The 96,495-nt window shown below is 62.1% G+C and carries 82 protein-coding genes (1 of these 82 running past the window's edge); 32 read left to right on the forward strand and 50 right to left on the reverse strand.

The genetic code is table 11. From position 1 onward, the window contains the following. The 3 genes from dnaQ to BM416_RS15820 all read right to left on the reverse strand — a co-directional run. Positions 1–342: the 5' end (the start) of a DNA polymerase III subunit epsilon gene (dnaQ, locus tag BM416_RS15810; protein WP_175539075.1), read on the reverse strand. It extends 399 nt beyond the left edge of the window; the window shows 342 of its 741 coding nt (coding positions 1–342); its start codon is at positions 340–342; its stop codon lies beyond the left edge, outside the window. A gap of 82 nt (positions 343–424) precedes the next feature. Further along, entirely contained in the window at positions 425–877 is a 453-nt protein-coding gene (gene rnhA, locus BM416_RS15815) for a ribonuclease HI (protein WP_003173571.1), read from the reverse strand. A gap of 44 nt (positions 878–921) precedes the next feature. After that, entirely contained in the window at positions 922–1,680 is a 759-nt protein-coding gene (locus BM416_RS15820; protein ID WP_053134936.1) for a class I SAM-dependent methyltransferase, read from the reverse strand. Between the two features lie 65 nt (positions 1,681–1,745). Here BM416_RS15820 and gloB point away from each other — a divergent pair, with 65 nt between their 5' ends. The 9 genes from gloB to BM416_RS15865 all read left to right on the forward strand — a co-directional run bounded on the left by gloB (position 1,746) and on the right by BM416_RS15865 (position 16,140). Continuing rightward, on the forward strand, positions 1,746–2,513 hold the full coding sequence (gene gloB / locus BM416_RS15825; protein ID WP_092488669.1) for a hydroxyacylglutathione hydrolase: 768 nt from the start codon (positions 1,746–1,748) through the stop codon (positions 2,511–2,513). A gap of 98 nt (positions 2,514–2,611) precedes the next feature. Further along, complete coding sequence (locus tag BM416_RS15830) at positions 2,612–4,027, forward strand: lytic transglycosylase domain-containing protein (RefSeq protein WP_092357791.1); 1,416 nt, start codon at positions 2,612–2,614, stop codon at positions 4,025–4,027. Between the two features lie 144 nt (positions 4,028–4,171). After that, positions 4,172–6,001 carry an extracellular solute-binding protein gene (locus BM416_RS15835; protein ID WP_027606498.1) on the forward strand — a complete coding sequence of 610 codons (1,830 nt, stop codon included), beginning with the start codon at positions 4,172–4,174 and terminating at the stop codon, positions 5,999–6,001. Then, complete coding sequence (locus tag BM416_RS15840; protein ID WP_092488670.1) at positions 5,998–7,842, forward strand: extracellular solute-binding protein; 1,845 nt, start codon at positions 5,998–6,000, stop codon at positions 7,840–7,842. The genes BM416_RS15835 and BM416_RS15840 overlap by 4 nt, the downstream gene beginning before the upstream one ends. After that, positions 7,843–8,919 (forward strand): microcin C ABC transporter permease YejB, encoded by a 1,077-nt coding sequence (locus BM416_RS15845; RefSeq protein WP_027606500.1) that lies wholly within the window; start codon positions 7,843–7,845, stop codon positions 8,917–8,919. It abuts the gene before it with no gap. Position 8,920: 1 nt separating this feature from the next. Further along, positions 8,921–9,940, forward strand: coding sequence for an ABC transporter permease (locus tag BM416_RS15850; protein WP_027606501.1), 1,020 nt, complete (start codon positions 8,921–8,923; stop codon positions 9,938–9,940). A 1-nt stretch (position 9,941) separates the two neighbouring features. Then, positions 9,942–11,555 carry an ABC transporter ATP-binding protein gene (locus tag BM416_RS15855; protein ID WP_092488671.1) on the forward strand — a complete coding sequence of 538 codons (1,614 nt, stop codon included), beginning with the start codon at positions 9,942–9,944 and terminating at the stop codon, positions 11,553–11,555. Positions 11,556–11,732: 177 nt separating this feature from the next. Continuing rightward, positions 11,733–15,179: a hypothetical protein gene (locus BM416_RS15860; RefSeq protein ID WP_092488672.1), complete on the forward strand. Its 3,447-nt coding sequence runs from the start codon at positions 11,733–11,735 to the stop codon at positions 15,177–15,179. Between the two features lie 73 nt (positions 15,180–15,252). Further along, the gene (locus BM416_RS15865) at positions 15,253–16,140 is read left to right on the forward strand and encodes an AraC family transcriptional regulator (RefSeq protein ID WP_092488673.1); all 888 of its coding nucleotides are present in this window, start codon (positions 15,253–15,255) and stop codon (positions 16,138–16,140) included. Here BM416_RS15865 and BM416_RS15870 read toward each other — a convergent pair. Next, positions 16,082–16,669 (reverse strand): LysE family translocator, encoded by a 588-nt coding sequence (locus BM416_RS15870; protein ID WP_027606505.1) that lies wholly within the window; start codon positions 16,667–16,669, stop codon positions 16,082–16,084. The two genes, BM416_RS15865 and BM416_RS15870, sit on opposite strands and share 59 nt — an antisense overlap. A gap of 98 nt (positions 16,670–16,767) precedes the next feature. After that, a complete protein-coding gene (locus BM416_RS15875; protein ID WP_092488674.1) occupies positions 16,768–17,652 on the reverse strand; it encodes an NAD(P)/FAD-dependent oxidoreductase in 885 nt (294 codons plus the stop codon). 144 nt (positions 17,653–17,796) lie between these two features. Between BM416_RS15875 and BM416_RS15880 the strand changes: the two genes are divergently transcribed. Continuing rightward, a complete protein-coding gene (locus BM416_RS15880; RefSeq protein WP_092488675.1) occupies positions 17,797–18,234 on the forward strand; it encodes an Rrf2 family transcriptional regulator in 438 nt (145 codons plus the stop codon). Here the strand turns inward: BM416_RS15880 and BM416_RS15885 are convergent. Both BM416_RS15885 and BM416_RS15890 read right to left on the reverse strand, forming a co-directional pair. Continuing rightward, on the reverse strand, positions 18,231–18,860 hold the full coding sequence (locus BM416_RS15885) for a ribonuclease T2 family protein (RefSeq protein ID WP_092488676.1): 630 nt from the start codon (positions 18,858–18,860) through the stop codon (positions 18,231–18,233). The two genes, BM416_RS15880 and BM416_RS15885, sit on opposite strands and share 4 nt — an antisense overlap. 19 nt (positions 18,861–18,879) lie before the next feature. Then, positions 18,880–19,860, reverse strand: a complete 981-nt coding sequence (locus tag BM416_RS15890) for a Gfo/Idh/MocA family protein (protein WP_092488677.1) — start codon at positions 19,858–19,860, stop codon at positions 18,880–18,882. Positions 19,861–19,987: 127 nt separating this feature from the next. Between BM416_RS15890 and BM416_RS15895 the strand changes: the two genes are divergently transcribed. Further along, positions 19,988–20,350, forward strand: coding sequence for an NUDIX hydrolase (locus BM416_RS15895; protein WP_027606508.1), 363 nt, complete (start codon positions 19,988–19,990; stop codon positions 20,348–20,350). Positions 20,351–20,535: 185 nt separating this feature from the next. On the opposite strand, the gene BM416_RS30580 is transcribed toward BM416_RS15895, so the two are convergent. The 5 genes from BM416_RS30580 to BM416_RS15915 all read right to left on the reverse strand — a co-directional run bounded on the left by BM416_RS30580 (position 20,536) and on the right by BM416_RS15915 (position 22,629). After that, complete coding sequence (locus tag BM416_RS30580) at positions 20,536–20,709, reverse strand: hypothetical protein (RefSeq protein ID WP_159440245.1); 174 nt, start codon at positions 20,707–20,709, stop codon at positions 20,536–20,538. Positions 20,710–20,803: 94 nt separating this feature from the next. After that, positions 20,804–21,289, reverse strand: a complete 486-nt coding sequence (locus BM416_RS15900; RefSeq protein WP_092488678.1) for a periplasmic heavy metal sensor — start codon at positions 21,287–21,289, stop codon at positions 20,804–20,806. After that, entirely contained in the window at positions 21,286–21,711 is a 426-nt protein-coding gene (locus tag BM416_RS15905) for a hypothetical protein (RefSeq protein ID WP_092488679.1), read from the reverse strand. Before BM416_RS15905 ends, BM416_RS15900 begins: the two co-directional genes overlap by 4 nt. Continuing rightward, entirely contained in the window at positions 21,708–22,286 is a 579-nt protein-coding gene (locus BM416_RS15910) for an RNA polymerase sigma factor (RefSeq protein WP_092488680.1), read from the reverse strand. Before BM416_RS15910 ends, BM416_RS15905 begins: the two co-directional genes overlap by 4 nt. Positions 22,287–22,317: 31 nt before the next feature. Next, positions 22,318–22,629: a YXWGXW repeat-containing protein gene (locus tag BM416_RS15915; RefSeq protein WP_092488681.1), complete on the reverse strand. Its 312-nt coding sequence runs from the start codon at positions 22,627–22,629 to the stop codon at positions 22,318–22,320. 221 nt (positions 22,630–22,850) lie between these two features. Here BM416_RS15915 and BM416_RS30585 point away from each other — a divergent pair, with 221 nt between their 5' ends. Both BM416_RS30585 and BM416_RS15920 read left to right on the forward strand, forming a co-directional pair. Continuing rightward, positions 22,851–22,991 (forward strand): hypothetical protein, encoded by a 141-nt coding sequence (locus BM416_RS30585; RefSeq protein ID WP_175539070.1) that lies wholly within the window; start codon positions 22,851–22,853, stop codon positions 22,989–22,991. 116 nt (positions 22,992–23,107) lie between these two features. Beyond that, complete coding sequence (locus BM416_RS15920; RefSeq protein WP_092488682.1) at positions 23,108–24,052, forward strand: GGDEF domain-containing protein; 945 nt, start codon at positions 23,108–23,110, stop codon at positions 24,050–24,052. 267 nt (positions 24,053–24,319) lie between these two features. On the opposite strand, the gene BM416_RS15925 is transcribed toward BM416_RS15920, so the two are convergent. The 5 genes from BM416_RS15925 to BM416_RS15945 form a co-directional block, all read right to left on the reverse strand. Then, on the reverse strand, positions 24,320–24,580 hold the full coding sequence (locus BM416_RS15925; RefSeq protein ID WP_092488683.1) for a hypothetical protein: 261 nt from the start codon (positions 24,578–24,580) through the stop codon (positions 24,320–24,322). A gap of 4 nt (positions 24,581–24,584) precedes the next feature. Further along, positions 24,585–25,031 carry a GNAT family N-acetyltransferase gene (locus BM416_RS15930; protein ID WP_092488684.1) on the reverse strand — a complete coding sequence of 149 codons (447 nt, stop codon included), beginning with the start codon at positions 25,029–25,031 and terminating at the stop codon, positions 24,585–24,587. Positions 25,032–25,121: 90 nt separating this feature from the next. Further along, on the reverse strand, positions 25,122–25,451 hold the full coding sequence (locus tag BM416_RS15935) for a hypothetical protein (protein ID WP_065941186.1): 330 nt from the start codon (positions 25,449–25,451) through the stop codon (positions 25,122–25,124). Positions 25,452–25,542: 91 nt separating this feature from the next. Continuing rightward, positions 25,543–28,044, reverse strand: a complete 2,502-nt coding sequence (locus BM416_RS15940) for a TonB-dependent siderophore receptor (RefSeq protein WP_092488685.1) — start codon at positions 28,042–28,044, stop codon at positions 25,543–25,545. A gap of 116 nt (positions 28,045–28,160) precedes the next feature. Then, on the reverse strand, positions 28,161–28,598 hold the full coding sequence (locus BM416_RS15945; RefSeq protein ID WP_065927938.1) for a DUF3995 domain-containing protein: 438 nt from the start codon (positions 28,596–28,598) through the stop codon (positions 28,161–28,163). 93 nt (positions 28,599–28,691) lie between these two features. On the opposite strand from BM416_RS15945, the gene BM416_RS15950 reads away from it, so the two are divergent. Beyond that, the gene (locus BM416_RS15950) at positions 28,692–29,081 is read left to right on the forward strand and encodes a DUF2946 domain-containing protein (RefSeq protein ID WP_092488686.1); all 390 of its coding nucleotides are present in this window, start codon (positions 28,692–28,694) and stop codon (positions 29,079–29,081) included. 95 nt (positions 29,082–29,176) lie between these two features. Then, on the forward strand, positions 29,177–31,303 hold the full coding sequence (locus BM416_RS15955; RefSeq protein WP_092488687.1) for a TonB-dependent receptor: 2,127 nt from the start codon (positions 29,177–29,179) through the stop codon (positions 31,301–31,303). Positions 31,304–31,386: 83 nt separating this feature from the next. Here the strand turns inward: BM416_RS15955 and BM416_RS15960 are convergent, their stop codons facing one another. Beyond that, on the reverse strand, positions 31,387–32,403 hold the full coding sequence (locus BM416_RS15960) for an ABC transporter substrate-binding protein (protein ID WP_027606520.1): 1,017 nt from the start codon (positions 32,401–32,403) through the stop codon (positions 31,387–31,389). Between the two features lie 133 nt (positions 32,404–32,536). Then, the gene (locus tag BM416_RS15965) at positions 32,537–32,986 is read right to left on the reverse strand and encodes a hypothetical protein (protein WP_051429370.1); all 450 of its coding nucleotides are present in this window, start codon (positions 32,984–32,986) and stop codon (positions 32,537–32,539) included. A gap of 416 nt (positions 32,987–33,402) precedes the next feature. On the opposite strand from BM416_RS15965, the gene BM416_RS15970 reads away from it, so the two are divergent. From BM416_RS15970 to BM416_RS15980, 3 genes are all read left to right on the forward strand, one after another. Then, a complete protein-coding gene (locus tag BM416_RS15970) occupies positions 33,403–33,669 on the forward strand; it encodes a hypothetical protein (RefSeq protein ID WP_092488688.1) in 267 nt (88 codons plus the stop codon). Positions 33,670–33,784: 115 nt separating this feature from the next. Further along, positions 33,785–34,015, forward strand: a complete 231-nt coding sequence (locus BM416_RS15975; protein WP_065927941.1) for a hypothetical protein — start codon at positions 33,785–33,787, stop codon at positions 34,013–34,015. A gap of 72 nt (positions 34,016–34,087) precedes the next feature. After that, on the forward strand, positions 34,088–34,324 hold the full coding sequence (locus BM416_RS15980; RefSeq protein ID WP_092488689.1) for a DUF2789 domain-containing protein: 237 nt from the start codon (positions 34,088–34,090) through the stop codon (positions 34,322–34,324). Between the two features lie 81 nt (positions 34,325–34,405). On the opposite strand, the gene BM416_RS15985 is transcribed toward BM416_RS15980, so the two are convergent. The 13 genes from BM416_RS15985 to iolC all read right to left on the reverse strand — a co-directional run bounded on the left by BM416_RS15985 (position 34,406) and on the right by iolC (position 49,597). Next, positions 34,406–36,088, reverse strand: a complete 1,683-nt coding sequence (locus BM416_RS15985; protein ID WP_371856056.1) for a methyl-accepting chemotaxis protein — start codon at positions 36,086–36,088, stop codon at positions 34,406–34,408. Positions 36,089–36,184: 96 nt separating this feature from the next. After that, a complete protein-coding gene (locus BM416_RS15990; RefSeq protein ID WP_003191666.1) occupies positions 36,185–36,589 on the reverse strand; it encodes a TraR/DksA family transcriptional regulator in 405 nt (134 codons plus the stop codon). Between the two features lie 325 nt (positions 36,590–36,914). Further along, positions 36,915–37,937 carry an ABC transporter permease gene (locus BM416_RS15995; RefSeq protein ID WP_024076018.1) on the reverse strand — a complete coding sequence of 341 codons (1,023 nt, stop codon included), beginning with the start codon at positions 37,935–37,937 and terminating at the stop codon, positions 36,915–36,917. Positions 37,938–37,995: 58 nt separating this feature from the next. Next, positions 37,996–39,549: a sugar ABC transporter ATP-binding protein gene (locus BM416_RS16000; RefSeq protein ID WP_092488690.1), complete on the reverse strand. Its 1,554-nt coding sequence runs from the start codon at positions 39,547–39,549 to the stop codon at positions 37,996–37,998. 65 nt (positions 39,550–39,614) lie between these two features. Then, complete coding sequence (locus BM416_RS16005; protein ID WP_027606526.1) at positions 39,615–40,550, reverse strand: sugar ABC transporter substrate-binding protein; 936 nt, start codon at positions 40,548–40,550, stop codon at positions 39,615–39,617. Positions 40,551–40,598: 48 nt separating this feature from the next. Next, positions 40,599–40,775 (reverse strand): hypothetical protein, encoded by a 177-nt coding sequence (locus tag BM416_RS30590; protein ID WP_162844258.1) that lies wholly within the window; start codon positions 40,773–40,775, stop codon positions 40,599–40,601. Between the two features lie 127 nt (positions 40,776–40,902). Then, positions 40,903–41,931, reverse strand: a complete 1,029-nt coding sequence (locus BM416_RS16010; protein ID WP_092488691.1) for a Gfo/Idh/MocA family protein — start codon at positions 41,929–41,931, stop codon at positions 40,903–40,905. 149 nt (positions 41,932–42,080) lie between these two features. Further along, entirely contained in the window at positions 42,081–43,091 is a 1,011-nt protein-coding gene (locus BM416_RS16015; RefSeq protein ID WP_092488692.1) for a bifunctional inositol 2-dehydrogenase/D-chiro-inositol 1-dehydrogenase, read from the reverse strand. 19 nt (positions 43,092–43,110) lie between these two features. Further along, positions 43,111–45,042, reverse strand: coding sequence for a 3D-(3,5/4)-trihydroxycyclohexane-1,2-dione acylhydrolase (decyclizing) (iolD, locus tag BM416_RS16020; protein ID WP_092488693.1), 1,932 nt, complete (start codon positions 45,040–45,042; stop codon positions 43,111–43,113). A gap of 10 nt (positions 45,043–45,052) precedes the next feature. Further along, positions 45,053–45,868 carry a TIM barrel protein gene (locus BM416_RS16025; RefSeq protein WP_092488694.1) on the reverse strand — a complete coding sequence of 272 codons (816 nt, stop codon included), beginning with the start codon at positions 45,866–45,868 and terminating at the stop codon, positions 45,053–45,055. Between the two features lie 22 nt (positions 45,869–45,890). Continuing rightward, a complete protein-coding gene (gene iolB / locus BM416_RS16030) occupies positions 45,891–46,679 on the reverse strand; it encodes a 5-deoxy-glucuronate isomerase (protein WP_065941172.1) in 789 nt (262 codons plus the stop codon). Further along, complete coding sequence (gene iolE, locus BM416_RS16035) at positions 46,676–47,569, reverse strand: myo-inosose-2 dehydratase (protein ID WP_092488695.1); 894 nt, start codon at positions 47,567–47,569, stop codon at positions 46,676–46,678. The genes iolB and iolE overlap by 4 nt, the downstream gene beginning before the upstream one ends. A 90-nt stretch (positions 47,570–47,659) precedes the next feature. Then, positions 47,660–49,597 (reverse strand): bifunctional 5-dehydro-2-deoxygluconokinase/5-dehydro-2-deoxyphosphogluconate aldolase, encoded by a 1,938-nt coding sequence (gene iolC, locus BM416_RS16040; RefSeq protein ID WP_092488696.1) that lies wholly within the window; start codon positions 49,595–49,597, stop codon positions 47,660–47,662. Positions 49,598–49,881: 284 nt separating this feature from the next. Here iolC and BM416_RS16045 point away from each other — a divergent pair, with 284 nt between their 5' ends. Continuing rightward, a complete protein-coding gene (locus tag BM416_RS16045; protein ID WP_017136418.1) occupies positions 49,882–50,790 on the forward strand; it encodes a MurR/RpiR family transcriptional regulator in 909 nt (302 codons plus the stop codon). Here BM416_RS16045 and BM416_RS16050 read toward each other — a convergent pair. Then, positions 50,720–52,204, reverse strand: a complete 1,485-nt coding sequence (locus tag BM416_RS16050; RefSeq protein WP_092488697.1) for a MocR-like pyridoxine biosynthesis transcription factor PdxR — start codon at positions 52,202–52,204, stop codon at positions 50,720–50,722. The genes BM416_RS16045 and BM416_RS16050 overlap by 71 nt on opposite strands. 92 nt (positions 52,205–52,296) lie before the next feature. Between BM416_RS16050 and BM416_RS16055 the strand changes: the two genes are divergently transcribed. After that, entirely contained in the window at positions 52,297–53,520 is a 1,224-nt protein-coding gene (locus tag BM416_RS16055; protein ID WP_092488698.1) for a multidrug effflux MFS transporter, read from the forward strand. 98 nt (positions 53,521–53,618) lie between these two features. Here BM416_RS16055 and BM416_RS16060 read toward each other — a convergent pair whose 3' ends face one another. Continuing rightward, entirely contained in the window at positions 53,619–54,524 is a 906-nt protein-coding gene (locus tag BM416_RS16060) for a hypothetical protein (protein WP_065927953.1), read from the reverse strand. 324 nt (positions 54,525–54,848) lie between these two features. Between BM416_RS16060 and BM416_RS16065 the strand changes: the two genes are divergently transcribed. Further along, entirely contained in the window at positions 54,849–55,532 is a 684-nt protein-coding gene (locus tag BM416_RS16065; protein WP_027606536.1) for a response regulator transcription factor, read from the forward strand. Next, a complete protein-coding gene (locus tag BM416_RS16070) occupies positions 55,510–56,904 on the forward strand; it encodes a sensor histidine kinase (protein WP_092488699.1) in 1,395 nt (464 codons plus the stop codon). Before BM416_RS16065 ends, BM416_RS16070 begins: the two co-directional genes overlap by 23 nt. A 70-nt stretch (positions 56,905–56,974) precedes the next feature. On the opposite strand, the gene BM416_RS16075 is transcribed toward BM416_RS16070, so the two are convergent. Genes BM416_RS16075 through BM416_RS16085 form a run of 3 tightly spaced genes read right to left on the reverse strand, consistent with a single transcriptional unit; the run spans position 56,975 to position 59,231 of the window. Continuing rightward, entirely contained in the window at positions 56,975–57,385 is a 411-nt protein-coding gene (locus tag BM416_RS16075) for an SRPBCC family protein (protein WP_092488700.1), read from the reverse strand. A 28-nt stretch (positions 57,386–57,413) separates the two neighbouring features. Further along, complete coding sequence (locus BM416_RS16080) at positions 57,414–58,211, reverse strand: SDR family NAD(P)-dependent oxidoreductase (protein WP_092488701.1); 798 nt, start codon at positions 58,209–58,211, stop codon at positions 57,414–57,416. A 15-nt stretch (positions 58,212–58,226) separates the two neighbouring features. After that, positions 58,227–59,231: an aldo/keto reductase gene (locus tag BM416_RS16085; RefSeq protein ID WP_092488702.1), complete on the reverse strand. Its 1,005-nt coding sequence runs from the start codon at positions 59,229–59,231 to the stop codon at positions 58,227–58,229. Between the two features lie 113 nt (positions 59,232–59,344). Here BM416_RS16085 and BM416_RS16090 point away from each other — a divergent pair, with 113 nt between their 5' ends. Continuing rightward, on the forward strand, positions 59,345–60,238 hold the full coding sequence (locus tag BM416_RS16090) for a LysR substrate-binding domain-containing protein (protein ID WP_092488703.1): 894 nt from the start codon (positions 59,345–59,347) through the stop codon (positions 60,236–60,238). A 49-nt stretch (positions 60,239–60,287) separates the two neighbouring features. Here the strand turns inward: BM416_RS16090 and BM416_RS16095 are convergent, their stop codons facing one another. Genes BM416_RS16095 through BM416_RS16105 form a run of 3 tightly spaced genes read right to left on the reverse strand, consistent with a single transcriptional unit; the run spans position 60,288 to position 64,046 of the window. Then, a complete protein-coding gene (locus BM416_RS16095; RefSeq protein WP_092488704.1) occupies positions 60,288–61,580 on the reverse strand; it encodes an NAD(P)/FAD-dependent oxidoreductase in 1,293 nt (430 codons plus the stop codon). Beyond that, positions 61,577–62,665, reverse strand: a complete 1,089-nt coding sequence (locus BM416_RS16100) for a polyamine ABC transporter substrate-binding protein (protein ID WP_092488705.1) — start codon at positions 62,663–62,665, stop codon at positions 61,577–61,579. Before BM416_RS16100 ends, BM416_RS16095 begins: the two co-directional genes overlap by 4 nt. A gap of 22 nt (positions 62,666–62,687) precedes the next feature. After that, positions 62,688–64,046, reverse strand: coding sequence for a glutamine synthetase family protein (locus tag BM416_RS16105; RefSeq protein WP_092488723.1), 1,359 nt, complete (start codon positions 64,044–64,046; stop codon positions 62,688–62,690). 139 nt (positions 64,047–64,185) lie between these two features. Here BM416_RS16105 and BM416_RS16110 point away from each other — a divergent pair, with 139 nt between their 5' ends. Further along, positions 64,186–65,073 carry a helix-turn-helix domain-containing protein gene (locus BM416_RS16110; protein WP_092488706.1) on the forward strand — a complete coding sequence of 296 codons (888 nt, stop codon included), beginning with the start codon at positions 64,186–64,188 and terminating at the stop codon, positions 65,071–65,073. Positions 65,074–65,187: 114 nt separating this feature from the next. Here the strand turns inward: BM416_RS16110 and BM416_RS16115 are convergent, their stop codons facing one another. Genes BM416_RS16115 through BM416_RS16125 form a run of 3 tightly spaced genes read right to left on the reverse strand, consistent with a single transcriptional unit; the run spans position 65,188 to position 68,311 of the window. Continuing rightward, the gene (locus BM416_RS16115) at positions 65,188–66,291 is read right to left on the reverse strand and encodes an acetoin dehydrogenase dihydrolipoyllysine-residue acetyltransferase subunit (RefSeq protein ID WP_092488707.1); all 1,104 of its coding nucleotides are present in this window, start codon (positions 66,289–66,291) and stop codon (positions 65,188–65,190) included. Next, positions 66,288–67,307, reverse strand: a complete 1,020-nt coding sequence (locus BM416_RS16120) for an alpha-ketoacid dehydrogenase subunit beta (protein WP_027606544.1) — start codon at positions 67,305–67,307, stop codon at positions 66,288–66,290. Before BM416_RS16120 ends, BM416_RS16115 begins: the two co-directional genes overlap by 4 nt. Before the next feature lie 26 nt (positions 67,308–67,333). Beyond that, positions 67,334–68,311: a thiamine pyrophosphate-dependent dehydrogenase E1 component subunit alpha gene (locus BM416_RS16125; RefSeq protein WP_065927960.1), complete on the reverse strand. Its 978-nt coding sequence runs from the start codon at positions 68,309–68,311 to the stop codon at positions 67,334–67,336. Positions 68,312–68,620: 309 nt separating this feature from the next. Here BM416_RS16125 and BM416_RS16130 point away from each other — a divergent pair, with 309 nt between their 5' ends. After that, entirely contained in the window at positions 68,621–70,480 is a 1,860-nt protein-coding gene (locus BM416_RS16130; protein ID WP_092488708.1) for a sigma-54-dependent Fis family transcriptional regulator, read from the forward strand. Between the two features lie 68 nt (positions 70,481–70,548). On the opposite strand, the gene BM416_RS16135 is transcribed toward BM416_RS16130, so the two are convergent. Then, complete coding sequence (locus BM416_RS16135) at positions 70,549–71,328, reverse strand: acetoin reductase (protein ID WP_027606547.1); 780 nt, start codon at positions 71,326–71,328, stop codon at positions 70,549–70,551. Between the two features lie 171 nt (positions 71,329–71,499). Here BM416_RS16135 and BM416_RS16140 point away from each other — a divergent pair, with 171 nt between their 5' ends. Further along, positions 71,500–73,662, forward strand: a complete 2,163-nt coding sequence (locus BM416_RS16140) for a TonB-dependent siderophore receptor (protein ID WP_092488709.1) — start codon at positions 71,500–71,502, stop codon at positions 73,660–73,662. Between the two features lie 3 nt (positions 73,663–73,665). Here the strand turns inward: BM416_RS16140 and BM416_RS16145 are convergent, their stop codons facing one another. Then, the gene (locus tag BM416_RS16145) at positions 73,666–74,103 is read right to left on the reverse strand and encodes a carboxymuconolactone decarboxylase family protein (RefSeq protein ID WP_092488710.1); all 438 of its coding nucleotides are present in this window, start codon (positions 74,101–74,103) and stop codon (positions 73,666–73,668) included. Positions 74,104–74,203: 100 nt separating this feature from the next. Continuing rightward, positions 74,204–74,674, reverse strand: a complete 471-nt coding sequence (locus BM416_RS16150) for an Lrp/AsnC family transcriptional regulator (protein ID WP_027606550.1) — start codon at positions 74,672–74,674, stop codon at positions 74,204–74,206. 123 nt (positions 74,675–74,797) lie between these two features. Between BM416_RS16150 and BM416_RS16155 the strand changes: the two genes are divergently transcribed. After that, a complete protein-coding gene (locus tag BM416_RS16155) occupies positions 74,798–76,081 on the forward strand; it encodes a methionine gamma-lyase (protein ID WP_256577520.1) in 1,284 nt (427 codons plus the stop codon). Here the strand turns inward: BM416_RS16155 and BM416_RS16160 are convergent. Then, a complete protein-coding gene (locus tag BM416_RS16160) occupies positions 76,017–77,648 on the reverse strand; it encodes a pyoverdine maturation tyrosinase PvdP (RefSeq protein ID WP_092488711.1) in 1,632 nt (543 codons plus the stop codon). The genes BM416_RS16155 and BM416_RS16160 overlap by 65 nt on opposite strands. 142 nt (positions 77,649–77,790) lie before the next feature. Between BM416_RS16160 and pvdM the strand changes: the two genes are divergently transcribed. From pvdM to BM416_RS16175, 3 genes are read left to right on the forward strand one after another with little or no spacing between them, the layout of a single operon-like run. Next, the gene (gene pvdM, locus BM416_RS16165; protein ID WP_092488712.1) at positions 77,791–79,140 is read left to right on the forward strand and encodes a pyoverdine-tailoring dipeptidase-like protein PvdM; all 1,350 of its coding nucleotides are present in this window, start codon (positions 77,791–77,793) and stop codon (positions 79,138–79,140) included. 18 nt (positions 79,141–79,158) lie between these two features. Further along, on the forward strand, positions 79,159–80,430 hold the full coding sequence (locus tag BM416_RS16170) for a pyoverdine-tailoring periplasmic protein PvdN (RefSeq protein ID WP_065941149.1): 1,272 nt from the start codon (positions 79,159–79,161) through the stop codon (positions 80,428–80,430). 32 nt (positions 80,431–80,462) lie between these two features. Then, a complete protein-coding gene (locus BM416_RS16175) occupies positions 80,463–81,335 on the forward strand; it encodes a dihydropyoverdine dehydrogenase (protein ID WP_092488713.1) in 873 nt (290 codons plus the stop codon). A 118-nt stretch (positions 81,336–81,453) separates the two neighbouring features. Here the strand turns inward: BM416_RS16175 and BM416_RS16180 are convergent, their stop codons facing one another. Further along, a complete protein-coding gene (locus BM416_RS16180) occupies positions 81,454–82,284 on the reverse strand; it encodes a formyltransferase family protein (protein ID WP_092488714.1) in 831 nt (276 codons plus the stop codon). 200 nt (positions 82,285–82,484) lie between these two features. Between BM416_RS16180 and BM416_RS16185 the strand changes: the two genes are divergently transcribed. Together BM416_RS16185 and BM416_RS16190 are read left to right on the forward strand one after the other, a co-directional pair. Beyond that, positions 82,485–84,137: a cyclic peptide export ABC transporter gene (locus BM416_RS16185; protein WP_092488715.1), complete on the forward strand. Its 1,653-nt coding sequence runs from the start codon at positions 82,485–82,487 to the stop codon at positions 84,135–84,137. Positions 84,138–84,291: 154 nt separating this feature from the next. After that, complete coding sequence (locus BM416_RS16190; RefSeq protein WP_092488716.1) at positions 84,292–86,679, forward strand: TonB-dependent siderophore receptor; 2,388 nt, start codon at positions 84,292–84,294, stop codon at positions 86,677–86,679. A gap of 157 nt (positions 86,680–86,836) precedes the next feature. On the opposite strand, the gene BM416_RS16195 is transcribed toward BM416_RS16190, so the two are convergent. Both BM416_RS16195 and BM416_RS16200 read right to left on the reverse strand, forming a co-directional pair. Next, positions 86,837–90,955 carry an amino acid adenylation domain-containing protein gene (locus BM416_RS16195; RefSeq protein WP_092488717.1) on the reverse strand — a complete coding sequence of 1,373 codons (4,119 nt, stop codon included), beginning with the start codon at positions 90,953–90,955 and terminating at the stop codon, positions 86,837–86,839. After that, positions 90,955–96,495 (reverse strand): non-ribosomal peptide synthetase (locus tag BM416_RS16200; RefSeq protein WP_139237751.1); only part of this gene is annotated, 5,541 nt, incomplete at its 5' end. The genes BM416_RS16195 and BM416_RS16200, both read right to left, overlap by 1 nt.

Below are 96,495 nucleotides of genomic sequence, written 5' to 3' on the forward strand. Positions count from 1 at the left end.
GGAAATGTCCGCGCGATCCATCTGCCCCATCAGGGCAAACTCGTTATTGATGAAGCCGACGTCGAACGCCGCGTTATGGATGATCAACTGGGCGCCGTTGATGAATTCGAAGAACTCATCGGCCACTTCGGCGAAACGCGGCTTGCCCTTGAGGAACTCGTCGGTGATGCCGTGGACGCCGATGGCGCCTTCGTCACTGTCGCGGTCCGGTTGCAGGTAGACGTGGAAGTGACGACCGGTGAGGCGCCGACCCATGAGTTCGACACAGCCGATTTCAATGATCCGGTGGCCGTCGGTCACCGGCATGCCGGTGGTTTCGGTATCGAGTACAACAGATCGGATCGCCATCAGGGTTCAGCTCTCAACGGTGTGGTGTGCAGTGTGGTGTGAGTCAAGGAGCGCGATGTTAACACGTCAGCCAGCATCAGCTCTGCTTGTAGCCCCGCACTTCGTCCACACCTCTATTGGCAAGCTGGTCGGCGCGCTCGTTACCCGGATGGCCGATGTGCCCACGCACCCACTTCCAGGTGATGTCATGGCGGTTGCATTGCTCATCGAGCAGTTGCCACAGGTCGGCATTCTTGACCGGTTCCTTGGCCGCGGTCTTCCAGCCGCGCTTCTTCCAGTTGACCATCCACTCGTTGATGCCTTTCATCACGTATTGCGAGTCGGTGACCAGCAGCACGTTGCAGCGGCGCTTGAGTTCTTCCAGGCCGCGAATGGCGCCCATCAGTTCCATGCGGTTGTTGGTGGTGTTGGCTTCGCCGCCCCACAACTCCTTCTCTACGCCCTTGCACACCAGCAAGGCGCCCCAGCCGCCGGGGCCGGGGTTGCCCTTGCAGGCGCCATCGGTGAAGAGTTCTACGCTATCGGTCATCGGTTACATCCATCAAGACGGGCAGGTCTGAAATCAAAAAAGTTCTACGGTTCGCTTTGCTTGCGGTTGACCTTGGCCATCGGCATCGGCACCAGTTTGCCCATGGGCTGGCGCAGCACCTGGCGCACCGGCCGCAGCCCGACCACGATCTTGCGCGCTACCAATAAATAGAAGCCGCCACCCGACAGTTGCCAGGCCCCTGCGCGGCGTTCCCAACCGGCCAGGCGGCCTTGCCACTTGGCCGAGGCAAGCGGCGGACGATAGCACCCGAAGCGGCGTTTCTCCAGCGCGAAGCCCAGCAGGTTCAGCCAGTCCCCGACCCGTGATGGCGAGATGCAGCGCGCCTGGCGCAGGCCATCATGGGCGAACACATGGCGCAGGCCCCAGCTGCTCCAAGGGTTGATGCCGATAATCAGCAAATGGCCACCAGGGCGCACGCTGCTCGCCGCTTCGCGCAGCAGACCGTGGGGCGACAGGCAGAAATCCAGGCCATGCTGCAACACCACCACATCGGCGGCGTGCTCGCTCAATGGCCAGGCCTGTTCTTCGCAGACAATCTCCACCCCCGGCAACGGCGCGCCCAGGCGCACATTGCGTTGCACCTGGGGCGCCGCGGGCGGGGTCTGGGCCGACGGACCGTAATGCACCAGGTAGCCGCCAAAGAAACGACCCAACTCGTCTTCGAGCATGCGCCGCTCTTCATCCAGCAGAAATTGCCCGATGGGCCCGGACAGCCATTCACGGGCTGCGCCGATCAGGGCCAGCCACTCAGGATCGGCCTGGGCGAACGCTTTATCAGTCATTGCATTCTCCAACTCGCCTAGACGTTCTAAGATGCACCAATGTGTTCAGCTTGGCGAATCGAAGAATGATACAGATCAGTGCCCTGCCCGCCTTCACCGATAACTACATCTGGTTGCTGCAGGACCCGCAGACCCAACGTTGTGCCGTGGTCGATCCCGGCGATGCCGCGCCGGTACTGGCCTGGCTCGAGCAAAACCCGACGTGGACCCTCAGCGACATCCTGATTACCCACCATCACCACGACCATGTCGGCGGTGTCGAGCAACTCAAGCGGGTGACCGACGCCAAGGTGTATGGTCCGGCCAACGAGACGATCCCGGCGCGGGACATCGCGCTGCAGGATAACGACCGCATCAGCGTGCTGGGCTGGGACTTCGACGTCTATGCCGTGCCCGGCCACACCCTGGGCCATATCGCCTTCTACCACCAGGGCGTGCTGTTCTGTGGCGACACCCTGTTCGCCGCCGGTTGTGGCCGCCTGTTCGAAGGCACGCCGGAACAGATGCACACCTCCCTCGAGCGCCTGGCCGCCCTGCCCGCCGACACCCTGGTGTACTGCACCCACGAATACACACAAAGTAACCTCAAGTTTGCCCAGGCGGTGGAACCGCAGAATGCCGACATCTCCGAACGGGTGGAAAACGTCCGTCAACTGCGGGCCCGCGGCGAGATGACGCTGCCTTCCAACCTGGCCCTGGAAAAGCGCACCAACCCCTTCCTGCGTACCTCTGAAACATCCGTTAAACAAAAAGCGGACGAACGGAATGGCCGCGACAACCGCTCTGGGGCCGAGGTATTTGCTAGCTTGAGAGCGTGGAAAGATAAGTTCTAAAGGGACGCAATCTGATACGTAATTTCTGAATGGTTGACCGGAACCAAAGTGCTTTCTAGAATCGCCCGACATTTTTGCCCGGAACTTACTTCCAGCCAATGTCGTCATCTATTCGTAAATCCAACCATTCAGACGCATTGACCCGCCTGGCTCAAGCTGTGGCGGTGGCTGTGTCCGCCACGCTGGCGGGCTGCCAATCGACAAATTTCGCCGCACAATCCACCGTGCAACCCAAGCCCAACCTTGCCGCCAAGATCAAACAGAAACCCGTCATCTGGCTTTCAGAGAAGCCTGCTCCAGAAGTACCCCAGGACGTGTGGGAACGCATGCGCCGGGGCTTTCAATTGCAGGACAACGTGGGCGTCAACCCGCGTATCGAGCAACAGCGCCTGTGGTTCGCCAGCAACCCGTCCTTCCTGGAGAACGCCGGTGAACGCGGCAGCCTCTACATTCATTACATCGTCGAGCGCCTTGAAGAACGCAACATGCCCCTGGAGCTGGCGCTGCTGCCAGTGATCGAAAGTGCCTACAACCCGATGGCCTATTCGCGCAGCGATGCCGTCGGCCTGTGGCAGTTCATTCCCTCCACCGGCCGCTACTTCAACCTGCGCCAGACCCGCGCCTACGACGGCCGCCGCGACATCACCGCCTCCACCACCGCCGCCCTGGACTACCTGACCCGTCTGCACGACATGTTCAACGGCGACTGGCTGCTGGCCCTGGCCGCCTATAACGCCGGCGAAGGCACGGTGAGCCGGGCCATCGAGCGCAACGAGAAGCTCGGCCTGCCCACCGACTACTGGAACCTGCCCCTGCCCCAGGAAACCAAGGACTATGTGCCCAAGTTCCTGGCGCTGTCCCAGGTGGTGCTGGCCCCCGAGGCCTATGGCGTCAACCTGAACCCGATTGCCAACACACCGTACTTCGAAGTGGTCGAGGTCAAGCAAAGCATGGACCTGTCGCGGGTTGCCGCGCTGGCCGAGATCGACGAAGACGAACTGTTCCAGCTCAACCCGGCGCTCAAGCAACGCACCACCCTGGATGGCCCGCAGCACCTGCTGGTGCCGAGCTCCAAGGCACAATTGCTCACCAGCACCCTTTCGACGATGAAGCCGGAAGAATTGCTGGCGATGCGCCCGAAAAAACAGGTGTTCGACGAAGTCGAGACCGCCCGGGTGGCCGGCCGCACCCGCAGCTACAAGGTGCGCAGTGGCGACAACCTCACGCTGATCGCCAAGGCGAACAAGGTCGATGTGCATGACCTGCAGCGCTGGAACAAACTCAACGGCCAGGCCCTCAAGGTCGGCCAGACCCTGGTGATGCAGGACACCCGCAAGCTGGTGGCCAAGGCCGACAGCAAGAAGCCGGTGCAGTACAAGGTCAAGAAAGGCGACTCGCTGTACATCGTCGCCAAGCGCTTCAACGTCGAGATGCAACATCTCAAGCGTTGGAACCCCCGTACTGGCCAGGCGCTGAAGCCGGGGCAGATGCTGGTGGTTTCCGGGCCGCGCTAAGGTTTCAAGAACCCCGGAGAACCAATGTGGGAGGGAGCTTGCTCCCACATTGGTTCTACATCATCCCGACTGGCTTTTTCCATCCGGAACAAGCTGTTACTGTACCGATCATAAAGCCCAAGCCGCCTGGATCGGATCCCTGACTTGAAGCGTCCCCTCCTTCTACTAATAAGTCTGGCCTTGAGCTTTGGTGCGAACGCGACAATAACCGAGAGCCACGGTTACACGCAGTTCGGCACGCTCAAGTACCCGGCCAAATTCACCCACTTCGATTGGGTAAACCCTGCAGCGCCGAAAGGCGGGACCTTGCGGGTCATGGCATTTGGCACCTTCGATACCCTCAACCCCTACACGTTCAAGGGTTCAAGCCCGGTTTCCACCCCCAACTTCCTGCAATACGGCGTCAATGAGCTGAATGAGCCGTTGATGGTCGGCACCGGCCAGTACGCGCCGTCCGGCGACGAGCCCACCTCCAGCTACGGGCTAATTGCCCAGTCGGTGGAATACAGCGAGGACCGCAGCTGGGTCGTGTTCAACCTGCGTCCACAGGCGCGCTTCCACGATGGCAAGCCGATCACGGCCTATGACGTGGCATTTTCCTATCGCACCCTGCTGACCGAAGGCCACCCCCAGTACCGCACCAACCTGCAGGAAGTGGCACGGGTGGACATCCTCAACCCTCACCGCATCCGCTTTGTGTTCAAGCGTGCCGGCAACCCGTTGCTGATCCTGCGCCTGGGCGAGTTGCCGGTATTGCCCCAGCACTATTGGAAAAACCGCGACTTCAAGGCGACTACCTTCGAGCCGCCCCTGGGCAGCGGGCCGTACCGCATCAGCAAGGTCACCCCTGGACGCCAGTTGGTGTTCGAACGGGTCAAGGATTACTGGGGCAAGGACTTGCCGGTCAACCAGGGTTTCTATAACTACGACAAGGTCGAAGTGGAGTTCTACCGTGACAGCGATGTGGCCTTCGAAGCGTTCAAGGCCGGCGAGTTCGACATTTATATCGAGCACCAGGCCAAGAACTGGGCCAATGGCTACAACTTCCCGGCGGTGAACCGTGGCGAAGTGATCAAGGCGCAGATCGCCCACCAGATCCCGACCCAAAGCCAGGGCCTGTTCATGAACACCCGGCGCCCGACCTTCAGCCAGACCAAGGTGCGCGAAGCCCTGGGGTTGATGTTCGACTTCGAGTGGACCAACCGCACCCTGTTCAGCAGCGCCTACAAACGCACGCTCAGTTATTACCCCAACAGCGAATTCGCCGCTACCGGGGTTCCAACCGGCCATGAATGGCTGATGCTCTCCCCCTACCGCGACCAGCTGCCGCCCAACCTGTTTACCCAAGCCTTCAGCCTGCCCCAGACCGACGGGCGTGGCATCCCCCGCGAAACCCTGCGCCGCGCCCTGGCGCTGCTGGGCGAAGCCGGCTGGAAGCTGTCGGGCCAACGCCTGCTCAACAAGGACGGGCAACCGCTGCGCTTCGAGATCCTGCTGGTCAACCCGAACCTGGAGCGCATCCTGCAGCCCTATGTCGAGAACCTGATCAGCATCGGCATCGACGCACGCCTGCGCACCGTCGACCGCGCCCAGTACAAGCAACGCCTGGATCAATTCGATTTCGACATGATCCTGATCACCCTCAACCAGACCTTGAGCCCCGGCCTCGAACAGTGGCAGTACTTCCACTCCAGCCAGGCTGCAATCAAGGGCAGCAAAAACTATGCGGGCATCGCCAACCCCGTTGTCGATCACCTGCTGGAACAACTGCTGGCGGCGCAGACCCGCGAAGAACAACTGGCCGCCGGCCGCGCCCTGGACCGGGTGCTGCTGTGGCAGCACTACAGCATTCCCAACTGGTACCTCAACTATCATCGCCTGGCGTACCGCAACCGGTTCGCCTTTGTCACCACGCCGCCCTACAGCCTGGGCCTGAGCGCGTGGTGGCTGAAAGCTTCGGAGAAAGCCCAATGATGTATTTGCGCAACGTACTGCTCGGCAGCCTGTTGCTGTGCACCACGGCCCACGCCGCCCCGCAACACGCACTGACGCTGTACAACGAGCCGCCGAAATACCCCGCCGACTTCAAGCACTTCGACTACGTCAACCCGGATGCGCCCAAGGGCGGCACCTTCCGCGAGTCGAGCATGGGCGGCTTCGACAGCCTCAACCCGTTTATCAGCAAGGGCGTGCCGGCCGACAACATCAGCCTGATCTACGACACCCTGGCCATGCAGAGCCTGGACGAACCCATCACCGAATACGGCCTGGTCGCCGGCAAGATCGAAAAAGCCCCGGATAACAGCTGGGTGCGTTTCTACCTGCGCCCCGAAGCGCGCTTCCACGACGGCCACCCGATCCGCGCCGAAGACGTGGTGTTCACCTTCCAGGAACTGATCAAGGAAGGCTCGCCGATCTACCGCACCTACTACGCCGATGTGGATGAAGTGGTCGCCGAAGACCCGCTGCGGGTGCTGTTCAAGTTCAAGCGCACCAACAACCGCGAATTGCCGCTGATCCTCGGGCAACTGCCGGTACTGCCCAAGCATTGGTGGGCCACGCGGGACTTTGCCAAGGGCAACCTCGAGGTGCCCCTGGGCAGCGGGCCGTACAAGGTGGCCGAGGTCAAGGCCGGGCGCATGATCCGCTACGAGCGGGTCAAGGACTACTGGGCCAAGGACCTGCCGATCACCAAGGGTTTCTACAATTTCGACAACCGCATCACCGACTATTACCGCGACAGCACCGTGTCCCTGGAGGCGTTGAAGGCCGGACAGTTCGACTACTGGCTGGAATTCAGCGCCAAGAACTGGGCCAACGCCTACAACATTCCGGCCGTGACCGAGGGCCGGCTGATCAAGGAAGAAATCCCCAACGGCAATCCCACCGGCATGCAGGGTTTTGTGTTCAATACGCGCAAGCCGATGTTCCAGGATGTGCGTGTGCGTAAGGCCATCAGCCTGTTGCTGGACTTCGAGTGGAGCAACAAACAGCTGTTCAACGGCGCCTACACCCGCACCCGCAGTTACTTCGAAAACTCCGAAATGGCCGCCACCGGCCTGCCCGGCCCGGATGAGCTGAAGATCCTCGAGCCCCTGCGCGACAAGATCCCCGCCGAAGTCTTCACCCAGGCCTTCGAGCCGGCCAAAACCGACGGCAGCGGCATGATCCGTACCCAGCAACGCGAGGCCTACCAACTGCTGCAGGAGGCCGGCTGGCGCATCGTCGACGACAAGATGGTCGACACCACGGGCAAACCGGTGACCATCGAGTTCCTGCTGGCCCAGACCGAGTTCGAGCGCATCCTGCTGCCGTTCAAGCGCAACCTGGCGGACCTGGGCATCGACCTGGTGATCCGCCGGGTGGACGTTTCGCAGTTCGTCAACCGTGTGCGTTCCCGGGACTTCGACATGATGGTGGGCAGCTTCCCGCAATCCACCTCGCCGGGTAACGAACAACGGGAATTCTGGAAGTCTTCCAGTGCCGACAAACCCGGCAGCCGCAATTACATGGGCCTCAAGGATCCGGCGGTCGACCAGTTGGTGGAAGAACTGATCGACGCCGACTCGCGCAACAGCCTGATCGCCCATGCCAAGGCCCTGGATCGTGTGCTGCAGTTCGGTTACTACGTGATCCCCAATTGGCACATCAAGACCTTCCGCGTGGCGTACTGGGACCACCTCGGCCATCCGAAAACCCCGCCACGCTATGACGTGGGCACCGCCACCTGGTGGGCAAAACCCAACGTAAAACCTGCCGTCACCTCAGACGCGAACACAAACACGAGCGCCGATGCGGCGAGCGGAGGCGATTAAATGCTGGCCTATATTGTTCGCCGCCTGTTGCTGATCATCCCGACGCTGTTCGGGATCCTGCTGATCAACTTCATCATCATCCAGGCCGCCCCCGGGGGGCCGGTGGAACAGATGATCGCCAAGCTCGAAGGCTTTGAAGGCGCCACCAGCCGCATTGCCGGCGGCGGCGCCGAGGTCTCGGTGGCCGGTTCCAGCAGCTACCGTGGCGCCCAGGGCCTGGACCCGGCGCTGATCAAGGAAATCGAAAAGATGTACGGCTTCGACAAGTCGGCGCCGGAACGCTTGTGGATCATGGTCAAGAACTACGCCCGGCTGGATTTCGGCGACAGCTTCTTCCGTGACGCCAAGGTGATCGACCTGATCAAGGAAAAGATGCCGGTGTCCATCTCCCTGGGGTTATGGAGCACGCTGATCATGTACCTGGTGTCGATCCCGCTGGGGATCGCCAAAGCCACGCGACATGGCAGCCACTTCGATGTGTGGACCAGCTCGGCAATCATCGTCGGCTATGCGATCCCGGCGTTCCTGTTTGCGATCCTGCTGATCGTGGTGTTTGCCGGCGGCAGTTACTTCGACTGGTTCCCCTTGCGTGGGCTCACGTCCAACAACTTCGATGAGTTGAGCTGGGGCGGCAAGGTGCTCGACTATTTCTGGCACCTGGCGCTGCCGATCACCGCGCTGGTGATCGGCAACTTCGCGACCATGACCCTGCTGACCAAGAACAGCTTTCTCGACGAGATCAACAAGCAATACGTGATCACCGCCAAGGCCAAGGGCCTGACCAACCACCGCGTGCTTTACGGCCATGTGTTCCGTAACGCGATGCTGCTGGTGATCGCCGGCTTCCCGTCGGCGTTCATCGGGATTTTCTTCACCGGCTCGTTGCTGGTGGAAGTGATCTTCTCCCTCGACGGCCTGGGCCTGATGAGCTTTGAAGCGGCGATCAACCGCGACTACCCGGTGGTGTTCGGCACGCTGTTTATCTTCACCCTGTTGGGGCTGGTGGTGAAACTGATCGGCGACCTCACCTACACCCTGGTCGATCCACGTATCGACTTCGCCAGCCGGGAGCATTGAGATGAACCTGTCCCCCCTCAATCGCCGCCGGTTCGAGCGGTTCAAGGCCAACAAGCGTGGCTGGTGGTCGCTGTGGCTGTTCCTGATCCTGTTCGGGCTGAGCCTGGGCGCGGAGCTGATCGCCAACGACAAGCCACTGGCGGTGCACTACGACGGCGACTGGTATTTCCCGGCGCTCAAGCGCTACCCGGAAACCACCTTCGGCGGCGAATTCCCCCTGGAAGCCAACTACAAGAGCCCGTATATCCAGGAACTGCTCAAGGCCAAGGACGCCTGGACCCTGTGGGCACCGATCCCGTTCAGCTACCAGAGCATCAACTACGACCTGAAGGTACCGGCCCCCGCGCCGCCTTCGCGCGTCAACCTGCTGGGTACCGATGACCAGGGCCGCGATGTGCTCGCGCGGGTGATCTATGGCTTCCGTGTGTCGGTGCTGTTTGCCCTGACGTTGACGGTGCTCAGTTCGATCATCGGCGTGATCGCCGGCGCCTTGCAGGGCTTCTATGGCGGCTGGGTCGACCTGGCCGGGCAGCGTTTCCTGGAAATCTGGTCGGGCTTGCCGGTGCTGTACCTGCTGATCATCCTCGCCAGCTTCGTGCAGCCGAACTTCTGGTGGCTGCTGGGGATCATGCTGCTGTTTTCCTGGATGAGCCTGGTCGACGTGGTGCGCGCCGAGTTCCTGCGCGGGCGTAACCTCGAATACGTGCGCGCGGCGCGGGCACTGGGGATGCAGAACGGCGCGATCATGTTCCGCCATATCCTGCCCAATGCCATGGTCTCGACCATGACCTTCATGCCGTTCATCCTCACCGGCGCCATCGGCACCCTGACCGCCCTGGACTTCCTCGGCTTTGGCCTGCCGGCCGGTTCGCCGTCCCTGGGCGAACTGGTGGCCCAGGGCAAATCCAACCTGCAGGCACCGTGGCTGGGCATGAGCGCGTTTGCCGTGCTGGCGATCATGCTGAGTTTGCTGGTGTTTATCGGCGAGTCCGCTCGCGATGCCTTCGACCCGAGGAAATGAGATGAATCAGGACAATCTGATCGAAATCCGCGACCTCTCCGTCGAGTTCGTCACGGGCGAGCATCACCACCGTGTGGTCAACAACGTCAGCTTCGATATCAAGCGCGGCGAAACCCTGGCCCTGGTCGGCGAAAGCGGCTCCGGCAAATCGGTGACCGCCCACTCGATCCTGCGCCTGCTGCCCTACCCGCTGGCCCGGCATCCGTCCGGCACCATCACCTATTCCGGCCAGGACCTGCTGACCCTCAAGGAAAAGACCCTGCGGCATATTCGCGGCAACCGCATCGCGATGATCTTCCAGGAGCCGATGACCTCGTTGAACCCGCTGCACTGCATCGAGAAGCAGATCAATGAAGTGCTCGGGCTGCACAAGGGCCTGACCGGCAAGGTCGCGACCCGGCGCACCCTGGAGCTGCTGGAACTGGTGGGCATCCCCGAGCCGCACAAACGGCTCAAGGCCCTGCCCCACGAATTGTCCGGCGGCCAGCGCCAGCGGGTGATGATCGCGATGGCCCTGGCCAATGAGCCGGAGTTGTTGATCGCGGATGAGCCGACCACCGCCCTCGACGTCACCGTGCAGCTGAAGATCCTGGAACTGCTCAAGGAGTTGCAGGCGCGTTTGGGCATGGCCTTGCTGTTGATCAGCCACGACCTGAACCTGGTGCGACGCATTGCTCACCGCGTGTGCGTGATGCAGCAGGGCTGCATCGTCGAGCAGGCCGAGTGCGAGACGCTGTTCCAGTCGCCCCGGCACCCTTACACCCAGGAACTGCTGGCGGCGGAACCCAGCGGTGGCCCGGCCAGCAACGAAGTCGGCCCGCCGTTGCTGGAAGTCGATGACCTGAAAGTCTGGTTCCCGATCAAGAAGGGCTTCTTGCGCAACACCGTCGATTACGTCAAGGCGGTGGACGGGATCAACTTCAGCCTGCCCCAGGGCCAGACCCTGGGCATCGTCGGCGAAAGCGGCTCGGGCAAATCCACCCTGGGCCTGGCGATTTTGCGCTTGATTGCCAGCAAGGGCGGGATTCGTTTCGAAGGCCAGCAACTGGACACGCTGACCCAGCAACAGGTGCGCCCGTTGCGCCGGGAAATGCAGGTGGTGTTCCAGGACCCGTTCGGCAGCCTGAGCCCACGCATGTGCGTCAGCGAGATCGTCGGCGAAGGCCTGCGCATTCACAGGATGGGCACGCCGGCCGAGCAGGAAGCGGCGATTATCGCGGCGCTCAAGGAGGTGGGCCTGGACCCTGAGTCCCGTCATCGCTACCCCCATGAGTTCTCCGGCGGCCAACGCCAACGCATCGCCATCGCCCGCGCACTGGTGCTCAAGCCGCGCCTGATCCTGCTGGACGAACCGACCTCGGCGCTGGATCGCACCGTGCAACGGCAAGTGGTGGAACTGCTGCGCAGCCTGCAGGCCAAGTACAACCTGACCTACCTGTTTATCAGCCATGACCTGGCGGTGGTGAAGGCGCTCAGTCACCAGTTGATGGTGGTCAAGCAGGGGCAGGTGGTGGAGCAAGGCGATGCGCGAGCGATTTTCGCTGATCCGCAGCATGCGTATACGCGTCAACTGCTGGAAGCGGCCTTTCTGGTGCCCTGCCCGGAGCGCCTCTGAGCGATGAGCACGCCCACCTCCTGCGTGGGCGTGCCTCGCCATTGGATCACCGTGGCCGCCTACTCGACCTACAGCAACTCGGGATGACGCAGGCTATCAAGCGCAGGTAAAAACCCTCGACCATGAAGTTCCGCTCAAGAGCGTTTTCTTGGGCAACCTTGAAACGGAACTTCATTCATGTACGAATTTGCCCCGCTGATTGCCGCTGCGGCGACCGAGCCACTGCCTGCCAGCCCCGTCTTGTTTGCCACCCAGGATGATCTGAAGCTGATCAACAGCCTGGTTGCACTGCTGTCGCCCGCCTTACCGCACAATTGGACTCTGCTGGGGCCTCCCGCGTTGATCACGGTCGACCGCAACTCCAGGCTTGGCCAATGGATGGTGCTGTTCGGCAAGGCTATCAACCAGAGCGTGTTCCTGGCATGGGCCGACGCGCAGCACCTGGAGTATCGAAGCATCAAGGTCATGGGAGGCTCCCTGCACGCCAATGTCATTCACGAGGACCAAATGACACCCAGGGCCTTTCATCTTCATGACGACCCAGGCTGGCTGGAAGTGTCCGTGCCGATCCTGGGCATCTCCGAGATCATTGATCCCAACCAGCTGGGCGTGCCTTATATCGACTTGCCAAACGGCCACAGTACGTTTGAATTGCCACTCGAGTTGACGCTGGCGTTCTACGGCTACACGTTGCCCAAAAACCAGATCCAGGCACGGATGATTGTCGATGAGCTGCAGGCCTACCATGCCTTTCCAACGATGGGTGACAATGGCCGCACTCAGTCGGCGACACGTCATGAAGTGCACGCCCAGCACCTGGATTTGCTGCAACTGGCCGATAACCTCGAGCAATGCATGGCCGGCGCGGCAGCCACGGATGAACCCCATGACAGCTACCTCGCTTACCGCCAGCGCCTCACGCTGAGGTCTGACTCTTTCGTAGCCCACACCTTGAAAGAGGCGGCGCAATTACTGCAGAGCGTGATCAATTCGATCGAGTTCACGCAAACATTCCCGACTGCGTTGGGCCCCGATGAATACTTTATTTATTCCGGCGAGGATCACTCCCTGCGGGCCTCATCCGCAGAGCTCCAGGGGATCAGCATCAGCCTGCGTACACACCTGGGCGGTGCGCCAGTGGCGGGTCGGCTGATTCGCCTGGCGCAATATGCGTCGTTGCTGGGAGAACAGGTGGCCTCCAATAACAGCCTGAGCCTGGCAGAACTCATGCACTTCTACGCCATCGAGGTCCCCCTCCAGGCCAGCGAGGTGCACGCCCTGATCGCGCGCCTGCGCCAGTCATCCGTGCCTGGGCAGCCGTACTGCAGTGAAGCGGCCCAGGATGCGCAATGGCTCAAGCGCAAACAAAACAGCCTGAGCGCCCTGAATAACTTCAATCGCCTGCAGACAGAGTTGGAACGCGTCAGCGCTGGCAAACAACCCGATGAAAAGGTTGAGCTCGACGATACGGTCGAGCTGGACACTGACTCGATGTTCTACCAGTTGCTGGAGGAGAGCGCCGAAAAACTGCTGATGATGATCAAGCACAGATCATTTGTCGCCATTTGCGTGAAACGCGGTATCGACGACGAAAAGGCGCTGGTACTGCTGACTGAAGAGGGGTACGTGGGCGCGGACGACAGGGACGGCAGGCGCAGAAACCTCACGGATGATGTCGTCGCCAGTCCAGCGCTCAAGCGCTATCTCACGCTCTTGCAGGAGCTGGCCAAACGCTTGGGCGGCGAGCTGCGCAGCGATATGAAGGCCACCCTCAAGCAGTTGATGAAATTCCTGCACATGCCCGAAGTGAAGACAGCGGAGCAGGCCCGGCAGGCGGCGCACTACCTGAAGGCCGTCAGGGCCGCGACACCACGGCTGGGCAACTACTGGCAGGGCCTGGGCCAGCCGCAGCCGTCTTTGCTGACGTTATCCAGCGCACAACGCCGCCAGGTATTTGAAGCGCAGCAGGCCTTTGCACAGGAGCAGGGAGCGCCACTGTTCACATGGCTCGGCGAGCCTTTTTGGGCCGACAAGAGCGCACCCATGATTCGCGCCGAAGCCGACATACTGCTGAACCAGATTGTGCAGGGCCACCGCAGCCAGCTATTGGCTGACCGCCTGAGCCCCCTGGTCAAGTGGTCCGCGGCGGCACTGCATGGCACAACGCCTCAACACCGCCGGCAGACACTGCTGCTCAGCGCACTGATTCTGAGCCTGGACGAACAGGCCGGCACACAACGCAACCTGGTCGGCGGGCTGGCCATCGACACCGATTACTTCTGGGGTGACAACTGCGCACTGGTGCGCAGCAATCTTGAAGCCCTCCTGCGCCTGACCCTGCTGGAAGGCGCCCCACTGGCCGCGCATCTGTTACTCAGTGGCAGCGCCCCGCAATTACTGGTGCGCAACATCTCCGAAACACTGCCCTACCTGTGTAACCAGAACTGGGTCGTGTTCAAGCAGTTCGTCGATTTCATCGAACTAAGAACCCCAGGCGCCAGCCGGCACATGACACTTGAGAACATCATGACCCTGGTCCATAACCCTGCTACGACGCTTAACCGGGAGTTCTGGGCGCTGCCCCCTACGGTCGATCCCGTCCTCGACTGGGCGCGTGCCAATGGCGTGGTGGATGCGACGGACACGGACCTGCCCTTTAAACGCGAGCTCGCCGTGCGCACCTATGAGAAACAAAAGCGCACACTCAACGATGCCTTCGGATCGCTGCACACACCCTATCCGGATCAGAAGGAGGCGGCATTGAGGTACCTGCGTGAGGTCTATCCAGGTAACGCTAACCTGGACAAAACAGTGTTCATTTCAGTGCCCTTCCTCCCGCCAGGTACTCGCTACCCGCAAGTCAGCAGCCTGAATATTTCCTTTTCGCTGGCTGAACTGTATCTGGCCGGAGAGTTGAAGCACATGGAGCGCTGGAGGGCGATTCTGCCGCAGGTACGTGTCAACAGGTTTTCGCCACCCTTGAGCGCGCTCAAGGACCACAACGCGGATGAAAACTTCAACGCCGCGCTCAAATCCATGCGCGAAAGCTATACCGTGTACATCGCTTACCTGCTGTCCTGCCTGTCGTTGTCCAAACGTGTCAGCCTGGAGCAGGGAGACATCGAACTGTTGCTGTTACGCAAACCGTCGCCGAGTGCCCCGAACACGATGATCACCGCACATTTTGGCTGCCTGTTGCATGTTCGCTATCAGCGGGATCGCTACCTGCTGCAACTGCTACCCAAGCAGATGCTGATCACGCGGCTGGTCAACCCACCTCCGGGATTGCTGAGTGACCCGGCCGCCCCAGGCCCGCTAGAGTTGCAGATCGATTGGGACGCCTATCTCACGGGTTCCGAGCCCCTGGCGGACGCCCGCTCGCAGGTCACGCTCCACCCCCTGGATACAACCGCCATCACCGATACCCAGGGCGACCCTGCTGCCATACCAAAGTCCTGGCAATCGGCACGACTGGAAGCGATTGCCAGGACGGTCGTTGACCAATGCCTGCTCAGCAGCCACCAGGACCTGAGTGAGTCCACGCAGAACCTCAACCATGTAGAAAAGGTTCTGTTGATCAACACAAGGCGAAGCGAGCGCTTGCACAACCTGAAACCCTATTAGGCCAGCGGCTACACAAAGGCCAGGGTCTGTGCAACGATTGGTTACCGATCTTGCCTGCCCTGGAGTCGTGCCCATGACGATGACCGCCCTCTGCCCCGCCGCACCGCGCTTCTGGCGCGACGAGCGCCTGCCGTTCATCGAAGCGCGCACCATTGCCGACGGGCGCAAGGTCACTTACACCCGGCACGCCCATGAGCATTTCTCCATCGGCGCGATCACCACCGGGCGCAGCTATTACCATTACGGCGCCGATACATTCCAGATCAGCGCCGGCACCGTGGTGTTGATGAACCCCGGCGATGTGCATGCCTGCAACCCTATCCACGACCAGCCCTGGTCCTATCATATGCTGTACCTCGACACGCCCTGGCTGACCGAGCTGCAGTACCAATTGGGCTTCAGCACCGACCAGGGTTATCGCCCGTTCAATACGCCGCATACCCGTGACCCGCTGTTGTACAGCGGCTTGCTGGCGTTGTACCGGATGCTGGTGAACGAGCAGGCCGAATTGCTGCAAAAGCAGAGCGCACTGGTGAGTTACTTCAGCGAAGTCCAGCAGCGCCTGAACCCTTCACCCACACCGATGCGCGAGGTCAACCACAAGCTGGAGCGGGCCGCCGAGTACATCCGTGCGCACTGCACCGAGGCGTTGAAACTCGAAGACATCTGCCTGGCGGCCGAACTGTCGCCGTCGTACCTGATCCGCGCCTTCAAGCAGTACTACGGGCTGACGCCTCACGCGTTCCTGGTCAACCAGCGCATCCAGTTTGCCCGCACTCAGCTGCGCAAGGGCGAGTTGATCGCCGACGTGGCGCTCGCCGCGGGCTTTGCCGACCAGGCGCACTTCCAGCGCACCTTCAAGCAGCATTTCGCCGCCACCCCCGGGCAATACCGCGAGGTGCTCAAGCCATCAGCAAATAACCCACACTGGCCACCAGCAACGCGGCCATCGAGCGGTTGAACAGGCGCACGCCGTGGGGATTGTCCAGGTAACGGCGTAGAAAGGTCCCGGCATAGGCCCAGCACGCCACCGACAGGTAGCAGATCACCAGGTAGAGACTGGCAAACAGCCAGACTTGCCGCCCATCGCCGTCGGCCACAAACAGGCCCATGCCCGCCACACAGGCCAGCCAGGCCTTGGGGTTGAGCCACTGCATGATCGCGCCGTAGAGCATGGATGGCGCCGTCGCGCTGCCCTCCGCGTCGAGCTGGCCGTCGTCCACCGCCAGTTTCCAGGCCATGTACAGCAGGAAAGCCACCCCGCCCCACTGGATCAACTGGGTCAGGATGGGCCAGCGCACCAGCACCTCGTGCAGCCCCAGGCCGATCAGCACCAACAGCAAGGTAAAGCCAACAGCAGCGCCGAACACATGCTTCTGGCTGGCGACAAAACCGAAGCGCGCGCCTGAACTCAGGGCGACCACGTTGACCGGTCCCGGCGTGATGGACGTGGCCAGGGCGAAGGCGGCCATGGAAATGATCAAGCTCATTGCGGTTCCCTTTTTATGATGAGGCGTAAACAGGGTTCCACGGTATAAGGCCCGCGCGCAGCGGTATTGAACAAAATGCCCCTGCGGCGGTAATGGTTTCACGGGTTGATCAACGAGAAATGTGCGCCCACCCCGGCGCGCACGCCTTCGCCCACGGCCAGCGCCACGGAGCCGGCGGCGAGAGAGGTGTCACCACAGGCAAACACGCCGGGCACCGAGGTCTGGCGAGTGTCGTTGGTGTGCAGATAAGGCCCGGTCGGGCCGTCGGTCAATTCACAGCCCAGTTGTTCGGCCAATGGGCTGATGCGTGTGCGGGACAGGGTGAAGATCCCGTCGAGGGTGATCACCCTGCCGTCGTCCAGCTCCAGGTCGGCACGCTCGCCGCTGATGCGCCGCACGCCAGCGGTTTCCACGCTGACACCCCGTCGGTCCAACTGTGCCTGCTGCTCGACATCCGGGGTGAACACGCCGTTGGTGAACAAGGTGGTGCTGCCCCAGTCCGGAAGCATCAGCGCGTGGTGCATTGCCAGGGGTGAGGTTGCCAGGACGCCGATGCGACCTTGGTCCAGTTCATAGCCATGGCAATACGGGCAATGGAACACCCGCGTCCCCCAACGCTCCTTGAGGCCGTCGATGGCGGGCAGTTCATCGACTACGCCGGTCGCGAGGATCAGGCGTTTGGCTTGGAATTCGCCGTTGCAGTGCGCGCGCACACTGAAACCACCGGGCTGTGCGATAGCCTGGAGCACGCTGTCCTGCACCCAGCTGACCGTTGGATACTCCATCAACTGGCTACGCCCTTCGGCCGCAATGACCTCCGGCGCCTGGCCGTCCTGGCCGAGAAACCCGTGGGACGTGGCGGCAAAGCGGTTGCGCCGTAGCCCCGCATCAATCACCAGCACCTGTCGGCGCGCCCTTGCCAATTGCAGGCCCGCAGACAGGCCGGCATAGCTGCCGCCCACGATAATCACGTCATACATCATGAAAGTGACTCCATGTTGTGTGCACGCGGTTGTCCGCGCGCTTTCACGACACACCATAAGTTACATAAAAATACGCCGTCAAGAGTCTCGCAACTTTTTGGGTTACGAACGATACTTTCGCCCGACCCCACTCGAGGCTGATTGATGAGAAACGACACCCGCCTGTCGCGCATGCTCCATGTGCTGATCCACATGGGCCGCCATGAAGAGCGCGCCACCTCGGAGACCATCGCGCAGATGCTCGGCACCAACCCGGTCGTGGTTCGACGCACCCTGGGGCTGCTCAAGGAGAAAGGGTATGTGCGCTCGGAAAAGGGCCATCAGGGCGGCTGGAGCCTGGGCAAGCCACTGAGTGAAATCACCCTGTTGGACATTCACAACGCCCTGGGCACGCCCTCGATATTTGCCATCGGCCTGTCCACCGATCATCCCGAGTGCCTGGTGGAACAGGCCGTGAACGCAGCGCTCACGGATGCCTTCGAACAGGCCCAGGCGCTGCTGCTCAAGCGCCTGGGCAAGGTCACCCTGGCGCAGTTGGCCGAAGACTTCGACGAGCGCTACCGCGTGGCAATGCTGCCTTAGCGCTGCGTGGGGATGCGGATTTCGCCATCACGGCATTGGGTTTTCACACTGCGCGGGCAACCGGCGAAGGCCAGGTCCTTGGTCAGGCACACACGCACCTCCGACAGCACCTTGCCTTTGCAGATCACCGCCAGCCCATGGTTGCCCATGCGCGGGTTGCTTTCGCGAAACAGCGCCTCGATCTCGCGGGCCGATAACGACGGTGGCGTGTTGAACGGTTGCAGTTGCGCAGGGATGGCAACCACGCCCAGCGCCGCATCGGTTTTCTCCAGGTACGCCAAGGGTTCCAGCCCGCTGCAGGTGCCGTGCTTGGCCCATTCGTGGGTGAGCAGCGAGCGCGTCGGGAACAGCGCCGCGCCCTTGTCCATCTCTTCGCGACTCAAGCGCGATTGCGGCGCGCAGGTCGCCGGCCACCCTCCCCGCGCGTATTGCGGCCACAAGCCGTGCAGCACAAAGCCGTAGCCCTTGCCCGAACACTGCTCGTTGTCCGGGTGCGTCAGGCAGAAGGTCGGCGACCATGACAGCGACAATACATAAAAATCAAATTCCCCAGGCGTCCCTTGGCTACGCGGGGCCGCCATCGCCGTTGTGGCAAGTGCCATCCACAGGACCATCCAGTATTTCATTCCGCTATTCCTTGGAAAATCATCCCGGCAGATTGGGGTTACGTTGCAGGACCTTGTCCAGGATCCGGTCGGTCTTCAACGCCTCGATGGCCAGCGAAGGATGCTCGGCTTCGCCGCGAATATGCGCGTTCATGGCCACTACGTGGTGCCATTGGATATGCGGGTGGCATGGCACTTCCAGCACCTCGTTGGTCTCGCCCTCCAGGTGCAGCGGCTGGTCTTCGAAGACCGAGAACTGGATGCGCCCATGGCTGCCGATCAACTCGACCCGGTCCTCACGGCGGTCGGCGACGAAGTTCCAGCAGCCCATGCCCAGCGCGCCCGAGCTGAAGGTCCAGCAGGCCGTCACGGCGTCCTCGGCGGCATAGCTTCCGGCCTGTCGTGCAGTAAAGCCCGCTACCTCGACAATATCCCCGGCCAGGTACTGGAACAGGTCGAAACCGTGACTGGCCAGGTCGGCAAAGTAGCCGCCACCGGCAATGACCGGGTCGGTGCGCCAGTTGGCGGCACTGGCATCTTCGACGGCCGACGGCTTGCACAGGGTCCAGGTCAGCTGGCGTAACGTGCCGATGCGCCCGTCCTGCAGCCACGCGCGCACTTGCTGGAAGCGTGGCAGCGAGCGCCGGTAGTAGGAAACAAACAGGTGCAGCCCGGCGCGCTCGAAAGTGCGCTGCATCAGCGCGCTCTGTTCGGCGTTCAGCGCCATCGGCTTCTCGACGCAGCAATGCTTGCCGGCCGCCGCCACCATCAGGCTGTATTCCAGGTGGCTGTCGGGCGGCGTGGCGATGTACACCGCGTCCACTTCGGGGTCGTTGATCAGTGCCTGGGCGTCGGTGTAGTAACGGGCAATCCCATGGCGCGATGCATAATCGCGCACAGCCTCCTCGCGCCGCCCCATCACGGCCACCAGCGCCGAACCTGGCACTTTGTAGAAAGCGGGTCCACTCTTCAATTCAGTGACACTGCCACACCCGATCATGCCCCAACGTACGCTGCTCATCTGTATTCCTCGTCCGTTTTCATCAATCGGGCAGTATCCACATCCCCACCGCGGCGCGCCATAACCACTTAGCATGACAATTGCATTACACTTTTATGACACTCATCCCGCTGCGGGGGCACAGACGATGAAAATACGCGCAACGGTCATTTGCGAACACGAGGGGCATATCCTCTTCGTGCGCAAGGCCAGGTCAAAATGGGCCTTGCCGGGCGGCAAGGTGGAACGGGACGAGCGCCCGGTCGGTGCGGCCGAACGGGAGCTGGAAGAAGAAACCGGATTGAACGTGGACGGGCTGCTGTACTTGCAGGAGCTGAAGGCCCGCGACACCGTGCACCATGTATTTGAAGCCTCGGTGGTGAATATCGCGGATGCGCGGCCGCTGAACGAGATCGTCGACTGCCAGTGGCACGCCTATGGCGCCGTGGACCAACTGGACACCACCGACGCCACGCGGCACATCGTCAAAGCCTTTCTCCGGCGTCTGTAATACAGCGCCCAACCTGCTATCCAGCCCCCTTCGTTAGACCAGGCCATTTGCTCTCTGCCGTTCGACAAAGGATCTGTCGAGCGGCAGCCGCTGTGTATGTCAAAGGCACCCACATCGCCTGGTGTAGGGCGGCAGGTGGAGGTATCAGTGGCGAGGGCGCTTCCCCTCACCGCTGGGGGCAAGACTCAAAAACTGATCTGGGACGGGCCATTTCCTGCTGCCGACTCTTCTCCCGGGCGTTTCACCCGCGTTTGCTCTGCCATGTCCTCCGGCTGTGCGCCGCCGAAATCGGTGATCGCATCCAAAGAGTTGGGTTGAGCAGCAGCCTGCGCGGGACGTACGTTAGAGCTTTCGATCATCGTTCTTTACCTTGTTGCTCTACCCAACGGAATGTCGGGTTTCTCTGAGCTCTACCTTCGTGGCACTTTGAGATTTCCAGTTCCATCAGCCTGCTCACGACCGAGGTTCTTTGCCTGCCAACTTTGCTTGGGCCTTTGCCTGCCCGCGCCTGTACAAGGCCTCCACCAGCTGCTGCCGTTCATCCTGGGGCAAGGTATTGGCGAACTGCGCCAGGGTATCGTCCACCAAGGCCCGCAGCGCCATATCGGCCTCCCGTGCCTTGGCCAGTTCCGCTAGCAACGCCTCACGATCCAGGCGCGGCGCTTCCAATTGCTTGATCACCCCCAGCCGCGCCTCACGCCCGGCCATGATCAGCGGCTGGCTGTCGTCGCGATTGCGGCGCAGCAGTTGGCGCAGTTCCCTGCGCCGCTCCGGCGGCAACTTGACCATCGCCTGGCGCAGGCCATGCTGGTTGACCACCGCTTCGGCGGGCCGGGCGTTGGTCATCCAATGGTAGAGACCGCCGCCCACCCCACCGATCAAAAATACGTTGAGCAGGATCGAGACAAACAACCACGGCTTCAGGGATCTGGTGGTCATTGTTCGGTTTCCTCGGCATTGACGCTGAAGACGACTTCCGCGTCGCCTTGATCAAAGACGCTGGGCAGCACGTCGGAGGACAACATCGGCAGCGGCACGCTCATGGACGCCACCAGCATCCCGGTGACGATGCCGGCAATCCCCGCACCGACAAGGCCGGCAGGCGATAACCAGTTGGCATAGCGTGACCAGAATGAGCGTGGGGCGGATTGGCGTATCTGCCGGACCAACGCCGGGCCGGGGAACGCCGGTTGATGGCTGTCCAACTGGCTGTCGAGCCAACGCGCCTGCTGCAAGGCTACACGGGCATGGACGTTGCCGTGGTCGAGCAACGCCTGGGCCGGGGCCCGTTCTGCCGCGGGCCAGCGACGCAGGTCTGCGCCGTAGACGTCGGCCAGGAACACAAAGCGTTCGGGTGTCATGATTTTCCCCTTCCTGGGCGGGCAAGCCCGGGTGTATCGGCAAGTTGGCTGCGCAACTGGCGTCGGGCCCGCGACAGCAGGCTCTCCAGTGCCTCGACGCTGATATTCATCAGGGCCGCGGCGTCGATGTTCGACAGCTCCTGGTAGTACTGCAACACGATGGCTTCGCGCTGGCGTTCGGGCAAGGCCGCCAACGCGGCGGCCATGCGTGTACTGCGGTCCCGGGTCTCCAGCTGCTCTTCAGGCGATGGCGAGCTGTCTGCCACCTCCACCGCCGTCTCATCGCTCAGCGGGCGCTCCTTGCGCCGTCGCAAGCGGTCGTGGCACAGGTTCAGCGCGACCCGATGCAACCAGGTGTCGAAACGCGCCTCGCCACTGCGCCAGTGGGCGGCCTGGCGCCAGATGCGCAGGAAGCTTTCCTGGGCCACGTCCTTGGCCTCGTCGGCGTCCCCCAGGATCCGACTGGCGAGCGCCAGCAAACGCGGGAGCTTGCGCGTCACCATTTCGTTGACGGCGGCAGGTTCGTTATTGCCGATACGCGCCAGCAGCTCAACGTCCGGATCAGTGTCTTTCAATCGGGCAATTCTCAGGGCCAAGGGTCAGGGTTCAGCGGATCCAATGCCCTTCGCGCCAGTACCAGTTGGGGCCATGGGCTTCCCAATGACCAGGCTCCCAGCGCCCATGACGCATCACTGGCTGCCAGTGGCCCGGCACCCAGCCGTAACCGCGCCCTTCCCAGCGCCAGTGGCCAGGGTCCCAGGCATAGCCGGGGCGCTCGGCCGGGATCATTTCCACACGCTGAGGCGGCGGCGCCTGCTGAATGATGATGTCGGTCTGGGCAAACGTCGGGGTGCTGACAAACGCGGCGAAAGCCAGCGGAACAAGCACGGTTAAACGCAATGTGGCCAGGGCTCTCATGGCAACTCCTCCATGCAACCCGCGAAAGTGCAGGTTGCTGATGGGTTGAACGGCGCGTGCGCAAAAATCCGTCGCGGGCTGCGCAGATTTTTCAGCAGGGGGCGAGACCAGTATTGCTCAGGGGCTGGCGGGGCTTGATGAAATGTCTGAAAGGATTGCGACGGATTTTCGCCGGTCGCCGCGTTGAAGGATTAACCCCGGCCAATCCAAGAGGAAACACCATGTACCGTCGAATTACCCTGCTGGTTGCCGCTGCGCTGATCGTCAGCCTCAGCGGCTGCGTGATCGTGCCGGAACACCGTCATTGCTGCTGGCGTTACTACGGCGCAGTGGACGCGCCCAGCCATGCTGTCATTGGCTAGCTGGCCACCACCATGCTCGTCACACGACCTCTCGTCTGCTGCCTCGGCAAGCGCTTGACTCCCACCGTCGATCACACGACGCTCTGGGCACTTAGCCATCATTCGAGCCGTCCACCATGAGCATTGCCCCTCCGAGCCAGCCCGACAGCGACGTATACCGCACGCTGCTGGAGTCGACCAAGGCCATCCCGTGGCGTATCGACTGGCAGAGCATGACCTTCAGCTATATCGGCCCGCAGATCGAAACGCTGTTGGGCTGGACCCCGCAAAGCTGGGTCAGCGTCGACGACTGGGTCTCGCGCATGCACCCCGATGACCGCGAATACGTGGTGAATTTCTGCGTGTCGCAATCCCGTGCCGGGGTAGACCATGAAGCGGATTACCGGGCCCTGACGGTGAACGGCGACTATGTATGGATCCGCGACGTGGTGCATGTGGTGCGCAAGGACGGTGAAGTCGAGGCGCTGATCGGCTTTATGTTCGATATCAGCGAACGCAAGAAGACCGAAGAACACCTGGTGCGCCTGCAAAAGCAACTCGAGGAATATTCCTACCAGGATGGCCTGACCGGCATCGCCAACCGGCGCATGTTCGACACCGTGCTCGAGCGCGAATGGGCCAGCGCCCAGCGCAGCCAGTTGCCTCTGTCGTTGATCATCCTGGATATCGATTTTTTCAAGCAGTACAACGACCACTATGGCCACATCAAGGGCGACGAATGCCTGCGCCAGGTCGCACACACCCTGTCACTGGCCGCCAACCGGCCCCGGGACTTCATCGCCCGTATCGGCGGTGAGGAGTTTGTGTGGTTGCTGCCGGAAACCGACGCGGCATCGGCGAAACAGGTGGCACAGCGCTGCCTGCACCTGATCTGCCAGCAACAGATCGAACATGGCTGTTCAGCGGTGTCGAACCTGCTGACCCTGAGCCTGGGCGTAGGTACGCGCATCGTCAAACCCGACAGCCCGATGCTGGGTTTTGTCGAAGATGTCGACAAGTTGCTCTACCAGGCCAAACGCAATGGACGGATGCGTGCGGAGTTTGCAGAAGGTGAAGTTTGACGCCGGGGGTTAAATTCCAGGCAAAAAAAATCCCAAGTAGCTGATGGAAACTTGGGATTTAAAAATGCATAAACCGTGGGAGGTGAACGCCCGGCTATAATAACCAGTGTAAAAAGCTGTAACAAGAAAATTTTATATCCTTTCGTCGGATTAAAAGCATTGTAAGTCCTTCAATAACCACATGTTTTTTAAGGTGGCGAAGCATATAAGTGCCACTTTTTGGTGCAACTACTGCCGATATTTCCACTTATAAAAAAGGGTTATTAGTTAAGGCGGCGTGACACTCTTCGACCCGCTCTGCCCCAATTGCTTGCAGGTATCGCGAAGTTCGAGACCCGCGGAGGTGGCCACACTGGCGACCCGCTCAACCTGCCGGCAAAGTGCCAAACGTTCGGCCGCTTCTTCGCGCTCGCGATCCGCCCTGGCATTGAGCTGCATGAAATAGCCCCCGAGCAACCCCGCCACGCACAGCACGCCAAGGGCAAAGTAGCGCAAGCCGTGGGACGATGGCGGGACTGCTGGATTCATCGGCTTACCCTGCCCTGCTCTTCTGATAGCGAACGTCGTCAGCCTCGACCCGCCCCACCACCGACCAGCCCAGGCGCCGGTAGAACCCGTTGGCGCGGATTTCGTCGCGCCCGTCGGTGATCAGAAACAGCGTGTCGTGGTGTTCGAACAATGCAGCCTCTGCCACTGCCATCAACTGCCGGCCCAGGCCCAGGTTTTCATGGGAGGGCAATACGAACATCGCAAATACCTCGCCCTCGGCCAGATCGACCATGGCAAAGGCAGCACGCACGCCGTCCACTTCGGCGACCCAGGCGCAGGGTGCTTCACGGATGCTGTCGGCCAGCACCTGGGGGGTAATGCCCAGGTCCGCCATCTGCGCGACACTCAAATGGTTTTGCACCACCGAAGTGCGGATGGCAAACAACGCGTCGATATCGTCCAGGGTCGCAAGGCGAATAACCGTATGCATACAAGCCTCCTCTCTCAGGAGCGCAATTGTATGCAAATGGAAACATGCGTTTGTCGTGGATTTGTAAGCCGGGCACCCGCGAGTAGGGCTTTACTTGCGTGCCACTTTGTAGCGCACGCAATCCTGATAGAAACTCTGGCGAATCGCTTCGGGCTTGAGCCGTGAACGACTGTCATAGGTCTGTTCGGTGATGCCCATGGCCATCATGCGCATCCAGGATTTACTGAACTTGATGGTCTGGATCTTCTGCCGTGCGGCGTACAGCGACACCCCCGACAGCTTGAGCTCCTGGGCCCTGGCGGCCGTGCCGGCGCCCCAGCTGCACATGTACTTGTCACCCTCGCGCAGCTCCCGTGCCTGCACGGCAGCCGCGCCGCCGGCCAGGGAGCAGGCGATCAGCATGATTCCAACAGTGCGCATTTGCTTCCTCACCTAACCACCTGAAAATAAAAGCGATTCTGGCGAGAATTTTGTTACAAAGGGGCCATTAAATTGCCTTATCGGCGTGCCATCACCATTGGTAGGTCGCACTCGCCTGCACGGTGCGCTGCGAGCCATACCAGCACCACGAGTAGGAATAGCACGACGCGACGTACTCTTTATTCGCCAGGTTGGTGGCATTCAGGGCCAGGCGCAGGTTGTCCTTGAGGTTGGCGATGTTCGGAATGTCGTAGTGCACCGCCGCATCGAACAGGGTGTAGCCCGGCACCTTCAGGGTGTTGGCGGTATCGCCCCAGGACGAACCGACATACCGCGCACCCGCGCCGGCACCGAAGCCCTTGAGGTTGCCATCATGGAAGGTGTAGTCAGCCCACGCCGACGCCGTGTGGCGCGGTACCGCATAGGTGGTGGTGCCCTCGGCGTTGATGGCCGGGCCTACGCCGATATCGCTGACGGGGGCGTAACGCACGGTGTTATTGGACTTGCTGATGCGGTTATCCAGGTAGGCATAGGCCGCCGTGATGTCCAGGTTGTCGTTGAGGCTGGCCTTGCCTTCCAGTTCAAAACCACGGGATTGCACTTCGCCGTCCTGGCTCTGGCAGCGACCGCTGCCGCACAGGTGGGTGGGGTCCGGGTCGGTGGTGAGGACGTTGGTCTGGCGCAGGTCGAAGATCGCCGCGGTGATAAAGCTGTTGCTGCCGGGCGGCTGGTACTTGATGCCGATTTCATACTGCTTGCCTTCGGTCGGCTTGAACACCGAACCGCCATAACCGGTGCCCGATTGCGGGTTGAACGACTCCGCATAGCTGGCATAGGGCGCCAGGCCGTTATCGAAGAGATAGACCAGGCCAATACGCCCGGTAAAGGCCTTGCTGTCCAGGGAGGACTGGCTCTTGGCCCCGGTGCGCAGGGTCTTGGTGGTGCTGTCGGTGCTGGCCCAGTCATAACGTCCGCCCAGCAACAGCACCCATTTATCCCACTTCATCTGCTCTTGCAGATAGACGCCGGTCTGTTCGCTGCGCGACGTACCGTCGGTGGTGTACGCCGGTACCGGCACGGCCGCGCCATAGACCGGGTTGAAAATATCCAGGGTCGGCCCGGCGGTATACGTCCCTGAGCCCAACAGGGTATCGGTGCTGGTGTTCTGGTAGTCGAGCCCCATCAGCAGGGTGTGTTGCAGTGGACCCGTGTCGAATTTGGCCTGCACCTGGTTATCGAGGGTGTAGGCATCCATGTCGACGTCACTGGCAATGGTGGAGCGTCGAATGGTGCGGTAATCCGCCATCAGGTAGTTGCTGTAGAGGCTGCGATAACGTCCTTCGCTGCGCAGGTAACGCGCGTTCTGGCGCACCGTCCACACATCGTTGAGGTGATGCTCGAAGGCCCAGCCGATGGAGTAGTACTCGCGATCGCTTTTCTCGAAGTTCTTTTCGCCGTCGTAGAAGTCCACGTCGATACTGCGCCCGGTCGGGCTGTGCAGTACCGAGCCCCAGGCCGGCACCGAACCGTAGGACGCGCCCTTGGGGTCCTTCTGGAAATGCCCGAGCAAGGTCAGCGAGGTGTCTTCGTCCGGTCGCCAGGTGAACGCGCTGGACAACGATTGGCGACGGGTTTCGGTGTGGTCGACCTGGCCATCGGCATCGTCGAACAGCCCCGCCACGCGGTAGGAATACACGCCTTGATCGTCAATCGGCCCGCTCAAATCGAAGGTGGTGCGCTTTTTGCCGAAGGTGCCGTATTCGACGCCCACTTCATGGAACGGCGTATCCAGCGGGCGCTTGCTGACCATATTGATCACCCCGCTCGGCGTGCCCTGCCCGTACAGCACCGACGCCGGGCCGCGCAGCACTTCGACACGCTCCAGGTCGAAGGCATCCTTTTGCGGCAAGGCATCACGGCTCGACGGCATGCGCAGGCCGTCGAGGTAAGTGGCCGGGGCAAACCCACGGATGGTCAATTGGTCGAGACGCGACGCCGTGGCACCGCGGGTTTCCGGGATGACCGCGGCGCTGTAGCGCAGGATCTGGTTGAGGCTCTCGGCGTTCTGCGCACGCATCTGGTCTTTGGTGACGATGGAGATCGACTGCGGGGTTTCGATCAGCGCGGTATCGGTCTTGGTGCCCGACAAACTGCGCGTAGCCACATAACCGGACACCGGCCCGGTAGGGCTTTCGGCCTGGTACGCGCCGCTGATGGTGGTGGCCTGCAGCTCCATGGCACCGCCGTTATCCGGGATGGCTTCCAGGCGGTAGCGGCCGGCAGAGAGCTTCAGCGCCTGCAGGCCGCTGCCGGCGAGCAACTGGGCCAGCGCCACGTCGGTGGCGTACTGCCCGCTCAAGCCGTTGCTGCGTTTGCCGCGTGTCAGGCTCGCATCAAACGCCAATACCAGGCCCGCCTGCTCGGCCAGGCTATTGAGCGCCTGGCTCAAGTCACCGGCCGGAATCTGAAAGCCACGTACAGTGCTGCGGCTTTCTTCGGCGAAGGCGGATTGGAGATTCAGCAACGGCACGGCGGCGAAAGCCAACGCCACTGACAGGGCCAGTGGGTGCAAGGGGCGAGCAAGGCGCGACATGGGAAATCCTGGGTAATAGAGGTTCTATTAACCATGACGGCCAGGTCGGCAAATCGGGCAAGGATGAGAGCAGTTTTTATTTGAGCGACGTAGATCGGTGTGTTGTGTCTCCCTCATTAACCCCACGCCACCACCAACAATCCCACCCCCAACGCCAGGCACAACGGCGAATAGAACCACGTATCCCACCGCGCAAACCGTGACCCGCCGACCTTCTTGAAAAACCCCACCAACTCCGAATCCCCAATCGCCCTGGCAAACATCAGCAGGGCAATCGCGCTGATTCCCCATTGCAGCGCCGCATGGGAGACCGCCGAAAAGTACAGCCCGGCCCGCAGGCACACCAGCAGCGCAATGCCGACCAAGCCCATCGCCACCAGAAAGGTACCCAGCGCCGAGGGCTTGAATGCAGGGCGAGGGCCGCTGGCGAATTCGCCGGGCAGTTGGGGGATGGCGGCGAGGCTGCCGAGTTTGCCGCCGGCAGCCCAGTACAGGTGCACCATGCTGATGCACGTAAAAACACCGACGATCCAGCGTGCGATGACAAAGCTCATGGCGGGCGCTTCCAGAAAAGGTGCGAAACAGGATAGTCGCCCTGGGATTTTTTGCAGGCATTTCGTCGGCGGCTGATGGTAAAGTGCCGCCCCATGAAACTCGCCCGCGCCGACCGCTCGCTTATTGCCTGGATGCTCTATTGCTGCGTCCTGTTCAATGTGTTCGCCTGCAGTATCGGTCACGGGCAGATGGTGGGGATGCAGCTCAATGGCACCGGCGGGCAGTTCTGTACGGTCGACCCGCGTACCCAGGCGCCCACGCCGTCCAACTCCACCGATGAGAGCCTGCCGACGCTGGCCAAGGCGTTCGGTTGCCCGCTGTGCTCCACCGGCGGCATGGGCCCGGCGCTCAGTTCCAGCCTGAATGTGGCGGTGTTGCCACAACCCCATGCACCACCGCCGGCCGTGGTGTTGGCTGCTGACATCCCTGCCCGCTTCACCTGGCCCACGGCTAACCCGCGCGCGCCGCCCGCCTTCGCCTGATCCCTTTGCTTTCCCATCTGCACTGACCGCCGGTTCCACACGGAATGACGGACGGCCGTGCGTTGTTTTCAAGCCAAGTTTTTCAGGATTCAACCATGAAACATCTACCCCTGTTGGCGGGCCTGTTCGGCTGCCTGCCTGTCTGCGCCTGGGCCCTCGAATTGGCTCCGACCACCATTGATGGCGAATCAACTGCCGAACCCGGCCTTACCCTGGATCAATCCAGCGGCGTCGCTTCGCGGCTGGGACTGAGCGTGCGGGAAACCCCAGCGTCGGTTGCCATTGCCAACCGCAATGACATCGAACGCCATGGCGCCAAGACGTTTCGCGATGCCGCCAACACCCTGCCCGGCGTCAACGCCAGCGCGCCGCCGGGTTTTGGCGGGTTTGTCTCTTACCGTGGGTTTACCAGCAGCCAGATCACCCAGATGTTCAACGGTATCAATGTCGCCACCGGCCTGGCCCGGCCAGTGGACGCCTGGATCTATGACCGGGTGGAGTTGGTGGGTGGCCCCTCCTCCTTGATCAACGGTGCCGGCTCCGTCGGCGGCTCGCTCAACTATGTGACGAAGCTGGCCACCCATGAGGAGCAGGCCGCCGAAGGTCAGCTCACCTATGGCAGCTACGACACCACCGGCATGGCATTCGGCGTCAATCACGCGCTGACCGAGCCCGGCGCCGACGTGCAGCATTACGCGCGCCTGGATGTGAGCCGCAACACCAACCACAGCTACATCGACCGCGACCAGCGTGAGGCCTGGAGCCTGGCGTTTTCCCTGCTCAGCGACCTCACCCCCGACCTGTCCCATACCCTGGCCCTGGAATACCAGGATGAACAGGAAGACAGCCCTTACTGGGGCACGCCGGTGCTCAACCCCAAGGCCGGCGAGCTGAAGATCGACAAACACAACCGTTTCAATAACTACAACGTCGCCGACGGCCGTTACGAGCAGCGCACGATTTGGGCGCGCTCGATCATCGACTACCGGGTCAACGACAGCACGACGCTGAAAAATACGCTCTACCACCTCGACAGCCAGCGCGATTACCGCAACCTCGAAACCTACCAATACAACGCCGGCAACAGCGCGGTAAACCGCTCGACCGCCTACCAGGTGCGCCACCAGGGCGAACAGCACGGCAACCAGTTCGAGCTGCGCCATGACGACCGCCTCTTCGGCCTGTCGACCACCTGGTCCGGTGGTTTTGAGTACAAGGTCAACAGCACCACCAACACGCCGCTGAATGTGCCGGGTAACAGCACCGTGGACCCGAACGGCTTCGCCCCCGGGTACTTCTACGACATCCCGCGTACCCGGGAGAACTTCGGCAAGGACAAGACCAATGAGGTCACCACCAAGGCGTTGTTCGTGGAGAACCGCCTGGGCCTTACCGAAAAACTCTCGCTGCTGAGCGGCCTGCGTTACGACGCCATCGACCTGGATGTGACTAACCACCGCGGGGTCACGGCCACCAACCCACGGCACTTCAAGCGCCGTTGGGAACCGGTGACCGGTCGCGTCGGCCTGACCTACCAGTTCACCCCATCGGCCAATGTCTACGTGCAATACAGCACCGCCGCCGAGCAACCGAGTACGACCACCCAGGTGTTCGATGTGTCGACCGGCAAACAATGGGAGGTGGGCAGCAAGTTCGACTACCTGGACGGCCGTGGCTCGGCCACCGTTGCTGTCTATAAGATCGAACGCAAGGATTTTGCCGTAACCGACCCGCAGGACCCGACCACGAGCATCCCGGTCGGCGCGCAGTCATCGAAGGGCATCGAGCTGGCCAGTTCATTGCGCATCACGCCCAGGCTGCTGGCGGAAGGCAACATCGCCTGGGTGGATGCCGAATACGATGAGTTCAACGAGAAGATCGCCAGTGGCGCGGTGGTCTCGCGCAAGGGCAATACACCGACCAACGTGCCCGGGCGCGTCGGCAACCTGTGGTTGACCTATGACTTTGCCGAGGACTGGCAAGGCGGCGTGGATGCACGCTATGTCGCCGAGGTGTATGCGGACAATGCCAACACCCAGACGGTGCCGGCCTACACGCTGTTCGGGACGTTCCTGCGCTATCAGGTGGATTCACATACCTCGGTGACCGGCCGGGTGCGCAACCTGACCAATGAGGTGTATGCCGAGTTTGCCCATGTGTCCCCGGCGTATTATCTGGGAGCGCCACGGACATTCGAGCTGGCGGTGCAAACCAGATTCTGACGCGACCGTGCAAACAACATGTGGGAGGGAACAAGCCCTCTCCCACATTATTTTTGATCTCCGCTCGGCAATAAGCGCCGTGTTTACTTCAAGCTGGCTTCGACCTTCTGCGCCACATCCTCGGTCAACCACGCCTTCCACACCTCCGGGTGCTCCTTGAGGAACGCCTGGGCCACCTCCCGGGGCGCGGTGTGGTTCTCGCTCATGGTCGCCAGGGCTTGGTTCAGCGGCCCAATCGGCAACTCGACCTTCTCGAAAAACCCGGCAATCTGCGGATGTTCCTTCTGGAACGGCGTGGACACGCCAATACTCAGCTTGGATGCCAACGACCGAGTAGGCTTCGGATCGGGGTTATCCGCATCCGTCAGGGTCTTCCAGGCCTCGGCATCGAACGGTGGCTCCTCCAGCTGGATCAGCTTGTAGCGCCCCATCAACGGCGTCGGTGACCAGTAGTAGAACAACACCGGTTTGCCGCGACGGATGGACGAGGCAATTTCGGCATCCAGTGCAGCTCCCGAACCGCTGCGAAAGTTCACGTAGCTGTCATCCAGGCCATAGGCCTTGAGCTTCTGTTTGTTGACCACTTCCGAGGTCCAGCCGATGGGACTGTTGAGGAAGCGCCCCTTGCCGGGAGACTCCGGGTCCTTGAACACGTCCTTGTAGCGCGCAAGGTCCTTCACGCTCTTGAGGTCCGGTGCCAAGGGCTTGATACCTTTGGACGGATCACCCTTGACCACGTATTCAGGCACCCACCAACCTTCGGTGGCCCCCTTGACCGTATCCCCCAGGCCCACGACCTTGCCCTCGGCCTCGGCCTTGACCCACACCGGGCTGCGGCCGGCCCACTCTTCACCGATGACCTGGATGTCGTTCTTGGCCAGGGCGGTTTCCAGGGTGATGGTGGTACCGGGCAAGGTGTCGGTGGGCAAGTCGTAGCCCTTCTCGACGATGACCCGCAGTATTTCGGTGATCAGGCTGCCGCTTTCCCAGTTCAGGTCGGCAAAGTGCACCGGCGCTGGCGCGGCCGAAACGGGCAGCGAAGCCACTGCTAGACCCAGGGTCGTCAGCGATGCAGCCAACAGCGTTCTCAATCCTTTCATGCCCTTGCACCTCGCGATGTCGCAGCAAACAACGAACGGCTTTGCTGTCTATGCGCGAAGCCTCTGAATAGTTAAGTCAACTCAACTGTAGTAGAGGTTCCGGGAGATAGGAGATGTTCGCAGTATTTACCGATTATTCACTGGCCTTGAACGTCACCAGCTCACCCTTGCGCCATTTGGCGGCCTTGCCGGTCACGGCCTTGAGGGTCTTGGTCAGGCCTTCCTGCAGTTGTTCATGGGCCGCAAACACCAGCATCACACTGTGGCCTTCCTTGAAGACGATGCCCTGGCCCTCGGGCGAGGACACAAAGGCATAGTCGCCCAAACCATACACCGTCAACTTGATGTCGCGGAACTTGAGTTCGAACTTGCCACCTTCGCGACTGGGCAATACCGCAGCACGGAAATGGTCGCCCACCTTGAGTTCCAGACGGGGTTTGTCATCCACAACCATTGCCGCTTCGGTATCGATTTCGGCGATGTAGATGCCTTCCGGCGTCTGCTCGGTGATGTAAACAAAACGGGATTGAAACTGCTTGACCAACTTTGCGCGCAAATCACCCAGCACGAACAACGCGTGCATATCCAGATTACTGACTGCCAAGGAAACGCCCCCACATCGAAATAAAGCACTGACCGCCAGAGCGGGCAGCACAAAGAAACGGCCATCTCGGCACGATCACACAACACATTCATGGAAAAACTGAAGAAGACCCCGTTGCTGCGCCCAAAGCCCCGGACAGGCATGCACGATGGGCCTTGCGCAGGGACATCAGGCATCGCAGGAGATCACAGGTTCAATAACCAGAGAATACCGGTCGACCCGCTTCAGAGAATAACACTATTAAAAACGCAGTTTCCGACAGCTCATACAAACAAAAACACCTCGGCGTGGAACCAGATGCCGACTGCCGACGACAATACTAAAACAGCAACACGGGTCAAAACCACCTGTAACGCCGCTGGTGGGTCAACAAGATCGATCGACAGGAGCTGACCATGCAACGACGCCAATACGACGCTATGTCTCCCCGCACTCGTTCATCATGTCAGGACGAACAACAATACTACTGCTTACGCAGTCCCAACGGGTACTCCGATTCCGTTCTTTACCAGGTTGTACCCGCCGGAAGAAACTTCTTCCATATCCGCGAAGTCACCAGTGGCAGGATCAAAGGCTTTCGCAGCGACCACATCGAGGCCTGTGAACTGGCCAAGCGGCTGGAGGCCTCCCTGCACGGCGGAATCGTTTCGTCACCCGGATGACTTTACTGCGCCGCCGCCCTTCAACAACTGCCATACTGGCCTGTCCATTGGAATTTGCTCCCGCACGGGCCAGGTTTCATCAGTGCTGTTGGTTACCTCGAAGGGAAGGCGATACGTGACGGAATTTGATATTGGCGAATTTTTCATCCATGGCGACGCAAGGGAAGTAGACGGTGAGTTTCAAGCAGTGATCGTGATGCGCGCCAAGCCGCCGTTGACCACCGTCACCACGCACCAGGTCGAAAAAGACCGTTGGTTCAAGACCCTCGACACTGCCGCCAGCGCCGGAAAAGAATCCGCCCAGGCACTCAAGGCTGCAGTGGATTCAGGGGCACTGACCTCCTGACAATCCGATCGAACTCTACCGCGCCACAAGCCTCCCATGCATAACGATCCCGAAACCCGCACGGAGACTGACATGGACGCGCCAATACCGACACTCGAAACCTTATTCGAACAATTGGGCCTGGACTCAACCCCCGAAGCTATCGACGCCTTCATTGTCGAGCATCCGCTGAGTGACGACGTCAAGTTGATCGACGCGCCGTTCTGGACGCCGCAGCAGGCACAGTTCCTCAAGGAAGAACTGCGTGAAGACGCCGATTGGGCCATGGCGGTGGATGAGCTGAACCAGCGCCTGCATCAACCGCAGTAACCCACTCAATCCCGGCTGCCTGGGCGCAATAGCGCTTGCCAGGCAGCTGGTATTTCCCCGCCTCACAGACAACAACAATCCCTAGCGCGCAGCCTTCGCCCCCTCCGGCTTATACCCCAGGCGCAAGCCACCCCAATGCCGCCCCCGGACCATGATCGGCACCGACAAGTCGTGCATCAACTCGCCGGTGTCGCGGGTGTAGGTCTGCAATAACACCGCTTGCTGGTGGCTGCCGCAGCGGATCCCGGTGCGGTCTTCGAACTTGCGCTTGGTGCGGTTCTGCACCGCGTCGACCTGGGCATCGCCGGTCAGTGCCTGGGAGAACGCCTTGTTGTGCGTCGGCACATAGCCCTGGGGCGTGCAGGCGATGGCAAATACCAAGCCTTCATGGCGTGGCAGCAGTGCTTCCTGGATGGCCGGCAGTACCTGGTCGGTGTAGCCATCGAACCGGCTGTGGTACTTGCTCGGGCTGGTGTTGGGGATCAAGGTGTAGCTGCGGTCGAACAAGTCATCCAGGCTGATGCGGTTCTGCTGTACATCGGCTTCGAATTGCGCGGCAATCCGGCTCGCGCCTTCGCGCGCCAGGTCGTAGATGCGTTGGTGATAGTCATCCAGCCCGACTTCCGCCAGGCGCTCACTGATCGTTTCCGCCTGCCCTTCCATCTGCACAGCGGCATCGGCCAACTGGCGGGTCTGCTGGTCGCTCACGATAAGATCGCTGCGCATTTGCTCCACGGCGTGGAACAGGCTGTCGAGTTGGGCGCGGTTGGTGTCGGTGCCCTGGGCGATTTCATTGACCTGGCCTTCCACACCCGCCGCCAGGCCGGCAATGTTCTCCAGGTGCTCGCCGGCGTGCTCCACCTGCTCGACACCGGTGTGCAAGTCTGCCGAGAGCTGGCGAATCTGCTCAACCACCTGGGCAGTGCGTTGCTGGATATCCGCCACCATCACCCCGACTTCATCGGTGGCCGTGGCTGTGCGGCCCGCCAGCCCACGCACTTCATCCGCCACCACGGCGAACCCGCGACCGTGCTCACCGGCCCGCGCCGCTTCAATTGCGGCGTTGAGCGCCAACAGGTTGGTCTGGCTGGCAATGGACTGAATCACCAGGGTCACCCGCTGGATTTCTTCACTGCGTTGGCTCAGGGCTTCAATCAACTCCCGACTGGCATTGGCGCGCTGGCTGAGCTGGTGCATACGAATGATCGACTGGGCCAGCACTTCACGGCCTTCAGTGCTGCGCTGATGGGCCTGGCTGGCCGCCTGCAGGGCCTCGCGACTGAGTTGAGAGGTGACCTTTTCGGTGCTGATCATCACTTCGGCACTGCTGACGATCTGCTTGGCCGCGCCCAATTGCGATTGCACTCGAGCCGCCAATTGCTTGACCGAATAAGCGACGCCGGCAGCGGACAGTGCGTTGTGGCTGGTGGTATAGGACAGATCGCGGGTCAGCTCGCCAATGGCATCGGCAGTGGCGGGCGGTGCCGTGCGGGAGGTGCGGTTCATAAGGCCTGGCAGCCAGATCACCAGCAAGGCAATGGGCAGGCAGAGGTATATCGGCAGGCTGGCAAACGCCAGGCCCAGCAGTACCAGCACCAGGGCGGCGCTCTGCAGGAGCGGCATCAACCAGCCGGGCAACCCGCGCACCACCGGTTGCGGTGGCACTGCTGTGCCCATCAGAGCTCCGTCTCCAGCCATTGTCGTTACCCCACTGTTTGTCATTTTTGTCCCTGCATTAAACGCCACTATCCAGCCATTATCCATGGGCCTTTAGTGGGGTAGCCTGCAGCAGATCAATAGACGGGGCGTAACGGGTCTTTCTCCGGGGAACCGCCCAGGCGATCCCCCAGCTTCAGCGCATCAGGCTTGGCGCTGGTGCTTGTCGATCTGCTCGTGGCGCTCTTGCGCCTCGATGCAGTACTTGGTGGTCGGGCTGATCAGCAGGCGCTTGAGGCCGATAGGCTCGCCGCTGTCATCGCACCAGCCGAAGGAGTCTTCCTTGATGCGTTCCAGTGCACGTTCAAGCTGCGGCAGCATGCGCTGGTCGCGGTCGATGGCATTGACCAGCCAGGTGCGCTCTTCTTCAACGGAAGCGGCGTCGGCAGGGTCGGCCGGGGTGTCCAGGCTTTCAATGGCGATGCGGTTCTGCTCAATGCGCTCGTGGTGTTCCACCTTCATGTCCTGCAGCAACTTCTCGAAAAAAGCGTGCTGTTCGGCATTCATGTAGTCATCCGCCGGCATGGCCAGCAACTTTTCCTTTGTCATTGATTTCTCTATAAAAAATACGTGCATTAAGGCGAATAAGGGAGCGTTCCGGTCGACCTCTGCAGGTCTCGGAAAGGCGCCATCCATTCCAAGCGCCACCCGGCACTCAATTTACGAGGGGCGGCAGTCTAAGGCCGACTTGAGGGCACAGCAACTGAAATGACAGGCATTTTTACCGATATAACCCCCAAAGGCACCAGGACGGGCTTGGCGAATGGTCATCGGAGTGCGTTTATAGCAGGAAAGTTCGTAGAGCAGCTATAAGCCGCAAGCTGCAAGCGACAAGCTGTAGAGCTCATCGGACTTGCAGCTTGCAGCTTGAAGCTCAGCGCTTGAGCTTGCGCTTGTTGCGGTACTGGTCGATCACCACCGCCACCACGATGATCAGGCCCTTGATGATGTCCTGGATATACGCATCCACCCCGACAAAGGTAAACCCGCTGGCCATCACCCCGAGGATCAGCGCGCCGATCACGGTACCGGTGATACGCCCTACCCCGCCCGCCAGGCTGGTGCCGCCGATTACCGCGGCGGCAATCGCATCCAGCTCATAGGACATGCCCATGCCGGCCTGGCCGGTGGCGGCGCGTGCTGAAGCCACCACACCCGCCAGGCCTGCCAGGAGACCGGCAATGCTGTAGACGATGATCAGGTGCCGCTTGACGTTGATCCCCGAGGTCCGCGCCGCCTGCATATTGCCGCCGATGGCGTAGGTGTACTTGCCGTACTTGGTGTAGCGCAGGGCGATATGGAAGATCACCGCCACCACCAGGAAAATGATCACCGGCATCGCGCCATGACCGATGGCCGTGTACGAATCCGAGAGCATGCTCACCGGCTGGCCTTCGGTGTAGTAACGCGCCAGGCCACGAGCCGAAACCATCATGCCCAGGGTCGCGATAAACGGCGGAATACCCGTGACGGCGATGATGCTGCCGTTGATCGCCCCCGCCAGCAGCCCCACACCCAACCCCATCGCCACCGGAATCCACACCGGCAAGTCCGTCAGCGAAGGGAACACCGCCCGGGAAAAATCGGAGGTTTGCGCCAAACTGGCGGCGATCATCGCCGACAGCGCCAGCACCGAGCCCGACGAGAGGTCGATCCCCGTGGTGATGATCACCTGGGTCACCCCGATCGCCAGCAAGCCGATGATGGACACTTGCAGGATCATCAGCACCAGGCGCTGGGAGTTCATCAGGAAGCTCTGGTCCCGCACGATCCAGCCAAACAGCTCAAACACCAGGCCGATGCCGATCAGCACCAGGAAGATGCTCAGCTCGGTGGGCAAGCGCCGACGGTGCTTGACCGGGGCCGTGGCAGGCTTGTTGTCTGTTATTGCGTTCATAGCCAATCACCTTCTTATTCTATGGCGCGGGCCAACCGCAGGCCCGCGCGGCTGTTCGTCAGTGGACTGCGGTCATACCGGAAGCCAGCTGCATGACTTTTTCCTGGGTCGCATCCGCACGGTCCAGGGTGCCCATCAGTTCGCCTTCGTGCATCACCATCACCCGGTCGCTCATGCCCAGCACTTCAGGCAGCTCGGAGGAAATCATGATCACCGCCATGCCTTCGCTGGCGAGGAAGGAGATCAAGCGATAGATCTCGGCCTTGGCCCCCACGTCGATGCCCCGGGTCGGTTCATCGAGGATCAGCAAGCGTGGGTTGGTCATCAACCAGCGCGCCAGCAAGGCTTTCTGCTGGTTGCCGCCGGACAGGGTGTCGATGCACTGCTCCAGGGACGGCGTCTTCACCCGCAGTTTCTTGCACATGTCCTCGCACAGGGCGCGCAGGGCTTTCTGCTGGATAAAACCGTTGCCCGAATAGTGCGGCAGCACGGCCATTTCCATGTTTTCCAGCACCGACAGGCAGGGGAACAGACCACTGAGCTTGCGGTCCTCGGTCAACAGCGCAAAGCCTTTTTCGATGGCCATGTGCGGGTCGCTGATGCGCACCGCCTCGCCATCCAGGGTGATCTGCCCACCGCTGCTGGGGGTGATGCCGAAAATGGTTTCCGCCACATTGGTACGCCCCGAGCCCATCAGCCCGGCGATGCCGAGGATCTCACCGGCATGCAGGTCGAACGACACGCCCTGGAACACCCCGTCCAGGCGCAGGTCGCGCACCGACAGCAGCAGTTCGCCGATGGGCGTCTCGCGCACCGGGAACAACTGGCTCAGCTCGCGACCCACCATCATCGAGATCAGGCTGTCGCTGTTCATGCTGTCGGCGCGTTGCAGGCCGATGTACTGGCCGTCGCGGAACACCGCCACTTCATCGGCAATGGCGAACACTTCGTTCATTTTGTGCGTGATGTAGACGATGCCTTTGCCCTGGGCCTTGAGGTCGGCAATGATCGAAAACAGGTGGGCCACTTCCTTTTCGGTAATGGCCGATGTCGGCTCATCCATGATCAGGATGTCGGAGTCGTAGGACACAGCCTTGGCAATCTCGACCATCTGCCGCTCGGCGATGCTCAGGTTGCCCACGTGTTCCTCGGGGTCCAGGTTTATGCGCAGGCGCGCCAGCAACTCGGCGGTGCAGCGGTGCATTTCGCGGTGGTTGACCATGTGCAGGCTGTTGAGCTGCTCGCGGCCGATCCAGATATTCTCGGCGATGCTCATGTGCGGCATCAGGTTGAGTTCCTGGTGGATCATCGCGATCCCGGCTTTCTGCGCAGCCAGCGGCGTGTCAAACACGATGGGCTTGCCGCGCAGGCGGATTTCACCGGCGTCGGGCTGGTAGATGCCGGCGATGATCTTCATCAAGGTCGACTTGCCCGCACCGTTCTCGCCCATCAGCGCCAGCACCGTGCCGGGGCGCACACGCAGTTGTACGTCGGCCAGGGCCACGACGCCGGGAAAGCCTTTGCTGATGTTGACGATCTCCAACAGGTAGGGTTCGTCCAGCGGCAACGGCTGGATCCCGGGAGGCTGCGAGACAGTGGCTTGAGCGAGCATAAGACGGTACTCCATCAGCAGGGCGGGCACGACCGCCCTGCCGGTTCATTGTTGTTATGTCAGGGCTACTTGAACGTGGCGACGTTTTCCGGGGTGATCAGCTGGAACGGGATGATCACGTTCTGCTCGACCGGTTCCTTCCTGGCCATTTTGCGCGCCGCTTCCACCGAACCCACTGCCTGGCCCTTGGCGTCCTGGAACGCGGAGGCGGCCATGTCACCCTTGGTGATCGCATTCAAGCCATCCGGCGTACCGTCGACACCCGCGATCAGCACACTGCCCTTTTCCTTGCCGGCCGATTTCAGCGCCATGGACGCGCCGATGGCCATCTCATCGTTGTTGGCCAGTACCGCATTGAACTCGCGGCCCTGGGTCAGCCAATCGTTGACCAGGGTCATGCCCTTGTCCCGCAGCCAGATGCCGGTCTGTTCCTGTTCGATCTTGATGTCCGGGTACTTGGCCAGCACTTCCTTCACACCCTTGGTGCGGTTGGTGGTGGAATTGTTCGCCAGATCGCCCAGCAGGATCACGATCTTGCCCTTGCCGCCGAGCTTTTCAGCGATGTACTGCATTTGCAGCTTGCCGGCCTCGACATCATCGGAGGTCACGGCCACCACGTCCTTGGGCAAGTCCTTCTGGTCGGGACGGCGGTTGACGAACACCAGCGGGATGCCGGCCTTGGTCGCGGCATTGATGATGTTCTTGGTAGAGGCCGTGTCGACCGGGTTGACGATAATGGCGTCGACTTTCTGGCTGATGAAGTTCTCCACCTGGCTCAGCTGCTTGACCACATCGGCGCGGGCGTCTTCGAACTGCAGCTGCACGCCGTCACCCTTGGGATAGGACTTGGCCTGCTTGTCCATGTCTTCGCGCAGGTAAGTGAGGAAGGTGTCATCGAACGCGGACATGCTCACGCCGACCTTGATGTCGGCGGCGCTGGCAACACCGCTGGCCAGCAGCATGGATAAAGCCAGCGCGGTAAAACGGATCGGGGTCTTCATGAACGGTCTGTCTCCACTTTCTTGTTGGTTTTTTGGACGTTGCGTTTATCAGAGCTCGGCAGGCACTCGTACGACCGGTGCGCCTGGAATGCAGCAGACCAGCGCGCCCTGGTTTTCGACGCACAGCACATTAAGGAAGGAGAAGTAGAACGGCCGGGCGCGGGGCAGGCCGCGGGGCGTGTGGGCAGGGCGTAAAACTCGCAGTACAGCGTTGAAGATTTTCATCTGACGGTACCTGGTTGTTTTTGATCTTGTTTTTGTTGAGTCGTGCGAATCGAGTCCGAACGTACTTTATGCAACCTGGAAAAGACTTTATTGGAAAATAATTTCCATATCAACCTGTTTTAGAATTTTATTCTATTTTTGTTGAAACCACCTGCTGGCGCTCGGCGCTGAGGCGTGCGGCGTCCAATATACGCGTGGTTTCCAGCGCGTCATAAGCGTCCACGGGCAACGGGCCCTGCCCGTTTACTGCCGCTTGCAACTGGCGATAGAACTGGGTCCAGCAGCCCTTCTCCGACGGCACTCGCTCACGTTCCGGCCCCTGTTCGAACCAGCCCCAGCGGCGATGTTCTTCTGCGCCCCAGTGTTCGCCTTCGGTTTTCGGCGACTTGCCGGCCATCAGCGCCTCTTCCTGGCCATCCAGCCCGTCCACGGTGTAGCAACCCAAGGTGCCACTGACGCGAAAACGCGGGGCTTGGCTGTTCTGCAGGGCGTTGCCCCACAAATGGGAAACCACCCCGTTGGCGTGGGTCAGGGAGACGAAGAAGCCGTGATCGACAGTGGGGTATTCAGGGGTGAACTGTAACTGCGCAAAGACCCGCTCCACCGGACCGAACAGTTGCAGCGCCTGGTCCACCAGGTGGCTGCCCAGGTCCCGCAACCAGCCGCCGCCGCTGGCATTGCCCACGGCCTGCGGGCTGTAGCGCTCGACGCGGGATTCAAAGCGGGTGATCTCGCCCAGGGCACCGGCGTCGATCAATTTGCGCAGGGTCAGGTAGTCCGAGTCCCAGCGTCGGTTCTGGTAGACACTGAGCAACACCTCATGACGCTCGGCGGCAGTGATCAGCGCCTGGGCCTGTTCGGCGTTGGCGGCAAAGGGTTTGTCGCTGACCACCGCCACACCGTGTTCGATGGCTTCCAACACCAGCGCCGGGCGGCCCTTGAGGGTGGTGGAGATGACCAGGGCATCGACACCGGCTTCGACGATCTGGCCGATGCTGTCAAAGGCCTGGACGCCGGGGTGGTCGGTTGCCAGTTGCTGGCGACGTTCGGGTGAGCGAGTGACGACACCGACAAACGTTGCGCCGGGCAAAGTCGCAATCAGCGGCGCATGAAAGAAGCGCCCTCCGTGGCCATAGCCGACAAGTCCGATTCTCATGATCAACTCCTGAATTGAATTGGAAACCAATCAACTGTGGGAGGGGGCTTGCCCCCGATAGCGGTGGGTCAGATAACAACTGGTTGACTGACACACTGCCATCGGGGGCAAGCCCCCTCCCACATTTTTAACAGAGTTCCTTCAGTGATTTAGCCGTAGAAGTTCGGACGATCCGGCAGGCTGACCTTCACAATCTGCTCACTGCTCTGGGCCTCGATACACGCATCCGCCGCCACCGCCGCCGCAAAGCCATCCCACGCCGACGGCCCACCCACCTGACCGGCGCGCACGCTATCGATGAAGGCCTGCAACTCCACGTCATAGGCCCCGATAAAACGGTCCTTCCAATCCATCAGGATTGCATTCGACAGCTTGGCCCCACTGCGCAGCTGCACCTGGGACGGCTCCGGCAATTTGGCGATGCCGGTCTCCCCCACCACTTCGCACTGGATGTCGTAGCCGTACTGGCAGTTCACAAACACTTCCACGTCGATACGGGTGCCCTTGGCGGTTTCCAGCAGCACGATCTGCGGGTCGCGCAGATGGGCCAGGGCCTTGCTGGTCTTGCGCGGGAACACCACCTGCACCGACACGTAGTCGTCGTTGAGCAGCCAGCGCAGAACGTCCAGCTCGTGGATCAGGGTGTCGGTAATCGCCATGTCGGTCTTGTAGTTCTCGCCCACCGTCGGGTTGCGGTGCGCGCAGTGCAGCATCAACGGCTCGCCGATCTGGCCGCTGTCGATCACCGCCTTGAGGGCGCGATAACCTTCGTCATAGGGACGCATAAAGCCCACTTGCACCAGGCGCTTGCCGTAGGCCACTTCGGCGTCGACGATCTTGCGGCAGCCTTCAGCCGTCACCGCCAGGGGCTTCTCGCAGAACACCGGTTTGCCCGCGGCGATGGCGGCGAGCACGAACTCCTCGTGGCTCGGGCCCCAGGACGTGACCAGGATCGCCTCGACCTGCGGCGAGTTGATCAGCCCATGGCCATCCGCGTACACCTCGGCGTCCAGCTTCAACTCCGCGACCACCTTGGCGGCCTGCTCAAGGTTGATGTCGGTCACCGCCACCACCTGGCTGTTGAGCAGGGTCTGGCTGCAACGACGAATATGATCGCGGCCGATGGCGCCGGTACCGATTACACCAAGCTTCAAAGACATACAAACGCTCCTCTTGTTATTAGTACTGCCGGGCCTTGGCCAGGTGTTCATTGAGTTTTTTCGCCGCCGCGTTGGTGCGCTCGCTGGTGGACACCTGCGCCACCCCCACCCGCCACCACGACAGGTAGCCGTGGACCATGGTCTTGGGCAGCACCTTGATGTCGATCAGGGTCGAGACGCTTTGCGTGCGCGCATCGGCCAGGGCCGCTTCCAGCTGCTCCACCGTGCTGACCTTGTAGGTCTTGCAGCCATAGGCCGCCGCACTCATGGCGAAATCCACCGGCACCAGGCCGCCGTCGAGCTTGCCGCTCTCGGGGTTGCGGTAGCGGAACTCGGTGCCGAAGCTGTCCATGCCGTTGCCGATCTGCAGGTTGTTGATGCAACCGAAGGCCATGTTGTCGAGCAGCACCACGTTGATCTTGCGGCGTTCCTGGATCGAGGTGGCCAGCTCCGAGTGCAGCATCATGTAGGAGCCATCGCCGACCAGGGCATAGACCTCCTTGGTCGGTTCGGCGAGCTTCACGCCGAGGGCGGCGTTGATCTCATAGCCCATGCACGAATAACCGTACTCGACGTGGTAGGTGTTGACGCCCTTGCTGCGCCAGGCACGCTGCAGGTCGCCGGGCAGGCTGCCGGCTGCGGCGACGATGATCGCGTCGTCGGCCAGGGTCTGGTTGAGGACGCCGAGCACCCGGCTCTGGGTCAGGCACGAGCCGGTCAGTTCGATGAATTCACGCAGCACGGCGCGGTCCAGGTGGTCGTCGACTTCCGGCACGAAATCATCGCCGTGGTACTCGACCTGATGCACACGGTCCACTTCGGCGTCCAGCTGCGCCTTGGCGCCGGCGATCTGCTCGCCCCAGCCGGAACGGTAATCACCGAGGGCATCGGCCAGCGCTTCGAGGGCGACCTTGGCGTCGGCCAGTACCTGCACGCCGTCGAGTTTCAAGGCGTCGCAGGGGCTGATATTGAGGTTGAGGAACTTCACCTCGGCATGCTTGAACAGCGATTTCGACGAGGTGGTGAAGTCGGTGTAACGGGTGCCGATGCCGATGATCAGGTCGGCCTCGGGCGCCAGCAGGTTGGCGGCCAGGCAGCCGGTTTCACCGATACCGCCCACATTCAGCGGATGGCTGGAGACCACCGCGCTCTTGCCCGCCTGGGTTTCGGCGAAAGGAATATCAAAGCGCTCGGCAAAGGCTTGCAGCGCGGCATTCGCACCGGCGTACTTCACGCCACCACCGCAGATGATCAACGGCTTGCGCTTGCCCCGGAACGCGGCCAACCCATCGTCGATCATCGCGGCGGTGGCCGGGCGGCGGTCGATACGATGCACCCGTTTTTGCAGGAAATAGTCGGGGTAGTCCCAGGCCTCGGCCTGCACGTCCTGGGGCAGCGCCAGGGTCACCGCGCCGGTTTCGGCGGGATCGGTGAGCACGCGCATGGCATGAATCGCCGCCGTCATCAGTTGCTCGGGGCGGTTGATGCGGTCCCAGTATTTGCTCACCGAACGGAAGGCATCGTTGGTGCTGATGCTCAAGTCGTGGAACTGCTCGATCTGTTGCAGCACCGGGTCGGGCTGGCGGCTGGCGTAGACATCGCCGGGCAGCAACAGCAACGGGATACGGTTGGCGGTGGCGGTCGCCGCAGCGGTGAGCATATTCGCCGCACCCGGGCCGACGGAGGCGGTGCAGGCGTAGATCTTGCGGCGCAGGTGCTGCTTGGCAAAACCGATGGCGGCATGGGCCATGCCCTGCTCGTTACGGCCCTGATGCACCACCAGGTCGCCGCTGTCCTGCTCCAGGGCCTGGCCCAGGCCCAGCACGTTGCCGTGGCCGAAAATAGTGAACACGCCGGCGACGAACTTGCTCTGCACGCCATCGACTTCGATGTACTGGTTGTCCAAAAACTTCACCAGGGCCTGGGCCATGGTCAGTCGGGTGGTGGTCATGTCGCGCCCCTTATCGTTTCTGCAGGTGGGCGATGCTTGCCCCCAAGGCCTGCTGGATATCCGCCAGCTCGTGCACGCTTGTCGCAAACGGCTCGAACGACAGGTAGCCGCTGTAACCGCTGCTGAGCAAGGTGTCGATCTGCGCGGTATTGCCGAGGATATCGCCCTCGCCCACCAGCACGCGGTGGCCGTCGCGGATCGAATTGAGCGGCGCCTGGGCGTCTTCCACGCCGGAGATATGCACCAGCCCGGTCAGTTCCGGGAAGAACTCATGCTCGCTGGCCAGGTGGTGGTGGAAGGTGTCGTGCACCAGGCGGAATACATCCAGGCCGCCGATGGACTGGATCGCATCCACCGCCACGCGCTTGCGGCGCATGGCACATTCTTCAAAGCCCAGTGGCTCGATAAACCCGAGGATCCCGTACTCGCGCAGGATCGGCGCCAGTTGGCTCAACGCGGTGCGCAAACCGGCGGCGCGCTGGGCTTCGTTGCGGGTGTCGCCGGGTTCGTTGAACGGGCACATCACCAAGCCTTGCGCACCACATTCGCGGGCATAGGTGGCGAGCGCTATCGCCTGGGCGCGGCGCTCGTCATTCCACACGTCAAAGGGGTACAGCGCGTTGATCGACAGCACCGTGATGCCCTGGGCCGCGCACAATTCGCGCACGCGGCTGGCCGGGGTGCCGTATTCGATCTGGCGATCCTTGAGGTCGTTGCGAATCTCGATGGCATCGCATTTCAAGGCCACGGCCAGCTGGATGAAATCCGGCAGGGACAGGTTGGGCGCGACCATACGGTTGAGGGCAAAGCGTAGAGGCGACTTCATTGTTGTTCTCCGTCCAAACCGTTTAAAGGTCCAGCAGCCAACTGTGCTGCGGGTCGTTGTGGAAATGCCAGGCGCGCTTGGGGCCGGCCATCACGTTCAGGTAGTAAGACTCGTAGCCATACGGCACGCTGACCGGGTGATAGCCCTTGGGCACCACTACCAGATCGCTGTTTTCCACGGCCATGGCCTGGTCGATGCTGCGGTCGTCGGTGTACACCCGCTGGAACACAAAGCCCTGGGGCGGGTTGATCTGGTGATAGTAGGTCTCTTCGAGAAAGCTCTGGTGCGGCAGGTCGTCGGTGTCGTGCTTGTGCGGCGGGTAGCTCGACGAATGCCCGGACGGCGTGCGCACTTCCACCACCAGCAGCGAATGGGCCGGGTCGGTATCCGGCAGGATGTCGCACACGTAACGGGTGTTGGCGCCTTTGCCGCGGACGCTGCGCTTGCACTGTTCCGGGCGGATCAGGCGTGGCTCGAAGCCCGGCGCACCCGGTGCGGCGCACACGGCAATCTGCACGTCGCTCAACGCGGTGACCTGGGCATCGGTACCCGGCGGCAGATAGGCGGCGAACGGCGATTTGTCCTCGAACACCGACTGGCGATCACCGAGGTTCTGCCAGTTGAAGCCCTCGCCTTCGATAGTCACCCGGCCGCTGAGCAGCACCAGGCACAGCTCTTTATCGCCGGCAGTCACCGGCAATGTTTCGCCGAGGCTCAGACGGTAGGCGGCAAAGCCTACGTACTCCAGGCGGCCCTCTTCCAGGGCGACCATGGTCTGCCCGCGTTTACTGCTTTTTACCAGCAAGCTCATGGTTGGGTCCTCTCGTCGAGAAGCGCACGCAATGTGTCATAGCCCTTTTTCGCATAGACGTAGCTGGGCGCCACGGCCGGGTCCTGCTCGGCTTCCACCACCAGCCATCCCGCGTATTTCGCGGCCATCAGCACATCGAGCAACTCGGCAAAATCTATATCGCCGTCACCGGGCACGGTGAAAGTGCCGTTGACGATGCAATCGGGGAAGCTCCACATCTGGTTACGCGCCAGTTGCACCACGGCTTTGCGCACGTCCTTGAAATGCACATGGCAGACGCGGTCGATATGCGTGCGCAGCACCTCTATGGGTTCGCCGCCGCCCATGTAGCAGTGGCCCGAATCGAACAGCAGGCCGACTTCCGGCCCGGTACGCCGCATCAACTGATCGATGTCTTCAGGCGATTCGACGTACGCGCCCATATGGTGGTGGTAGGCCAGGCGCACGCCCTGGGACAGGGTGAAACGCGCCAGCTCGGTGAGCTTGTCGGCGTAGTCCTGCCAGGCCTGTTCACTGTGGAACCGCGGACGTTCGATCAGGCGAATGCGCGAGCCCTGGATCGAATCGGCCACCTCGCCGTACACCAGCACCTTGGCGCCGTTTTGTTTCAGCAGTTCGACGTGGCCGGCGATGGCCTCGATTTCTTCGGCCACCGAACGACGGGCCAGGCGACTGGAGTACCAGCCGGAGACCAGCGCCAGGTCATAGGGGCGCAGGACGTCGCCGACGCCCTTGGCGTCCTTGGGGAATTTGCCGTTGAGCTCGAAACCTTCGTAGCCGATTTCCTTGCCTTCGCTCAGGGCGGTGCTCAGCGGGGTTTCACCGCCGAGGGCCGGAAGGTCGTCGTTGCTCCAGGAGATCGGGTTGATGCCAATTCGGATTGCGGGCATGGCTGCACCTTTATTATTTTCAGGTATCACTGAGATCTGCTTTCTGCTTTATGTGGGAGGGGGCTTGCCCCCTCACATTTAGAGCTGGGTTTAGCCTCGGGCACTGCGCCAGGCGTTGATGAGTTGTTCGAAGGTCGCCTGTACCTGCTGAATCAACGTCTCATCATCAATCTCCCCCGCCATCCATAAACGGCTCGGTTCCTGGAAGATCGTGCGGCCCACGGCAAACCCACGGCAGGTACTGCTCTGGCTGGCTTGCTGGAAGCCGGCGGCCAGGCATTCGGCCGAGGCGTTCAGGCCCAGCAACACCACGCCACGGCAGTACGGGTCGCGTTCCTGGATCAGTTCGTCGAGCTTTGTCCAGTCCTCGGCCGACTGTGCCTCGATTTTCCACCACGCCGGGTAGATACCCAGGTTGTACAGGCGCTTGAGGCTGCGATAGAGCACGTCCGGGTAAGTGGACGGATGATCCTTGGGCGGGATGACTTCCAGCAGCAGCTCATGGCCGCTGGTCACCGACGCCTCGTACACTGCCTTGAGCTGCGCTTCCTGTTCCAGGCGCAGCATGGGCTCGTCGTCGGGGTGGTATTGCACCAGGCACTTGATGATCTGTTCCTGGGGCCAGGCAATCAGGTTGCTGCCGATCGAGCGGCCATGTTCGAACGCCAGCGGCCGCGAGTTCTGCACCTCCACCGGACGCGCGATCCACCAGCCGCGACCGCTGGCGGCATTGAGCGCGTCCTGGCCGAAGCGCTGGTCGGCCAACAGGCCCACATCGGCCTCGACGCCCTGCTCGGCGAGCTTTTTCTCCACGCGTTCGATGGCCTGGATAAACAGCTGCTTGATCTCGCTGATGCGGGTCAGGTCCTGGCCGCCGCGTTGCGCCAGGTCCACCAATTGCCAGCGGTGATCGAAGGCAAAGATGAACAGTTGCTTCCAGGCCTTGCGCGGCACGGTGACGCGGTGCAGGCGTTGCAGGGTTGCGTCCTGGTCAGGCCGGGTGATCGGCACGGGGCTGTTGAACAGGTAATCCAGTTCGGCCGGGGTCGGCATGGCCGGCGCACAGGCGTGGCGCGAGACCACGAGACCGCCGCAGGCATTGGCCAATTGGCTGCAACGCTCATCGCTGGCGTCATTGATCCAGCCGCTGAGGAAGCCCGACATAAAAGCATCGCCGGCTCCCAGCACGTTAAGCACTTCAACCCGCACGCCAGGGTAGATGGCGCCCTCTTCCAGGCGCGCCGGGATCGCGCCGTGGATCACCGTGCAGCCTTGCGGGCCGAGCTTGACCACCAGGGTCGCCGGGGTCAGGTCACGCACGGTGCGCAGGGCGGTGAGCAGATCTTCGCTGCCACCGGCAATCAAAAACTCTTCTTCGGTGCCGACGATCAGGTCGAAACGCGGCAGGATTTTCTGCACATGCTGGCTGACATTCTGGTCGGCGACAAACCGGGTTTCGCCGTCGGCCTTGCCCGCCAGGCCCCACAACACGGGGCGGTAGTCGATATCCAGCACGCGCTTGACGTTGTGCTTGGCCGCATAGTCCAGGGCCTGGAGGCTGGCCTTGTACACGCCGTCGGTGGAGAAATGCGTGCCGGTGATCAGCAAGGCTTTGCTCGAGGCAATAAAGGCTTCGTTGACGTCTTCGGCGCGCAGGGCCATGTCGGCGCAGTTTTCGCGGTAGAACACCAGCGGGAAGGTTTCGCGGTCCTTGAGGCCCAGCAGCACCATGGCGGTGAGGCGTTCCGGGTCGACCTTGATGCCGCTGACATCGCAGCCTTCGCGGGCCAGGGACTCCACCAGGAAGCGGCCCATATGGTCGTCCCCCACCCGGCTCAACATCGCCGACTTGAGCCCCAGCCGGGCAGTGCCGAACGCGATATTGGCGGAGGAACCGCCGAGGTATTTGGCGAAGCTGGACACGTCCTCAAGCCGTGCACCTACTTGCTGTGCGTAGAGGTCGACGCCCAGGCGCCCGAGGCAAATCAGATCCAATTGACGCCCACTGGCAAAACGAGTCTGGCCCATGCTGGCTCCTGTTATTTTTATCAGCCTGCGTTGTACCGCCGTGGCGACGGCAAACGCTCTTGGTGGGAGCAGACTAGAACGTCCGACGGCAGCAATCAATATTTATTCCAGAATTATTTTTAGTGGAATATTTTTTCCAATACGTCAGCATAGGGGCAGACCAGCCGCCGTGCATCGTTTCAGCAGGCCACGCGGGCCGTGATGCCGGGGTATTTTTTTGCGCCTACCCTGTAGACTTGCGCCACCCACCAGCGCATCAGAAGAACACGCCAGAAGGATTGCCCATGTCCCGCACCGATCCCGAGACCACCCTGGAAGACACCATCGCCAGCCCTCCGATCAATGCCGAACGCCTGTTGCAGCTGATCACCGACGAGTACGAAAGCCTGCCGCGCCAGCTCAAGCGCATCGCCAGCTACATGAGCCAGCAGAGCGACCGGATCATGGTCGACCGCATCAGCGACATCGCCCGCGAATGCGAAGTGCACCCTTCGGCGATCGTGCGGTTTTCCCAGCGTTTCGGCTTCAGTGGGTTCAGTGAGATGCAGGCGCTGTTTCGCGAGGCCTACACCCACAAGACCACACCGGTGCAGAACTACCAGCAGCGCATCCGCAGCATGATCGCCAACAAGTCGCAGAAAGCCAGCGGCGGCGACCTGGCCCGCGAGTGCGTCAACGCGACCCTGTCGGGTATCGAGCGCCTGGGGCTGGAGCTGGATGATGTGGCGTTTGAAAAAGCCGTCGACCTGGTGGTCAACGCCGATAACATCTACGTGGTCGGTGTGCGCCGTTCGTTCGCGGTGGCCGATTACCTGGTCTACAACCTGCAGCACACCAACAAGCGTATTCACCTGATCTCCGGCCTGGGCGGCAGCTATCGCGAGCAGATGCGCAGCGTGCGTGCCAATGACCTGGTGATCGCCATCAGCTTCACGCCCTACGGCAAAGAGACCCAGCACTGCCTGCGGATCGCCCAGCACCATCAGGCCAAGACCCTGATCATCACCGACAGCAACCTGTCGCCCCTGGCCAAGCGGGCCAACGCGGTGCTGTTGGTGAATGAAGGCTCGTCGTTTGCCTTCCGCTCGTTGAGCGCCACCTTGTGCCTGTGCCAGGCGTTGTTTATTGCCGTGGCGTATCGGTTGGAGTTGAAGGTGGATGAGATTCACGAGCAGGTCGGGTTTGATGACTGACCGGCAGTAATTGGGCTAGCGCACGCCCGTGAAAGCGGATCTGCGCCAGGGTCAACGCGGTATAGCCGATGATGACCGCCGGCGGCAGGATCGCCTCGACGCAGAACGTGCCCAGGGGCTGTAACGCCAGCCCGACGGCAGCAGCACGGGAACAGAACTCGCCCTCCTCGACACCGCTCGGCAACCACAACACAAAATGCAATCCGGCCTGCTGCCCACTGATCGTACAGTGCGACCCAAGGCAGTCGAGCAACACATCGCGCCGCGCCTGATAGGCCTGGCGCGAAGCCCGCAAGTGGCGCACGAAAGCGCCGCTGCCGAGAAACTCCAGCAACCCCAACTGATCACTGGCGCCCACCGACTGCCCGGTGAGTTGCAGGGTGCGCAGCAAGGCCGGGCGCAGTGCCTTGGGCACCACCATGAAGCCGACGCGCAAACCGGGGAACAGGTTTTTGTTGAAGCTGCCGCAGTAGATCACGCGGTCATGGGCGTCCAGGGATTTGAGCGCCGCCAGCGGTGCGCTGTGGTAGTTGTATTCGCTGTCGTAGTCGTCTTCCACCACCCAGGCTTCGGCGCGGGCAGCCCAGTCCAGCAGCGCCAGGCGTCGCGACACCGACAGGGTCATGCCCAGCGGTGCCTGGTGGGCCGGGGTGACGTAGGCCAGGCGCGCCGTGTCGGGGAGTTGCGCGGTATCCAGCCCTTCGGCCGTGACCGCAATCGCCCGGACCTGCGCCCCCGCCAGCCCGAACAAACGGCGCGCCGGTGGATAGCCTGGGTCTTCGACGCAGGCCGTGTCACCGGGCTTGAGCAGCGTACGCGCGATCAGGTCAAGGGCGTGGCGAATGCCGCTGGTGACGATCACTTCATCCGCCTCGCAGTGCATGCCGCGATAGCTGCGCAAGTAGTCGGCGATGTGCGCACGCAGTTCCGGCAGCCCGGCGGGATGGCCCGCTTCCAGCACCCCCGGCCCTGCCGATAGCAGTCCCCGGGAAATACAGCGTGCCCAGGCCTTCAGATCAAACAGGCTGGCGTCCGGGCGCCGCGCGACAAAAGGCACATGGCTCTGCACGCCGGCGTCCGGGCGATCGACGACCACTTCGCGACGCGGCATGGCGCGGGGCGCGGGTGCCGCAATGAATTGCTCGGGGATCACCGCACACACCCGCGTACCGGAGCCGGCCACGCGCTGCACATAGCCCTCGCTGTGCAGGCGGTCGAATGCCGCCTCCAGGGTGCCACGGGATAATTGCCAGCGTTCGGCGAGGCTACGGGTGGACGGCAAGCGACTGCCCGCCGGCAGCTGTCGGTTCAGGATCGCTGCACGCAGGGCCTCGTAGGCACCCTGCTGCTTTCCCATGTCCAAGCTGTCGGGGCGCGGCAGGTCCAGGGCGGAAGGGGTTTTTCCTCGGCTCATAGTGGTCCAATCATTTTTGCCACAAGCGGCCCTGAGGATTAAACCACAAAGCCGCTAGAGTCCGGGCTCTACTCCTTGCACAGAAGCCTCCCATGACGCAACGCGCCCTCTCCCCGTGGTTCTGGCTGATACTGCTGACCGTGCTGATCGGCCTGCCACGTATCACTCTGGACATGCACCTGCCTGCCCTGCCCGCCATGGCCGACTACTTCCAGACCAGCGACAGCCAGTTGCAACTGACCCTCACGCTGTACACCTTCGGTTCGGCGATCTCCCTGCTGATCAGCGGCCCGTTGACCGACCGTTTCGGCCGCCGTCCCGTATTGCTGGCGGGACTGTTTCTGTACGTGCTGGCTACCGTGGCCTGCGCCCTCGCCGACAGCATCGCCGTGCTGATCATCGCGCGCCTGTTCCAGGCCCTCGGCGGGTGCTGCACCACGGTGATCGGCCGGGTGATCGTGCGCGATTATTTCGACCGCGATGAACAGGCACGCCTGCTCGGCCTGATTTCCATGGCCATGGCCGTGTCCCCGATGGCCGCACCAGTGCTGGGCAGCCTGATGTTGCCCTTCATCGACTGGCGCGGCCTGTTTGTACTGCTCGGCGTGATCGGTGCAGTGCTCTACCTGGTGGTGTACCGCCGCCTGCCCGAAACCCGCCCGGCCGATGTCGCCGCCGCGCCGCCGGGCAACCTGCTGCGGCTCTACGGCCAGTTACTGCGCGACCGCTATTTCCTGCGCTATTCCCTGGCGATCGGCTGCGTGTACAGCACCTATTTCCCGTTTATCAGTGAGTCGTCGGCGCTGCTGCAGCGGGGCTTTCACTTGTCGGCCACGGCCTATGCACTGGTGTTCGCGGCCACCATCAGCGGCTACATGCTCGGCGCGAACCTGTTCCGCAGGCTGGTGCGGCGCTTCGAGCCGGACCGTTTGATCCATGCCGCTATCGGTTTGAACGTGCTGGGCAGTGTGGTACTTGCAGCTGCCACCACCGCCATGCCGGGGCAATGGCTGGCGATCGTGCTGCCGATGGTGGTGATCATGGTGTCGGTGGGGATGGTGATTCCGGCGTGCCAACTGTCGGTGTTGCAGCCGTACGGTGCGATTGCGGGAACCGCATCGGGGTTGTTCTTCTTTACCCAGATGTTCCTCACTGCCGTGAGCAGTTGGGCCACCGGGCTGCTGTCCGACGGTACATCGCAGCCGCTGGTGATCATGACCGCCGTTGCCAGCGCACTGTTGGTAGCAACCTGGCTGACACTCCACAAACCCAAATGTGGGAGGGAACTTGTCCCCTCCCACATCAGGCCGAGCTGAGCTCGGGATCAGTGCATGAAAATTGCGATCAGGATGATCACCGGGATCGGCACGCCGAGGAACCACAGAAGTAATGAGCGCATGGTGTTCTCCTTGAATTAACGAACGTAGGTTTCGGTTTCGACGTACACCACGGCATCGCGGCGACGGCCACCAAAGGTTGCAGCGAAACTGGCAAAGAAAGCCCCGATCAACAGGGCGACAAAGGTCCACAGCGAGGTATAGGCGGCGACTTTGGCGGCCGTTTCAGCGGCTTGCTTGGCCTTGAGCTTGGCGTCTTCCACCGCTTTACGGGCGTCGCCGTAGACTTTGTCGATACGCGCTTCGGCATCGGCCTGGCTGAGGTTGGTGCGCTGGCTGATCAGCTGGGCCAGGTAGGCACGGTCTTCAGCGGCGAGTTGGCCGTCATTGCTCAGGGTGCGGGTGAAGATACGTGCAACCACGCCATGGGCAGCGTCATCACTGACGGCAACCGGGCGATCGTCACGAAACAGGCTGTCGACGTAGTAGTCAAAATCGCCACCGTTGACGCCTTTGGCTGCGCTGCCTGCGGCCTGGGTGATACCGCTGGCCGCACCGGCTGCCACGCTGGCACCGGCTTTCACGCCGCCGGTGACGACACTGCTGACCGAACCGACCACCAGCACGGCAGTGATCAGCGTGGCGACGGCCCAGGCCAGGAAACCATGGGCGGTGTCGCGAAAGTACACCTCATCGCCATGCATATTGGCCCACTTCACCCGCAACCGGCCGGCGATATAACCACCCAATCCGGACGCGACGATCTGGGTAAAGGCCAGCCAGACAATCGTGGAAATGCCAAGCCCCTTGGCGCTGATGCCGCTGTCGGCCCACGGCGACACCGCCGAGAAACCCAGGCCGAAGCCCAGCAATACCAGAATCAGGGATAACGCAGCCGCCGCAGCGGCCCCGGCAAAGATAGCCCCCCAGGAAACCCCGGAGCGCGCGCTCGACTCTTGCAGCGTGGATGACGATGTGATCATTGTTATGGTGCTCCCGGCAGGAAAAATAGTGTTACAAGTCTCAAAAGGGACAGTGCAGGCAGCATGCCAGTCGCGCTTAAAATTAAATCCGTTGAATTTCAACAGGTTAAGTAAATTGAACTTGCCTGAACCATGCAACTTGCAAGAAATGGCTGGTGCAGGCGGGCGTAATGCATTCCCTGGGGGAGGAGATTGCTCCCCGGCCGGTACCCGCCATGAAAGTTGTGTCAGTTTTGCCAACATGAAGTTTTATTTAGGAAGCGTTCAGCCATTTCTTGGCAAAATGCCCCCACTTCTAGTGTGAATCGCTCACCAGGTAATCCTATGACCCGCATTTTGACCATCGAGGATGACGCCGTAACGGCCCGCGAGATCGTCGCCGAGCTGAGTAGCCATGGACTGGACGTAGATTGGGTGGACAACGGCCGCGAAGGCCTGGTCCGCGCCGTGAGTGGTGATTACGATCTGATCACCCTCGACCGCATGCTGCCGGAACTCGACGGCCTGGCCATCGTCACCACCCTGCGCACCATCGGCGTATCGACGCCGATCCTGATGATCAGTGCCCTCTCCGACGTCGACGAGCGCGTGCGCGGCCTGCGCGCCGGCGGTGATGACTACCTGACCAAGCCCTTCGCCTCGGACGAAATGGCCGCCCGCGTCGAAGTGCTGCTGCGCCGCAAAAGCACGGTCAAGGAATTCGAGACGGCCCTGCGCGTGGCCGACCTGGAACTGAACCTGATCAGCCGCGAAGCCAGCCGTGCCGACCAGCCCCTGAGCCTGCTGCCCACCGAATACAAACTGCTGGAATTCCTGATGCGCAACACCGGGCAGATCCTGTCGCGGATGATGATCTTCGAGGAAGTCTGGGGTTATCACTTCGACCCGGGCACCAACCTGATCGACGTGCACATCGGCCGCCTGCGCAAGAAAATCGATCCACCGGGCCTCCCGCCGCTCATCCGCACGGTACGAGGTTCCGGTTATGTCATTGCTGAACCCCTCTAAGGGCTGGCGTTCATCCAGCAGCCGCTTGCTGGCGCTCTACAGTTCGTTGTTCGTGGCCTGGAGCTGCATCCTCATGGGGGTGCTGTATTACGAGGTCTCGGGTTACCTGAGTGACCTGTCGCGCCATTCGCTGATGCAACGCCAGCACCTGTTCCAGCGCTTCGACGGCGAAGAACTGGTGGAAGCGTTGACCACCAGCATGACCTTCGACATGAAGGGCGTGGACGCCTACGGCCTGTTCGATGAGCAGTTCCGCCCCTTGAGCGGGCCGATCCGCGCGATTCCCTCCGACCTGCCGCTGGACGGCAAGATCCACACCCTGGCCAATTGCGTCGACTCCGACGACCCCAAACTGCCCAAGGACAGCTGCGACGCCGTCGCCAGCCATACCGACGACGGCCGCTGGCTGGTACTGGTGCGCGCCAATGGCTCGCTGTTCGGTGTGACGCGGATCATCTGGCATGCCCTGCTGTGGGCGCTGTCCCTGACCATTATCCCCGGCGCCGCCGGCTGGCATCTGTTGCGCCGCCGCCCGCTGCGCCGGATCCGCGGGATCCAGGCCAGCGCTGAAGCCATCGTCGCCGGCGACCTCACCCACCGCTTGCCGCTGTCCAACCGGCGTGACGAACTGGACATGCTCGCGGCCATCGTCAACGCCATGCTCGACCGCATCGAGAAACTGATGAACGAGGTCAAGGGCGTGTGCGACAACATCGCCCACGACCTGCGCACCCCATTGACCCGCCTGCGTGCGCAGCTTTACCGCATCCGCCAGGAGGCCGAGCAGGACTCCCGCTACGCGGTGAAACTGGACGATGCCATCGCCGAGACCGACACCCTGATGGCGCGCTTTCGCGGGCTGTTGCGTATCTCCGAACTGGAAGACCACCAGCGCCGTTCCGGCTTCCTGGTGATGGACCCGCTGCCGCTGCTGCGCGAGTTGCATGACTTCTACCTGCCCCTGGCCGAGGAAGGCGAATTGCAGTTGCGACTCGAAGTCCCCGAGTCCCTGCCATGGATCACCGGCGACCGCGCCCTGTTGTTCGAAGCCCTGGCGAACCTGCTGAGCAACTCCATCAAGTTCTCCCCACCGGGCGGCGCAGTGATCCTGCGGGGGCTCAACGATGCCGGCAGCACGCGCATCGAAGTGCACGACTCCGGGCCCGGCATACCGGCGGCGGAACGCGATGCGGTGTTCCAGCGTTTTTATCGGGTGGATGAAGGCGACCAGCAAGGCGGGTTTGGGTTGGGCCTGTCGATTGTGGCGGCGATCATCAACCTGCATGGGTTCAAGCTGGAAGTGGGCACCAGCGAGCAAGGCGGCGCGCGCCTGGTGCTGGAGTGTCGCCAGCAGCTGATGCCCGAAGCCTGAGTTCACCTCGGTCAATCTGGGAGGGGCTTGCCCCCTCCCACATGAGTCCTGCATTGCCGGGTAGATCGTCTCAGAAGTTGGCGCGCAACGCCTCGACCCCGCCTTTGTACACCCCGGCAAACAGCTCTTCCACCGCCGCCTCCGTGGTACCCGCCGCCGGGGTAAACACACCGGACCACGTCACCTTCGCTGACGACTCCGTCAGCGCCTCAACCTGCAACGTCGCCAGGTAAGCACTCACCGGAAACGGCGACTCTTCAATGGTGTAGCTGTAAGTACGCCCGACGTTATCGAAGGTCTGCAAACGCTCGACGATCACACCGCCGTCGGCGGTCGTCAGATGGCGCACGCGGCCACCTTCACCGGGCTCGCTCTTGGCGATAAACGGCAGCCAATCAGGCAGGCTGTTGAAGCCGCCGACCAATTGCCAGACCTGATCGGCCGACACAGGGATTTCAATCACGCAAGAAGCTGTTGCCACGATAAATACTCCACACAATAAAAAGAATTCAGATCGCCATGCTGTCGACGACACCGCCATCGACCCGCAACGCGGCACCGGTGGTGGCCGAAGACAAGGGTGAAGCAATGTACGCCACCAGGTTCGCCACTTCCTCCACATTCGCCGCACGCTGGATGATCGATGTGGGCCGCGCATTGCGCACAAACACATCGGCCTCGTCCCGCGCACTGCGGCCGGACTGGGCGGTGGCGTCCTTGAGCATCTGCTCCAGGCCGTCGGTAAACGTCGGGCCTGGCAGCACAGCATTCACCGTCACCCCCGTGCCCGCGAGGCGCTTGGCCAGGCCATGGGACACCGCCAGGTTGGCGCTTTTGGTCACGCCGTAGTTGATCATGTCCGCCGGTGTCGCCACGCCGGACTCCGATGACAGGAAAATCACTCGGCCCCAACCCTGCCCGACCATGCCCGGCACGTAATGCCGCGCCAGGCGCACGCCGGAGATCACATTGACCTCATAGAAGCGCGTCCACTCGCTGTCCGGGGCGTCGAAGAAATCCACAGCGTTGAAGATGCCCAGGTTGTTGACCAGGATGTCGGCGTGAGGTTCGGCGGCGAACAGCTTTTCGGCGCCTTCGGCCGTGCCAAGATCCGCCACCAACCCGCGCAGGTCCGCGCCCGGCACCGCCTGGCGAATGCTCGCCAGCGCATCGTCGACCTTGCCGGCTTCACGCCCGATCACCACCACGGTAGCGCCGGACTGCGCGAGGGCCTGGCTGATGCCCAGGCCGATGCCGGCGGTGCTGCCGGTGACGATGGCTACTTTTCCACTTACATCAATTTTCATCATGAACTCCTGGATTCAACGTGGCAGTGGTGCACGGTCCGAAATCAAGCGGGCATCGCGCAGGGCCTGCCAGAAGGCAGTAGGGATTTTTTCTGACAATGCCGCGACGTCTTCGGCAATCCGCCCCGGGCGACTGGCTCCCGGAATTACAGCAGCCACGGCGGGATGTGCCAGGGAAAATTGCAGCGCCGCCGCTTTCACGCTCACGCCGAATGCCTGGGCAATCGTCTTGATCTGCTCGACCTGGCTGATGATCGCCGGGCTGGCTTGCTGGTATTCGAAGTGCGCGCCACCGGCCAGGACGCCCGAACTGTAAGGGCCACCGACGACGATCTCGACGTTCTGCGCCAGGGCGGCGTCCATCAGGCGTTGCAGGGCACGCTCGTGGTCCAGCAGGGTGTAGCGGCCGGCCAGCAGGAAGCCATCGGGTTGCGCCTCGCTCAGGTCCAGGGTCAGCTCACACGGCTCGACGCGGTTCACGCCCAGGCCCCAGGCCTTGATCACGCCCTCTTCACGCAGGCGGGTGAGCACTTTGAACGCGCCGGTACGAGCCTGGTTGAAGTATTCCAGCCACTGGTCGCCGTAGAAGTCCTGGGCAATGTCGTGAATCCACACGATGTCCAGGCGATCGGTTTGCAGGCGGTTCAGGCTGTCTTCAATCGAGCGCAGGGTGGCCTCGGCGCTGTAGTCGTTGAGCATTTTGTTCGGGCGACCGTGTTCGAACACGCCGCTTTTTTCGCCAAGGTCGCGGGCGCTGTCTTCAACTTCGTCGAGGATCAGCCGGCCGACCTTGGTGCTCAACACGTAATCATCACGGTTGTATTTCGACAGGGCCTGGCCCAGGCGAATTTCCGCGAGACCCGAGCCGTAGAACGGCGCGGTGTCGAAGTAACGCACGCCGTGGTTCCAGGCAGCCGCTACGGTGGCCTGGGCTTCCTCCTCGGGAATGGCGCGAAACATATTGCCCAGCGGTGCGGTGCCAAAGCCGAGTTGGCCTGGGAGTTTGTCTTTCAAGCTCATGATGGATCCTCAATCGGGTTCTGGGTCGCTGTGACCGTTGAGCAGATCCTAGATTGCACGGATCAGACCGTCCAAGACATACTGCGACGAACTTGAGTCCTTGAAGGTCTTACATGATCGATCTACGCCAACTGCGCTACTTCGAAGTGGTCGCCGAAGAAGAACACGTCGGCCGCGCCGCCGAGCGCCTGCACATCTCCCAGTCGCCCCTGAGCCGGCAGATCGCCCAGCTCGAAGAACGCCTGGGCCTGACCCTGTTCGAGCGCAGCCAGCAACGCATCCGCCTGACCCGTGATGGCCAGACCTTTCTCGCCGAAACCAAGGCGCTTTTGACCCATGCCAATCGCCTGGAGTCATTGGGCAAACGCCTGGGACGAGGCGAAGAAGGCGGCCTATGCATCGGCTACATCGAAAACGCCATGCATGCCGGTGTGTTGCCCAACGCCCTGCGCGTGCTGCGCGACGACCGGCCCACCGTGCATATCAAGCTGTATAACTTGCCCTCCCTGGAACAACTGGAAGGCCTGCGCCAACGCAGCCTGGACATCGCCCTGGTGGGCGAGCCCCCGGCAACCGACGACCCGGACTTGACCGCCCTGCAAGTGCTGGACGACCCGATGCTGCTGGCCTTGCCCGAGCATCATCCCCTCGCCCCAAAAAAACACTTGCTGCCCGAACACCTGGCCGAGCAGCAATGGATCGGCGTGCAACGTAAACCCGGCGCCAACCCCGCCGATGACTTTGTCGCCGCCTGCATCCGCGCCGGTTTCACCCCGCAGATCCCCATGGAAGCCAGTGAGCCGTTTACCGCATTGGGGCTGGTGGCGTCCGGGTTGGGCGTGGCCATGGTGCAAAAGGGCTTGAGCCGCAACGCACCGCCCGGTGTGGTGTTGCGGGAGTTGCCGTGGTTGACCTACACCACACCGCTGTGGGCGGCGTGGCATCGGGTCAACTTGCGGCCGTTGGTAGAAACCTTCCGCAAGGTACTCACCGAACCCAAGGGCTGATGGAGCTCAAAAATGTGGGAGCGTGGTGTATCAAGTAGATCTTAGTCGGCTAAACCAACTCCCGCAGGCGATACCACAACATCCCCAACGCCAACAGCGGCGACCGCAGCGCCTTGCCGCCCGGAAAGGTCATGTGTGGCACCTGTCTGAAAATATCCAGCCCCTTGCTGTGACCCGCATGAATACCTTCAGCCAGCAGCCGCGCACACCAGTGCGTCACGTTCAGCCCATGCCCGGAATACCCCTGGGCATAGAACACATTCGGGTACTGCTTCAACCGCCCAACCTGGGGAAACCGATTGGCAGTGATGCCAATCCTGCCGCCCCACTGGAACTCAATCGCAGTATTGGCCAATTGCGGAAACACCTTGAGCATTTTCGGCTGCATATAGGCCGCGATGTCTGCCGGATCGCGTCCGGAGTAATGGCAGGCGCCGCCGAACAACAGGCGTCGGTCAGCGGACAGCCGGTAATAATCCAGGCCGACTTTCTGGTCGCACAGCGCCAGGTTTTGCGGGATCAACTGGTTGGCCATATCTTCCGATAAAGGCTCGGTGGCGATGATGTAGCTGCCGGCCGGAAGTACCTTGCCGCTCAAACGCGGTTCCAGTTCTTCCAGATGGGCATTGCACGCCAGCACCAGGTTGGCGGCGCGCACCGTGCCACCTGCGCAACGCACTTGCACGGTGTCGCCATGGATCAATTCCAGCACTTCGGTGTGCTCGAAAATCCGCACCCCGAGGCACTCGGCAAACTGCGCTTCACCTAACACCAGATTCAGTGGGTGCAAGTGGCCGGAGCCCATGTCGACCAGGCCACCGGCATACACCGTCGAACCCACGATCTGTCGCATATCCTGCGGGCCAACCAGGCGCGTTTCGTGGGCATACCCCATGGCCGCCAGATGCTCCTGCTCGCCGTTGAACGCCGCGAACTGCGCTGGCGTATTCGCCAACTCGCAAAAGCCCCAGCGCAAGTCGCAGTCGATCCCATGCTCGCGAATGCGCTCGCCCACCAGGGCCACCGACTCGATCCCGGCCCGTTCCAGGTAACGCACGCCCTCCTCGCCCACGTACTTGGCGAACCCCGACACATCGTGGCCGATCCCGCGAATCAACTGCCCGCCATTGCGCCCGCTGGCGCCCCAGCCAATACGCCGGGCCTCCAGCAGGATCACCGAGAGCCCGCGTTGGGCCAGTTCGATAGCGGTATTGACGCCGGTAAAACCACCGCCGATCACACAGACATCGGCGCTCAGGTCGGCGCCCAGTGACGGGCGCTCCGGCATGGCATTCGCGGACGCGAGGTAATAGGAACGCGCGTGGTCACTGGCTTGGATCATTTGTTGGTCTTCACTTTGCTCCAGGCGCGCGTCATCAGGCGCATGGTCGCCGGGGTCGGCGTGGTGGAAATATAGAGTTTGTCGAGCACGGCCTGGGACGGGTACACCTCGGGGTTGTTCACCAGTTCAGGGTCCATGAAGGCCTTGGCGGCCGGGTTGGCATTGGCATAGCCGACCGAGGCGCTGACCTTGGCGATCACTTCAGGGTCGAGCAGGTAGTTAATGAAGGCATGGGCCTCTTTCGGGTGACTCGCATCGGCCGGGATCGCCAGCAGGTCGAACCACAGGTTGGAGCCTTCCTTGGGAATCGAGTAGGCGATATTCACGCCGTTCTTGGCTTCCTTGGCGCGGTTGGCCGCCTGGAACACATCGCCGGAATAGCCGAACGCCACGCAGATATCGCCGTTGGCCAGGTCCGAAATGTACTTGGAGGAATGGAAGTAGGTGATGTACGGCCGCAGCGTCAGCAGCTTGGCCTCGGCCTGCTGATAGTCCTCGGCATTCTCGCTGCGCGGGTCCTTGCCCATGTAGTTGAGGATCGCCGGGAACAGCTCATCCGCCGAGTCAAGGAAAGCCACGCCGCACTGGTTGAGCTTCTTGAGATTCTCCGGTTCGAACAGCACCGCCCATGAATCGATATGGTCGATGCCCAACACCTGCTTGACCTTGTCGACGTTGTAGCCGATGCCGTTGGTACCCCACAGGTACGGCACCGAGTGCGCATTGCCCGGGTCGTTTTTCTCCAGCAGCTTGAGCAGCTTGGGGTCGAGGTTCTTGAAGTTGGGTAACTGCGAACGGTCGAGCTTGAGGAACGCGCCGGCCTTTACCTGGCGCGCCAGGAAGTGGTTGGACGGCACCACCACGTCATAGCCGGTGCGACCGGCGAGCAACTTGCCCTCCAAGGTTTCGTTGGAATCGAACACGTCGTAGATCACCTTGATCCCGGTTTTGGCCTGGAAATCCGCCAGGGTGGTCTCGCCGATATAGTCGGTCCAGTTGTAGACGCTCACCGTCGGCGCGGCTTGGCCGGCACCGCTGAACGCGGCCACCAGGGCCAGCGCAAGAAGCTTGTTCACAAGACGCATATCGACACCCCTTTTGTGTTTTTTAGACGCTCAACAGCAGGAACTCACGCTCCCAGGAACTGATCACCCGCTTGAAATTCTCGTGCTCGGCGCGCTTGACCGCGACGTAGCCGCGCACGAACTTGTCGCCCAGGTACTGCTTGACCGTGTCGCAGTCCTCCATCCGCGCCAGGGCGTCTTCGAGGGTGAACGGCAGGCGCAGGTTACGGCGCTCATAGGCGCGGCCTTCTACCGGGGCGCTGGGTTCGATCTGTTCGATCATCCCCAGGTAGCCACACAGCAGGCTGGCGGCAATGGCCAGGTAGGGATTGGCATCGGCGCCCGGCAGGCGGTTTTCCACGCGCATCGCATCCGGGCTCGAGGTGGGCACGCGCAGGCCGACGGTACGGTTTTCTTCGCCCCACTCCACATTGACCGGCGCCGAGGTGTCCGGCAGGAAGCGGCGGAACGAATTCACGTTGGGCGCGAACATCGGCAACAGCTTGGGGATGTACTTCTGCAGGCCGCCGATATGGTGCAGGAACAGCGGGCTCATGGTGCCGTCGGCGTCGACGAACACCGGTTTGCCCGTGGCGATCTCCACCACGCTCTGGTGCAGGTGCATGGCGCTGCCGGGCTCGTCGGCCACCGGCTTGGCCATGAAGGTGGCGGCCACGTTGTGCTTGAGCGCAGCTTCGCGCAGGGTGCGCTTGAACACGGTGATCTGGTCGGCCAGGTCGAGGGCATCGCCGTGGCGGAAGTTGATTTCCATCTGCGCCGGGCCGTCTTCATGGATCAGCGTATCGAGGTCCAGGCCCTGGGCTTCGCACCAGTCGTAGACGTCTTCGAACAGCGGGTCGAACTCGTTGGCCGCATCGATGGAGAACGACTGGCGCCCGGTTTCGGCACGGCCGGACCGGCCGATCGGGGTTTTCAGCGGCAGGTCCGGGTCTTCGCAGCGCTGGGTCAGGTAGAACTCCATTTCCGGCGCGACAATCGGCTGCCAGCCCTGGTCGGTGTAGAGCTGCAGGACTTTCTTCAGCACATTGCGCGGCGACAGTTCGATGGGGTTGCCGTGCTTATCGAAGGTGTCGTGGATCACAATCGCGGTGGGCTCGATGGCCCACGGCACCACGTAGGTCGCGTTGGATACCGGGCGGCAAATCATGTCGATATCGGCCGGGTCCAGCAGGTCGTAGTAGATCTCGTCGTCGACAAAGTCCCCGGTTACCGTTTGCAGCAACACACTCTCCGGCAGGCGCATGCCTCGCTCATGCAGGAACTTGTTGGTGGGCGCAATCTTGCCGCGTGCGATGCCAGTCAAGTCACTGATCACGCATTCGACTTCGGTAATCTTGTGTTCTTTCAGCCAGGCGGACAGCTGATCGAAGGGGGCGTTCATAAGGACCTCATCATGGGGTGGGTGCTGCTCCGCCTTGTACTCGCGGCGCATTGAGGTCTATCTTGGGCCAGCCTTCACAGGCCATCTATCCACTTTGCACGCAGCACAACGCACCAATAGAGTGCGCACGGATCACTCCATGACCCAGGCAACCGCTTTGCGCGTACAGGCCTTCACCACCGCTGATGTGTCCACCCAATGCCGTGCGACACCCGGCTGGGTGCAGCAGTACCAGCAGATGTCGCCGGGGCATTTTGCCGGGTGCGTCCGCTACCTCGACCTGCACGGTGTGCAGGTGTACGAAGAGAGCATGAACACCCGTGTGGAGCAGCACTTCAACGCACCGCCGGGCGCGCTGGCGTTCTGTTTCGATGGCAGCGACAACGCGCTGTATCTGCTCAATGGCGAAAGCCGCAACACCTGGATCACCCCGGAAAACTACCGCGAAGTGGCGGTGGTGTTCGGCCCCCAGTTCGTGCAGCACCATGGCCTGGACGTGGCCACACTGGAAGGCCTGTTCATGGCGCCGCTGGCCTGCCAGCAGAACGCACTGTTCAGCCGTTGGCTCAGTGGCACCCTGACGCGCTTGTCCACGGACATCGACCCGGTGTCCCTGACCCGGCAGTTGCTCGACGACTGCCTGTTCATCCTCGACAACGCCTGCGTGTGCCTGGACCGCAGCTCATTGCAAAAGCGCAGTGAAGAACGCCGCTTGATGGCGCGCATAGGCGAGTGGGCGGCGGATGCGCCGGACGAAACCGTCAACCTGTTGGAACTGGCGCGGATTGCCGGCGTACCGCTGCGCCAGTTGCAACAAGGGTTCAAGACCTACACCGGGATGAGCCCGGCGCAGTGGTTGCGCCTGCGCCGGTTGAACGGGGCACGGCGGGAATTGTTGAGCGGTGGCGGAACGACCGTGGCCGAGGTGGCGATGAATTGGTCGTTCTGGCATTTGGGGCGGTTCTCTAACAGCTATCGAGCGTTGTTCAAAGAGCTGCCGAGCGAAACCCTCAAGCACTCACTCTGAAATGCATTCAAAACTGTGGGAGGGGGCTTGCTCCCGATGGCGATGGCTCAGTCAACATCTCTGTATCTGAACTACCGCAATCGGGGGCAAGCCCCCTCCCACATAAACTGCATTTCAAGGTTGGGATTTCAGGAAGGTTGAGATTAGTTGGTTAACCCGCTCCGCCGCCTCCAACTGCACCATATGCCCCTGCCCCGGCAGAATCTCCACCTGGGCCTCCAACCCCTGGGCATGGTCGGCCGGGATGATTGCATCGTCACTGCCCCAGATCACCAGGCTCGGTTGCCGCCCCACCACGTTGCGCAAATCCAGGCGCTGGCGCCCACCCTCAAACAACTGGGCATTGAGCTGACGAAGCGCCTGATCCACCCCTTCCAACCGCTTGAACTTGAGCATGTCCTCCAGCATCTGCCGCGTCACCAGCGCCGGGTCGCTGAACAGTTGCACCAGTTGCGGCTTGAGCGCGTTGCGGTTATTGGCTTCGGTGAAACCTTGCAGGTAATCGCCGTTGATATCCGCCCCCAGCCCGGCGCTGGCGATCAGGGTCAGCGAGGCAACGCGCGCCGGAGCCTGACGGGCGACCGTCAGGCTGACCAACCCGCCCATGGAATGCCCGGCCAGGTGCACGCGGTCGAGCTTGAGGTGATCGAGCAAGGCCAGCACGGCCTGGCTCAGCTCCTCGGCGTCACCGGTTTGCAGAGGCTTGCCCGACTCGCCATGCCCCGGCAGGTCCAGGGCGATCACCCGGCGCTCGGCGGCCAGGGCCGGTTGGTTGAACAGCCAGTTGTTCAAGTCGCCGCCAAAGCCATGCACCAGCACCAGCGGCGTGCCGCCCTCGCCCAGGTCGAGATAGCGCAGCAAACGCCCGCCCACCTCGACCTTCTGCGCACTCGGCCCGGTGGCTTCGGCTTCGGCGCTGCTTGAGACGAACCCGGCGTTGAAGCTTTCGATCACCGCATCGATCTCCGCCTCGCTGGCCTCACCTTCCACCACGACCCCCAGCAGCGCGCCCACCGGCAAGGTCTCGTCGCTCAGCGCCAGTACGCGGCGCAACACACCGCTGAACGGCGCCTCGACGCTGCTGGAGATCTTGTCGGTCTCGACGTCCAGGACTTCTTCGCCCTTCTCCACCCGGTCGCCGGGCTGCTTGAGCCAGACGTCGATGCGGCCTTCGGTCATCGACAGCCCCCACTTGGGCATGGTCAAGGTATGGATCATGCGGCATTCCTCTTATCGGCGATCTTCAGCACCGCAGCCTCGATCTTCGCGGCGTTGGGGATGTACAGGTCTTCCAGCGCATCGGAAAACGGCACCGGCGTGTGCGGCGCGGTGACCATCTCGATCGGCGCACGCAGGAACGAGAAGCCCTGCTGGGCCACCAGCGCACTGATGTCGGTGGCGATGGAACAGCGCGGGTTGGACTCATCGATCACCACCAGGCGCCCGGTTTTCTCCACGCTCTCGAGGATGCTGTCTTCGTCCAGCGGGCTGGTGGTGCGCAGGTCCAGCACTTCGCAGTCGATGCCCTGGCGTGCCAGGTTGGCGGCGGCTTCCAGGGCGATATGCACCATGCGGCCGTAGGTCACCAGGGTCACGTCGCGGCCTTCGCGCACAAAGTTGGCTTCGCCGAAGGGCACGGTGTAGAGCTCTTCCGGCACCTCACCTTGGAGGCTGTAGAGCATCTTGTGTTCAAGGAAGATCACCGGGTCGTTGTCGCGGATCGCCTGGATCAGCATGCCCTTGGCGTCATAGGGCGTGGCCGGGCACACCACCTTGAGCCCGGGAATGTGCGTCCACATCGAGGTGAGCATCTGCGAATGCTGGGCGGCGGCGCGCAGGCCGGCACCGTACATGGCGCGCACTACCAGGGGCGTGGTGGTCTTGCCGCCGAACATGTAGCGAAACTTGGCGGCCTGGTTGAGCAACTGGTCGAGGCAGCAGCCGATAAAGTCGACGAACATCAATTCGCACACCGGGCGCATGCCACGGGTGGCGGCGCCGACGGCCATGCCGACGTAGCCGACCTCGGACAACGGCGCATCGAGTACCCGGTCCGGAAACTCCGGGTACAGGCCCTTGGTCACGCCCAGCACACCGCCCCAGGCGTCCTGCTCGCCGGGGGAACCGGTGCCGCCGGAGACATCCTGGCCGATAATGAACACGCTCTGGTCCCGGCGCATTTCCTGGGCCAGGGCTTCGTTGATTGCCTGCTGATAGCTGATTTTGCGAGCCATGAAATTCTCTCCGAGTCTTGTAGTTATTAGCGGTAGGCGACGTAGACATCACTGAGCAGGTCGGCGGCCTGGGGCTTGGGATCGGACTTGGCCAGGCGCACGGCGTCGTCGATCAACTGCGCGACCTCACCGTCGATACGTTCGAACTGCGCGGCATCGAGCCAGCCTTCGGCATTGCAGCGCTGGCGGAACAGTGCGAGGCAGTCGTGGGATTCGCGCAGGTTCTTCACCTCGTCCGGGCCACGATAGGTTTGTGCATCGCCTTCGAAGTGGCCGTAGAAGCGACTCAGCTTGACTTCCACCAAGGTCGGCCCGTCGCCTTTGCGTGCACGCTCCACCGCCACGCCCAGCGCCGCGTGTACGGCAAAGAAATCATTGCCATCGACAATCACCCCCGGCATGCCGAAGCCCACCGCCCGCTCGGCAATGTCCTTGCACGCCACCGACCAGCCGGAACCGGTGGCCTCGGCATAGCCGTTGTTCTCGGCCACGAACAGGCACGGCAGTTTCATGATCGACGCCAGGTTCATCGCCTCGAACACCGCGCCCTCGTTGGAGCCGCCGTCGCCGAAAAATGCGACCGCCACGCCCTGGCTGCCCTTGAGCTTGGAGGCCAGCGCAGCGCCCGCCGCCAACGGCGCACCGGCCCCGACAATGCCGTTGGCGCCGAGCATGCCCTTCTCCTGGTCGGCGATGTGCATGGAGCCGCCCTTGCCGCCGCACACACCGGTTTTCTTGCCGTAGATCTCGGCCATCATGCCGAACACATCCACGCCTTTGGCGATGCAATGGCCATGGCCACGGTGGTTGGAGGCGATGCAATCTTCATCGTTGAGGTGGGCCATGACTCCCGCTGCGCTGGCTTCCTGGCCGGCATACAGGTGCACGAAACCGGGGATCTCGCCGGTGGCGAATTCCACATGCAGGCGTTCTTCGAAATCACGGATGGTGCGCATCACGGTGTAGGCATGCAGCAATTGATCGGTGGACAGGTGGGTGGACATCTTGTTGTTCTCCAGGTTGTCTCGACACACAAAAGGCTGGCTGCGGCCAGCTGCAAGTGGTTCAGCACAGGCTGTGCCAAGGCCCACAAATACCTGGCAAAGCCTTGATCCAGAGCAGTGCCGTGCGGTTGTGCCGGGACGGTATGCCTGTGCAGAATGAGACGGTGCATTGCACTGTGCAGGCAGCGTCTCGGCCGAAATGAGACGCTGCGTCTCACGCGGGGCTGTTGGTCAGGTCGCCCTTGTCCCCTCGCGCCCACGGGCGCTTAATGGCGGGCATAACAACAAAGATCGAGAACCGGAGGCCTTATGCTCGCCGCGAACTCCAGGGAACACGTCGACTGCGTCAGTCGCGTGGTCCGCAACGCCGATCGCCTGCCCCAGGCGCCGGTGCCGTCGCTGATTTTCGATTCATGGCGGCGCTCCATGGAACAACACCACCTCGACCCCGGCTCGCTGCAGGGGCCACGCATCCTTACCGAACCCTTGCTCAAGGAATGCCGCGAACGCGCCGAGCTGTTCATGCGCATCGCCGGCGAGGAAGTCGGGCAACTGCACCACCGGGTGCGCCACGCCGACTACTGCGTGATGCTCACCGACGCCCAGGGCCAGACCATCGACCACCGCGTCGACACCACCATTCGCAGCGACTGCCGCAAAGCCGGCCTGTACCTCGGCACCTGCTGGTCGGAAGCCGAGGAAGGCACCTGCGGCGTGGCCACGGTGCTGACCAGCAAGGCCGCAGTGACCGTGCACAAGCGCGACCACTTCCGCGCCGCCTTCATCAGTTTGACCTGCTCCGCCGCGCCGATCTTCGACCCCCAGGGCAACCTGCTGGGGGTGATGGATGCCTCGGCGCTCAAATCCCCGGATGACCGCCGCAGCCAGCACCTGGTGCGGCAGATGGTGGCCCAGAGTGCCCAGGCCATCGAAAACGCCTTCTTCATGCACAGCGCCCGCGAGCACTGGGTGCTCCAGGCCCACAGCACACCGGGCTACGTGGACAGCCAGCCCGACCTGCTGCTGGCCTGGGACCAGGACGGGCGCCTGCACGCCCTGAACAGCAAGGCGCGCCAGGCACTGCGCCGGCGTTTCGGCCAGGTGCCGGCGCATATCGGCGAGGTGTTCGACCTGGACGCGTTGCGCTCGGCCACGGATCAATCGACCCAACACCTGCAATGGCTGGGCGAGCCTGGCATGCTGCACGTGCGGGTCAACGCGCCGCGCCGCAAACCGGCGAGGCCCGTTGTGCACACCCAGGTCGACCCACGGGTGGAAGAACACCTGCGCCTGGCCGTGCGCGTCAAGGACCGCAACCTGCCGGTGCTGGTGCAGGGTGAAACCGGCGCCGGCAAGGAAGTTTTCGCCCGCCAGCTGCACGAACGCAGCGCCCGGCGTGCGGGGCCCTTTGTGGCGGTGAACTGCGCGGCGATCCCCGAGAACCTGATTGAAAGCGAGCTGTTCGGCTACGTGGCCGGCGCCTTTACCGGTGCCTCCAGCAAAGGCATGCCGGGGCTGTTGGTGCAGGCCGATGGCGGCACCCTGTTCCTCGATGAAATCGGCGATATGCCACTGGCGTTGCAGACGCGCCTGTTGCGGGTGATGGCCGAGGGTGAAGTCGCGCCCCTGGGCGGGGCCAAGACCCGCACGGTGGACATTCAGGTGATCTGCGCCAGCCACCGCGACCTGGCCGTGCTGGTCAGCGACGGGCGCTTTCGCGAAGACCTGTACTTCCGCCTCGGCTGCGCACGCTTCTGCCTGCCGCCGCTGCGCGAGCGCAGCGACAAGCTGGCGTTGATCAACCGGCTGGTGGAGCAGCAAGCGCGCGGCAGCGGCGTCGCGGTGGGCATCGGCCAGGCCGCGCTGGAACGCCTGCTGGGCTATGCCTGGCCGGGCAATGTGCGCCAGCTGCACCATGTGCTGGCGTATGCCTGTGCAGTGTGTGAAGGCGGCACGATTCAGCTGGCGGACTTGCCGGTGGAAGTGCGTGGGGAGCAGGTCGAGGCGCTGGTCGAACACAGTGTCAGCCCGGAGCGGCAGGTGGTGCTGGATGCATTGATCCGGCATCGCTGGAAGCCGTTGCCGACAGCGCAGGCGCTGGGGATTTCCCGAGCCACCCTCTACCGCCGAGTCAACCAGTTGGGCATCGACATGCCCGGCAAGCACTGACACAACGGGGTCAACCATGTGGGAGGGGCTTGCCCCCTCCCACATTTAACACCGTCGGCCTTGGGAGATCAGCGATAAACCAGCCCACCGTCGATCAACGGCGCCTGCCCGGTCATGTAATCCGCGTCCGGCCCGGCCAGGTAGGCCACCAACCCCGCCACATCCTCCGGCGTTTCCGCACGGCCCAAGGCAATCCCATCCACATACTGCTTGTAGGTCGCCCCCACTTCGGCGCCGGTAATCTCGGCCATGCGCTTGTCGATCTCCACCCACATATCGGTGCCCACTACGCCCGGGCAATAGGCGTTGACCGTGATCCCGGCACTCGCCAGTTCCTTGGCCGCCGCCTGGGTCAAGGCGCGCACGGCGAACTTGGTGGCCGAGTACACGCCCAGCAGCGCAAAGCCTTCATGGCCGGCGATGGAGCAGGCATTGATGATCTTGCCCTTTTGCTTGAGCGCCTTGAATTTCCTGCCGGCAGCCTGGATGCCCCACAACACGCCCTGCACGTTGATGCCCAGGGTGCGCTCGACCTGTTCCGGGCTGACGTCCAGCAGCGCGTCGATCTGCGCAACCCCGGCGTTGTTGACGATAATGTCGAAGCCGCCGAGGGCCTGGTGTGCGTGTTCGACCGCCGCCACCACCTGGTCGCGCTTGGACACGTCGGCGATAAACACCGAGGCCTTGCGCCCCAGGGCCACGACTTCGGCAGCCACGGCTTCGAGCTTGGCGCCATTGATGTCGACCAGGGCGATGTCGGCACCGTCCTGTGCCAGGCGCAGGGCAATGGCCCGACCAATGCCCTGCCCGGCGCCGGTCACCAGCGCAACTTTTCCAGCGATACCCATGATGATCTCCTGCAAGGGTTAGAGAAGTCCTGTCTATCGCAGGTGGGCACGCAGGCTGTCGAGAGGCACGTCATTCAGCGGGCGGACTGAGACGGGACGTCTCACTTGTAAAACCGGGCGGTTATGCCTAGCTTATGCGCCCCCCTGCCCTGCGCTTTAAGGCCCTCCCCCATGGTTTTGCGTTTTCGTCCTGTCGTCAGTACACGTTTCGCCCTCGGCCTGCTGCTCAGCGGCGGGATCGGCAACAGTTGGGCGGCACAACTCGAGCTGCCGGCAGTGCAGGTCCAGGGCCAGGACGCGTCCGGCTATGGCGTGGACACCGCTTCGGTCGGTGGCTTCAATGAGGCGCCGCTGCTGGACACCCCGGCCTCGATCACGGTGATCAATGCCGCGCTGATCAAGGACCAGCAAGCGCGCCTGCTCAGTGAAGTGCTGCGCAACGACGCTTCGGTGGGCGATAGCTACGCCCCCATCGGTTACTACGAAAATTTCGTGGTGCGTGGCTTCTCGCTGAATGCGGCGAGCAGCTACAAGATCAACGGACGCACCATCACCGGCGAGCAGAACGTCGCCCTGGAAAACAAACAGCAGGTGGAAGTGCTCAAGGGCCTGGCCGGTTTGCAGAGCGGAATTTCCGAACCCAGCGGCGTGATCAACTACGTGACCAAGCGTCCGGAAGACGTGCGCTCGGTGACGGTGTCCACCGACGACCGCGGCAGTGGCTATATCGCCACCGACGTGGGTGGCTGGTTTGGCAGCGAGCAGCAATTCGGCCTGCGCGCCAACGTCGCCCATGAAGACCTCAATGCCTATGTGGAGCACGCCAACGGCCAGCGCGACTTTGTCTCCCTGGCCTTCGACTGGAACATCAGCCCCGACGCGGTGCTGCAACTGGACGCGGAATACCAGAACAAACAACAGCGCTCGGTACCGGGCTACCAGTTGCTGGGCGGCACCGAGGTGCCCCACGACGCCTCGCCGAAAAAACTGCTGGGCCACCAGAGCGGCTCCAGGCAGGTCGGCATCGATTCGCTGAACCTCAACGGCACGTTCGAGTACCGCTTCAGCGACCAGTGGAAAGGCAGCGTCAGCGCCGCGCGCAGCAAGGTGGTGATCGATGACTACAGTTCGTTTGCCTGGGGCTGTTATGGCTCGACCAGTTGCACCTCCAGCGTGCCGAACTACTTCAGCCCCGAAGGCAATTACGACGTCTACGACTACCGCAGCCCCGACGATACCCGCCGTGACGATGAAGTCCAGGCGGCGATGACCGGCCTGTTCGACACCGCAGGCATCGGCCATGAACTGACCTTCGGCACCAGCGCGTTTCGCCGGGTGATCGACAAGCGCAAGTCCGTCAACGAGTACATCGGCACGGCCAATATCGACGCTGACGCGCCGACGTTCACGCCCACCGACAAGCCGTTGAACGACAGCCATCGCACCCTCGACAGCCGCCAGTATGGCCTGTTCGTCACCGACCGCATCCGCCTCAACGAGCAATGGCAAACCATCCTCGGTGGCCGCGAAGTGCGCCTGGATGAAAAAGCCTTCGACGGCGTCACTGGCAACCAGGCCCGCCACACCCAGCAATACGTGTTCCTGCCCCAGGCATCGTTGATCTACAAACCGGTGGAAAACATCTCGCTGTACACCAGTTACAGCAAAGGCCTGTCCCTGGGCGGCACCGCCCCCTGGTTTGCCAGCAACGCCGATGAAACCCTGGCCCCGACCACCTCGCGGCAAATCGAGGCCGGGGTGAAATACGACTGGCGTCGCATCAGCTTCGCCGCCGCCGTGTTCCAGACGCGCCAGGCCTACCAGTACGCCCAGCCGGAGGGCGCCGGTACCTTTACCTATGTGCAACAGGGCGAGCAGAAGAACACCGGCGTGGAACTGTCGGCCAACGGCTGGGCCACCGAGCGCCTGCAGATTTCCACCAGCGTGGCGGCGATTCGTGCACGGGTAAGCGGCAGCGGCACACCGGAATACGAAGACCACCAGGCGATCAACGTGCCCAAGCTGCGCGCCAGTGTGTATGCCGATTATGCGTTGCCGTGGGTCAATGGCCTGGCGGTGCTCGGCGGCGTGCAATACAGCGCCAAGAAGTACGCCAATCGCAGCGGCAATGTTGAGGTGGGGGATTACGCGGTGGTCAACGTCGGCAGCCGCTACACCACCAAGGTCGACGGCTACGAGACGGTGTTCCGCCTGAGCGTCGACAACCTGTTCGACAAGCGCTACTGGCGCGACGCCGGCGAGTACATGGGCGATGACTATCTGTTCCAGGGCGCGCCGCTGACGGCGCGCCTGAGTGCTTCGGTGAACTTCTGAGGCTTATTCAGGCATCTTGCGGAAACCTACCGCGAGGCGATTCCAGCTGTTGATCGTGGCGATGGCCACGCTCAGGTCGACTTGCTCCCGGGCGCTGAACTCGGCGGCGAGCGCGGTGAAGTCTGCGTCCGGGGCATGGGTCTGGCTCAGCAGCGTCAGGCTCTCGGCCCAGGCCAATGCCGCGCGCTCACGCGGAGTGAAGAACGGCGTTTCGCGCCAGGCCGACAAGGTGTACAGGCGACGTTCGGTCTCGCCACCCTTGCGGGCATCGGCGGTGTGCATGTCCAGGCAAAAGGCACAGCCGTTGATCTGTGAGACCCGCAGGCGGATCAGCTCCAGCAATGGCAGTTCGATGGACAGTTTGCCGACGGCGGCTTCCAGGGCGAGCATGGCTTTCATGGCGTCTGGGGAAGCAGTGTAGAAATCGGTACGGGCTTGCATGCGGAACTCCGGAACGGTGGGAAGTGGTGGCTAGGTTAGCCACCGGGCCGTAGGGGAGAAATAGCCAATTGCGGGGAAGAACAGGTGACCAATGATGCGATCAACCTGGTAATGGAATCACCCGCAACGGTCGCACCGATTTATAGGAAAAACTCGAATAGATCTCCTTGACGCACGGCAGCGTCTGCAACACCTCCCGCGCAAACTCGCCGAACGACTCCAGGTCCCTGGCCACCACCTCGAGCAAAAAGTCATAGCGTCCCGACACGTTATGACAGGCCACGATTTCCGGAATATCCAACAGGCGTTGCTCGAACGCCCGGGCGATTTCCTGGGTGTGGCTCTCCATCATGATGCTGACAAACGCCGTCACCCCATACCCCAACGCCTTGGGTGAAAGGATCGCCTGGTAGCCGCTGATCACCCCGCTCTCCTCCAGGTTCCTGACCCGTCGCCAGCACGGTGACGTGGTCAGGGACACGCGGTCGGCCAGCTCGGCCACGGTTAAACGGGCATTGCCTTGCAGGGCGTTTAATAACGCTTTGTCGGTGCGATCCAGCGTGATGGGCATGACGTGCCTCTGTTTATTGTTTTTAGCGAGTTTTCATCCCAGGACAAGGGATTTGTCGGCAAAGTTTGGAAAATCCAGCCGTGGTTATAAGCATAGCATTGTAGGAAATAAGGAGCGCCCGACATGAACACTAAACACAATGCATTCGGCTTTTCCACCCGTGCCATCCACCACGGCTACGACCCCAAGGACCACCACGGCGCACTCGTGCCGCCGATCTACCTGTCGGCCACGTTTGCCTTTCCCACCGCCGAATACGGTGCCGCCTGTTTCGCCGGCAAGGCCGGCGGCCATTTCTATACGCGCATTTCCAACCCGACCCTGGCGCTGCTGGAGTCCCGCATGGCCAGCCTGGAAAACGGCGAGGCGGCGGTGGCGTTCAGTTCCGGCATGGGCGCGATTGCCGCGACGTTCTGGACCCTGCTGCGCCCAGGCGATGAGGTGATCGTCAGCCAGACGCTCTACGGCTGCACCTTCGCCCTGCTGCATCACGGTATCGGCGAATTCGGCATCAAGGTGCGCCACGTGGACCTCACCGACCTGGCGGCCCTGCAAGCGGCACTCAGCCCCGCCACCCGCATGATCTACTGCGAAACCCCGGCCAATCCCACCTTGCAACTGGTGGACATCGCCGCCGTGGCCGCCCTCGCCCATCAACAGCCGAACGTGACCGTGGTGGTGGATAACACCTACTGCACGCCGTACCTGCAACGCCCCCTGGAACTGGGCGCCGATGTGGTGGTGCACTCGGCCACCAAATACCTCAGCGGCCATGGCGACATCACCGCCGGCATTGCCGTGAGCAACCAGGCCCTGGCTCAGCGCATTCGCCTGCAAGGCCTCAAGGACTTGACCGGCGCGGTGATGTCGCCCCAGGACGCGTCCCTGTTAATGCGCGGCCTCAAGACGCTGGCCCTGCGCATGGACCGCCATTGCAGCAACGCCCAGGCCGTGGCCGAAGCCTTGCAGGCGCATCCGGCCGTGGAGTGGGTGACGTATCCGGGGCTGCGCGGCTTCGCGCAACACGCATTGGCGGCGCGGCAGATGAGCCAGGCCGGCGGCATGATCGCCTTCGAACTCAAGGGCGGGATCGACAGCGGACGACGCTTCATGAACGCCCTCACATTGTTCACCCGCGCGGTGAGCCTGGGCGACGCCGAGTCACTGGCCCAGCACCCGGCGAGCATGACCCATAGCACCTACACCCCTGAAGAACGCGCGCATCACGGTATCAGCGAAGGCCTGGTGCGTTTATCGGTGGGGCTTGAGGACGTCGCCGACCTGTTGGCGGACGTGCAGCAGGCGCTGGCCAAGTGCACCCGCGCCGTGCCACGCCAAACGCTCAAGCCTCTCGCGCCTTCACCTTCAGATGCCGCGCATACCAAGGCCGCTGCGGCACGCGCTTGAACAGGCCCTGCAACAGGTGCTCGTCCTCGCCAAAGGTAATACGCAAGGCGAGCTTCATGGTCTCTGGGTCCATCTCCATCGACTTGCCCATCTGCAACCCCGGGGTGGTGCTGCAGCCATGGGTGTCCGGGCCCAGCCACGGGTCGTCGACTTCGACCCAGCGCCCCGGGGCGAACCAGGCCACGCCGTTGACGTCCAGGCGCCTGACTTCGCCGGGGTTGAAGCGTTCGTGGGCGCGGTACCAGTCTTCGATACGGTCGTCGATCCAGCCGTGGAAGTGCCAGAACACCGGGTTTACATGGGATGAAAACGGGTCGCCGAGGAAGTCGTTTTCCGCCGCGTACCAGCGCGGGGCAAAGTCTGCCGGGTCGCGGGCCAGGGGGACCGGCGCGCCGTTGGACGGGTCGCGGGGCACCGAGGCCCAGCGCATGTGCAGCCAGTCGTGCAGGCCCAGCTCCATTTCGGAACCGAGTTGGCCCAAGGTCAGTCTGGCCAGGTAGCGCGGGTCGCGGTACTGCGATTCCCAGACCTGGAAGTTGCTGTGGTAGGTCTCGGCGGCCTTGATGTCGCTGACCCACTGGGTGTATTCGCTGTCGTCCGGGGCTGACCAGGTGGGCGGCAACGCGAAGCCGTCGTGGTTGTCGAAGTAACGCAGGAAGCCTAGGCGATCGCGCTCCAGCGCCGGTTGCGGTTCGGGGAATGCGGGCCACGAGGGCAGATCCTGCATGGAACGCGCGGTGCCGAGCATATGCCGGTGCATGAAGAAGAAATCGATGCCCGAGCCGTTGCGGTCTTTGTGTTTGCCACGGGCGTCACGCTCCTTGCCGCGCGGGCCGGGTTGCCAGCCGATGCCGCGCAGGGCGTTGCGTTTTTCTTCGGAGAGTTTGTGCCACTGGTCACGGGTGGCGTGCCACAGCTGGTGAAACAGGCGGTGCTCCGGGGCAATCAGCCAGGCCAGCAGGTTCGGGTTGAGGCCGATGCGTTGGCGGGCTTCGGGAAACAGCTGTTTGTGGGCGATAAAGCGGTTGTCACGTTCGGTCAAGGCCAGGGGCCGATCCAGGTCGAGGATGTGCCCGCTGAGGGTGCTGCTGCCGGCGTTGGCGAAGTCGGCCCAGACTTCATCGAGGGTCATCTTGAACTCATAGGCGGGCCGGCCGTCGAGGGCATCGCGGTCGATCAGACGCCAGTAGAGCAAGGCGCCCTCGCCCGTCAGCAGGTCACCCAGCACGCGGTAGCGCGGTTCGCCGTCGGCGCGCAGGTTGGCGGCGGTGTCCAGGTAGCCGCGCAGGCCACGGCCACGGGGGGCGATGTCGAGCAGCAGTTCCAGGCCGTGCAGCGGCAGGCCCCGGAGGCCGGCGTCGCGGCCTTCCAGGCGCAGGCTCCACACCCCGCGCAAGGTGTTGGCCAGGTGCTGCCCGGCGGTGTCGGCCAGGTCCACGGTGGCTTCGCCGGGAGTGATGGGGAATTCTTCTTCGCGCGTCAACTCGCGATGGGCATAGAAGGCGGCAGGCACAGCCGCGCCGGTCAGCGCCAGGCCTGCGATGAACCCACGTCGAGAGATGGTCATTGTCTACCTTAGGAAACGGCTTTATCAGAGCTAGAACGTTTGCAGGCCGGGGAAATTTACCGCCCTGCCCGCGCCGCCTAAATTTCCCCGCGCACCACTCGTTCTTCCCTGATAGCGAAGGCCTCAACTGACTGAGATGGCAATGACAAAACCACGTTCGAAAAAGGCGCTGTACATCGGCGTGCCGCTGGCACTGGCCATCGGTGCCGGCGCAGGCTTCCTGGCCTGGGATCACTGGTTCAAGGGCAATGCCGGCTACCCGCTCGCCGTGATCAAGCAGGCCAATGAACTGCAGGACCGCCTGCTGTCGTTCGACAGCCACATCACGGTGCCCATGGACTTCGGCACCGCTGGCAACGAGGCGGACAAGGACGGCAGCGGCCAGTTCGACCTGGCCAAGGCGGCACGCGGTCGCTTGTCCGGCGCAGCCCTGACGATCTTCGGCTGGCCGGAAATCTGGAATGGCCCCAACGCCCCGCACAGACCTACTGACGGCTTTGTCGAGGAAGCCCGCCACGAGCAGGAGGTGCGCTACAAGATCATCTCCGGCATGGTGCGTGACTTTCCCAATCAAGTCGGCATCGCCTATACCCCGGATGACTTTCGACGCCTGCATGGCGAAGGCAAGTTCGCGATCTTTATCAGCATGCTCAACGCCTACCCGCTGGGCAATGACCTGAACCAGCTGGACCTGTGGGCCGCCCGTGGCATGCGCATGTTCGGCTTCAGCTATATCGGCAATAACGCCTGGTCCGACTCATCGCGCCCACTGCCGTTTTTCAATGATTCCGTCGATGCCCTCGAAGGCCTGTCGGACATCGGCAAGCAAGCGGTGCAGCGCCTCAATGACCTGGGGGTGATCATTGACGTGTCACAGATGTCGACCAAGGCATTGGAGCAAGTCGCGCAACTGAGTCGCACGCCGATGGTGGCGTCCCACTCGGCACCGCGCGCGTCGGTGGACATCCCGCGCAACCTCAGCGACAAGGAACTGCAACTGATCAAGAACAGTGGCGGCGTGGTGCAGGTGGTGGGCTTCCCGGCCTATATACGCCCCCTGAGCCAGCCGACCCAGGACAAACTCAACACTCTGCGCGCGCGTTTCGACCTGCCGCCGCTGCCCAACCTGGCCATGGCCCTGATGCCGGGGGACGCGATCATCGCGGCCTGGCCGGAGCAGAAGTTCGGCCAGTACGCCCAAGGGCTGTACGGGATTCTTGAGGAAGAACCGAAGGCCACGCTCAAGGACTGGGGCGACGCCGTCGACTACACCGTGCGCAAGATCGGGATCGATCACGTCGGCATCGCTTCGGACTTCAACGACGGCGGCGGCCTCGACGGCTGGAACAACGTCGGCGAAATCCGCAACGTCACCGCCGAACTGATCCAGCGCGGCTACTCCGAAGCCGACATCGCCAAGCTGTGGGGAGGCAACTTCCTGCGGGTCTGGGACCAGGTACAAAAAGCCGCCAAACCCTTGGCCAACCGCTAATCACCTAGAAGCAAGTCCATGACTGACCGCCGTACGTTTCTCAAGCAGGCCGGGGTATTCGCCGCCAGCCTGCCATTGGGCGCTGCACTCATCCCGCAGGCACTGGCTGCCACCACCACGGATGACCCATGGACGGGGTTCAAGCAGCTGTTCAACCAGGACCCGGATTACCTGCACTTCTCCAACTTCCTGGTGGCCTCGCACCCCAGGCCGGTACGCGAGGCCATCGAGCGTTACCGCGCCCAGATCGACCGCAACCCGGGGCTCGCCATGGACTGGGACCTGGAGCAAACCTGGAAGCGCGAAGGCCAGGTACGCGAATGGGCCGGCCGCTACCTCAAGGCCACCCCGGCGCAGATCGCCCTGACCGGCAGCACGTCCGAAGGCCTGGCGATGATCTATGGCGGCATCAAGGTGCGCCCGGACCAGGAAGTCCTCACCACCGTGCATGAGCATTACGCGACCCAGAACGTGCTGGATTTTCGCGTGCTCAAGGAAGGCACCCAGGTTCGCCGGATCAAGCTGTTCGAGCGGGCCAGCCAGGTCTCTGCCGACGAGGTGCTGGGCAATATCCAGCGCAATATCCGCCCCAACACCCGCGTACTGGGTATGACCTGGGTACAGTCCGGCAGCGGCGTGAAACTGCCCATCGGCGAGATCGGCAAGCTGGTGGCGGCGCACAACCGCAACCGCGACGACAAGGACCGCCTCCTCTATGTGGTGGATGGCGTGCATGGTTTCGGCGTGGAAAACCTCGACTTCCCTGACATGCACTGCGACTTCTTTATCGCCGGCACCCATAAATGGATGTTCGGTCCGCGCGGTACCGGGCTGGTGTGCGCGCGCAACCCTGAAAACACCTACGTCACGCCCATGGTACCGACCTTCTCCGAAGACAAGGACTTCGCCACCATCATGACCCCCGGCGGCTATCACGCCTTCGAGCATCGCTGGGCCGCGGATGAGGCCTTCAAGCTGCACCTGCAACTGGGCAAGGCGCCGGTCCAGGCGCGCATCCATGGGCTGAACGCCGAACTCAAGGAGCAATTGCTGGCACACCCGCAGATCGAACTGGTCACGCCGCGCAGCCCCGAACTGTCTGCCGGCTTTACCTTCTTCCGGGTCAAGGGCCAGGACAGTGATCGGGTGGCGGCCTACATGCAGAAGAACCGCGTGGTGATCGACGCGGTGGACCGCGACGTCGGCCCGGTGATCCGCACGGCGCCCGGCCTGCTCAACAACTCCGACGAAATCCAGCGCTTCATGACCCTGCTCAGCCAGCGGTTGTGACGCGCCTTTTTCCCTTTGCACGAGAGGCCCCTATGATGCCACTGCGACTCAAACCCCTGACGACCCTGGCGCTGACCGCCCTGTGCGGCGCGCTGCTGCCGGGCCTGGCCCAGGCTGCCACGCCGCAACCGGGCAAAGTGTTCAAGGACTGCAAGGACTGTCCGGAAATGGTGGTACTGCCCGCCGGCACCTTTACCATGGGGACGCCGGAAGACGAAGTCGGCCGTGAACCGGACGAAGGCCCGATGCATGAAGTGACCTTCGCCAAGCCATTCGCCATGAGCCGCTTCCACATCACCGCCGGCGAATGGGACAGCTATATCCGCCAGACCGGGGTGAAGATCGCCGACGGCGACACCCGCCCCGGCCGCGAATGCATCGCCAGCAAGCCGCGCTACCCCCAGGGCCCGCGCCAGCCGGCGGTGTGCATGGACATGGACGACATCAAGCACTATGTGGCCTGGCTATCGAAAAAGACCGGCCAGCAATACCACATGGTCAGCGAAGCCCAGCGCGAATACGCCGCACGCGCCGGTTCCACCGGGCCATTCCCGTTCCCGTTCGACGAGGGCAAGGGCTACAGCATCGCTGAGCATGCCAACACCTACGGGCCGGCGGACGGGTACAGCTATTCTTCGCCGGTAGGCAGCTACCCGCCGAATGCGTTTGGCATGTACGACATGCATGGCAATGTCTATGAGCGGGTGGCCGACTGCGAGCACCCCAACTATGTCGGTGCGCCGACGGATGGCAGCGCCTGGATGGAGCCGAATTGCGAGGGCTACATGATTCGCGGCAATGACTGGGGCGAGGCGCCGGTGTTTTCGCGCTCAGGCAACCGCAACAATATCTATCCGCAAACGCGGGGGGATTGGATTGGCTTCAGGGTCGTGCGCGATCTCTGAAGCTGACGGGACTTAATGTGGGAGCTTGCTCCCGATGGGGTGCGGCAGTCGACATCGCCATTGACTGATACTCCGCCATCGGGAGCAAGCTCCCTCCCACAGTCAAATCGTGCGCGGCTTAGACGCCCTTCTGCGCCAACAACTCCAGGCCTTCATGCAACGCCGGGAACAGGCTGTTATTGAAGTTGTTCCAGCGCAGTTCGAGGATGGTGTCGTCCGGCGAGATTTCGGTCTTGAGCACGTCGTGGAACACTTCGCCGGAGTCGATGCCGTTGTCCACGTAGTGGAACGAGGCGCCGGTGAGGTACAGCGGTTCACACGGCTGCGTCTCCCTGGTCGCCCAATCCACCACGGCTTGTCCACGGGCACCGTACAAGGCATTCCAGGTGGCGTAGGCACCCCGGCGCTCATAGGGCGATTCGATACGGGTGATACCGGGGTGGATGTTCATGATGCGACGGGCAAACGGCGCACCGGGGCGCACCAGCTCGTCCAGGATCACCAGCAGGCCATCGAGCACCACGATATCGGCCTTCAGCTCCACCAAGGTGTCATGCAGGCGGCGTTCGAAATCCTGCTTGCCGGCGATATGTTCGGCGCTTCCCCGCGGCAGGCGCCGATAGGTCGACGGCACGCTCAGCAGCAAATCGTTGACCAGGCGCCCCTGCACCCGCAGGTCGGCCGGGTACAACCACTGGCGGCCGGGCTTATAGGCAAAGCCGTAGTCGGCCACCAACTGCTGGTCCCGCGGGTTCTGCTCATCGTCGTCATACACCACGCCCACCAGGTTGTAGGCCTCGCCCAGTGACGTGTCGTTGAGCGACCCCACCAGAAACTCCAGCACCGACTTCATGTAGCGCTCGTGGTCCTTGTAGGCCACCGGCTGGCCGGCCTTGTCGGCAGCGGCATTGCGCAGGGACCACACGTACACCAGGTTCTTTTTCGTCATTGTTTCGCTCTCGCTGGAAAAATCAGGCACGCGCCGATACGCGTGCGCCTACACCACAAGAACGAACCAGCCCACGCGCAATTTATCCGCCACCGCCACCGCCGGGCACGCCGAGCTAAATAGTCGCGCCAATCCTTCGTTTGTCATGGGTAAGGGTCTGTGTGCCCAGCCCCCTCTTTTTCACTTTCCGGGAAGTACTTATGACCGATCCCAAGCGCGGCGCCTTCACAGGTTTGCTTGCATTGCTCAGGCCGTTTCGCACCATCGTGACGGTCTCCATCGCCCTGGGCATGGCCGGCGGCCTGGCCATCACGCTGTTGCTGGCGACCATCAACAACGCGCTGCACTCTTCCACCGGTATGACCCAGGGCGTGATCCTGAGCTTTGCGGCGCTGTGTGTGCTGGCGCTGACCAGTTCGATCGTCTCCGATATCGGCACCAACTATGTGGGCCAGCGGATCATTGCCGCCCTGCGCAAGGATCTCGGCGAAAAGGTGCTGTCGGCGCCCATCGAGCAGATCGAACGCTACCGAACCCACAAACTGATTCCAGTATTGACGCACGACGTCGATACCATCAGTGATTTTTCCTTCTCCTTCACCCCACTGGCCATCGCAACCACAGTGACCCTGGGCTGCCTGGGCTACCTGGCGTACCTTTCGGTGCCGATGTTCCTGATGATGGTGGTGGCGATCGTCATCGGTACCGCCGTGCAGTACGCGGCACGCTCGGCGGGCATCAAGGGGTTCGAAGCCGCTCGCGACCAGGAAGACGAGCTGCAGCGCTACTACACCGCCATTGCCTCGGGTGCCAAGGAGCTGCGCATTCATCGGCCACGCCGCTATCGCATGAATACCCATCGCATCCAGGCGACTGCTGATCGTATCGGCGATATCCAGATCCGCTCGGTCAACATCTTCATTGTCGCCAAGACGTTCGGCTCCATGCTGTTCTTCGTGGTGATCGGCCTGGCGCTGGCGTTCCAGGCCTACAACCCCAACCCGGACCCAGCGGTGATCACCGGTTTTGTGCTGGTGCTGTTGTATATGAAAGGCCCACTGGAACACGTGGTGACCGCGCTGCCGATCGTCAGCCGCGCACAGATCGCGTTCTCGCGCATCGCCGAGCTGTCCGAGCGGTTCTCATCCCCCGAACCGCACCTGCTGCTGGAAGACAGTGAAGCGCCAAAACCCCAAGTGCACAGCCTTGAGCTGCGTGGCGTGACCTACAGCCCTCCGCCGGTGGAAGGCAGCGAGCCGTTCCATCTGGGCCCGATCAACCTGAGCATCAAGCAAGGCGATATCGTGTTTATCGTCGGTGAAAACGGCTGCGGCAAAACCACCCTGATCAAGCTGTTGCTGGGGCTTTATCAGCCGCAATCAGGTGAAATCCACCTCAATGGCGAAGCTGTGATTGCCCCTACCCGCGACGACTACCGCCAACTGTTCACCACCGTATTCGCCGACTATTACCTATTCGACGATCTCGTCCAAGGCGGCGGGCAGAAGTCTCTGGACAGTGCGGCCCAGTATCTGGACCGCCTGGAGATCGCCCACAAGGTCACTATCAAGGACGGCGCATTCAGCACCACCGACCTGTCCACTGGCCAACGCAAGCGCCTCGCGTTGGTCAATGCCTGGCTGGAGGAACGCCCGGTACTGGTGTTCGACGAATGGGCCGCCGACCAGGATCCGGCCTTCCGCCGCATCTTCTACACGGAGCTGCTGCCGGACCTCAAGCGCCTGGGCAAAACCATCATCGTGATCAGCCACGACGACCGCTATTTCGACATCGCCGACCAGTTGGTGCGCTTGCGCGCTGGCAAGGTGGTGCACGAAATGGAGCCGGCATGAATTTTCTTTTCCGGTTTTTCCAGGTGGGAACGTCTCACTAGTGGTAATGAGAACCAACCTCATAAATACCTATAAACTGCCCAACTAAAATATAGAAGAGAAAGCACCCATGTCAGTACGACTCGGTCTCAGCCCCCTGAGCAAAGCGCTCTCCATGCGCAGGGCCTTGAACATCCACCTCAAGCCTTGCGCCTTGGCCCTAGCGGTGTCGTTACCGCTATCGAGTTACGTGCAGGCACAAGAGATCGAGATCGACATTCCTGCACAGCCGTTGGGGACAGCGCTCCAGGAATTTGGCCGTCAGACCAACTTGCAGGTGCTATACAGCCCGACGGATGTACAGGGCAAAAACAGCACGACGGTGAAGGGCAAGCTAGAGCCAGCCCACGCCATCGCCGCCCTGCTCAAGGACACCGGCATCAGCTACGGCCTGCAAGGCAGCGCGGTGACCATCACGGCGGGCGCGACCTCCGGGCTGGAGCTGGGGGCCACCCAGGTGACCGCCAACCAGTTGGGTACGGTCACCGAAGGCACGGGCTCCTACACACCAGGCACTATCGCTACCGCCACGCGACTGGTGCTGACCCCGCGTGAAACACCGCAGTCGATCAGCGTGATCACGCGCCAGCATATGGATGATTTCGCACTCAATTCAATTGATGATGTGATGCGGCATACACCGGGCATCACCTTGTCGACCCTGGACAGCGAACGCACTAACTATTTCTCCCGTGGGTTCTCGATCGAGAACTTCCAGTACGACGGCATCCCTACCCTGCGCAACTCGGCCTATTCGTCCGGGCAAACCCTGAGCGACATGGCGATCTACGACCGCGTGGAAGTCCTCAAGGGCGCAAGCGGCCTGCTGACGGGTGCCGGGGCACCGGGCGCAACCATCAACCTGATCCGCAAAAAGCCTACCCGTGATTTCAAGGGCAGTGTGGAGCTGGGTGCCGGCAGCTGGGACAACTATCGCTCCCAAGTCGACGTAAGCGGCCCTCTCACCGAGAGCGGCAACATCCGCGCCCGTGCCGTAGCCGCGTACCAGGACAAGCATTCGTTCGTGGACCGCTACGAGCGCAAGACCAACGTGTACTTCGGCACCGTGGAAGCGGACCTGGACGAGGACACCCTGCTCACCATCGGCTTCGACTACCAGAACAGCGATCCTCAAGGTTCTGGCTGGTCGGGCAGCCGCCCGCTGTTTGACCGCAGCGGCAACCGCATCGATGTAAAGCGCTCATACAACAACGGCGCGAAGTGGAGCAGCTGGGAACAGTTCACTCAGAGTTTCTTCACAACCCTGGAGCACAATTTCGACAACGGCTGGGTGGTCAAAGGCCAGTACACACACCAGTTCTCCGGTTATGACGCGCCGATGGGTGCGATCCAACTGGGCCCATTCACGGCAACCGGTCTGTCGACGCTCTACGCGAACAAATTCACCGGCGATACCCGATCCGACTCCGGCGATATCTACGCCAGCGGCCCGTTCAGTCTGGGCGGCCGCGAGCATCAGTTGGTGGTGGGCGCCTCTGCGTCCAATTCCCAGTGGAAAGGTAAGGATTACGGCGCGCCGATTCACGCCAATGGGCGCATTGTCGACTTCTGGAACTTCGACGGTAACTTCCCGGAGCCGAATTGGGGCACACCGACTCGAATCATTGATGAAACCACCCGGCAAACCGCTGGCTATATGACCGCCCGCTTCAACCTCACGGATGACCTGAACGTCTTCATGGGCACCCGCGTGGCCAACTACTGGCTGACTGGCGACAACAAGTCCACCGAAACCGGCAAGCTCGTACCCTATGCCGGCGTAACCTATGACCTGAACGACAACTTCACCGCGTACGCCAGCTACAGCGAGATCTTCATGCCGCAGGTGTATAACCGCGACAGAGAGAACAAACTGCTCGAACCGGATGAAGGCAAGAATTACGAACTGGGTTTGAAAGGTGAGTTTTTCAACGGTGGCCTGAACACCAGTCTGGCCTACTTCGAAGTGCATGAAACCAACAGGGCTGACCCGGATTCTGACTACAACGCCAACCCGACCAACCCGTCGATCTTGTATGCCTATAAAGGCATCGCCGCCAAAACCAAAGGCTTCGAGGCCGAAATGTCCGGTGAGCTAGCCCCAGGCTGGCAGGCCCAGGCTGGTTACACCCATAAAGTCATCCGGGATGAGCATGGTGTAAAAGTATCTACTTGGGAGCCTCAGGATCAGGTCAGCTTCTTCACCTCGTACAAGCTCAGCGGGCCGCTGGACCGTTTGACCATCGGCGGTGGCGCTCGCTGGCAGGGCAAGTCCTGGCAGGAAGTGACCAACAGTGGCAAGGGACGGCAGGAGGACTTCACCCAGGAAGCGTATTGGGTCGTGGACGCAATGGCCAAGTACCAGATCACCGACAACGTCTCCGCGACACTGAACGTGAACAACATCTTCGACAAGTACTACTACACCAACATTGGCTTCTATAACACGGCCTATTATGGTGACCCACGCAACGTCATGCTGAGCACACGCTGGGACTTCTAACCCCCGGCAGTTGCGTGCAAGCAGCACTTAGACCCCCGCCATCAGGCGGGGGTTTTCTTTGTTGCGCGCCAGGCATGGCGCGTAGCGCCGTGACTGGAACACCACGCAAAAAACACCGGCGCAAGGCCGGTGTCCAGTGTAAGCGTGCTCGCCCGGGCTAGTGCCTGGCAGCCGTCAGGGCCGCTACGAACGAGGCAATGAACTCAGGGTTGTCGACGATTCGATCATGGGTCGTATCGATGACCACCGAAGAGTCCAGTCCATGGCCGACCCCCTCTTCAAGTGCCGTGCAGATGACTTGCCGATCACTGGCAGATTTGCTTTGTGCTGCCCACCAGCAACTCACAGGAGCAGCGAGGCGCGCATAGGCGGCATCCTTCAAGCGCTCATCGAGTGTGCGTTTCAACGCCCACGAAACCTCCAGCTCGCCGCCTTGTTGCAGCTCGTTGCGCAAGCTGACAAATACCTCGCCCAAAGCCGACTGTCCCCACTCGCAAAGTGCCTCCCACCGTTGGTCCGCCGTGGCGCCCGAGTGCTCGATATCCTGCCAGGCCAGTGCAATATCCTGGGCCGCGTCAGGGAACATGACCGTCAGCAACTCCACGCGCTTATCGCCTGCTTCCAGTGATTCAAACGCCGGCCGCAGGGTTTTGTCCCTGTCCCAGAACGCAGTGACATGCATCGGCGGAGGCGCATCGATGCTCCCCAGGAACGCCACTTTGGCCCCCTGCGCCTCCAGTCTGCCAGCCACCTGCAACGCAAGGTTCCCACCCAGCGACCACCCCGCGAGGTAATACGGCCCCTGCGGCTGGCTCGCAAGAACCTGATGGGTATAGTCCTGAACCATGGCATCCCACGTCGGCACCTGGCTTTGCGGATCAAGCAGAGCTCGACAAATAACGCCCTGTACCGGCATCTCCGAACGCAAGGCCATGCCAAGCGCCTTGTAGCAGTGCACTGAACCGAAACTTGGGTGAAACAGAAACAATGACGGCCCGCCCTGCTGGCCATTCAAGTCAACGAGCAGCGAGCGCGCTCGTTCATCCGACGCGCTGCCCGCCAACGCCCTAACGGTTGGGCGCGTCATCAATTGGCTGACCGTGAGCATCAACCCGCATTGAGCCGCCAGGCGTTCTTTCACCACCAGCAACAGCAATGAATGCCCGCCCAGTTCAAAGAAGTTATCGTCCAGGCCAACCCGCTCGGTACCCAGCACCTGTTGCCAGATCTGCGCGACCTGGTGTTCGAGCGCCGTATGCGGCGCCACGTACTCGCGTCGCTGAACGGCGGTTTCGGGTCGCGGCAGTGCCTTGCGCTCAAGTTTGCCGTTTGGGCTCAACGGCATACTGTCCAGCAAGACCCACTGGGCCGGCACCATAAAGGCCGGCAGATGAGTCGATAGATAGGCCGTGAGGGTTTCTCGCCAGTGCGGCATTGGCTGATCGAGCACCACGTAGCCGACCAATTGCGTGCCGTCCAGCGCCAGCACCGCGGTCTCGCGAACCCCTTCATGTTCAAGCAGGCGCGCTTCGATCTCACCCAACTCGATCCGCAGGCCGCGCAGCTTGACTTGATGGTCAATACGCCCGGCGTACTCGATCACCCCATCCGGACGATAACGCGCCAGGTCTCCAGTGCGGTACATGCGCTCGCCGGCCCCGAACGGGCTGGCGACAAATCGCTCGGCGGTCAACACTGGCCGACGATGATACCCACGTGCCAACCCCTTGCCTGCCAGGTACAACTCGCCGAGCACACCGATCGGCACCGGTTCAAGGTTAGCGTCCAGGATATGACACCTCAGGTTGGCAATGGGTTTGCCGATTGGCACCGCGTCCTTGCCTTCGTCAATGCAGGCCCAGCTGGTGACATCAATGGCTGCTTCCGTAGGCCCGTAGAGGTTATACAGGTGGGCCTGAGGCAGCTTGGCGAATACTTGTTGTTGCGCATCCACCGACAAGGCTTCGCCGCTACAGATGATGCGCTTCACACTGCTGCAACGGCCCACTAGTCGGTCCTGCAGGAAGGCTTGCAGCATCGACGGCACAAAGTGCAGCGTGGTGACAGATTCACGCGTAATCACCTCCACCAACTTCGTCGGATCACGGTGATCGCCGGGGGCCGCCATCACCAATCGCGCGCCGCTGAGCAATGGCCAGAAGAACTCCCACACCGACACATCAAAACTGAACGGCGTCTTCTGCAGCACCGTATCACCGGCACACAATGCATACGCCTGTTGCATCCAGCACAAGCGATTGGTCAAGGCTGCATGGCTGTTGCCCGCGCCCTTGGGCTTGCCGGTTGAACCGGAGGTATAGATCACATAGGCAAGGTGTTCACCGCTGAGGGCTACGTCAGGGTTGGCCTCGCTGTACGCGTCCAGCCAACGCTCATCGCGGTCCAGGTCAATACGCAACACGCTGTCGGCGGCCGGCAGGCTCAAGTGCGACTGGCTGAGCAACAGGTTTACCGCACTGTCCTCCAGCGTATAGGCCTGGCGCTCCGCGGGGTAATCCGGGTCCACAGGCACGTAGGCACCTCCGGCCTTGAGGATCGCCAACAAGGCGACGACCATTTCCACGGAGCGCTCCATTGCCACGCCCACCAACACGTCCGGACCGACACCACGTGCGATCAAGGCATGGGCCAGGCGGTTGGCGCGATGGTTCAGGACGGCATAGCTCAACTGCTGCGCGCCAAACACCAGGGCTGGCCGATGCGGGTCATGTTCGGCGTGGGCTTCAAACAGTTGGTGCACGGTCTTTTCAAGGGGGTAATCGACAGCGGTGGCATTCCAGCCATCGACGATCTGCCGGCGCTCTGCTGCGTCCAGGATTGCCAGAGAGTCGACCAGGGCCTCCGGCGTTGCAACCATTGCACTCAACAGTCGTTGCCAGTGCTGCGCCATGCGCTCGATGGTTGCTGCGTCGAACAGGTCGGTCGCGTAGCCAAAGGATGCCCGAATGCTCGATGCCTCCTGCACAACATTCAAGCTAAGGTCGAACTGAGCGGTTCGGCTGTCCCAGTCCAGGCCCTCCAACACCAGGCCGGAGGCTCCCGGCTTGCTTGTACTGCCAGCGCCACGGTTCTGATGGTTGAACATGACCTGGAACAATGGGCTGTAACTCAAGCTGCGTTCGGGACGAAGCGCTTCCACCAGTTGTTCGAACGGCAAGTCTTGATGCGCCTGGGCTTCCAGCACCCGTTGGCGGGCTTGGCGCAACAGCGCCAGCACGCTGGTGTGCTCGTCCACCTCGGCCTTCAGCACCTGGGTATTGACGAAGAAGCCGACCAGGCGCTGCGTCTCGACCCGGTTACGGTTGGCGGTCGGCACACCAATACGGATGTCCTGTTGCCCGCTGTAGCGATGCAACAACACCTGAAAGGAGGCCAGCAGCACCATGAAGCCGGTGGCGCCTTCACGTTGAGCCAAGGCGTTGACACCCGCTACCACGCGCTCATCCAGCACCAAGTCCAGGGAAGCACCGCGAAAACTCTGCACCGCCGGGCGTGGCCGGTCCAACGGCAGTTCCAGCACCGGCTGGTCGCCGCCGAGCAGGCTGCGCCAATATTCCAGTTGGCGGTCCTTTTCCCCCGCTTCCATCCAACTGCGCTGCCACAGGGCGTAGTCGGTGTACTGGACTGGCAGTTCAGGCAACTCAAACTCACGCCCATGGGTGTAGGCGCCATAGGCCTGTATCACTTCCTCCACCATCACTTGCATCGAACCACCGTCGGAAATGATGTGGTGCTGCACCAGGACCAGCACGTGGTCCTGCTCTGCCAGACGCAGGAGCGTCATACGCAGCAACGGGCCGCGCTCCAGGTCAAAGGGTTGCGCAATTTCCTGTTCGACGCGCGCTTTCAACTGGCTTTCGTCAATGGATTCAGGCACCAGTGTCACGAGGTATGCGGGCTGGACTTCCTGCTGCATGCCTTCACCGACCTGGCGAAACCGCGTGCGCAAACTCTCGTGTCGGGCTATCAGGTGTTCAAAGCTCTTTTGCAGCGCCGTAATATCCAGATGTCCCCTGAGCCGCAAGGCGCTGGGGATATGGTATGCAGCGCTCTGCGGATCCAATTGCCAGAGAAACCATTGCCGCTCCTGAGCATACGAGAGCGTCAGGGAGGGCGCCTCTCGCCGTACCTTCGGGATCGGCAGGTTGCCCGGCGAAACGCCTTCCTGCAGCATCCTCTGTAGGTACACCTTGCGCTGTTCCAGCGGCAGCCCGATAAAGCGCTGCATGATTTTGTACGCCATCTGGCCGTCCATTACAGCTGCTCCATTTCGTCAAGGAGTGAATCGAGGAACGACAGCTTCTCAGTGCTTATGCCGCCGCCCTGACCCTGTAAATGCGCTGCCAGCTCCCTGAGCTGGGCATGCTGGAACAGCTCATGCACGCTGATCTTCACGCCCAGCTCCAGCTGAATGCGCGACATCACATTGATCACCAGCAACGAGTGCCCGCCCAGCTCGAAGAAGTTGTCATTCAACCCCACTTGCTCAACATCCAGCACGTCTTGCCAGATTGCCGCCAGTTGCTGTTCAAGGTCGCTGCAAGGCGCCACATATTCGCCTTGCACAACATAGCTGTCGGGCTCCGGCAGGGCCTTGCGGTCCAGTTTGCCGCTGGGGCTCAACGGCATGTGCGACAGGCGCACGAACTGTTTGGGCACCATGTAGTCCGGCAGTAGCGCCTGCAGGGCATGACGCAACGCCTGAGCGTGATCGATCTCATCGAGTACCGTTGGGAGGGCTACGTAGTAGCCTATCAATTGGCCGCCACCACCGTCCTGGCGCAGGACGACCTCGGCCTGGGCCACTCCGGCCTGGAGCAGCACCAGCGCACGAATTTCCTCCAGCTCCACGCGGAAGCCGCGAATCTTGATCTGATGGTCCAGGCGCCCCAGATATTCCAGCGCGCCATCCTCGGCCCAGCGCACACGGTCGCCGGTCCGATACAGGCGTGAACCGGCGCAGCCGAACGGGTCTGCGATAAAGCGCTCGGCCGACAACCCCGGACGTCCGAGATAGCCGCGCGCCAAACCGGCTCCCCCCACGCACAACTCACCGGCAACACCGATCGGGACCGGGTTCAGATCACCGTCCAGTACCCGGCAAATCACACCGTCCAATGGCCGGCCAATCGGCGAACGGGTGCCGTCCTCAAGGGAGCACGCCCACCAGGTCGCGTTGATCGTCGTTTCGGTCGGCCCGTAACGGTTGTGCAATGTTACGCCGGGCAGGGTCCGCAGGATCTGATCGCGCAAATCGGCGGTCAACGCTTCACCGCCTGAGAACACCCTACGCACGCGGGTGCACTGGGCGACGCCCGGCGTATCCATGAACAATTGCAACAGCGAGGGCACAAAGTGCAGCGTGGTCACGCCAAATGCCTGGATCAACTCCAACAGGCGCACCGGATCCCGATGTTCGCCCGGGGCCGCTATCACTAGCCGGCTGCCGCTGATCAGCGGCCAGAAACACTCCCATACCGATACGTCAAAACTCATCGGGGCTTTCTGCAACAGCACATCGTCGGCCTGCAATGCGTAGGTGTCCTGCATCCATTGCAAGCGTTGCGCCAATGCTTCGTGTGTCACACCCACACCTTTCGGGTTGCCGGTGGTGCCGGAGGTGTAGATCACGTACATCAGGTTATAACCGTTGACGGGCACCTGCGGATCGGTTTCACCGCACCCGCTCAACCAGCGTTGATCACCTTCAAGGCTCAGGCACTGCACGTCATCGGCCAACGGCAGGTTCAGGTGCGACTGAGTCAGTAGCCACTTCACGCCGCTGTCCTTGAGCATGTAGGCCAGGCGCTCTTCGGGGTAGTCGGCGTCAAGCGGTACATACGCACCACCGGCCTTGAGGATCGCCAGCAGCCCGACCAGCATGTCGAAAGAACGCTCCAGCGCGATACCTACCAGCGAATCCGGGCCTACACCTTGCTTGATCAGCCCATTCGCCAGGCGATTGGCACGTCGGTTCAGCGCATCGTAGGTCAACTGCTGCTCGCCGAAGATCACAGCGGTTGCCTGTGGCGTGCGGCGCACCTGCTGTTCGAATTGCTGCTGGACACACTGCCAAGAGGTCTCGCTCGGCAACCCGTTGCCTTGCTCCAGCAGGGCCAGGTGCTCCGACTCTGTCAACAGCGTCAACTGTGCCAGGGCCGCATGGGGCTTGGCGACCAGCTCTGCCAACAGGTGCAGCAGATGCCGGTTGAGACGTTCAACCGTGGGGCCGTCGACCTCACTGCGGTCATAGCTGTAGTGCAACGTCAGGGTTTCGCCGACACCGACGGCGATCGACAGCGGATAGTGCGTCTGTTCCCGGCTGCTGACACTGCCAAAGCGCACCCCTTGCGGGGCACCCTGCTCCAGCACCTCCGATACAGGGTAGTTCTCGAACACCAGAATGGTGTCGAACAACGCCTCGCCCCCCAGCCCGGCCAGGCGTTGCAGCTCGAACAACGGCGTGTGTTCATGCTCGCGCAACGCAAGGTTCTGTTGCTGGATCTGTTGCATCCATTGCGACGCGGGCATATCCGGGCGAGGAGTTGCTACCACTGGCAAGGTATTGATGAACAACCCAACTTGCTGCTCAACACCGCGCAGGTCCGCGGGGCGTCCCGATACTGTGGCGCCGAAGGCCACGGTGTCCTGCCCGGTGTAGCGTTGCAGCAACAGCAACCAGGCGGACTGCACCAGGGTGTTGAGGGTGATCTTCTGGCCTTGGGCAAAGGCTTTGAGGCGGGCCATGCCCACGGCATCCAGCTCATGGGCGTGTTCACCCAGCCCGGACGCCCTCACATCCTTGTTGCGAGGCAGCGCCTGGAACAGACGTGTCGGCTCATCCAAGCTGGCCAGCTGGGTCTTCCAGAAGGCTTCGCGCAGGGTTTTATCCTGGGATTGCAGCCAGGCGATAAAGTCCCGGTAACGCGCGACCTGAGCCTGCGGCACATGGCCGGCGTAACGCCCCAGAACTTCGCCGAGCAGTTGGGAGCTGCTCCAGCCATCCATCAGGATATGGTGGCTGGTGTAGATCAGATGGCAACGTTGCGGGCCGGTGTGCGCCAGAGCAATGCGCACCAACGGCGGGCTCTCCAGCGTGAAGCCTTGCAAGCGCTGCGCATCGGCCAACTGATCCAGTTGCTGCTGCTGATCGGCACCTTCCGGGCACTCGGTTTCGATAAACGGCATTTGCACCTGGTGATGCACCACTTGCAGAGGCTGCGCAAGATCCCCGTCCCAGATGAAGCCGGTACGCAGAATGTCATGGTTATCCAGCGCTGCCTGCCAGGCTTCACGGAAACGCGGGATGTCCAGGCCCTCAACATTCACGCGCATCTGGTTGACATAGTCACCCGCCTGGGGCTCGTACAAGGCGTGGAACAACATGCCCTGCTGCATCGGCGACAGCGGGTACACATCATCGACGGTAGCCAACGCAAACTGGTCCAGCTGTGCCTGGCTGAGTCGGGCCAGCGGGAAGTCCGACGGCGTCACGCCCTGATGTGTGGCCAAGCAGCAATGCTCGATCAAGTGCTTGAGTTCCTGCGCATAGGCATCGGCCAGGCGTTGTACGGTGGCCTCGCTGAACATCTCGCGGCTGAAGCTCCAGCTCAAGTTCAGTTCACCGCCGTACACCTGCCCGTTGATTTCCAGCCAGTTACCCAGCAAGGCGTGCTCGCTCTGGTCAGCGCCAGCGCTTTCGCCCGTAGGGGTGAAGAAGGCCTGTGCCGCAGCATCCTTGAAACTGCCGTCGAACTGCCCCAGGTAATTGAAGGTGATCCGTGGCTGCGCCAGCCCGCCCAATACCTGCCGGGCCTGGTCATCGCCCAAGTAACGCAGTGCGCCGAAGCCAATCCCTTTATCCGGGACAGCGCGCAATTGCTCCTTGATACCCTTGATCGACTCGGCCAGGGACGTGGCCGGGGTCAGCGCCAGCGGGTACATGCTGGTGAACCAACCGACTGTGCGGGTCAGGTCGACGTCCTCGAACAGATCCTCACGACCGTGCCCTTCAAGTTTGACCAACAGCGATTCGCCGCCCGTCCACCGTGTGATGACCCGGGATAACGCGGTCAGCAGCAGGTCATTGATCTGCGTACGGTATGCCGCCGGAGCCTCTTGCAGCAGGCGTCGGGTATAGGATTGATCGAGGTGCGTGCCCACGCTCAGAGCCAGTGAATTGTGCAAACCACCTTGCGGGTTATCGCAAGGCAGATCGGCCTCGACGCCTTGCAGCTGCGCCTGCCAGAACCGCAGTTCTTCCTGCAGTGCCGGGCTATGCGCATGAGCCTGCAATCGCTTGCCCCAAGCCTGGATCGAACTGCTCTTAGCCGGCAGCACAGCCGCCTGCCCAGCCTGCAGTTGGGTGTAGACGGTCTGCAGGTCTTCGAGCAGGATCCGCCATGACACGCCGTCCACCACCAAGTGGTGAATCACCAGCAACAGCCGTTGCGATGCATCCGGCAACTCGACCAACACCGCACGCATCAGCGGCCCTTCTGACAGGTCCAGGCTGCGTTGTGCCTGCAGGCCCAAGGGCTCAAGCGCCTCAATGGTATCGAGGGCGGTTTGCCAGAGCAGCTCGTCTTGGGCTTCAACCCCTCGGTAGTGAGCCTGCCAGCCGGCCGTTTGCGGGCTGAAACTCAGGCGCAATGCGTCGTGATGCGCCAGCAGCGCTGCCAGGGCGGTGCGCAATGTCGCGCCATCCAGTCGTTCGCCCGGGCGCAGGACCACGGATTGGTTCCAGTGGTGGCGCTCGGCAATGTCTGCCTGAAAAAAGTACTGGTGTATCGGCAACAGCAACGCTTCGCCGGTGACCGGCCCTTGCTCGATCACAAGGCCCTCCCCGCCCGCCTGGGCAACCGCTGCCAGGCTCAGTACGGTCTGATGCTGAAACAGGTCCTTGGGCGTAAATCGAACACCGGCCTGCCGTGCACGGCTAACCACCTGGATCGAAATGATCGAGTCGCCACCCAGCTCAAAGAAGTTGTCGTTCAAGCCCACACGCGGCAGGCGCAGTACATCAGCCCAGATGGCAGCGATCTTCTGTTCCAGCTCGCTCTGCGGTGCGACATATGCTTGCTGCATCTGGCTCACATCCGGCTGCGGCAGGCCCTTGCGGTCGAGCTTGCCGTTGGGGGTCAGCGGCATCTGTGCCAGGAACATGAAGTGCGCGGGCACCATGTAATCCGGCAAGCGGGTCTTGAGTGCGCGGCGCAACGCGTCACGGAACTCGGCTTCGTTGGACGGGGCGGACACCGGAACCACATAGGCCACCAGTTGCTTGCCGGTCGGGCCGTCCTGGGCCACCACCACCGTTTCACCGACGCTGTCCTGCTCACGCAGGCGCGCTTCGATTTCCCCCAGTTCGATACGGAAGCCACGGATTTTCACTTGATGGTCGACGCGCCCGAGATAATCCACCACGCCATCCGGACGGCCACGGGTCAGGTCGCCGCTGCGATACACGCGGCTGCCCGGCTTGCCGAACGGGTCCGGCACGAAGCGTTCGGCGGTCAGCGCCGGACGTTCCAGGTAACCACGGGCCACGCCCTCGCCGCCCAGGTACAGCTCACCGGCGACGCCGATGGGTTGCAGGTTGAGTTGCGCGTCGAGTACGTAGCCGCTGCGGTTGCCCAGCAGCGTGCCGATTGGCGCGTAGACGGCGCCGCAGGGGTCGCCCTTGCGCGCCTTCCACAGCAACGGCGTCACCACGGTTTCGGTCGGGCCGTAGCCGTTGAACAGGTAGGTCGGCTTGAGCGCGCGCCAGGCCAGGTCATAGCTGGCCTGGGCCAC

The organism is Pseudomonas sp. NFACC42-2 (genome assembly GCF_900116055.1).
Taxonomy (GTDB): domain Bacteria; phylum Pseudomonadota; class Gammaproteobacteria; order Pseudomonadales; family Pseudomonadaceae; genus Aquipseudomonas; species Aquipseudomonas marginalis.

Bases quoted from the DNA above. Each gene is read 5' to 3' on its own strand.
- rnhA (WP_003173571.1), bottom strand. From the start codon at position 877: ATGACCGATAGCGTAGAACTCTTCACCGATGGCGCCTGCAAGGGCAAC.
- BM416_RS15820 (WP_053134936.1), bottom strand. From the start codon at position 1,680: ATGACTGATAAAGCGTTCGCCCAGGCCGATCCTGAGTGGCTGGCCCTG.
- gloB (WP_092488669.1), top strand. From the start codon at position 1,746: ATGATACAGATCAGTGCCCTGCCCGCCTTCACCGATAACTACATCTGG.
- BM416_RS15830 (WP_092357791.1), top strand. From the start codon at position 2,612: ATGTCGTCATCTATTCGTAAATCCAACCATTCAGACGCATTGACCCGC.
- BM416_RS15840 (WP_092488670.1), top strand. From the start codon at position 5,998: ATGATGTATTTGCGCAACGTACTGCTCGGCAGCCTGTTGCTGTGCACC.
- BM416_RS15845 (WP_027606500.1), top strand. From the start codon at position 7,843: ATGCTGGCCTATATTGTTCGCCGCCTGTTGCTGATCATCCCGACGCTG.
- BM416_RS15850 (WP_027606501.1), top strand. From the start codon at position 8,921: ATGAACCTGTCCCCCCTCAATCGCCGCCGGTTCGAGCGGTTCAAGGCC.
- BM416_RS15855 (WP_092488671.1), top strand. From the start codon at position 9,942: ATGAATCAGGACAATCTGATCGAAATCCGCGACCTCTCCGTCGAGTTC.
- BM416_RS15860 (WP_092488672.1), top strand. From the start codon at position 11,733: ATGTACGAATTTGCCCCGCTGATTGCCGCTGCGGCGACCGAGCCACTG.
- BM416_RS15865 (WP_092488673.1), top strand. From the start codon at position 15,253: ATGACGATGACCGCCCTCTGCCCCGCCGCACCGCGCTTCTGGCGCGAC.
- BM416_RS15870 (WP_027606505.1), bottom strand. From the start codon at position 16,669: ATGAGCTTGATCATTTCCATGGCCGCCTTCGCCCTGGCCACGTCCATC.
- BM416_RS15875 (WP_092488674.1), bottom strand. From the start codon at position 17,652: ATGATGTATGACGTGATTATCGTGGGCGGCAGCTATGCCGGCCTGTCT.
- BM416_RS15880 (WP_092488675.1), top strand. From the start codon at position 17,797: ATGAGAAACGACACCCGCCTGTCGCGCATGCTCCATGTGCTGATCCAC.
- BM416_RS15885 (WP_092488676.1), bottom strand. From the start codon at position 18,860: ATGAAATACTGGATGGTCCTGTGGATGGCACTTGCCACAACGGCGATG.
- BM416_RS15890 (WP_092488677.1), bottom strand. From the start codon at position 19,860: ATGAGCAGCGTACGTTGGGGCATGATCGGGTGTGGCAGTGTCACTGAA.
- BM416_RS15895 (WP_027606508.1), top strand. From the start codon at position 19,988: ATGAAAATACGCGCAACGGTCATTTGCGAACACGAGGGGCATATCCTC.
- BM416_RS30580 (WP_159440245.1), bottom strand. From the start codon at position 20,709: ATGATCGAAAGCTCTAACGTACGTCCCGCGCAGGCTGCTGCTCAACCC.
- BM416_RS15900 (WP_092488678.1), bottom strand. From the start codon at position 21,289: ATGACCACCAGATCCCTGAAGCCGTGGTTGTTTGTCTCGATCCTGCTC.
- BM416_RS15905 (WP_092488679.1), bottom strand. From the start codon at position 21,711: ATGACACCCGAACGCTTTGTGTTCCTGGCCGACGTCTACGGCGCAGAC.
- BM416_RS15915 (WP_092488681.1), bottom strand. From the start codon at position 22,629: ATGAGAGCCCTGGCCACATTGCGTTTAACCGTGCTTGTTCCGCTGGCT.
- BM416_RS30585 (WP_175539070.1), top strand. From the start codon at position 22,851: ATGTACCGTCGAATTACCCTGCTGGTTGCCGCTGCGCTGATCGTCAGC.
- BM416_RS15920 (WP_092488682.1), top strand. From the start codon at position 23,108: ATGAGCATTGCCCCTCCGAGCCAGCCCGACAGCGACGTATACCGCACG.
- BM416_RS15925 (WP_092488683.1), bottom strand. From the start codon at position 24,580: ATGAATCCAGCAGTCCCGCCATCGTCCCACGGCTTGCGCTACTTTGCC.
- BM416_RS15930 (WP_092488684.1), bottom strand. From the start codon at position 25,031: ATGCATACGGTTATTCGCCTTGCGACCCTGGACGATATCGACGCGTTG.
- BM416_RS15935 (WP_065941186.1), bottom strand. From the start codon at position 25,451: ATGCGCACTGTTGGAATCATGCTGATCGCCTGCTCCCTGGCCGGCGGC.
- BM416_RS15940 (WP_092488685.1), bottom strand. From the start codon at position 28,044: ATGTCGCGCCTTGCTCGCCCCTTGCACCCACTGGCCCTGTCAGTGGCG.
- BM416_RS15945 (WP_065927938.1), bottom strand. From the start codon at position 28,598: ATGAGCTTTGTCATCGCACGCTGGATCGTCGGTGTTTTTACGTGCATC.
- BM416_RS15950 (WP_092488686.1), top strand. From the start codon at position 28,692: ATGAAACTCGCCCGCGCCGACCGCTCGCTTATTGCCTGGATGCTCTAT.
- BM416_RS15955 (WP_092488687.1), top strand. From the start codon at position 29,177: ATGAAACATCTACCCCTGTTGGCGGGCCTGTTCGGCTGCCTGCCTGTC.
- BM416_RS15960 (WP_027606520.1), bottom strand. From the start codon at position 32,403: ATGAAAGGATTGAGAACGCTGTTGGCTGCATCGCTGACGACCCTGGGT.
- BM416_RS15965 (WP_051429370.1), bottom strand. From the start codon at position 32,986: ATGCACGCGTTGTTCGTGCTGGGTGATTTGCGCGCAAAGTTGGTCAAG.
- BM416_RS15970 (WP_092488688.1), top strand. From the start codon at position 33,403: ATGCAACGACGCCAATACGACGCTATGTCTCCCCGCACTCGTTCATCA.
- BM416_RS15980 (WP_092488689.1), top strand. From the start codon at position 34,088: ATGGACGCGCCAATACCGACACTCGAAACCTTATTCGAACAATTGGGC.
- BM416_RS15985 (WP_371856056.1), bottom strand. From the start codon at position 36,088: ATGGATAATGGCTGGATAGTGGCGTTTAATGCAGGGACAAAAATGACA.
- BM416_RS15990 (WP_003191666.1), bottom strand. From the start codon at position 36,589: ATGACAAAGGAAAAGTTGCTGGCCATGCCGGCGGATGACTACATGAAT.
- BM416_RS15995 (WP_024076018.1), bottom strand. From the start codon at position 37,937: ATGAACGCAATAACAGACAACAAGCCTGCCACGGCCCCGGTCAAGCAC.
- BM416_RS16000 (WP_092488690.1), bottom strand. From the start codon at position 39,549: ATGCTCGCTCAAGCCACTGTCTCGCAGCCTCCCGGGATCCAGCCGTTG.
- BM416_RS16005 (WP_027606526.1), bottom strand. From the start codon at position 40,550: ATGAAGACCCCGATCCGTTTTACCGCGCTGGCTTTATCCATGCTGCTG.
- BM416_RS30590 (WP_162844258.1), bottom strand. From the start codon at position 40,775: ATGAAAATCTTCAACGCTGTACTGCGAGTTTTACGCCCTGCCCACACG.
- BM416_RS16010 (WP_092488691.1), bottom strand. From the start codon at position 41,931: ATGAGAATCGGACTTGTCGGCTATGGCCACGGAGGGCGCTTCTTTCAT.
- BM416_RS16015 (WP_092488692.1), bottom strand. From the start codon at position 43,091: ATGTCTTTGAAGCTTGGTGTAATCGGTACCGGCGCCATCGGCCGCGAT.
- iolD (WP_092488693.1), bottom strand. From the start codon at position 45,042: ATGACCACCACCCGACTGACCATGGCCCAGGCCCTGGTGAAGTTTTTG.
- BM416_RS16025 (WP_092488694.1), bottom strand. From the start codon at position 45,868: ATGAAGTCGCCTCTACGCTTTGCCCTCAACCGTATGGTCGCGCCCAAC.
- iolB (WP_065941172.1), bottom strand. From the start codon at position 46,679: ATGAGCTTGCTGGTAAAAAGCAGTAAACGCGGGCAGACCATGGTCGCC.
- iolE (WP_092488695.1), bottom strand. From the start codon at position 47,569: ATGCCCGCAATCCGAATTGGCATCAACCCGATCTCCTGGAGCAACGAC.
- iolC (WP_092488696.1), bottom strand. From the start codon at position 49,597: ATGGGCCAGACTCGTTTTGCCAGTGGGCGTCAATTGGATCTGATTTGC.
- BM416_RS16045 (WP_017136418.1), top strand. From the start codon at position 49,882: ATGTCCCGCACCGATCCCGAGACCACCCTGGAAGACACCATCGCCAGC.
- BM416_RS16050 (WP_092488697.1), bottom strand. From the start codon at position 52,204: ATGAGCCGAGGAAAAACCCCTTCCGCCCTGGACCTGCCGCGCCCCGAC.
- BM416_RS16055 (WP_092488698.1), top strand. From the start codon at position 52,297: ATGACGCAACGCGCCCTCTCCCCGTGGTTCTGGCTGATACTGCTGACC.
- BM416_RS16060 (WP_065927953.1), bottom strand. From the start codon at position 54,524: ATGATCACATCGTCATCCACGCTGCAAGAGTCGAGCGCGCGCTCCGGG.
- BM416_RS16065 (WP_027606536.1), top strand. From the start codon at position 54,849: ATGACCCGCATTTTGACCATCGAGGATGACGCCGTAACGGCCCGCGAG.
- BM416_RS16070 (WP_092488699.1), top strand. From the start codon at position 55,510: ATGTCATTGCTGAACCCCTCTAAGGGCTGGCGTTCATCCAGCAGCCGC.
- BM416_RS16080 (WP_092488701.1), bottom strand. From the start codon at position 58,211: ATGAAAATTGATGTAAGTGGAAAAGTAGCCATCGTCACCGGCAGCACC.
- BM416_RS16085 (WP_092488702.1), bottom strand. From the start codon at position 59,231: ATGAGCTTGAAAGACAAACTCCCAGGCCAACTCGGCTTTGGCACCGCA.
- BM416_RS16090 (WP_092488703.1), top strand. From the start codon at position 59,345: ATGATCGATCTACGCCAACTGCGCTACTTCGAAGTGGTCGCCGAAGAA.
- BM416_RS16095 (WP_092488704.1), bottom strand. From the start codon at position 61,580: ATGATCCAAGCCAGTGACCACGCGCGTTCCTATTACCTCGCGTCCGCG.
- BM416_RS16100 (WP_092488705.1), bottom strand. From the start codon at position 62,665: ATGCGTCTTGTGAACAAGCTTCTTGCGCTGGCCCTGGTGGCCGCGTTC.
- BM416_RS16105 (WP_092488723.1), bottom strand. From the start codon at position 64,046: ATGAACGCCCCCTTCGATCAGCTGTCCGCCTGGCTGAAAGAACACAAG.
- BM416_RS16110 (WP_092488706.1), top strand. From the start codon at position 64,186: ATGACCCAGGCAACCGCTTTGCGCGTACAGGCCTTCACCACCGCTGAT.
- BM416_RS16115 (WP_092488707.1), bottom strand. From the start codon at position 66,291: ATGATCCATACCTTGACCATGCCCAAGTGGGGGCTGTCGATGACCGAA.
- BM416_RS16120 (WP_027606544.1), bottom strand. From the start codon at position 67,307: ATGGCTCGCAAAATCAGCTATCAGCAGGCAATCAACGAAGCCCTGGCC.
- BM416_RS16125 (WP_065927960.1), bottom strand. From the start codon at position 68,311: ATGTCCACCCACCTGTCCACCGATCAATTGCTGCATGCCTACACCGTG.
- BM416_RS16130 (WP_092488708.1), top strand. From the start codon at position 68,621: ATGCTCGCCGCGAACTCCAGGGAACACGTCGACTGCGTCAGTCGCGTG.
- BM416_RS16135 (WP_027606547.1), bottom strand. From the start codon at position 71,328: ATGGGTATCGCTGGAAAAGTTGCGCTGGTGACCGGCGCCGGGCAGGGC.
- BM416_RS16140 (WP_092488709.1), top strand. From the start codon at position 71,500: ATGGTTTTGCGTTTTCGTCCTGTCGTCAGTACACGTTTCGCCCTCGGC.
- BM416_RS16145 (WP_092488710.1), bottom strand. From the start codon at position 74,103: ATGCAAGCCCGTACCGATTTCTACACTGCTTCCCCAGACGCCATGAAA.
- BM416_RS16150 (WP_027606550.1), bottom strand. From the start codon at position 74,674: ATGCCCATCACGCTGGATCGCACCGACAAAGCGTTATTAAACGCCCTG.
- BM416_RS16155 (WP_256577520.1), top strand. From the start codon at position 74,798: ATGAACACTAAACACAATGCATTCGGCTTTTCCACCCGTGCCATCCAC.
- BM416_RS16160 (WP_092488711.1), bottom strand. From the start codon at position 77,648: ATGACCATCTCTCGACGTGGGTTCATCGCAGGCCTGGCGCTGACCGGC.
- pvdM (WP_092488712.1), top strand. From the start codon at position 77,791: ATGACAAAACCACGTTCGAAAAAGGCGCTGTACATCGGCGTGCCGCTG.
- BM416_RS16170 (WP_065941149.1), top strand. From the start codon at position 79,159: ATGACTGACCGCCGTACGTTTCTCAAGCAGGCCGGGGTATTCGCCGCC.
- BM416_RS16175 (WP_092488713.1), top strand. From the start codon at position 80,463: ATGATGCCACTGCGACTCAAACCCCTGACGACCCTGGCGCTGACCGCC.
- BM416_RS16180 (WP_092488714.1), bottom strand. From the start codon at position 82,284: ATGACGAAAAAGAACCTGGTGTACGTGTGGTCCCTGCGCAATGCCGCT.
- BM416_RS16185 (WP_092488715.1), top strand. From the start codon at position 82,485: ATGACCGATCCCAAGCGCGGCGCCTTCACAGGTTTGCTTGCATTGCTC.
- BM416_RS16190 (WP_092488716.1), top strand. From the start codon at position 84,292: ATGCGCAGGGCCTTGAACATCCACCTCAAGCCTTGCGCCTTGGCCCTA.
- BM416_RS16195 (WP_092488717.1), bottom strand. From the start codon at position 90,955: ATGGACGGCCAGATGGCGTACAAAATCATGCAGCGCTTTATCGGGCTG.